At 45.3% G+C, this 87,131-nt stretch carries 85 protein-coding genes and 1 pseudogene (1 of these 86 only partly in view); 74 read left to right on the top strand and 12 right to left on the bottom strand.

Going from position 1 to position 87,131, the window contains the following annotated elements; translation table 11 throughout:
* Positions 1–286 precede the first annotated feature (286 nt).
* The 19 genes from GH808_RS06345 to GH808_RS06255 all read left to right on the top strand — a co-directional run bounded on the left by GH808_RS06345 (position 287) and on the right by GH808_RS06255 (position 14,745).
* A complete protein-coding gene (locus GH808_RS06345) occupies positions 287–643 on the top strand; it encodes a hypothetical protein (RefSeq protein WP_186841941.1) in 357 nt (118 codons plus the stop codon).
* 557 nt (positions 644–1,200) lie between these two features.
* Positions 1,201–2,082 (top strand): hypothetical protein, encoded by an 882-nt coding sequence (locus GH808_RS06340; protein WP_186841940.1) that lies wholly within the window; start codon positions 1,201–1,203, stop codon positions 2,080–2,082.
* A 52-nt stretch (positions 2,083–2,134) separates the two neighbouring features.
* Positions 2,135–2,557 carry a hypothetical protein gene (locus GH808_RS06335; RefSeq protein WP_186841939.1) on the top strand — a complete coding sequence of 141 codons (423 nt, stop codon included), beginning with the start codon at positions 2,135–2,137 and terminating at the stop codon, positions 2,555–2,557.
* Between the two features lie 231 nt (positions 2,558–2,788).
* Positions 2,789–3,073, top strand: coding sequence for a hypothetical protein (locus GH808_RS06330; RefSeq protein WP_186841938.1), 285 nt, complete (start codon positions 2,789–2,791; stop codon positions 3,071–3,073).
* Between the two features lie 131 nt (positions 3,074–3,204).
* Positions 3,205–4,395, top strand: a complete 1,191-nt coding sequence (locus GH808_RS06325) for a hypothetical protein (protein WP_186841937.1) — start codon at positions 3,205–3,207, stop codon at positions 4,393–4,395.
* Positions 4,396–4,612: 217 nt separating this feature from the next.
* The gene (locus GH808_RS06320) at positions 4,613–5,794 is read left to right on the top strand and encodes a helix-turn-helix transcriptional regulator (protein WP_186841936.1); all 1,182 of its coding nucleotides are present in this window, start codon (positions 4,613–4,615) and stop codon (positions 5,792–5,794) included.
* Positions 5,795–5,840: 46 nt separating this feature from the next.
* Positions 5,841–6,233 (top strand): hypothetical protein, encoded by a 393-nt coding sequence (locus GH808_RS06315; RefSeq protein WP_186841935.1) that lies wholly within the window; start codon positions 5,841–5,843, stop codon positions 6,231–6,233.
* Positions 6,234–6,378: 145 nt separating this feature from the next.
* A complete protein-coding gene (locus tag GH808_RS06310) occupies positions 6,379–7,101 on the top strand; it encodes a hypothetical protein (RefSeq protein ID WP_186841934.1) in 723 nt (240 codons plus the stop codon).
* 122 nt (positions 7,102–7,223) lie between these two features.
* Complete coding sequence (locus GH808_RS06305; protein WP_186841933.1) at positions 7,224–7,907, top strand: metallophosphoesterase family protein; 684 nt, start codon at positions 7,224–7,226, stop codon at positions 7,905–7,907.
* Between the two features lie 141 nt (positions 7,908–8,048).
* Positions 8,049–8,534, top strand: coding sequence for a hypothetical protein (locus GH808_RS06300; protein WP_186841932.1), 486 nt, complete (start codon positions 8,049–8,051; stop codon positions 8,532–8,534).
* Between the two features lie 243 nt (positions 8,535–8,777).
* Complete coding sequence (locus tag GH808_RS06295; protein ID WP_186841931.1) at positions 8,778–9,575, top strand: metallophosphoesterase; 798 nt, start codon at positions 8,778–8,780, stop codon at positions 9,573–9,575.
* A 15-nt stretch (positions 9,576–9,590) separates the two neighbouring features.
* Positions 9,591–10,223, top strand: a complete 633-nt coding sequence (locus GH808_RS06290; protein WP_186841930.1) for a metallophosphoesterase — start codon at positions 9,591–9,593, stop codon at positions 10,221–10,223.
* A 321-nt stretch (positions 10,224–10,544) separates the two neighbouring features.
* Positions 10,545–11,396 carry a hypothetical protein gene (locus GH808_RS06285; RefSeq protein ID WP_186841929.1) on the top strand — a complete coding sequence of 284 codons (852 nt, stop codon included), beginning with the start codon at positions 10,545–10,547 and terminating at the stop codon, positions 11,394–11,396.
* A 24-nt stretch (positions 11,397–11,420) separates the two neighbouring features.
* A complete protein-coding gene (locus GH808_RS06280; protein WP_186841928.1) occupies positions 11,421–12,254 on the top strand; it encodes a metallophosphoesterase in 834 nt (277 codons plus the stop codon).
* Positions 12,255–12,300: 46 nt separating this feature from the next.
* Positions 12,301–12,693, top strand: a complete 393-nt coding sequence (locus tag GH808_RS06275) for a hypothetical protein (protein ID WP_186841927.1) — start codon at positions 12,301–12,303, stop codon at positions 12,691–12,693.
* Complete coding sequence (locus tag GH808_RS06270) at positions 12,690–13,109, top strand: GTP pyrophosphokinase (RefSeq protein WP_186841926.1); 420 nt, start codon at positions 12,690–12,692, stop codon at positions 13,107–13,109. The genes GH808_RS06275 and GH808_RS06270 overlap by 4 nt, the downstream gene beginning before the upstream one ends.
* A 76-nt stretch (positions 13,110–13,185) precedes the next feature.
* Entirely contained in the window at positions 13,186–13,884 is a 699-nt protein-coding gene (locus tag GH808_RS06265; protein ID WP_186841925.1) for a metallophosphoesterase, read from the top strand.
* A 33-nt stretch (positions 13,885–13,917) separates the two neighbouring features.
* On the top strand, positions 13,918–14,157 hold the full coding sequence (locus GH808_RS06260) for a hypothetical protein (protein WP_186841924.1): 240 nt from the start codon (positions 13,918–13,920) through the stop codon (positions 14,155–14,157).
* A gap of 255 nt (positions 14,158–14,412) precedes the next feature.
* Positions 14,413–14,745 carry a CGGC domain-containing protein gene (locus GH808_RS06255; protein ID WP_186841923.1) on the top strand — a complete coding sequence of 111 codons (333 nt, stop codon included), beginning with the start codon at positions 14,413–14,415 and terminating at the stop codon, positions 14,743–14,745.
* A 101-nt stretch (positions 14,746–14,846) separates the two neighbouring features.
* Here GH808_RS06255 and GH808_RS06250 read toward each other — a convergent pair whose 3' ends face one another.
* Together GH808_RS06250 and GH808_RS06245 are read right to left on the bottom strand one after the other, a co-directional pair.
* Positions 14,847–15,161 (bottom strand): cupin domain-containing protein, encoded by a 315-nt coding sequence (locus tag GH808_RS06250; protein ID WP_186841922.1) that lies wholly within the window; start codon positions 15,159–15,161, stop codon positions 14,847–14,849.
* 280 nt (positions 15,162–15,441) lie between these two features.
* Positions 15,442–15,894, bottom strand: coding sequence for a DUF3795 domain-containing protein (locus GH808_RS06245; protein WP_186841921.1), 453 nt, complete (start codon positions 15,892–15,894; stop codon positions 15,442–15,444).
* 307 nt (positions 15,895–16,201) lie between these two features.
* On the opposite strand from GH808_RS06245, the gene GH808_RS06240 reads away from it, so the two are divergent.
* From GH808_RS06240 to GH808_RS06160, 17 genes are all read left to right on the top strand, one after another.
* Positions 16,202–17,191, top strand: a complete 990-nt coding sequence (locus GH808_RS06240; RefSeq protein WP_186841920.1) for a nucleotidyltransferase family protein — start codon at positions 16,202–16,204, stop codon at positions 17,189–17,191.
* Positions 17,192–17,318: 127 nt separating this feature from the next.
* Positions 17,319–18,914 (top strand): sensor domain-containing diguanylate cyclase, encoded by a 1,596-nt coding sequence (locus tag GH808_RS06235; protein WP_186841919.1) that lies wholly within the window; start codon positions 17,319–17,321, stop codon positions 18,912–18,914.
* A gap of 144 nt (positions 18,915–19,058) precedes the next feature.
* Entirely contained in the window at positions 19,059–19,721 is a 663-nt protein-coding gene (locus tag GH808_RS06230; protein ID WP_186841918.1) for a Crp/Fnr family transcriptional regulator, read from the top strand.
* 179 nt (positions 19,722–19,900) lie between these two features.
* Complete coding sequence (locus GH808_RS06225) at positions 19,901–21,286, top strand: uroporphyrinogen decarboxylase/cobalamine-independent methonine synthase family protein (RefSeq protein ID WP_186841917.1); 1,386 nt, start codon at positions 19,901–19,903, stop codon at positions 21,284–21,286.
* A 17-nt stretch (positions 21,287–21,303) separates the two neighbouring features.
* Entirely contained in the window at positions 21,304–22,110 is an 807-nt protein-coding gene (locus GH808_RS06220) for a methyltetrahydrofolate cobalamin methyltransferase (RefSeq protein ID WP_186841916.1), read from the top strand.
* A 255-nt stretch (positions 22,111–22,365) separates the two neighbouring features.
* Positions 22,366–22,959: a type IV toxin-antitoxin system AbiEi family antitoxin domain-containing protein gene (locus GH808_RS06215; RefSeq protein ID WP_186841915.1), complete on the top strand. Its 594-nt coding sequence runs from the start codon at positions 22,366–22,368 to the stop codon at positions 22,957–22,959.
* A gap of 241 nt (positions 22,960–23,200) precedes the next feature.
* Complete coding sequence (locus tag GH808_RS06210; RefSeq protein ID WP_186841914.1) at positions 23,201–23,878, top strand: epoxyqueuosine reductase; 678 nt, start codon at positions 23,201–23,203, stop codon at positions 23,876–23,878.
* Positions 23,879–23,944: 66 nt separating this feature from the next.
* Complete coding sequence (locus GH808_RS06205; RefSeq protein WP_186841913.1) at positions 23,945–24,571, top strand: type 1 glutamine amidotransferase family protein; 627 nt, start codon at positions 23,945–23,947, stop codon at positions 24,569–24,571.
* Between the two features lie 78 nt (positions 24,572–24,649).
* Positions 24,650–25,483, top strand: a complete 834-nt coding sequence (locus GH808_RS06200) for an ABC transporter ATP-binding protein (protein WP_186841912.1) — start codon at positions 24,650–24,652, stop codon at positions 25,481–25,483.
* Complete coding sequence (locus GH808_RS06195) at positions 25,480–26,199, top strand: hypothetical protein (RefSeq protein WP_186841911.1); 720 nt, start codon at positions 25,480–25,482, stop codon at positions 26,197–26,199. The genes GH808_RS06200 and GH808_RS06195 overlap by 4 nt, the downstream gene beginning before the upstream one ends.
* Positions 26,200–26,417: 218 nt before the next feature.
* A complete protein-coding gene (locus tag GH808_RS06190) occupies positions 26,418–26,966 on the top strand; it encodes a TetR/AcrR family transcriptional regulator (protein ID WP_186841910.1) in 549 nt (182 codons plus the stop codon).
* A gap of 9 nt (positions 26,967–26,975) precedes the next feature.
* On the top strand, positions 26,976–29,036 hold the full coding sequence (locus GH808_RS06185; RefSeq protein ID WP_186841909.1) for a proton-conducting transporter transmembrane domain-containing protein: 2,061 nt from the start codon (positions 26,976–26,978) through the stop codon (positions 29,034–29,036).
* A 14-nt stretch (positions 29,037–29,050) separates the two neighbouring features.
* Positions 29,051–30,001 carry a respiratory chain complex I subunit 1 family protein gene (locus GH808_RS06180; RefSeq protein ID WP_186841908.1) on the top strand — a complete coding sequence of 317 codons (951 nt, stop codon included), beginning with the start codon at positions 29,051–29,053 and terminating at the stop codon, positions 29,999–30,001.
* Between the two features lie 2 nt (positions 30,002–30,003).
* The gene (locus GH808_RS06175; protein ID WP_186841907.1) at positions 30,004–30,660 is read left to right on the top strand and encodes a hydrogenase; all 657 of its coding nucleotides are present in this window, start codon (positions 30,004–30,006) and stop codon (positions 30,658–30,660) included.
* Between the two features lie 4 nt (positions 30,661–30,664).
* Positions 30,665–32,137, top strand: coding sequence for a hydrogenase 4 subunit F (locus GH808_RS06170; RefSeq protein ID WP_186841906.1), 1,473 nt, complete (start codon positions 30,665–30,667; stop codon positions 32,135–32,137).
* A 4-nt stretch (positions 32,138–32,141) separates the two neighbouring features.
* Complete coding sequence (locus GH808_RS06165; RefSeq protein ID WP_243166134.1) at positions 32,142–33,725, top strand: hydrogenase large subunit; 1,584 nt, start codon at positions 32,142–32,144, stop codon at positions 33,723–33,725.
* 9 nt (positions 33,726–33,734) lie between these two features.
* Positions 33,735–34,523, top strand: coding sequence for an NADH-quinone oxidoreductase subunit B family protein (locus GH808_RS06160; RefSeq protein ID WP_186841904.1), 789 nt, complete (start codon positions 33,735–33,737; stop codon positions 34,521–34,523).
* A gap of 23 nt (positions 34,524–34,546) precedes the next feature.
* Here GH808_RS06160 and GH808_RS06155 read toward each other — a convergent pair whose 3' ends face one another.
* Positions 34,547–34,765 (bottom strand): hypothetical protein, encoded by a 219-nt coding sequence (locus GH808_RS06155; protein ID WP_186841903.1) that lies wholly within the window; start codon positions 34,763–34,765, stop codon positions 34,547–34,549.
* Positions 34,766–34,998: 233 nt separating this feature from the next.
* Complete coding sequence (locus GH808_RS06150; RefSeq protein WP_186841902.1) at positions 34,999–35,523, bottom strand: DUF2284 domain-containing protein; 525 nt, start codon at positions 35,521–35,523, stop codon at positions 34,999–35,001.
* Positions 35,524–35,836: 313 nt separating this feature from the next.
* Between GH808_RS06150 and GH808_RS15345 the strand changes: the two genes are divergently transcribed.
* The 10 genes from GH808_RS15345 to GH808_RS06105 all read left to right on the top strand — a co-directional run bounded on the left by GH808_RS15345 (position 35,837) and on the right by GH808_RS06105 (position 47,535).
* Positions 35,837–36,478, top strand: coding sequence for an ABC transporter permease (locus tag GH808_RS15345; RefSeq protein WP_243166133.1), 642 nt, complete (start codon positions 35,837–35,839; stop codon positions 36,476–36,478).
* The gene (locus tag GH808_RS15340) at positions 36,475–37,362 is read left to right on the top strand and encodes a glycine betaine ABC transporter substrate-binding protein (protein ID WP_243166132.1); all 888 of its coding nucleotides are present in this window, start codon (positions 36,475–36,477) and stop codon (positions 37,360–37,362) included. The genes GH808_RS15345 and GH808_RS15340 overlap by 4 nt, the downstream gene beginning before the upstream one ends.
* Position 37,363: 1 nt before the next feature.
* Positions 37,364–38,308, top strand: a complete 945-nt coding sequence (locus tag GH808_RS06140; protein WP_186841901.1) for an ABC transporter ATP-binding protein — start codon at positions 37,364–37,366, stop codon at positions 38,306–38,308.
* A gap of 177 nt (positions 38,309–38,485) precedes the next feature.
* Positions 38,486–39,982 carry an MDR family MFS transporter gene (locus GH808_RS06135; RefSeq protein ID WP_243166131.1) on the top strand — a complete coding sequence of 499 codons (1,497 nt, stop codon included), beginning with the start codon at positions 38,486–38,488 and terminating at the stop codon, positions 39,980–39,982.
* Positions 39,979–40,551 carry a TetR/AcrR family transcriptional regulator gene (locus GH808_RS06130; protein WP_186841900.1) on the top strand — a complete coding sequence of 191 codons (573 nt, stop codon included), beginning with the start codon at positions 39,979–39,981 and terminating at the stop codon, positions 40,549–40,551. The genes GH808_RS06135 and GH808_RS06130 overlap by 4 nt, the downstream gene beginning before the upstream one ends.
* A gap of 278 nt (positions 40,552–40,829) precedes the next feature.
* Positions 40,830–41,810 (top strand): DUF5692 family protein, encoded by a 981-nt coding sequence (locus GH808_RS06125; RefSeq protein ID WP_186841899.1) that lies wholly within the window; start codon positions 40,830–40,832, stop codon positions 41,808–41,810.
* 48 nt (positions 41,811–41,858) lie between these two features.
* On the top strand, positions 41,859–43,628 hold the full coding sequence (locus tag GH808_RS06120; protein ID WP_186841898.1) for an oleate hydratase: 1,770 nt from the start codon (positions 41,859–41,861) through the stop codon (positions 43,626–43,628).
* Positions 43,629–43,659: 31 nt separating this feature from the next.
* The gene (gene hypB / locus GH808_RS06115) at positions 43,660–44,331 is read left to right on the top strand and encodes a hydrogenase nickel incorporation protein HypB (RefSeq protein ID WP_186841897.1); all 672 of its coding nucleotides are present in this window, start codon (positions 43,660–43,662) and stop codon (positions 44,329–44,331) included.
* 23 nt (positions 44,332–44,354) lie between these two features.
* On the top strand, positions 44,355–47,015 hold the full coding sequence (locus tag GH808_RS06110) for an FAD-dependent oxidoreductase (RefSeq protein WP_186841896.1): 2,661 nt from the start codon (positions 44,355–44,357) through the stop codon (positions 47,013–47,015).
* Between the two features lie 178 nt (positions 47,016–47,193).
* Entirely contained in the window at positions 47,194–47,535 is a 342-nt protein-coding gene (locus GH808_RS06105) for a hydrogenase maturation nickel metallochaperone HypA/HybF (protein WP_186841944.1), read from the top strand.
* A gap of 163 nt (positions 47,536–47,698) precedes the next feature.
* Here GH808_RS06105 and GH808_RS06100 read toward each other — a convergent pair whose 3' ends face one another.
* Positions 47,699–48,967 (bottom strand): BTAD domain-containing putative transcriptional regulator, encoded by a 1,269-nt coding sequence (locus tag GH808_RS06100; RefSeq protein ID WP_186841895.1) that lies wholly within the window; start codon positions 48,965–48,967, stop codon positions 47,699–47,701.
* Between the two features lie 250 nt (positions 48,968–49,217).
* Between GH808_RS06100 and GH808_RS06095 the strand changes: the two genes are divergently transcribed.
* The 7 genes from GH808_RS06095 (at position 49,218) to GH808_RS06065 (ending at position 58,950) form a co-directional block, all read left to right on the top strand.
* Positions 49,218–49,490, top strand: coding sequence for a hypothetical protein (locus GH808_RS06095; RefSeq protein ID WP_186841894.1), 273 nt, complete (start codon positions 49,218–49,220; stop codon positions 49,488–49,490).
* Between the two features lie 37 nt (positions 49,491–49,527).
* A complete protein-coding gene (locus GH808_RS06090; protein WP_186841893.1) occupies positions 49,528–50,535 on the top strand; it encodes an aldo/keto reductase in 1,008 nt (335 codons plus the stop codon).
* 215 nt (positions 50,536–50,750) lie between these two features.
* Positions 50,751–51,161 (top strand): hypothetical protein, encoded by a 411-nt coding sequence (locus tag GH808_RS06085; protein WP_186841892.1) that lies wholly within the window; start codon positions 50,751–50,753, stop codon positions 51,159–51,161.
* A gap of 301 nt (positions 51,162–51,462) precedes the next feature.
* Positions 51,463–52,338 carry a PocR ligand-binding domain-containing protein gene (locus GH808_RS06080; RefSeq protein ID WP_186841891.1) on the top strand — a complete coding sequence of 292 codons (876 nt, stop codon included), beginning with the start codon at positions 51,463–51,465 and terminating at the stop codon, positions 52,336–52,338.
* A 33-nt stretch (positions 52,339–52,371) separates the two neighbouring features.
* Positions 52,372–53,391: an HD domain-containing phosphohydrolase gene (locus tag GH808_RS06075; protein WP_186841890.1), complete on the top strand. Its 1,020-nt coding sequence runs from the start codon at positions 52,372–52,374 to the stop codon at positions 53,389–53,391.
* A gap of 132 nt (positions 53,392–53,523) precedes the next feature.
* Positions 53,524–55,515 carry a serine hydrolase domain-containing protein gene (locus GH808_RS06070; RefSeq protein ID WP_186841889.1) on the top strand — a complete coding sequence of 664 codons (1,992 nt, stop codon included), beginning with the start codon at positions 53,524–53,526 and terminating at the stop codon, positions 55,513–55,515.
* Between the two features lie 318 nt (positions 55,516–55,833).
* On the top strand, positions 55,834–58,950 hold the full coding sequence (locus GH808_RS06065) for a methyl-accepting chemotaxis protein (RefSeq protein ID WP_186841888.1): 3,117 nt from the start codon (positions 55,834–55,836) through the stop codon (positions 58,948–58,950).
* Positions 58,951–59,076: 126 nt separating this feature from the next.
* On the opposite strand, the gene GH808_RS06060 is transcribed toward GH808_RS06065, so the two are convergent.
* On the bottom strand, positions 59,077–60,021 hold the full coding sequence (locus GH808_RS06060; RefSeq protein ID WP_186841887.1) for a CHAP domain-containing protein: 945 nt from the start codon (positions 60,019–60,021) through the stop codon (positions 59,077–59,079).
* Positions 60,022–60,647: 626 nt separating this feature from the next.
* Between GH808_RS06060 and hsdR the strand changes: the two genes are divergently transcribed.
* From hsdR to GH808_RS06015, 9 genes are all read left to right on the top strand, one after another.
* Complete coding sequence (gene hsdR / locus GH808_RS06055; RefSeq protein WP_186841886.1) at positions 60,648–63,983, top strand: type I restriction-modification system endonuclease; 3,336 nt, start codon at positions 60,648–60,650, stop codon at positions 63,981–63,983.
* The gene (locus GH808_RS06050) at positions 63,980–65,395 is read left to right on the top strand and encodes a class I SAM-dependent DNA methyltransferase (RefSeq protein WP_186841885.1); all 1,416 of its coding nucleotides are present in this window, start codon (positions 63,980–63,982) and stop codon (positions 65,393–65,395) included. Before hsdR ends, GH808_RS06050 begins: the two co-directional genes overlap by 4 nt.
* 2 nt (positions 65,396–65,397) lie before the next feature.
* Positions 65,398–66,714, top strand: a complete 1,317-nt coding sequence (locus GH808_RS06045; RefSeq protein ID WP_186841884.1) for a restriction endonuclease subunit S — start codon at positions 65,398–65,400, stop codon at positions 66,712–66,714.
* 111 nt (positions 66,715–66,825) lie between these two features.
* Positions 66,826–67,209 carry a DUF2513 domain-containing protein gene (locus GH808_RS06040; RefSeq protein ID WP_186841883.1) on the top strand — a complete coding sequence of 128 codons (384 nt, stop codon included), beginning with the start codon at positions 66,826–66,828 and terminating at the stop codon, positions 67,207–67,209.
* Positions 67,210–67,370: 161 nt separating this feature from the next.
* On the top strand, positions 67,371–67,748 hold the full coding sequence (locus GH808_RS06035; RefSeq protein WP_186841881.1) for a PH domain-containing protein: 378 nt from the start codon (positions 67,371–67,373) through the stop codon (positions 67,746–67,748).
* Positions 67,749–68,185: 437 nt separating this feature from the next.
* Positions 68,186–68,491 (top strand): hypothetical protein, encoded by a 306-nt coding sequence (locus GH808_RS06030; protein WP_186841882.1) that lies wholly within the window; start codon positions 68,186–68,188, stop codon positions 68,489–68,491.
* A 124-nt stretch (positions 68,492–68,615) separates the two neighbouring features.
* Positions 68,616–68,993: a PH domain-containing protein gene (locus GH808_RS06025; RefSeq protein WP_186841881.1), complete on the top strand. Its 378-nt coding sequence runs from the start codon at positions 68,616–68,618 to the stop codon at positions 68,991–68,993.
* Positions 68,994–69,446: 453 nt separating this feature from the next.
* Positions 69,447–69,671 carry a hypothetical protein gene (locus GH808_RS06020; RefSeq protein ID WP_186841880.1) on the top strand — a complete coding sequence of 75 codons (225 nt, stop codon included), beginning with the start codon at positions 69,447–69,449 and terminating at the stop codon, positions 69,669–69,671.
* Positions 69,672–69,684: 13 nt separating this feature from the next.
* Positions 69,685–69,972, top strand: a complete 288-nt coding sequence (locus tag GH808_RS06015) for a YciI family protein (protein WP_186841879.1) — start codon at positions 69,685–69,687, stop codon at positions 69,970–69,972.
* A gap of 41 nt (positions 69,973–70,013) precedes the next feature.
* Here the strand turns inward: GH808_RS06015 and GH808_RS06010 are convergent, their stop codons facing one another.
* Positions 70,014–70,388 (bottom strand): type II toxin-antitoxin system death-on-curing family toxin, encoded by a 375-nt coding sequence (locus tag GH808_RS06010; RefSeq protein WP_186841878.1) that lies wholly within the window; start codon positions 70,386–70,388, stop codon positions 70,014–70,016.
* The gene (locus GH808_RS06005; protein ID WP_186841877.1) at positions 70,385–70,627 is read right to left on the bottom strand and encodes a type II toxin-antitoxin system Phd/YefM family antitoxin; all 243 of its coding nucleotides are present in this window, start codon (positions 70,625–70,627) and stop codon (positions 70,385–70,387) included. Before GH808_RS06005 ends, GH808_RS06010 begins: the two co-directional genes overlap by 4 nt.
* 504 nt (positions 70,628–71,131) lie before the next feature.
* Here GH808_RS06005 and GH808_RS06000 point away from each other — a divergent pair.
* Positions 71,132–72,046, top strand: a complete 915-nt coding sequence (locus tag GH808_RS06000) for a cyclic di-GMP-binding domain-containing protein, MshE-related (RefSeq protein WP_186841876.1) — start codon at positions 71,132–71,134, stop codon at positions 72,044–72,046.
* A 59-nt stretch (positions 72,047–72,105) separates the two neighbouring features.
* Positions 72,106–72,465: a response regulator gene (locus tag GH808_RS05995; protein ID WP_186841875.1), complete on the top strand. Its 360-nt coding sequence runs from the start codon at positions 72,106–72,108 to the stop codon at positions 72,463–72,465.
* A 262-nt stretch (positions 72,466–72,727) separates the two neighbouring features.
* Here GH808_RS05995 and GH808_RS05990 read toward each other — a convergent pair whose 3' ends face one another.
* Entirely contained in the window at positions 72,728–73,315 is a 588-nt protein-coding gene (locus tag GH808_RS05990) for a TetR/AcrR family transcriptional regulator (protein WP_186841874.1), read from the bottom strand.
* 191 nt (positions 73,316–73,506) lie between these two features.
* Between GH808_RS05990 and GH808_RS05985 the strand changes: the two genes are divergently transcribed.
* The 3 genes from GH808_RS05985 to GH808_RS05975 all read left to right on the top strand — a co-directional run bounded on the left by GH808_RS05985 (position 73,507) and on the right by GH808_RS05975 (position 77,428).
* Positions 73,507–74,205, top strand: a complete 699-nt coding sequence (locus GH808_RS05985) for an ABC transporter ATP-binding protein (RefSeq protein WP_186841873.1) — start codon at positions 73,507–73,509, stop codon at positions 74,203–74,205.
* A complete protein-coding gene (locus tag GH808_RS05980) occupies positions 74,202–76,583 on the top strand; it encodes an FtsX-like permease family protein (protein WP_186841872.1) in 2,382 nt (793 codons plus the stop codon). The genes GH808_RS05985 and GH808_RS05980 overlap by 4 nt, the downstream gene beginning before the upstream one ends.
* A 482-nt stretch (positions 76,584–77,065) precedes the next feature.
* Positions 77,066–77,428: a VOC family protein gene (locus GH808_RS05975; RefSeq protein ID WP_186841871.1), complete on the top strand. Its 363-nt coding sequence runs from the start codon at positions 77,066–77,068 to the stop codon at positions 77,426–77,428.
* Positions 77,429–77,456: 28 nt separating this feature from the next.
* Here GH808_RS05975 and GH808_RS05970 read toward each other — a convergent pair whose 3' ends face one another.
* Positions 77,457–77,888 carry a DUF3788 domain-containing protein gene (locus GH808_RS05970; protein WP_186841870.1) on the bottom strand — a complete coding sequence of 144 codons (432 nt, stop codon included), beginning with the start codon at positions 77,886–77,888 and terminating at the stop codon, positions 77,457–77,459.
* 500 nt (positions 77,889–78,388) lie between these two features.
* Here GH808_RS05970 and GH808_RS15765 point away from each other — a divergent pair.
* Both GH808_RS15765 and GH808_RS05955 read left to right on the top strand, forming a co-directional pair.
* Positions 78,389–79,660 (top strand): annotated as a pseudogene (locus tag GH808_RS15765) (YeeE/YedE family protein).
* Positions 79,661–79,768: 108 nt separating this feature from the next.
* The gene (locus tag GH808_RS05955) at positions 79,769–80,662 is read left to right on the top strand and encodes a LysR family transcriptional regulator (protein ID WP_186841867.1); all 894 of its coding nucleotides are present in this window, start codon (positions 79,769–79,771) and stop codon (positions 80,660–80,662) included.
* 47 nt (positions 80,663–80,709) lie between these two features.
* Here GH808_RS05955 and GH808_RS05950 read toward each other — a convergent pair whose 3' ends face one another.
* Complete coding sequence (locus tag GH808_RS05950) at positions 80,710–80,922, bottom strand: sulfurtransferase TusA family protein (RefSeq protein ID WP_186841866.1); 213 nt, start codon at positions 80,920–80,922, stop codon at positions 80,710–80,712.
* Positions 80,923–81,011: 89 nt separating this feature from the next.
* Here GH808_RS05950 and GH808_RS05945 point away from each other — a divergent pair, with 89 nt between their 5' ends.
* From GH808_RS05945 to GH808_RS05925, 5 genes are all read left to right on the top strand, one after another.
* On the top strand, positions 81,012–81,764 hold the full coding sequence (locus GH808_RS05945) for a glycosyltransferase family 2 protein (protein WP_186841865.1): 753 nt from the start codon (positions 81,012–81,014) through the stop codon (positions 81,762–81,764).
* A gap of 2 nt (positions 81,765–81,766) precedes the next feature.
* Complete coding sequence (locus tag GH808_RS05940) at positions 81,767–83,014, top strand: ATP-grasp domain-containing protein (RefSeq protein WP_186841864.1); 1,248 nt, start codon at positions 81,767–81,769, stop codon at positions 83,012–83,014.
* 66 nt (positions 83,015–83,080) lie between these two features.
* Positions 83,081–84,049, top strand: coding sequence for an ABC transporter substrate-binding protein (locus GH808_RS05935; RefSeq protein ID WP_243166129.1), 969 nt, complete (start codon positions 83,081–83,083; stop codon positions 84,047–84,049).
* Positions 84,039–84,821 (top strand): ABC transporter permease, encoded by a 783-nt coding sequence (locus GH808_RS05930; protein WP_186841862.1) that lies wholly within the window; start codon positions 84,039–84,041, stop codon positions 84,819–84,821. The genes GH808_RS05935 and GH808_RS05930 overlap by 11 nt, the downstream gene beginning before the upstream one ends.
* The gene (locus GH808_RS05925; protein ID WP_186841861.1) at positions 84,818–85,549 is read left to right on the top strand and encodes an ABC transporter ATP-binding protein; all 732 of its coding nucleotides are present in this window, start codon (positions 84,818–84,820) and stop codon (positions 85,547–85,549) included. Before GH808_RS05930 ends, GH808_RS05925 begins: the two co-directional genes overlap by 4 nt.
* Here the strand turns inward: GH808_RS05925 and GH808_RS05920 are convergent.
* Positions 85,527–87,131: the 3' portion of an ArnT family glycosyltransferase gene (locus GH808_RS05920; RefSeq protein WP_186841860.1), read on the bottom strand. 63 nt of this gene lie beyond the right edge of the window; only the last 1,605 of its 1,668 coding nucleotides appear in the window; its start codon lies beyond the right edge, outside the window; the stop codon is at positions 85,527–85,529. The genes GH808_RS05925 and GH808_RS05920 overlap by 23 nt on opposite strands.

Below are 87,131 nucleotides of genomic sequence, written 5' to 3'. Positions count from 1 at the left end.
CAAAAGAAGAGCTTGGCGAATGTTAGCGCATTTAGCCAATTCAAAACCTAGACTCTTTTATCATTGGGAGAAGGGTATTAAACCAACGATTGGATAACAAGAGCCGTATGACGCGAGAGTGTCACGTACGGTTCTGTGAGAGGCTTGGGGTGAAATTCCCCTTGCCTACTCGACAAAGATGACGTAGTGCAAAACAATTCGAATTATTGTAGACTAACCGAAAAGGCATTCAGGAGGTTAAGGATACAATGGACGAATCAAAAAGACAGCTTTGGGAAGAGCGTTTATGAAAAATACAAAGCAAAAAACCGCGATAAATGTAGCGGATATGGAAACGGTCAAATCCTTTATTACCCGGCTGCCAGCGGAGTGGGGAAAAATGTCGCTTTATGAACGCCGGAATTTCCTGCGTGACGGTGATTTTGACAGTCAAAAAAATGATGGCGGGGTGCAGAGACAATTGACCTGCAACATGGAAATCTGGTGTGAATGCTTTGGCAGAGATGGGTCAGCCATGAAGCCAGCCGATTCCTATGCCATTGGCGCAATCATGGGAAAAATTGCAAGCTGGGAGAAAGTCGACCGGACAACCTTTGCCATTTATGGCAGACAGCGTGGCTATCGGCGGGTATTGTCCAGCTAAAAAAAACGGACGGGCGCTAGCAGTCTCTGAAACTGTCCGGTCAGCCGTCCTCTTAAAAAAGGTGATTATCGTGGGAAAAAGAAAGCGGTCAGGACAAGCGGACAACCAGAAAGCTTTGCGGATCATCATCAAGAATAAGGGTGTCTGGGATGCGCCTGCATGAATGTGTGCGTGTATAGGGATTTTGGGACAGCTGTCCCACCGCTTGTCCCGTCCGAGCGAGTCGTTTCAGTCGCCTGACGACCGATCTGTTGGATGCTCGGGTCCGCCTTCACCGTATTTGTTAATGAAGTTCTGAAACCGCAACTTAATGCGGTGTTCAGAGCTTTTTTATTGGTCAAAAAAGTCAAAATAAATAGGTTGAGTGATCGGTTACTGAGGAACAAAGAATTTTCATGATTTATCAGTCAAATCAATAAAACTCCGTAATTTATTTTTCAACGATACAACAATAAGTAAAAAGATACCGATTTAAAACGTTATAATAGTGTTAGTAACCAATTAATAAAGTTACAAGTATTTAGCTGGTTGGGTTAACAAAGGATAGGAGAATTAATATGTATTACAAAGACTATACCAATAATTTGAAAGAATATGACTTGAAAAGACAAATGTGGGAAAATACCGGATTAGAAAAATCGAAGAACTGTATCGTCGATGTGGCCGATTACTGTGGGATTTCAGAAAGTCAGTTAATTGAAATATTCAATTCCGATGACCGTTATGCCATTGAGCGGTACCTTCTATATCGTGCGGAATTAACCTTGTGCTACGACTGTGATAAATCAAAGATTGTTAGAGACTTTTTTAAAATAGAGACACGAGGCACTGTCACCGGATATGATTCGTTATTTTCTTTCCAATATATTTGGGGAAAAGCCGTCAGAGCAGTTGTTGAAGTTCCGGAATTGCCTTCAGAGGATTGGAAATACTTTGAATCCAAATACGGTCACAATGCGATAAAGAAAACAGCAGTTTTCATTTCGCAGCTCAAACATTTAAAACTCATTAAAGAGAAGCTTAGGGAGCAAGATAAAGAGCTGCCCGAAGAAAAGCAGTTGTTGCCAGCATTAGAGAAATTGGCGCAGTATTATCATACCATCGGCAATCTGACACCGTGTTGTAAGGGTAAATATAATCTCGCAAAGGGGGATTACCGAAATGGATTTTATGATCGATTGGATTTATTTTATAAATGGTTAAAAAACCCGATCAGGGAACTAAATACGCTCAGCGGCAAAGTATCGGAAACAGAAAAGAATGAAATGGTAAAGTGGTTTTCTGAGGAAAACATTGAAAAATATAAACTGAGTACGATTATTGATTGTCAACTGCCTGACAGTATTCCCGATCATCCGGCTGAAATGGCCGTTTACTCTAATGATATAATCAAGACAATTCGCATACGCAGCGATGAACTGCTGGTTCATACGGCATAGAATATAATATCAGGCGTATAGATATTTTAGTATTAGGATCAGGAGGTTGCTGATGTCAAGCTTATGTTTTGGTTATCCGTTGCATGGGATTCTTTTGGATGAAACAAGATCGTTTATCGAAAAAGAATTCACCAGAGAATCTGAAGAAATAGCGGCGATTGATGGTTTAGTGGCAGGCGAGTATTATGACTATTACTTTTATAAGAATATCATCATCTTGCCAGGCATAGCTGAAAAAGATGCAGAAGCAATAAAAGTAACGGCTTCGCATTGGGAATGTCAACTTGACGGAATGGGTGATTATTGGCTTGTTTTTAATCGGTTTTTATTATTTTTCGCCTATCAATCGCTTGACCCAGATAATGAGAATAGCCCGCTTCTTATCAATTCCCTTAACTTGCCGGATCGGCAGTTTGTAAAAAATCAATTGCGTTTCAAAGCGGTTGAGCGGAAAGAGACGATAATCTATTTATAAGTTGAAGAAAAAAGGCGGATGATTTATTGCCTAAAATGCTTATGTAGGTTTTTAGATAGGGATAAAACAGTTAAACGCATTTTTATAAGCAATAGAAATTAGAATATGTTAAACTATTAAGGATGAGCCAAAAGCATCAGCGTATTTAGTGTTAGTGGAAGAATCTGAAAAAGTAACTTTACGGTATTTTTGGGATAGGATCCAGCCGTTAATTACTATGGGTACAAGGTTATGGATTTCAACACTTCTTATTCAGCCTATCAGATTGAACCAACGCTATCCTCGGCAAAAATGTATCAGAATTTTTTAGATAATCAATGCCAGATTATGGCGCTTGAAGATCTGACAAAGGACGATATGGACTATAATGCAGCTACAACAGCATCGCCTAAGGCACAGATGAAGAACGAAGCTTTTGACATTATTGCCTATTTTGGCAGCATTGAAGCAAAGACGTTTTCAGAAATTGTCGAAAACGTGAAAATTGTGGATAAGGATGGGCATGTTTCTGAGTAGATCGAACACTGGATGCCTTAAGGTAAATGTAAACGATAGCGCAATTAAAGTTGAAAACTGAAAAATTAATAATGTTGTATGATATACCAGCGCCTTTTGGTGGCTGTGTATTTTTAAAGGAGAAATAATAAATGTTAGAATGCAAAAAAAATGTTAGCGAGTTATTAGAAGATAAAGAACCACATCTGTATGATTTCAAAAGGAACCAAATATTGGTTTCAGAAAGACCGAAAAATCATAAACGGATGATAAACAAAATCAAAGAACTGAGAAATGAATTCCCATATGCAAATAATGAAGGTAGACCAATGGAAAATCTTCTTAAATGTAAATATCTGATAGAAGAACATGGAATTATATTTGATCCCGATAATTCAGATGAAACATGTGATTTAACCGGCGAAATCTATAATATTTTATGGGGATGGAGTAAAGAAAAGGGGGGATTTCGAATCGCATCGTATTTTGATGAAAAGATGCTTTTGGGCGGAGACACAATGAATTCCGTGCAAACTACACTGAATTTATTAATTGCAAAATCTCATGAAATGGGAAAAGAAAGTGATCGATTTAAAGAGTATAAAGACATAGTTAATCCGAGGGGAAAACAGCAAATCAGCAAGAGATATATTTTTTGGCTATTTCGACAATGTCAAAAGGATTTCGAGAAGCTGGAAGATCGAAATGTCAGTTTTTCAGATTATTGCATTTATACTCATTCTATTGGAAATTTTTGTTTGGTACCTGCAGGTTTTAATGGTGGAAGAGCTGCCAAGACAAAAGATTACTGGGATCTTTCGCTTGCAATTCTAAAAAAAGAGGGTTATGAAAATGGCGGTTTCGAAAAAGATCAATTTAATAAATACATTAACACGTTCTTTTTATGGGATTACGTTGATAGAGAATACAATCCAAAATCGCTATTTAGTGAAAATTTCTATGATGAGAATTATAAACGTCAGAATGAAAATGATTCACATTCAAAGTATATGGAAAAAGAAGGGGGAGCGAGACTCCCTGAGAATAAAGAGGAAGTATTATTTTTCTTAAACAACGTCAATTGGGCAATTAAACGCCGGGGCATCTTTATGGTCGCGATGCTTAAAATTGCATTATTAGACAATCCCGATTGCGAACAAGATGAATCATGGGTGACTTCAGATATTTATAAAAAAATTATGTATAAAGTCTTTTTGAGCGACAAATGCTATTCTGGTTATAATGACGTATTTAATAAAATAAAAAATGCGGTGCCAGAAACTCAAGAAAATAAAGAAATAAGAGCAATATTGAGAAAAGCTAAGTATCAAATATTAAATTAAAGAAAGAACCGGAAGTCCGATTTGCTTTGCGAATTTTCTTTTTTGAGATGCTTATAATTATAAAGGAAAGCACAATAAACTGAATAATAAAGCGCATAGGTGTAAAAATATTTTGATAACAACAATGCCGTTTTGAATCGGGAAAAACAGCTCGCCCACAAAAAGTGAGCGGCACCCTATTTGGCAGTAAATTATAAAAATAAAGGGGAAGGTGTCCATGGCAAAGAAAAAAGCTAGAGTGGAAGAAAAACCTGCAGCAAAAAAACAGAAGGGTCGACAGTCTGGGATCGCTCAAAGTGATTCAGTTATTCTGGCGCTTGCGACTCTCGAAGTTCTCAAAGACGAAACGGATAAGGAATCTCCGTTAACGCAGAATCAGATATTGAGATTGTTAAAAGAAAAGAGTGTAAAATGCACAGCCAAGACATTAAGCAGCACGTTAAAAAAATTGACATGGGCATTAAACCCGCCGGTCTATACAGAAGAAGATAAAGACTACTTCAGAATCGTCTATTCGGGATATGATCGGGAACTTGAAGAAGATGATGATACAAAAGAAAATTCAAGGTATATGTCGAATTTCTATTACGCCCACGATTTTTCATATCAGGAAATTGATCGTTTAATCGAAGGTATTCAATTTTCTAAAACCCTGACCACAGATGAAGCCAATAAAATTATCGAGAAAATAAAAAAGTTGACCAACCGCCACTACTCCAATATCACAAGCCAGATTTATACGGTTCCGGAATTTGCGACCGCACCCCAGGAACAATTAAAAGAAAATCTCAAGACCATGCAAACTGCCATTGCCGATCAGGTTAAAATGACGTTTGTATTCAATGGCTATGACAAGAATAAACAGCTCGTACCGATCAGAGAAAAGAGGTATACTGTTTCGCCCTATTATGTTGTGGCATATAATGGCAAGTATTACCTCCTGGCCAATACTGATTATTTTGATAATGTGTCAATCTATCGGGTCGATTTAATGTCAGCGATTGAAATTCCTGAAAGAAACGAAAAGAATGGAAATAAAGGAATAGATGCTAAAAAAATGAGTGAAGTCAAAGGACTCAAGGAGAAATGGGATCCGGATGATTTTATGCTTAAACATCTGAATATGTTTTATGATGAACCGCAAACAATCACATTGAAAGTCAGAAATAATCGCTATACGATGGTGCATGACTGGTTTGGAGATCGCTACACAACGGTTAAAAAGCGTGCTCAGAACCTTGATGAACAGCATGATCTGATCCGGGTGTGCTGCAGTCCCAATGCCATCATTAATTGGGCTTTGCAATACAGCAATGATGTCGAAGTCGTGGAACCAGTAGAGATACGGAACGCAATTGTACAGCGTTTGAAAGATACATTAGCAAAATATGATTTATAAATAGTTGGAATCGTTCACAAAAATTTTGAACGAATAGGAGAAAGCCATGATCAATTATGAAACTTATTTAACTGAAAAAAACATTCTCACATTTGAGGAATCGCTGGAAATATATAATCAACTTGCGATAGAAAACGATTTTAATGATGAAACAACAAAGATGTTATGGAATAAATTGATAGAATCAGCCGTTTCCTATGCGGCAATTAGAAGCCGTTGGCATTTGTATTCACGGGAAGAACGGATGGAAAAAGACGCTGGAAGAACAGCAAGTCATAATGCGTTCATTTCGTCATTAAACATGTTTTGCCGCTTTCAACAAAAAAATGGATTAAGTACCGCCTGGCGTGAAAAATTGGGTGACGAAAAGGATTGTCGTAAAAAAATCGGTGATTTTGCATGCTTCATTGCTTATATCTATGGAATCAATGCAAGATGATCAGAAATTGACAGGAAATTGTTGTGATGGAATAAAGTAAAATCTGACATTCAGCAGTTTCTTTAAAGGGGCGCTGCTCGAATGAGAATACTGGTATCCTGTTGAAAACATGTGAAATATTGTGATAAGAGGAGAACGAAACTTTATGAAAAAAATGAAATGCGTATTAATCGTGATATTTGTGGGGGTGCTGATGGTTACAAGCATGGCTTGCAGCAATAACCCAAGCAGTGGAAATATGGAAAACAAGGAAAATTCAGAGCAGACGGCTGCAAGCACTGAAGCAGCTTCGGAAGCGGTAAAACTCAATAACACCTACACGACAAGGTTTCAGGAAGTAAATGCGGTTACATATCCGCCTTTTATGTTTGACTACCCGGATAATTGGAAGATATCCCAGGAAGTAGTTACGCCAGAAACAGAAAAAGTAACACTTGAAAACGATAGAGGAGTCGAAATAAAGTATGCCTATTTTGGCTATCCCAAAGGGTATAATTTTGGAACAAGCACTGTTAGTATGACACGTGTTGATGTTTCAAAAGTCGAAAATTCTAATTTCAAGCCTGGTAAAGTACAGGGAACTGATCATTCAGAACTAGGGCCTTTCATGGTGGCTAAACTTAAAGTAACCGGTAATTTAAAGATGAAAACAGATTTTGATTATACTGTTGTTGATGGACCAGTGTCTTATGCTGTTTTGCCAGAATCTCAGATTGGTACGGTTGAAGGGATAAGAGGACCGTTTGAAGGAGAATTCTCTTTTTGGTATAGTGGATATGTGTCTTTTACCAGTAGCGCACCTGATGGCGAATTTACGGATGAAGAGCAACGAGAGGTTAACACAATTCTTGCAAGTTTTAGGAATTAAGTTGATCGGGTTATTTGATCTGGTTAATCGGTAGAAAGCGAAGTTTAAGCGATAATGTTTTCGGTAAATAATGGGGACAATAAGTGTCTAACGATGGTTTGTGAGAGGAGGTAGAAAAATTTATGATTTTTTTATCAGGTGACATACATGCAGATTTTGATATTCAAAAAGTAATAACTTTTTTTGGTCAACATACGGATCAGTTATTGTCAAAAGAAGATTATCTCATTATTCTTGGTGATGCAGGGATTTGCTGGGATGACGGGAGCCAGGATGACTGGGTAAAACAAGCATTGCAAGACCTTCCAGTTACGACGCTGTTTATTGATGGGAATCATGAGAATTTTGATCTGTTATCCGAGTATCCGGTTATGGTATGGCAGGGCGGTAAGGTTCATGAAATCGAAGAAGGAATCCTTCATCTTATGCGTGGACAGATATTTGAAATTGAAGGGAAAACATTTTTTACTTTTGGCGGCGGAAACTCTGTTGATAAAGAGAATCGGTATGAAGGTACCAGTTGGTGGCCGGAAGAAATGCCATCATATGATGAATATGAACAGGGACTAAAAACCTTGGAAGAAGTTGACTACACCGTTGATTATATCCTGACGCATACAGCGCCACGGGAAGTTGTAGCAGAAATGGGCATTGATATTTATGAAGGTGAGGAAGAACTGCAACTTTATCTTCAAAGAATTGCCGATAAGACAGATTTCGAAGAATGGTATTTTGGGCATTGGCACATGGATGAAGATATTATGGAATATCATTGTCTGATGGAAGAAATTGTAGAATTATCATAAATTGATACACCTGAATCATCAACAAACGTAAAATGTTACGCATTGATATTGTTATAATATGAATATAGCATGATCATTGATAATTAAATATAGCCAAATGAATTTGGGTCATTGCGTAACAGAAAGCGGGGAACAACCATTATGAAATATTTTTATGTAGCAATTACGAAAGAAGTGGTAAATCAAACAACCTTTAACGATGTTCAAATGGCAATTGATTATTTTGAGAAAAATTATGGTCATATCATTTATGAGATGACATTGAAAAAAATAAAACGATTAAAAAATAGAATAGGCAATTATGAGCAAAGATTAAAAAAACAGCTCGAAGATATAAGAAAGTGGCAAGAAAACGGGACTTGTACATGGGCAGATTTAAATTTCGAAAATATGCTTAAGGATAAAATACTTAGTTCGAAAATAAAACTAGAAGAAATTCGGGATAGTTTAAATGTAAAGCCAGTCAGTTTTGAAGTGAAACATGATCGGTATAAGCAAAAAATATGCCTATCTGACGAGCCCCAGTTAATCTTACATATTTCCAGCATATATAATCAAGGTTACATAATTGATGTGGTGAAGAAAAATACTATTGCATTAGTGGCGTGGTCGAGAGTGACAATATAATTGAAACGGCGAGAAAAGAGATAGACGAAAGAAAAATCAATAATTATATCTTCCTTCATATGGTTATCGATAACGATGAAGCAATTCAAAAGATGAACAAAGAAGTTTCAAGGGTTCGCGCTCAAACACTGCGAGATTATCATAAAATTAGAACGCGCCTAAAAAACATTGCATAATCTATCAAGAAAAGAATGAAGAAAAGGTCGCAACAATTCAAAGAACCACATAAAAGGGGGATTAAAAATGGCTTATATTTTTGCAATGAGCGATATACATGGTTGTCTGGAAGCGCTGAATGAGAATCTGCAGTTAATCGACCTGAATGATTTACAAAACAAACTGATCCTCTGCGGTGACTTTATTGATTATGGAAAGAAGAGTTGTGAAACGATCCATCACGTTAGGCAATTAACAAAGCAGTATCCTGATCAGGTAATTGCCTTGAGGGGGAACCATGAGCAGATGTTTTTAGATTTTTTGAGTTGTTCAAAAAAAGATGTCTGGAATTTTGAGTGGCTGAGTGCTGATCGCGATTTTGATACAGTCAGAAGTTTTATATCTGACGATTTATTCAAGAGAATTTCAGCAATTGCGATCATGTCGAAAGACGCATTTGCGGCTTTCATGAAAATTGCGGAACTCTTCAAACAGTACATTCAGGAAAACCACTGCGAATTAATTCAGTGGCTAAAAGCCCTTCCGTATTACTATGAAATGGAAACACAGATATTTGTCCATGCCGGGATTGATGAAGAAGCCGAAGAATACTGGATGCATGGAACCTCACCGGAATACTTTACCTCGAAGTATCCGGCAACTTTTGGAACGTTTTATAAAGATATTATTGCGGGTCATATCAGCACCAGTTCGCTTAAAAAGAAACGTGATTTTCATGATGTGTTTTGGGATGGCAAAAGCCACTACTTCCTTGATGGCAGCACAGCGGAGACCGGAATGTTACCCTTGTTGCGGTACGATACAAAAACAAAGGAGTATCATCACAATAAAAATGGCCGATTTCAAAAAATTCTAGTATTTTAGTAGAGGAGAAATTTTATGCTGTCAAATAAATACTACTTTATTGCTGATACACATTTTTTTCATCAGCGAATCATTGAGTATGAGAATCGACCTTTTGAAAATACAAACGAGATGAACGAAATATTAATTAAGAACTGGAATCGGGTTGTTAGAAATGGCCACATTGTATTTGTACTAGGCGATTTCGCTTTTTGTGGTAAAGAACCAATGCGTGAAATATGCAAGCAACTCAATGGAAATAAGCATCTCATAATGGGAAACCATGATGAGAAGAGTGCGAACTTCTATCGCAGCATCGGCTTTGATGAAGTATCCAAGTACCCAATAATTTTTCAAGAAAATTGGATTTTATCGCATCAGCCGATGCCGTTGTCACCCGATTCATTTTTTAAGAACATCTACGGGCATGTACATGCGAAACCGGAATTTCAAGATTTCAATTTCCAATCTTGCTGTGTAAGTGTCGAAAGAATAAATTACACACCAATTGAATTTGGTGATATACAAAAGAAAATGCAATTATATAGACCTGACGAAGACGAACAGCTGTTTGAAACTGAAATAAATGTCAGTGATCAAGCCATAAATAGCGTTGCTCGTCGGATTATTTCAAAACATAAAGTTGCATTCAAAGAGTTAGCAAAATGAAACGTATCAACTTCAAACAGACTATTATCCTACATGAACTTTTAATCGATGAAACAGGCGGTAGCAGAGGCATCCGAAATAAAAGACTATTGGATTCTGCTTTAAACGCTCCGTTTTAAAGTTTTAATGGCGAATACCTATATCGCAGCGCTGAGCTGAATAAGGAAGAGCAAGAAGATATTTTAGAATACTTAAGCGAATTCCGACTTTTCGAAAAAATAAAAGTTGAGGATAATAGTCTTATTTTAGTAGATGCAGGCATCGATAACTTTTCAGATGAAAAAGAATTAGATGATTAAGTGAATTGTAAGGAGACATTTAATGATAGAACTGATCCCATCTAAAGATGTTAGAGATTTCGTTGTAAAAACGGACTGGATATTTTCAGATTTTGAAAAGGCTGAAATCATTTATCATATGGATCTGCCATATGATGAAATGAAAACTGAACTACAAAAGATCTCTGATCAAACTGATGATGAAATGCTAAAAACACAAATAATTGAACACATTGAGCGTGATCAGAAGTGTATCCAATTATTTAAAGAAAACTGCGAAGGATTCATGTATGCAGTTGAAGTGGATGAAAAGGATACACCTTGTGAATCATACATTTGTGGTTACTTTGCAGAGGCGGATCTCGCATATACACATGGAAAAAAGCAGGGATGTAAATTCGATATCCAGAAATACCAAATTGTGGGATTTATTGGTCGTGAAGCAATCAAACCGAAAGGCTATATAAACCCCTATTTATTTACTGATAAAAATCCAGATGAGCTTATTCTCGAATATGAGTATGACGGGGGATATGTAGCGGAATTCAGGTTCGATAAAAAAGGACAATTGATTGGTTTTTACAGTGATGAAGTGGAAATTACAGATCAGTTTGATCCTTCAAGATTCGAGAATGCTTATATTGAAGTTCCGAATCCTTTCGAGGAAGGTGATCGAGTTAAATTGATTGAGACCGATCTTTGTGGAATTGTGAGAACTTCTCAAAAAGAATGGAAAAAGTATAATGAAGAAATGAAAACTTCTGATTGTGCGGATTATGAGGATGTAGGTATAATCGTCGATTTTTTTATGGATAATAAAAAAACAACGCATGGACATTTTTGTCCCATTTTTTTAGAAAAAGTTGAAGAAAACCAAAACGATGAAACTGAGTAATATTCTGAATGAAAGGATATTTAAATGATTTATTCCATTTCTGACATTCATGCTCACTATAGAGAGCTTTATGGACGTATTGATCAACTCGGAAACCTTGAGCCATTTATATCTGGCGATAATCAGCTGATTTTGCTTGGTGATTATTTAGATAGGGGACTCAACAGTAAAAAAGTTCTAGAATTAATTTTTAGCCTCCAGCAATCGATTGGATCTGAAAATATTATTGTTTTAAAGGGCAATCATGAGTCGTGGTTTTTACAGTTTCTTGACGGAGAAAGTAACGAGTGGCTTCCTGAAGACACCAATCTATTGACTAGCCGAACGTTTCTTGATAGTGAACAGATGGCCAAAATTCAAGAAATGGCCTTTAATGGGCGATTGAATGTGATCTATGATTTTATTAGAGAATCCATAAAATCAAATGATCCTGAGCTGATCGCATGGCTCCGGAAACTACCCAATTATTGGGAATCCCCCGAAACTGGAACAATCTTCACGCATGCTGGAATTGATGAGGAGTCCGGTGAATTATGGAAATCCACAACACCGGACGATATGTTTACAGGCAAATATCCACTAACAACAGGAAAATTCTATAAAGACATCGTTTCTGGACATGTTGCTGCCTCATCAATAGCTGAAAATCAAAATTTTAAAGGAATCTATTATGATGGAGAGAGTCACTATTTTATCGATGGAGCAGTTGAGCAGACCGGAAATTTGCTTGTGCTTGCCTACGACGAAAAAAACAGAAACTATTATGAATTAGAAGAAGAAACTACTGAAGACAAACACCTCAACTATACACGGGAAACAAGATTGCAAATAAGAGGTAATTTAAAAGCATTGAATTAGCAGGGAACGATGTATATCGCAAGGAAAGAATGAAAAATGGAAAAATATGGATAGAATCTGTAAATACTACTGGGAAGCAAGACGTGCTTTGGAAGAGCATTACTTCAAAAGAAAATATTTTAACTGCATGCCGAAAATTTATTATGATCAAAGACATGACGCTTATGTCAATCCCAAAATAATAACTGAACGGGGATGTGCAGAATATGTCTGCAGTGAAAGTGTTTGTTATGGACCGATTTATCATTACAATATCAATGGATCTGAAACCCATGAGCATACTATAGCAGCTGTCTTTATAGATGCATATAATGACGCTGAAATATTTTCGCTTTCAGAAGAACACATAGAACAATATAGCAAACAGGAACTTGTTATGATTTACAAGTTAGTTAAACAGGGAACAGAAGATCGTTTATCATACGAAGGAGAAAAATGAGTTTAGCAGAATTAGCTCTGGAAATCGCTGAAAAAGCGCATGCTGGTCAAATTGACAAAGCGGGCAGACCGTATATTGAACATCCTAAACAGGTTGCCCTCGCATTTGAAGATGAAAAGAAGGTAGCTGTTGCACTTTTGCATGACGTAATTGAGGATACCGATTTTGATGCCGCAACTTTGCATGACATGGGGATTCCTTATGACGTTGTTGAAGCAGTTGAATTGCTATCAAAACCAAAATGGGAACCCTACATGGACTATATCGAACCCATCAAAACGAATCCGCTGGCAAGAGCGGTTAAAGTCGAAGACTTAAAACATAATATGGATATGAGTCGGATTGAAAATCCGACGGATAAAGATAATAAGCGAACCGAAAAATACAAAAAAGCATTCGAAATTTTAAGCAAGTAAACCTGCAAGTGCATTTCGGAAAATTTTGTTGTTTTGTTGATAAATTACTTAATCCGATAATAATTAAGGGGGATTTATGATCTATATCACAGGAGATACACATGGTGATTTTAGCAGAATTGCTGAATTTTGCTTTGAGTACGGTACGACCACCAATGATATCATGATTATTCTTGGTGATGCTGGAATTAATTATCACCTTTCAGAAGCTGACCAATATTTAAAAGAAGAATTGGCGCAACTGCCGCTTACGTTGCTTATTATTCATGGGAACCATGAAGAGCGGCCTGAAAATATCCAGACCTATCTGGATAAAAAATGGCATGGTGGAATGGTCTATTTTGAAGAGGAATACCCCAATCTTCTGTTTGCTTCTGATGGAGAAATCTATGACTTGGATGGTGCAAAAGCCATCGCTATTGGTGGCGCATACAGCGTCGACAAGTATTATCGATTGCGGCAAGGGTTAGCCTGGTTTGAATCCGAACAACCGGATGAATATGTAAAGTCATTTGTTGAATCTCAACTAGAGCAGGTAAACTGGCGAATTGACTTTGTTTTATCACATACTTGTCCGGAAAAGTTTATACCATTTGAATCGTTTTTGCCGAATATTGATGATAATGCGGTTGATCGCTCGACCGAAGAATGGTTAGATGAGATCGAAAAAAAACTTGATTATGATCGCTGGTTCTTTGGGCATTTTCATACTGAGAAAAATATGGGACAGTACTCTTGCCTTTATGAAAACTTTGAATATTTGGATGATTTTTAGTTTCTGATGTATATGAAAGGGATGATTAATGCTATGAAGAATAATGATATTTTATTTGGAACAATAAGAAAATTTTGCTCGCGTATTGACCGAGTATCCATATGTAGAAAAGAAACTTTAGATTATGAAAATTATAAAAGTATTAAAGATGTGCCAGAAAATTATGATCAATATTTCTTATATGGATTTGGAATGATTGAGAGTGAATTTGATGATACCCTGAAAAACTGTATTGAAATTATGATATCTAAAGAACCAAGAAATGATATCTAAAGAGGACTTGGCTGATCACTTCAAAATAATTGATATTTACAGTGCGTTTATTTACCCCTTGAATGAACAATTCAATTAGGAAGGTCACAATATCTAAATTTCTAAATTAATGAAGATCAACATTGGAAATGGAGTATTTGACAATGATTTTTGTAACTTGCTACATTTTTATTTTACAATAAACAGATGAGGTGGCTTTTGTACTTTATGGTACAATAAAGTTTATAAAATCAATCGAAGAAACGAGGTATGGTTATGAAAGTTGGATTGATCAGATGTATGCAGACCGAGGATTACTGTCCCGGAACGACTGATTTCAAGTTTATCAAAGAAAAAAAAGGTGCCTTTGAGGGCATTGAAGAAGATATTGAAATCGTAGGTTTCATCAACTGCGGAGGATGTCCCGGTAAAAAAGCTGTTTTACGGGCGCGGGAACTGGTAAAAAGAGGCGCCGATACCATCGCTTTTGCATCCTGCATTCAGCGCGGCAATCCGATCGGCTATCCCTGTCCTTTTGCCAAAAAGATGAAAGAACTGATACAAAAGGATTTACCGGAACATATTAAGTACCTGGATTATACGCACTAATTTTGCGAACATCGCTGACAGTGCAACAAAGCCAGGCACACTGCGTCCCGTTGAGCAGAGTGCCTGGCTTGTGATTTTGTCTTGCTTCCGGTTATGGGCGCTTATTTCGTTGGCGCAGGAGCCTTGACAACAATTAACTCCAGGGTTTCATCGTGCAAGTTTTTGACATTCATTTTGGTTTGAAAGGGAATCTTTAGAAGTGAACCCGCTTCGTATTCGTGGTTATTCTGGTCGTCCAAACCGATGGAGAGCTTGCCGCGAACTACTGTCATGTAGACGTTTGAATTGGAAAAATGCTCAGGTAAACCCTCGCCTTTGTTAAATACCATGTGCAGATAGTGAAGATTTTCATCGAATATCACTTTCTCCACCGCCTTTTCATTACCTCTGGCTAATTTAAATATCTGTTCAACCATAACAGAGTACCTCCTGAATATTATTTGATCATGTGATTCTAAACGCTGTCTTTAGTTTATTATATCATATAGAACTTCATCGGTTATGTTGCAATTGCAACAAGGACAAGTCTGTTTTTCATATAAATCATTTGAATAATTCAAATCACAGCAAAAATTCGAAATAACAGTTGCTTTTTGTTGGCTTCATAAAGTAAAGTGCTAAGCAATCATACTTTGTCAAGCGTGGAGCCTTCTCAGGTTATACGCGTTGTTTGTCTGAACGCAGTCTCGTGTTCAATCAGCGTTCCTCATCATCCCAGCGGTAGCGCTTATTCTTTTGCAAAATCTCGAGATCACACCGGAGACAGAGTCCGTTATGACAGCAAATAGGATTGCCGCATCTGGGACATGCCCATCGCTCTTTTTCGCTTTTCAGAAAAGCTGCCATCCCGTTTTTCTGAATATCTTTCAGGTTTTCAATCATGCTCATATGATATTTGGTCCGATAACGCTTATCCAGTCCCTTTAGCCGCTTGCAGGGAAAATCACGGCATTCATAACAGAAACGAACCCGCCCGTTTTTGAGCAACTCACACTGATCGCCCATATGGGTACAGTTTTCACCTCTGGGAATGCAGCCGGGGCAGTATTTCCGATGAAACCCCTGTTTTTTTAAATCATCTTTCATCATTTGATAGGCGATACACAAGCTGCAATTCATGCCACAAGGCGCAATTAGATTTTCTTCCATATCATTACCTCCAGTCTGAGCATATATAAAACCATATTACAGAAGTTTCGCCTTGTCAAGCGATCTCAATTAACGATGTAAACAGTTGTATAATGAACAACAGATTTCGATTTGTAACGGTGACATGATGGAATTTTCAAACGGACACAAAACTGCTGCGACAGGGATTATTTTAGCAATACAAATAGCAGATGCCGTGATATAATTTGAATTGGATTTGTGTTGAAAGTTATAAAATGCATATACAGGAAATTGAGATAGTTATGTGAAGGCTCTAATTCTACGCTTGGCAATAAGGAAGTGAATTATGAAAAAATTAAATGATTATTTATACTCAGGGGATACCGTGCTTAAGATTTTACAAAGGTATTCTGAGGATTTGAAACAGTCGGCGAAAGAAAGCAATAATCAGATTGATCTGTTACATTGTAATTTTCTGCTGCAAATTGCGGAACTTTTGGAGCACAACGATTTTTTGACTTCGCAATCGCAGCGGATTCGGGAATTCTATAAACTGATGGCCAATGACTATCCTTTTCTGGCCTTTACGTTTAAGGGTCGCATTAAATCGCTGATTCGCGCCGAAGCAAAGTTCAACGGATACATTGTTGAGTATATTCACGAGTATTATACGCAATACGGCAATTATCCTTCGCTTCCAGAACTGAAAAACGCGTTAAACTGTTTCCGTGATCTGATTGCCTACCGAATCGTGATTTCGCTGCCCAAATGTCATCTGAAAGCAGGGGAGACCAGCGCGGATGAAGAAATCAAATACCTCTATGATGTTGCCAACCAGTTGCCCGGTTTTCTGGAGGAACGCGGATTCACCGCCGAGCTGTCTGCTCTGACGGGCCAGAAAAAATCGCCCTTGTTAAAAGAGAACGTATGTCCGTACTATCGGGATTATATTGCCAATTCAGAGCCGAATGGCTATCGTTCACTGCATATCACTTTTTATGATAACATTGCCCGTTGTCATGTGGAAGTCCAACTTCGCACCAAAGAAATGGACGATTTTGCCGAGATTGGTCCGGCTAATCATCTAGGTTATGAAAAAAGACAGGAAAGTGAGCGGGCCAGACGCGATGCCATTCCCACAGGTGAAAACATTTATTTTGATGATGCCTATGAAAGAGGGATCATCCTGCAGCAGCTTGATTTATCAGAATTGGATGTCAATATGTTTGCAGCCGTGAATAATTCCCTGATCAACGATGGCTGTGGTCTCTACCGCGGCAGACTGATTCTTCCCTATGAGCATCTTTCACGATTCCAGAATGATCTGATTGATTAATTTCTAGCACTGAAACAGTATCAGTTTCACTCAGTAGTTTGGTGTAGAATAGCTTGGCTTCGGGGCGACTTGAAAAAGCCGCCGTTATCCGGTAAAATAGGGATAGTCTATTTATAAGGAGAAATCATTGATTAATCATACCTTCAACCACGCAAAACGTCGCATTATCATCCTGACGCTGAGTCTCTTTTTAGGCCTCAGCCTGGTCTATTTGGGGATCAGTCTGTTTGTTGCCTGGCAGCAGCAAGAAGCCCAAAAACAGGCGGTCCTGGCCCGCGAGGCGCAGCTTGTCGAGACCGAGCGGCTGATCCTCTCGAATCGTTTCAGTCGCCTGACGACCGATCTGTTGTATGCTCGTGATGCCCTGATTCTCGGCAATAAAGCTGGCGATTACACGGTCGCCAAAGAAAACTGGCTGGCCTTTTCCGACCGTAAAATGATCTATGATCAGATCCGTTTTATTGCGGCAAATGGCAATGAAATGGTCCGCATCGATTATGATGCCAACGGCGCCCGGATAATCCCCGATAGTGAGCTGCAAAACAAAGCCGACCGCTATTATTTTACCGCTGCGATGGCCCTTTCTGAGGATCAGATTTATGTTTCACCGCTCGACTTGAATGTCGAGGGCGACCAGGTCGAACTGCCTGAAAAGCCGATGATCCGCCTGGCGGCACCGTATTTAAACGCCAGCGGGACGCGTCTGGGAGTCGTGGTTCTGAATTATACGGCCAGCGACATGCTGGGCCAGATTGAGACCGTTGCCGGTGGCGCGCAGGGCGCGGTCTACCTGATCAACAGCGATGGCTACTGGCTCTTCAACAGTGAAAACCCCGAGAGTGCCTTTGCCTTCATGTATGACAACCGTCTTGACCAAAGTTTTAAAAACGCCGATCCCGAGGCCTGGGCGGCCATTTCTGCAAATCCGGAAGGGACGGTGACCACCGCTGCCGGTGTTTACCACTATAGCAGCGTTTTAACCGACAGCGACTTTTCGTTGGCCCGCAACGAGAAACTGGCCCTGGCCACTGGCGACTGGAAGCTGGTCTCATTTCTGCCGATCGATTCCGCTGCCGGTCAGCTGGCAACCCGCAGCTTACTTGAAACAATGCCGCTGGTTCTGAAAAACAATCTGCCGGCGCTGGTGCTGATTGCTTTGATCTCGATTTTTCTGGCGATGGTGCTGATGATCAATCAGGTCAAAAATGATGAAATCCGTTATTATTCAGAAATTGATGGCTTAACCGGCATCTACAACCGCCGGGCCGGCTACGAAAAATTAAAGCAGCTCTATAAGGGCATTGAGAAAGGCAGCGGTCCGGTCTCGATCTGTTTTCTTGATATCAATGGCTTAAAGGACGTCAATGACTACCTCGGCCACGATGCCGGTGACGAACTGATTACGACGATCACCCGGGTGATCGGAGAGCAGATCCGGGCGAACGATTTTGTCGCCCGTCTTGGCGGCGATGAGTTTCTGATTATTTTTGATGGTCTTGATGAAGATCAGGCCGAGGCGGTCTGGGAGCGAATCGTGACGGCTTTCAAAACAATCAACGAAAGTGAAAACAGACGCTATGAAATCAGCGTCAGCCACGGCATCGAGGCGATTGTCGCTGGCTCCAACGACTACATCGACAGTATCATCAATCAGGCCGATGAAAAAATGTATCGCGAGAAAAAGCGCCTGAAGCAGGATTTGAAGGTTGTCCGCGAGGGGTAAAAAGGCGCGCGGGCAGTCGGAAGATTTATCAAAAAACTGCTTTCGTGTTATGATCCATTCCGCCTATACAGGAATGGATTGTTAAAGAGCCGGCGATCTTAGGTGAGGAATTACTAATTTTCCAGAAAGGAAAGGCCGAATACAATGGAGCTGCAATATTATTTTGCCGATGATTTTTCGGCATTTGAAGATTATTTCGCGGAGATCAAAAATTCGGTCCGGCGCTATCATAAAAATGAGCCGGTGTGCGGATTCGGGGAACCCATGGATGAGATGTACTATATCACCTCCGGCACGATGTCCGGGTCCTTTATTCATGAATCCGGGAATGTCAAAACCTCGTCATTTTATGGCAAGGGTTATCTGGCACCCCTGTATTTTCCCGGGGAGATCGAAATGATGCGATCCTTTGCCTTTACCGCCGTGACCGATCTGGAAGTCTATGTCTTTAACCGGGTTGGCTTTGAGCAGTATGTCAACACCAATCCGGCTCTGAACATTGCCATGTATCGCGCTTATATCAAACTGGTTTCTTTGAATGGTCAGGAATTGGCCAACCAGTTGTTTTCAACCGGCATGGAAAAGATCTGCAATTTCTTTTATATCTATTTAAAAAACACCAACGATCACGAAAATCGGATTCCCTTTTCGCAGCAGGCCATTGCCGAATTTGTGGGGCTGAACCGGGCCAATGTGGCCAAATATCTGAAGGTGCTCAGAGAAGAAAAAGTCGTCGATACCCAGCGAAACCAGATAATTGTCATAAACATGGAAAATTTGCGTCGATTCTGCTCAGAAAACATCTAAACATTCTTAAAATAAATAATATTTACAAAAATAAGCGTCCTTATGTCTTTTGCGAGACAGAAGGGCGCTTTATAATTTGCTATCATGTTGGTAACGATGTAAACCTTTAACGGTCGATCGGGGAACCCGATAATAAAGTTATATCTATTCAAAACAATCTTAATGCTTGGAGGAAAAAAATGAGCGATGTTTTAGCGTTGCAACAGCAACGGAGCAAATTGTACAGTGATTTTTATACCAACACGATTCCCGAACGGATGCCGATGGGGATCACCCTGCCGCAGCATCTGGTGGCCGAATACGGTGGCCAAAACCTGTTTGATTTTCAATTCAATTATGCGATGCTGGCCGATCCGGCCCGGGAGTTGTGCGCAAAAATCTATTCGGATTCCTGTCTGGTGGCGCCAGCCAATTTTCTGCTGTCCCGGACCCCATCGATGTACCAGCTTTATGGCTCGCAGTCATTTGTGATGGGGAATGGCGGCTTTGTTCAGCACCCGGAGGTGGTGGGAATGATGGATGACGAATATCCCCAGTTGATTGAAAAGACCTTTGATTTTCTGGTGGAAACCGTTATCCCGAGGCAGCATAAAAACCTGAATCCCCAAAACCCCATTAAGATGGCCACCGCGATCCAGATGGGGAAGCTGGCCTTGCAGAATGATGAAGCGGCCTTTCTGCCGACCTTTTTTGAACTGATCCAGCGCCATGGCTATTATCCGGGCAGTCCGCTTGGTTCCTTCAATTTTACCGAAGCCCCGCTGGACTTCATTGCCGATCAGTTGCGCAGTTTTTCCGGGATCAGCATGGACATCCGCCGTCATCGATCGCAACTGAAAGAAGCTGCAGACGCGGTCATGCCGCTGCTCTATCACTGGGGACTACCAGGCAATATCCATCCGCAGGGATCGGTCTTTATTCCACTGCATATGCCGACCTTTATGCGGGAAAAGGATTTTGTCGAGATCTACCTGCCGTCTTACAAAACCATGCTGCAGCAGTATGCGGCAGTGGGCGCCCGCCCCAATATGTTCTGTGAGCATGACTGGAGCCGCTATCTGGATATCCTGCAGTCGGAAATACCAGCCGGCTGTCAGATGGCCTTTGAATACGGCGATCCCCAGACCATCAAGGATAAGCTGGGTAAAAAATTCCTGCTGACCGGCTTGTTCCCCAGCAGTGCCTTGAAGTCGGATACGCCGGCACAGATTGTTGACCGCGCCAAAGCCTTCCTGGATGTTATGCTGCCCGGCGGCGGTTATATTTTTGGCTTTGACAAAAACCCGCTGACTCTGAAGGAAGTGAATCTGGAAACCCTGGCCGCACTGACCGAATACATCCGGGACAATGCTGCTTACGAAAACGCCGGCGCATCCTTTGGGACGCCACTCAACAGCGAAGGTTTTGTCTTTGATGAAAATCGGGTACCCAAACCCCAATCACAATATTTGTTTGATTGGGAAACATTCACAGAAACCTATCCGCTGACCCCGGATTTTGCCCGGGCAAACTTTGAGCGGTTCAGCAAAGAAACCTTTGATTTTTATATGAATTTGTTGATCTAAGCAAAAAAGGAGTAATTATGATTATAATCGGAGAAAAAATAAATGGCAGCATTTCGGTGGTCAGGGAAGCCATCGAAAAGCGCGATGCGGCTTTTATTGCCGACCGGGCAGTCAAACAGGCCGAAGCCGGCGCCCATTTTATCGATATCTGCGCCAGCACGGCCCCGGAGCATGAGGTGGAAACCCTGAAATGGCTGATGGAAGTGGTTCAGGAGGCCACCGATACTCCTCTGTGCATCGACAGTCCCAACCCCCGGGCCATTGAGGCGGTCTTTGCATATGCCAATAAACCGGGAATGCTTAACTCCATTTCCGAAGAAGGAGACAAGTGCGAAGTGCTATTGCCGCTGCTGACCGGCAATAGCTGGGAGGTGGTCGGGTTGACCTGCGACAATAATGGGATTCCCTGCGATCTGGCAACGAAGATCAAAATTACCCGCAGGATGGTGGAAAAAGCCGACAAATTTGGTGTCACCCCGGATCGGATTCACATTGATCCCTGCGTGATGGCGCTATCCACGGAAAACAATTCGATGCTGAACCTGGGAGACGAGATCCGGGCCATTAAGGAACTGTATCCGACCATCCATGTGACCGGAGCCATCAGCAACATTTCATTCGGCTTGCCGATCCGCGCCCTGTTGAACAAAACCGCCATGGCCTTCGCCATTGAAGCCGGGATGGACTCGGCGGTACTGGATCCGCTGAACCGGGATATGATGGGCACGATTTTTGCCGCCTATGCTCTGTTGGGACAGGACCGGCATTGCCGCAAATTCAGCAAGGCTTACCGAGCGGGACTGATTGGCCCAGCGGGGAAATAATGATCACAAATCGGCATCCCCCTCTGCATGGAACAACCATGTCGGAGGGGGATCTTTTTTTTATGATGATTTCAGGCGAATCGTGTCTGATGCAAATTCCCGAACGGAGGCAGGGCAGATTAAGGATAAACAAGGAGATACTTCTGAAAGTAAAACAACAGTTACACTCAACTGATTGATAATGCAATAGTTGACAAATGAAACGAAATAGTATAGTATATCGATACGATTGTTAACTAAACGAGGAGTGCTACCGTGAATATTAATTCTGAAATTTATGAAATGTTGAAAGAAAATAATAATATAATAACAACCGCGCAGGTTACTGCTCTTGGTTATTCGCGAGCAATGTTATCAAAGTATGTAAAAGCTGGTCTTCTTGAACGCAGTCGGCAGGGGGTCTATGTTCTGGCAGACGCAGTTCATGATGATATGTATACTTTAATGCTTCGGTCAGAAAGCATTGTTTTTTCTCACGATACAGCTCTGTTTTTAAACGGTTTATCCGAGCGGACACCATTTATCCATTCAATTACGATACCTAGCAATAAGGGATTACCAAATTCGTTAAAGAACGAATGTGTCTGCTATTATATCAAGCCGGAACTTCATAAAGTGGGGTTGATACATAAGAAGACCACCTTCGGAAATGAGGTGCGCTGTTATAATATGGAGCGTACAATTTGCGATTTGCTTCGAAGCCGGAAACGCTGTGATGAAGAAACAGTAATCAGTGCTATAAAAAATTATGCAGAATGCAAAGAAAAAGACTTGAACCTGCTGGCAACTTATGCAAAGCAATTTAAGGTACACAAAGAATTGAAGAAATACATGGAGGTGCTTCTATAGCGCATCGAGGCAGTACAGAGAAGTTATCCGAGCCAGAGTCTACTCTTGCACTTATAGCAGATAACGTTGATTTAAAACAGATGTGGGAAAAATATCAGAAGAAATTTGTATATGCACAGGATATTTCCTATGAAGATATAATTGCAGTGCTACGCTTATTGGTGTGTTAAATTGTGCAGGTAGAGGTTTTGCGGACTCTGAAAAATTATGGAAGAATGTGATTATGCTTAAGGAGGGCCAATTGAAAGAGCAAATAAGAAAAAGTATTTTAGCGCTGGGGGCTGATGTCTGCGGTTTTGCGGACGTTGAACGATTTATTGATACTCCGCAGGGATTTCATCCCAGCGATCATTACAGTGATTGCAAATCGGTAGTCGTAATCGGTTTTGCCTTACCGAAAGGTCTGTTTGCGGTTAAACCCGATTTGATATATGGGTATTTTAATAATCTGACAACGCCAGCAGTGGATAAGATTGCCATGATGGCCGCAAGAATGATTGAAGATGTATACGATGGCGTAGCAGTCCCGCTGCCGTGTGATGCACCCTATGAATACTGGAACAGTGAAAAAATGGAGGGACGCGGCCTGATTTCCATGAAAAATGCTGCTGTTCATGCCGGGATTGGAACGCTGGGCAAAAACACATTGCTGCTCAATGCAAAATACGGGAACCGGTTAACTGTGGGCGCCATCCTGACGAATCTCGCATTAGAATCAGATGATTACGCAGAATCCCTCTGCATCGACGGCTGCAACTTATGTGTAAGCAGCTGCCCAGTGCAGGCTTTAAAAGAAGAAGCCGTGATCCAGAAATTATGCCGGAACAACACCTACAGTTCAACCGAAAGAGGATTTGATACCGTTTTGTGCAATCAGTGCCGCACGGTGTGCCCGATGCGGTTTGGGAAGTGCAAATAAACTGCAGCACCAGCCCGGGAAAGACATGCTAAGATGACGACACGAAATGACAAGGAGGAAGTAAAAATGAAGCGAACAGTATATCTTTATGTCTGCGATACCATGGCGGATTGGGAAATTGGATATCTAACGGCGGAACTTAACACCGGCAGATATTTTAAAAAGGGGCTGGCCCCATGCAAAATAGTGACGGTGGGTGTTGACCTGACGCCCGTTACGACGATGGGCGGCTTGAAAATATTGCCGGATATCAGCGTGGCAGAGTGCGATATCAAAAATGCAGATGCTCTGATTTTACCCGGGGGAGATACATGGTTAGAGGCAATTCACGAACCGATCATCGATAAAGCCGAGCAGGGTATTAAAGAAAACCTGATTGTGGCCGCAATCTGTGGCGCGACAATGGGACTTGCCAAAAATGGTCTACTGGATTCCAGATACCATACAAGCAACGATCTGGGATATCTCAAAATGGTCTGTCCAGATTATCAAGGTGAAGCATATTACAAAAATGACCCAGCGGTTACGGATGGAAACTTAATCACAGCTACCGGGGTTGCGCCATTGGAATTTACGGTGGCAGTCCTGAAAGCTTTGGCGGCCTTTTCGCCAGAAACATTAGAGGCTTGGTATCCGCTTTATAAAACTCATGAAACGGAATATTTTTTTGCGTTAATGAACTCGATACAATAGCGAAGCTTGTAAATACAGTTTTCAGAAAAACAATTCCACATTTTGTGATAATGATTGAAATGAATAGTTGGAGGTAATATGGATAACGTCATCATTTCGCTTAACAACGTATCCAAACGTTTTGGCAGAAGCGTTATTTTGGATCATGTCAACCTGGACATAAAAAAGGGGGATTCCATTGCTCTGCTCGGACATAACGGCAGCGGAAAAAGCACACTGCTTAGGATGATTTGCGGCTTAACCGCGGTTACATCAGGCAAGATCGAATCTGCAGCATTGAAATTCAATTATGTTCCGGAACACTTTCCGAAGCTTGATCTGACGGCGCGAGAATTCATTGATGCGCTGGGCTTGATCGAGGGGCTGCCGGCAGCAACAGTCGGTGCAAAAATCCGGGAATTGTTTCACGCCTTTTATATGGATGAAATGATAGATGTTCCCGTTAAACATCTATCAAAGGGGACGATTCAAAAGGTTGCTGTCATCCAGGCGCTGCTGCAAAAACCCGATGTTCTGTTGTTGGATGAACCGTTATCAGGGCAGGACAGTCAGTCGCAAAAGACATTCATCAAACGGATTAAAGACTTGAATAATCAGGGGGTTACCGTGATCATGTCGTGTCATGAACAGCATCTTGTCAATCAGTTATCGCACTGCGCCTATGAAATAATCGAGAAAAATTTATTTCCGGCAAATCTTGCCAGTTTGAAGGAAGTTGAATACGATGTGATGGTATTTGATGCAGACCCGGACAAAAACATTGATTCCGCTATAATGGCAGCGATTGAACAATTGAATGATTTTGGCAGTCGTTTAGAATTAATTGTCAGAAGCGATAACAGCGACGCGGTTTTAAAACAGATGTTAAAGGATGATTTTAAGCTCCGGTCGATGGGAGCAAAAGAAGTATGAAAAATTTATTGCGCTATCATTTTAAAGTCTATCTGAAATCAAATAAGTTATTATTGCCGTTTCTGATTTACCTGATTTATCTGTTTACCGCATACAGTATCATGCCGTATGCGATCGTTTCAAGTTTTTCAGAATCAGCCGGGGTCATTTTCTTTATTATGACCTTTGTCGGATTCAGCTATTCCGAGCTGGAGAATCCGGTCACGGAACAATTGGTCTTGCTGAAAGTCCAGAATGACAATTTGTATTATCTGAGTCGGATCATCGTTCTGGCGATCGTTGGGGTTATCATGAGTGTCATTGGCATTTTATATCCGGTGATCGGCAATATTTATAATCATGCGCATTTGTTCACGCGAAGCTTAATCCTTTCCGATATTGTGTTTGGCTTTGTTTTACATTGCACAATGGGTCTTTTAGGGGCTTTGACCGGTTCGCTTTTTCATCCGCGGATTATAAAAAACAGAAAAATTGCCATCCTTATGGTATTCTTTACTGCCGTATTGGCTATCGCAAAAGGAGCCTTGATAAACGAAATTCCTTCCATGGACTTCGTTACCTGGGTTTTCCCGCCGGTTTATGATATTCTTGTGACGTTGACAGGCTGCGAGTTTTTCAGTTTGCAGGCGCTGGTGATGCCGTTTTTGTGGGGACTCATTTATGGGACCGTATTGATCACGATGCAACTACATTTTTTAAAGAAAAACAAATTTTAAGTGGTAAAATACCTCGGTGCAAAAGCGGCAGGGTGGAATTCTTTTAAGCAACAGGATCGAGAGTTATTTCTTGATCCTGTTTTTTTATGGCCAGAATTATTATTTCTGCAATCGTATAACTAAATCATTTGGGTCAGATGTCTTGACAAATGAAAAAATTACATTATGATAAATAGGGACTACCTTACGATAGGTAGGTAAAAGAGGGGGATTAGCAAATGGAAACAAAGAAAAAAATTATGAACTCAGCCTTCAGACTGTTTGCTGAAAAAGGAAATGAATTTTCATTGACGGAGGTGGCCAATGAAGTGGGGATAAAAAAAGCATCAATTTATGCTCATTTTGCCAGCAAAGAGATCCTGCTTTATGAAGTGATTGATCAGGAAATTTATGAGTATTTTTTCGAGATCGATGAGAAACGCAGAGATTTGAAAAGCACCTTCGAAATGATATTGAATTATTACCGCCGCTCTAAAACGAAGCGATACTTCTGGAAAAGACTGCTGCTTTTTCCGCCTGCGGCTTTTGAAAGGACATTGATTAAGAAAATAAATATGCTGACCGAGCAGCGTTACGAGATCATCAGAGACCTGATCCAGTCGGATATGGAAAATGGGTACATCCGGCATCAGGATCCGGAAACCGTGTTGTACTCTTTTCTGGCAATGATTCATGGTTTGGTATCCATTACCATTATTTATGAATCGGAAAATTTAAAAATCAATCAGGATGAGATCTGGGAAAACTTTTGGAATGGCATTAAATAAGGAGACTACATGTTACTTGTACTGAAAAATATCGGCGAACAAAACAATTTATTTCTGGCTGCGGTGATGCTCTATTTAATCGCTGCTGTATTTGCTCTGGCATTAATGAAACATCATAAACTGTGCAACCTTGTCACGAACACCATCTGCATGGCCGCGGCGCTGATCGGAATCGCCGCCGCAATCTTAAGAATTTCAACAGACACCATTCTGACACCGGTCACCATTTTTGAATCCCGGATTACATTCTTGTTCCTGGAAATAAAAATCGATCAACTTTCCGCATTTTTTGTACTTTGTCTGTCAGTCCTGGTTCTTTGCGTTTCCATCTATTCAATCGGATATAATTCCCACTACTATCAAAAAAGAAATGTCGGCTTTTTCAATTTTCTTTATGCCTCATTTATTATGTCCATGTTGATGGTAATCATTTCCGGGAATGCCATCTTTTTTTATCTTTCATGGGAAGCGATGTCGCTGATTTCATATTTTCTGGTGATTTTCGAGTCCGAACATGAAGAAAACCGGAGAGCCGGCCGATTGTATATCATCATGACACATCTTGGCACGGCCTTTTTGCTGATTGGATTTATGATCATGTTTGCATATACGCAATCCTTTGATATGTTTGGCAGTTCCGAACTGATTCCTGAAATGGCTAAAAATCTGATGTTTATCTGTTTCCTGATCGGCTTTGGAACCAAGGCCGGAGTTATTCCGTTGCATATCTGGCTGCCTTATGCCCATCCGGCGGCACCCAGCAATGTATCCGCTTTGATGTCGGGCTTTATGATCAAAACCGCAATCTACGGTTTGATCCGCTTTGTGCTTTGCTATCTGCAGGTTCAGCAGGTGTGGTGGGGGGCAGTAATCCTGTGTATCGGTATCGTCTCCGCGGTGCTGGGGGTGGCTTACGCCATAATGGAGCATAACATAAAAAGACTCCTGGCTTTTCACAGTGTTGAGAACATCGGTATCATTCTGATTGGCCTGGGGGTATCTTTCATTGCGGCGGCACAGAACAACGATTTTCTGAGCGGATTGGCCCTGGTGGCGGCACTGCTGCATACCTTCAATCACGCGCTGTTCAAAGGCGGTCTGTTTTTGGGGGCAGGATCCCTGCAATATGCGACCCACACCAAAGATATTGAAAAGCTGGGCGGCTTAATTCACAAAATGCCCGTCACCGCCGTGATGGTTTTGTGCTTCTCGCTGGCGATTTCGGCAATTGTTCCTTTTAACGGTTTCATCAGTGAATGGCTGACCTATCAGGCCTTGTTTTTAAACATCAATATGGGCATGGCTGGACAAAATATTCTGTCGATTTTATCAATCGCTGCTTTGGCACTGTCCGGAGCTTTAGCGGCCGCCTGTTTTGTCAAGCTTTTCGGCATTTCTTTTTTAGGACTTCCGAGAAGTGACGATGCGGCCCAGGCAAAAGAGGTGCCGCTTGCAATGAATATCGGAATGGGAATACTGGCGGCACTTTGTCTGATTATTGGGGTTTTCCCGGCAGTTTTTGTAAAACTCGCGGATCAGGTTGCCGGCAGTATTCTGGGGGCTTCAGTCGTCGAAACCCTTCAGTCCGGGTTTATGTCAGCGACGGTTCCGCTGGCTGTTTCAGAAAACAGCATTGCCCCGGCAGAAATTCTGGCGGCTCTGGCGGTGGTGATTCTAATGGTTCTTCTGACGTTGAGATTATGCTTTGGTAAACTTAAAGCCCGGAAATACGGAACCTGGGATTGTGGATTTGAAAGCATCAATGCCAGAATGCAGTATACCGCGACCGGCTTTTCCAAACCGATCCGCATTGTTTTAAGCATTTTGTACCGTCCCGGCAGAAAAGTTGTCATTGAAAAAGGGGAGTCGGATTATTTTCCTAAATCCGTCAAATATCAGGTATGGACCGAACCGATTTTTGAAAAGTACCTGTACAATCCGGTTATCCGGGTGTTAAAAAGCGGATCAGAAAAAATGATCTGTCTGGTTCAGACGGGAAGTGTCCATGTTTACCTGTTGTACATTTTCATATCAATCCTCGCATTGATGTTTTATAACCGAGTGGTATAGGAAAGGATTCATCTATGAGTGACATGATATTATATTTCATCGTTCAAACCGGTTTTGTTATTTTGGCTGCGCCGCTGGTCAACGGGATCATCAAAAAGATCAAGGCGTTGAGTCAAAAAAGAACCGGAGCGCCCGTGCTGCAGATGTATTATGACCTGTTTAAATTATTCAAAAAAACCAGTGTCGTGTCGGACGTGTCTTCCTGGATTTTTCGGGTGACACCCTATATTGTCTTCGCGACGGCGGTGGCGGCGGCGATGATTGTTCCGGTCACCACCCTGATTAAACCGGTGTGGAACACTGGCGATGTGATTCTTCTGGTCTACATTCTGGCCCTGGGCAGATTTTTTATGATGCTGGCGGCGCTGGATACCGGAAGCACTTTCGGCGGGATGGGCGCCAGCCGGGAGGCGATGATTTCGGCACTGATTGAACCCTCGATTCTGGTCTCGCTCATTACCGTCGGCTTGATTGCCAAATCGACAGCGGTTTTCCCGATCATGACATTTATGCAGACGGTTCAAAATCCGTTGATTCATCCCGTTTACCTGATGATATTCTGCGCTCTGCTGATTGTCATCATCGCCGAGACCTCAAGAATACCAGTGGATGATCCATCAACCCATCTTGAGCTGACCATGGTTCATGAGGCCATGTTGCTGGAGTATTCCGGAAGAAGCCTTGCTTTAATGGAACTGGCGGCGGCGATCAAGCAGTTGGTCTTTATTACGCTGTTAGTCAATCTGTTTCTGCCGCATGATCAGCTCATTGGCATCCACGGCATCGCTGCCATCGGGATTTCGCTGCTGATCTATCTGGCCAAGGTTTTTATTGCTGCGTTGTTGATCGGTATCGTGGAAGTCAATACAGTTAAACTCAGGCTGTTCAGCATCCCCAATCTGGCGGCCTTATCATTTATCCTGTCCTTTATCGGATTTCTGCAGTTCTTTGCATTTGGAGGTTGACAATGACAAATTATCTTGACGCGCTATCGGTATTATTATTGGTTTCGGCCTTTATTCTGATGGGAAACAAAAGAATCGGATCTTACATCAAAACCTTTCAATTTCAGTCGGCCCTGGTAGCTTTGTTGACCGGTATTATCGGAATAAGCAGCTTTGCACAAGACGGACGCATCGACGTGCTGATCATTTGCGCGGTTGTCATCGGGATTAAGGTGCTGTTTATCCCGTATCTGTTGAAAAAAACATATGCCAAGGTTGCCTACCGGGTTGAAAAAGACTTTTTTTTGAATATCCCGATTCTCGTACTGATCTGCTGCTTGATGGTCGTTTTCTCCTATTTTTCGTTTGCTGAAACGATGGGAATTAACACCGGAACAATTAATAATCAGATTGTTAATTCGTTCTCGGTTATTCTGATCGGCCTGCTTTTTATGATCAGCCGAAAAAAAGCCATCGGACAAATTGTGGGTTTTCTGGTGATCGAAAACGGCATCTTTGTGACGGCCCTGTTCGCCACCCATGGGATGCCGTTTATCGTGGATATGGGAATCCTGATGGATATTCTGGTGGCGGTGATCATTATGGGGATAATGGTGTTTAGAATCGATGAAAAGTTTGGATCCATTAACGTTGACAATATTAAAGATTTGAGAGGATAGAATAATGGGATATGTTTTACTGACAGTACCACTCCTGGCTGTCGTGCTATTTATTGTTTTAAAGAAAAAACATTTACAGCATGTCATCAGTGTTGCCGCTTCAGTGACGATGACGATAGCAGCCGGGTTTTTAACCTGGGCGGTTTTAAAAGGCGGGTTTATTGAATATTCAGCCTGGGGCGGCTTTTTTCGCGTTGATGCCTTGAGCGTCATTGTGATCGATATTGTTGTCATCATCAGTCTGATGACCAGCATTTTTTCTGTCGGTTATCTGGAAAATGAAATCAAGCATGAAAAACTCACAACCGACAGAATGAGAATATATTATGTTTTGATGCACGCGTTCATATTCACCATGCTGTTGGCTTTAACTGTGAAAAACATCGGTATCATGTGGGTAGCGATTGAAGCCACCACGCTGGCATCAGCTTTTCTGGTGGGCTTTTACAACGGGAAGGAAGCCATTGAAGCAGCCTGGAAATATATCATGATCTGTTCGGTGGGGATTGCCATTGCGCTACTGGGCATCATTTTTCTGCAATTTTCATCATTGGCGGTGCTTGACAGTTCGCAATTTTTGGATTGGACGGCAATGATTGACCATGCGACGGAATTACAGGGACCAACTTTAAGGCTGGCATTCATCTTTATTCTGGTCGGATTTGGCACCAAAGCCGGTCTGGCACCGATGCATACATGGCTTCCCGATGCGCACAGTCAGGCCCCTTCGCCAATCAGCACCCTGATGTCAGGGGTACTGCTGAATGGGTCCATGTATGGGATCATCCGGATCGTGGCAATTGTCAACCGCAGTTTTGGAAACAGCATGTTTGTCGGAAGAATCCTCATTGCAGTGGGGATCCTGTCGGTGGTGACGGCTGCGGTTTTTATTTTTTCCCAGAAAGACTATAAAAGACTGCTGGCGTATTCAAGCATCGAGCATATGGGAATCATTGCCATTGCGATTGGTTTTTTTACCCCGGTTTCACTTTTTGGCGGATTGCTGCATATGATCAATCACTCGTTTACTAAGTCCATGCTTTTTTTATCCACCGGAAATATTCTGCAAAAATACAATACCAGAGAAATTTCTAAAATCAGCGGATTATTCAAAATGCTGCCGGTTACCGGTGTTGTTTTCCTGCTGGGCTTGTTTGCAATTGGCGGAACGCCGCCTTTCAGTGTTTTTGCCAGTGAAATTGTGGTGATTTCGGCAATCTTCCAGGAAAAGAATTTTTTAGTGGGCGGGCTGTTGATTCTGCTGCTGGCGATTATTTTTACCGGCATTGTCGTGACCTTGTTCAAGCTGTTTTACGGAACGGATATACCAAAAGAAACACCACCAGGAGAACTGAATATTCCCGGGGTGATAGTGATTGTCTTGCTGTTGGGAATCATAACAGTGATGGGGCTATACATCCCAAACGAATTAAGAATACTGATCGACCAGGCCGTGGAAATTGTAATTGGAGGATAGACTATTGACAGCGATTGAAATAAATAAAAAACTCATCGAGAATTTCGGGGATGATATCATAAAAACCGTGAAAGCTTATGAAAATGAGCTGTACCTTGAAATAAAGCCGGATCGAATACGGGAACTCAGTGGCTACATCAATCATGAAATGGGGTATCCCTTGGTTTCGATGTTTGCCAATGATGAAACCTCGTTGATTGGCAAGTATGCCGTCTATTATGCCTTTGCCGATCGTGTTTCAGGCATCTTGCTGATTCTTAAAATTGGGATTGAGCCTGAGCAAATGACCTTTGAATCGATTGCGGGCAAGGTCCATGCGGCAGCACGGTACGAAAGAGAAATAAAAGATTTATTCGGGCTGAACCCAGTTGGGCATCCAAATGCCAAGCGGCTGGTCTTTCACGGCAACTGGCCCCGGGAAACTTTTCCATTACGCAAAGCCTATGATTTAAAGCATCGGCCAGATTTTGCAAAAGAAAAAATCAACTTCTCGAAAGTGATCAGCGCGGGCGTCTTTGAAATTCCGGTTGGCCCGGTTCATGCGGGTATTATCGAACCCGGACATTTCCGATTCAGTGTTGCTGGCGAACCGATTATCAATCTGGAAGCGCAATTATATTTTGTCCATAAAGGCATCGAAAAATTGTGTGAGGGGGAGAGTCTTGAAAAATGCCTCTTTGTGGCTGAACGCATTTCAGGAGATGAGAGCTTTACTAATGCCTATGCTTATTGTCAGGCAATTGAAAAGATTGCCGGGCTGAAAATTCCGGAACGGGCGGAGTATATCCGGGTTGTTTTTGCGGAACTGGAAAGATTAACCAGTCATCTGGGGGATCTTGGTGGGATATGTACAGATGTGGCTTATGGATTTGCGGCGTCGCAGTTTAAAATGATGCGGGGCTGGGCCTATGGCATTGCTGATGAACTCTGCGGGATGCGCTTTTTAAGAGGTGTGAACCGGCTGGGCGGGGTCAGAAAAGACTTTGTCGCGGGGAAAGAGGCGTCCCTGATCAGACAGCTTAAAAAAATCCGCTCAGAGTTTGAAGAGACGGAGGTGATCATAAAAGCCAACAGCTTTTTTATCGATCGGGTCGAAAATACCGGCATTCTCAGTGCCCAAATTGCCGCGGATTTAAATGCCGTGGGGCCGCCAGCCCGGGCGGCCGGAATCCGATCGGATGTGCGAAAAAGTTTTCCCAACCGCGTTTACCGCCAACTTTCATTTGCGATCCCAGAGCATCATAATGGGGACGTCAACTGCCGGATGAATGTAAAAATCGAGGAATGTTATCAGGCTATCGATTTAATGCTGGCCGCCATTGACAGCATGCCAGCTGGCCGGATCAGAGAATCGATCACAACGGTGGCACCTTATCAGTTTGCCTTTGGGATGACGGAGGCGCCGCGGGGAGAGAATATCCACTGGGTGATGACCGGGGAAAACAATACCATTTTCCGCTATAAAATCAGAACCCCTTCATTCTGCAACTGGCCGGCACTCTGTCATGCGGTCAAAGGAAATCTGGTGCCGGATTTTCCCCTGATCAATAAAAGTTTCAATCTGTCCTATGCAGGAAATGATTTATAAGGAGAGCTAATGTTCAATACCATTAAAAAGATAATCAAGTATCCCAATCTGACTCAAAATTATCCCAGGAAAGCACTTTTATCCCTGCCGAAAACCGGTAAAACCGTCATTGATATGAAAAAATGCACCGGCTGCGGCGAGTGTCTCGGGCGCTGTCCATCTCAGGCCATTGTCAGGGATGCCCAAACGAAAGTCCTGGGAATAAACCTCGATACCTGTGTGTTTTGTACCCTTTGTGAAGAAATCTGCCCCTCCGGCGCAATTGCGATGACCAATCAGTTTGAACTGGCTGAGGAAAAACGAACAGCGCTTCGAAGCAGCACCCTCGTCATCGCAGAAGATCAGGAAATTGTGATGCCTTACGAAGCAATCTGTGCCGAACTTGTCAAGCGGATCAGAAAGACATTTGGCAGAAGCCTGAATATCAGAGAAGTGGACGCCGGATCCTGCAATGGCTGTGATTACGAGATCAATGCGATGAACAACCCTTTTAACGATGTGGAAAGACTGGGGATGCATTTTGTCGCCTCCCCCCGGCATGCAGATATGCTGCTGGTGACGGGAACGGCCACCCGAAATATGCAGCTGGCATTGATTAAGACCTATAATGCGACTCCGGATCCGAAACTGGTCGTTGCCGTTGGCGCTTGTGCATGCAGCGGCGGCATCTTCAGAGATTCATATGCGACGAGCAATGGGATTGACAACATTGTCCCAGTTGATGTCTATATACCTGGATGTCCTCCCAGACCTCAGGCAATAATTTACGGTATTTTAAAGGCCATCGAGAAGCTGTAAAAGAGGCAAAAACATATCTGGTCTTATTTTATAATCGCATCCCCAAAGTCGTTCATGCTCCAATAAAAGTTGGAGAGAAACAATAATTCAAATGCCGATGTTTTCTCTTTGCTGCGTTTTATTGCGGCTTTGACGCGGCTTTTGATGCTCTGCTGTTTGGTGCTTTTTTTCTTCTCCAGCGAATAGACGCTTTTTTTGCTGTCCTGCGGATTGAATGCTCTGGTCTTGAATAATTTAATCATGGTTGTTCTCCTCTATGTTTTCGGCAGCCACAATTCAGTGGCGGCATCATGATTTTGTTTTGAGCCAACTAAGAATCAGAAGCCCCTGAGATTTGATGCAAATCCGATTCTCAAGGTTCTAGGTTCTTTGCTTATTTGATTGGCTGATTAAAGGATAACAGACGAATGTGAACATAATATTAATAAAATGTGAAGATTTGATTAAAACATCCAAAACAAGAGGCCATTTTCAGTCAATAGAGCACCATCATAAAGAACCCGACTTTCTTGTCGCCGGCGTTGTAGGTCATCCCCAGCTTTCGTGACATGGAGACGATGTCCATGCCGCTGCCTTCCAATGAATAACGCTTCTGTTCCGGGAAACGACAGGGTTCTGACAGTTTAGCTGCACACTCTTTGCAGAGATTGCAGCCGCCGGGACCGGCAATCATAACCGGTTCATCCTCCAGTTTTTGACGCAATTGATCCAGCAATTCCGCGACTTGAGCCCCACTTTCTTCCATCTTTTCATAGTATTTGCCCAGAAAAACAATCTTATTGATGATAATGGCATGAGCATACTTCAAAAACCGCTGCTTATTTTCAGCCATGTCGCCTGAAAGCGGCGGGCAGGAGTAGTTCTGTCCGTAATTGCCACAGGTGTTGGCTTTGCAGCTCGCAAAAACAGCGTCAGCAAAAATAATATCGGATGACGAAATTTCTTTGTATTCGTCGAAACCGACTTCGTTGATGGCGTTAATAATTTTTTCTCGTAACATGGTTCCTCCACAGGTTATTTTAGATTAAAACCAGCGCCACTTCCTTCAAGTTGAAGGGCTGGTGTTTTTTTGATGCCGCTTAATTGCAGTAACAAACAAGTAAGTCGGAATGATTCTGACATCAATATAAATAATTATCGCATTCAACGTTTTCAAATGCAAGCGTTTTCCGTCCTCAAACCATCACACACCGCGCACCGGCAAATTGTCGGATGCAAATCACCCGGTAGGTGTGAGAAATATTATATTTGGGGTATTCAATAAAAGAAATGTGCCGGTTGAAACCGTGATTCAGAAAAAAACAGGAGCGGCTATGGAATTTTTCACAAGTTTAGGTAACTTACTTCTGACCAGAAGCGATTTTTTTATCGAACTGATGGTGCAGCATCTGTTGTTGAGTTTCACTGCCATCATTATCATAACCGTGGTGGGGATTACCACCGGAATCCTCATCGCCAAATCACCAAAAGCCGCCAGCGTCGTCATCGGACTCACCAATGTGCTGTATACCATTCCTTCCATTGCGATGTTCGGGTTTTTCGTTTCCATCACCGGCATCGGCAACACCACGGCGATCATTGCGCTGGTGATCTACGGGTTATTGCCGGTGATCCGCAACACTTATGTGGGGCTGACCGAGGTGGACAGTCAGATTATGGAGGCGGCTGTGGGCATGGGCAGTACCCCCTGGCAGCTGCTGTCAAAGATCCAGTTTCCGCTGGCCTTGCCGGTGATCATCGCCGGCATCCGTAATATGGTGGTCATGACCATTGCCCTGGCCGGAATTGCCTCCTTCATCGGGGCGGGTGGTCTGGGGGTGGCCATCTGGCGGGGAATCACCACCAATTTTGATGAGATGACCGTCGCCGGTAGCCTATTAGTGGCGCTTCTGGCTTTTATCGCTGACGGCATCCTGGGCATGATTGAAAAAAGATTATTGAGGAGGACGAAATGAAAAAATTGATCAGTGTCGTATTGATCGGGCTACTGGTTTTATTGGCAAGTGGCTGTCAGACCGCTGAAAAGAAGGTGGTCATTGCCTCCAAACCGATGGCGGAAAGCTATATCATCGCCGCAATGATGGGCCAGCTCATCGAAGCGAACTCCGACATCAAGGTGGAGTACAAACTGGGGATCGGCGGGGGAACTTCCAACATTCAGCCGGCCATGGAAGCCGGCGAAATCGATATGTACCCGGAATACACCGGAACCGGCTGGCTGTTTGTGCTGAAAAACGATCTGGTCACCGATCCCGCAGAGCTCTACACCGGGGTTAAAAAAGAATACCAGGAAAAATATCATTTCAAATGGCTGGAGCTGTATGGCTTCAATGATACCTATGCCCTGGCGATGGATAAAGCCAAAGCCGATGCCATGGGAATCTACACCTTCTCGGAGCTGGCGGCTCAGAGTTCAAATCTGGTGCTGGGATCGGAATATGATTTTTACGAACGGGAAGACGGCTATCCCGGGCTGGTCAAGGCCTATGGTTTCAATTTCAAAGAGACCAAAGAGCTGGATATCGGCCTGAAATACAAGGCCATCGGCGAAGGACAGGTCGATGTCATCAACAACTTCTCAACCGATGGGCTGCTGGCCGAATACAACTTGAAGGTTCTCAAAGATGACAAAAATTTCTTCCCCGCCTATCAGGCGGCAACTGTCATCCGCCAGCAGACGCTGGATAAATATCCGGAACTGGAAGGGATTCTCAATAAACTGGCGGGACAGATCAGCGATGAGGAAATGCAGCAGATGAATTATACCGTGGAAAAAGAAAACCGGGATGCCGGGGACGTGGCCAACGAGTTTCTAAAAGCGAAAGGATTGTTGAACTAGGATGATTCAGTTTCGTGATGTCAGCCAGCAGTATGAAGCCGGTAAACCGATCATTCAAAATTTGAGTCTGAACATTGAAGCCGGGGAATTTGTGGTGCTGATCGGTCCGTCCGGCTGCGGAAAAACCACCCTGTTGAAAATGATGAACGGGCTGATCGCGCCCAACAGCGGCGAGATCATCATCAAGGGGAAAACGATCAAAGACTGGGATCCCATTGTCCTGAAACGGAATATCGGCTATGTGATTCAGCAGGTGGGGCTGTTCCCCCATCTGTCCATCGAAAAAAACATGGCCTATCCACTGGACCTTCAGAAAACTGCGGCAGCACAAAAACAGGAACGAGCCCGGGAACTGATCCATCTGGTGGGGCTGGATGAAAGCTATCTTAAAAAATATCCCAACGAATTAAGCGGCGGGCAGAAACAGAGGGTGGGCATGGCCCGGGCCCTGGCTGCCGATCCGGAGATCATTCTGATGGATGAACCGCTGGGGGCGGTGGATCAGATCAACCGCGCGGTGCTGCAGGATGAGATCATCCGGATTTACCAGTCGCTGCATAAAACCATCGTTTTTGTCACCCACGACATTGAAGAAGCCATTAAACTGGGGACGAAGATCGTCGTGCTGAACCAGGGTGAAATCATGGAAATCGGCACCCGCGACGACATCGTCTTTCACAGTAAAAGCGATTTTGCCGAGGCGTTTATCGGCAACAAGGGCTTTCTGTCCTATCTGAACATTGTCAAGATCAAACAGGTGATCTGTCCGTTTAACGGCAGTGCCGCAGAAAAAGACATAACGCTTGCGGTGAACGAAGCGGATCCACTGATTGTGGGCATCCGCCGCTGCCTGGAAAACGGTGTCAATAAAATTGGCGTCCGAAATGCAAATGGCACGCTCATCGGCGCCTTTGATCTGGGCTGTTTGTCCCGGCTCAAGTTTTAGTAAGCTTTCATCGCCGACACGCATGGCAGCGAAAGACACACCGCTGCGATGCGTGTTTTTGCATAAGTGTAGATTTGCACCGGTTTGTTTGCTATACTAATAAGATTGAAGCAATCACCACCGTGAGGCTTGGCGGCTGACTGCCTTAAACTAAAACAGGTAGGGAATGACAAGAAAATGATGAGAACTCAAACGGACAAAAAAAATATCACCATCGCTTTGATGGTGGCAATGTTTCTGGCGGCAGTAGAAGGTACGGTTGTTACCACCGCCATTTCCACCATCTCCAAAGACTTGAACGGCTTTGAAAACATCAGCTTTGTTTTCTCGGCCTATTTACTGATGTCTGCCATCTCCACGCCCATCTACGGCAAACTGGCGGATCTGTACGGCCGCAAAAACATGATCTCGATCGGCATCGGCATCTTTCTGATCGGCAGCACCCTGTGCGGATTTTCTCAGAATATGATCATGCTGATCGCCTTTCGGGCGATCCAGGGCTTGGGCGCTGGCTCGATTTTTACCCTGACCTATACCATCGTGGGTGATATTTTCACCCTGGAAGAGCGACCCAAAGTGCAGGGGAGTTTGGGGACCATGTGGGGCGTCGCCAGTCTGGTGGGACCATTTCTGGGCGGAACCTTGATCGATCTGCTTTCCTGGCATTGGATCTTCTTCATCAATCTGCCGTTCGGGTTTCTGTCCATTTTTTTGATTCGGCGCAATCTCGTGGAAAACTTTGAAAAGAAAAAACAGATCATCGACTATGCCGGCATTTTGACGTTATCTCTTGCCATGCTGGTGTTTTTCAATATTTTTCTGTCCGCCGAGATCATGAACGGCAGTCTGATCTTTGTCGTATTATCGGTTGCCGCAACCCTATTCCTGCTGTTCGTCTTCTATCGCATCGAGCTAAAAGCCACCGAACCCATTATCCCACCGGATATTCTGACTCGAACCAGCAGCCTGGTCAATCTCATCAGTTTTCTGCTGGCCGCCGTTTTGATTGGCGTTGATGTTTACATCCCGATTTACATCCAGAATGTCCTGGGATTAAGCGCCACCGTCTCCGGTCTGGCGCTGGTATCGATATCTCTCAGTTGGCTGATCGCGTCCGTGATCCTCGGCAAGCTGATCCTCACGCGCGGCGGAAAAACCGTTACGATCATATCCACAGCAATGCTGCTGATCGGGGTGCTGCTGATGACGACGCTGGGAACCGACACGCCCTATTTTTTAGTGATCCTCTACAATGCCGTCGCCGGTTTTGGCTTTGGCGGCGCCTTAACGACTCTGACCATCCTCATCCAAGAGGCAGTCGGCTTCCGCAAACGGGGGGCGGCAACCGCTACCAATTCGTTACTGAGGACATTGGGCCAGACCATCGGCATCAGTATTTTCGGCAGCGTCTTCAATATGAAAATTATTCAGTATTTTAATGAAATCGGCAAAGGGGGCGTCAATTCCAATGATCTGTATGGATCGTCAACCCAGGCCAGTGCCATTTCGGGCGAACAGGTTATTCAATCACTGAACACGTCGGTGCATTCAGTGTTTATCATCATTACCGTCATCGTCTGTGTTGTCCTGGGACTGGCAATGCTGCTGCCCAGAATGACAGGTGCCGTAAAAACTGAAAGTGATGACGAAACGACCGAAAGGAGAACCGTATGAAAAAGCATGCCAAAGATGCAATCATCGAAACATTCAAAGAACTGGTCAGCCGGAAAAGCATCGACCGGGTGACGGTGAAGGAAATCTGCGACCACTGCGGTGTCAACCGGCAGACTTTCTATAATCACTTTTCCGATATTATGGCCGTCTTCAAATACATTTTTTACGAAGAACTGGCGCTTGAAATTGCCCAGAACCGGACCTTTGAAACTTGGGGCGGCGGGTTTCTGGCGACCATGAATTACACGAAACGGAATTCGAAAATGATCCTGCATATCTATAATTCATCCTATTGGCCCGAAGCCAACACCTACCTAACCCATCTTTCCAACCGGCTGCTGGATTTTGTGGTTGACGAATGTAAACAAGAACTGGATGTGGATTTAGCGGAACAGGATCATAAATTCATCGTCAATTTCTATCGGCATGTGTTCAATGGCCTGCTGATCGACTGGGTCGACGAAGGGATGACGGAAGAACCGGAAATCATCCTCAAAAAGCTGCTGATCATGATCAGAGGCAGCATTCCCCGCTCGGTGGAAGCATTTGTTAAAGCAGATATCAAATAGTAGGTTTAAAACATCGAACAAAGCTAGCTTTGATGCCAGTTTACACAAACAGTTTTGTAACGTGTAGGCGAACAGTTCGAAGAACTGTCCGCCGTACAGTGTAGAAATTGTTTCGTGTAAACCGGCAGCGAAGCTCACGGCTGTTGTGCAAACCAAAAATAGTAGGTTTTTCATAAAAGGAAGTGTTGAAGTCGACACTTCCTTTTATGTGTCTATTGATGAAACTTTAACAATGGTTGTATAATGCAGGCATTAAATCTTTAGGGGGGTACAAAAAAATGTTTGTTTTCAACTATGCCGAAGGGGCGACCGCCTTCAGCGTGTGGGGCGTATGGGTAATCGTCTTCATTGCACTCTTTGCTTTCAATGAAGCAGCCCGGAGGTGGAAATACGTCGGGTTTTTCTGTTTTGTTATTTTACCAATCATCCTTTCAACCTTGTGGTTCACGGTCTTGCGAGAGACCACCTATACCGACTGGTTTCATTTGGCTAAGGTCTACTCGGCCACTGCCGGATGCATTGGTTTCTGGTGCATCCGACATGTCAAATGGAAAAATAAAGCCACCGGACAAGTACGGCGGCTGGCGGATATTAAATGGGCGCTCTGTTTTCCGGTGCTGATTCTGGCGATCAACATTCTGGAGGCCGTGTCCCGCGATTTCCAGATCGGAACGCAATATGCCGGCGGCGGAATGCTGGCTGACGAAGCCATGTATGTCCTGGGCGGTTCCTGGAATTTCATGAACGGGATCGCGGGAATCCTCAACATCATCACGATTACCGGCTGGTTCGGTATTTGCATTAAAAAGCAGACGGCCAAAGACGGCAGCCGCGATATGCTGTGGCCCGATATGCTCTGGTTCTGGATCATCGCCTACGATCTGTGGAATTTTGCCTACACCTACAACTGTTTGCCGGGACATGCCTGGTATTGCGGTTTTGCACTGCTGTTGGCGCCAACGCTTTGTGCGTTCACAGTGGGAAAAGGGGCGTGGCTTCAGCATCGGGCCCAGACCCTGGCGATCTGGTGCATGTTTGCTCAGACCTTTCCGGCTTTCATTGATCAGGGTACCTTTGCGGTGGCATCCAGCTACAACACACTGCCACTCTTTGCCTTCAGTTTTATCGCATTGGCCGCAAATATCGGCGTCTTTGTCTATATGATCATAAAAATCGTCAAAACAAAAAGAAACCCATATCTTGGAGAATTGTATACGGATCTGAACAAATATCAGGAAGTCAAAGCACTGGCTGAATAAGCGTTCAAGATTTGAATTTAATCAATAGCTAAAATGGAGGTAATTAAAATGTACTACAGCAATGGTAATTATGAAGCATTTGCGCGTCCCCTGAAACCGGTTGACGTGGATAACAAATCCGCCTATCTGGTCGGGGCCGGTCTGGCATCCCTGGCGGCGGCCTGTTTTCTGGTGCGGGACGGTCAGATGAAGGGCGAGAATATTCATATTCTGGAAGAACTGAGTCTCCCGGGCGGCGCCTGCGACGGGATCAACGATAATCAGAAAGGGTTTATCATCCGCGGCGGACGCGAAATGGAAAATCATTTTGAATGTCTGTGGGATCTGTTTCGTTCGATTCCGTCCATCGAGACGGAAGGCGTCTCCGTTCTCGATGAATTCTATTGGCTGAACAAGGCGGATCCAAACTTTTCGCTGATGCGGGTCACCAAAAACAAGGGCCGCGATGCCCAGCTTGGCGGCAAGTTCGGACTCAGTGAACAGGCGTCCAAGGAAATGGTCACGCTGTTCATGACCAAAAATGAGGACCTGTACGATAAGCGCATCGATGAGGTGTTTTCTGAAGAGCTGCTCAATTCGAACTTCTGGCTCTACTGGCGGACTATGTTTGCCTTCCGGAACTGGCACAGTGCCCTGGAAATGAAACTCTATCTGCAGCGGTTTATCCATCACATCGGTGGATTGCCGGATCTGTCGGCGCTGAAGTTCACCAAGTACAACCAATACGAGTCGCTGATTCTGCCGATGGTCAAATATCTGGAAGCCCACGGGGTTCAGTTCCAATATGATACGCTCGTCACCAATGTTATTTTTGATATTAAAAACGGCAAAAAACGCGCCACGAAAATCATCTGCAACCATGCCGGCCGAGAGGAAGTCATTCCGCTGACGAAAAATGAACTGGTCTTCATCACCAACGGCAGTTGCACCGAAAATTCAACCCTCGGCGACGATGACCACGCCCCGGCCTTTGACAACTCCATCCGCGGTTGCTGGGAACTCTGGCGCAACATCGCCAAACAGGATCCGGCCTTCGGCAAACCCGACAAATTCTGCACCAGCACCAAAGAGACCAACTGGGAATCGGCGACTGTCACGACCCTTGACGACAGGATTCCGCCCTACATCGAGAAGATCTGCAAGCGCGATCCGTTTAGCGGCAAGGTCGTTACCGGGGGAATCGTCACAGCCCAGGATTCCAACTGGCTGTTGAGTTACACCGTGAACCGTCAGCCCCATTTCAAGGAACAGCCGAAAGACCAGCTGACGGTCTGGGTCTACGGTCTATTCTCGGAAGTGCCGGGAAACTACATCAAGAAACCGATGAAAGAATGCACCGGAGTCGAAATCACCGAAGAATGGCTTTACCATATGGGCGTGCCGGAATCCCAGATTCACGACATGGCCACCCTGTCGGCCCATACCATCCCGTGCATGATGCCCTACATTACCGCCTTCTTTATGCCCCGGACAGAAGGGGACCGACCGAAGGTAGTGCCTGATGGCAGCGAAAATTTTGCCTTCCTGGGACAATTCGCTGATACTCCCAGGGATACGGTGTTCACCACGGAATATTCAGTCAGAACCGGCATGGAGGCCGTCTATACGCTGCTGGATATCGACCGCGGTGTCCCTGAGGTGTTCAATTCCTGCTACGATGTCCGGGTCCTGCTGGATTCCACCGTCAAGATGATGGACGGCAAAAAGCCCGGCGATACAAAGCTGCCGTTTGTCATGAACTTCATCAAAAAGAAGGGTCTGCAGAAGATTTCGGGAACCGTGATCGAGGAAGTATTGCAGCGCTATAACATCATCTAGAAAATTGAAGACAGGAATGGAGAGATGAAGGATGGATAACTATAAAGTGCTCGAGATCAAACGCAGTGTTTTTGACGACAATGATCGCCAGGCGGAGCTGCTCCGAAATGAACTCAAAAAAGAGCAGACGTTTTTGCTGAATTTGATGTCATCGCCGGGTTCCGGGAAAACCACCACGGTTTTAAGAACCATCGAGGCGTTAAAAGATGAAATGACCATCGGCATTCTGGAGGCGGATATCGATTCCGATGTGGATGCCCGGACCGTTTCCGGGACTGGCACCAAAGTCATCCAGCTGCACACCGGCGGCATGTGTCATCTGGATGCCGGCATGACCCGCCAGGGATTGCTGGGACTCGGAACCGCCGACGTCGATTTAACCATTCTGGAAAATGTCGGGAATCTAGTCTGCCCGGCCGAATTTGACACCGGTGCCGTGAAAAACGCGATGATTCTGAGCGTTCCGGAAGGCGACGACAAACCGCTCAAATACCCGCTGATGTTTTCGATTGTCGACGTGCTGCTGATCAACAAGATCGATGCCGTCGATTATTTCGACTTTGATTTTGAAGCGGTGAAAGCCCGGGTGACCAAACTCAACCCGGCCATCCGGGTGATCCCGATCTCGGCCAAAACCGGCACAGGCATCGACGAATGGGCGGACTGGCTGCGTAACGAAGTCAGAATCTGGAACGGGAACTAGCAACTTCATGAGGAGGAAATGAAATGGTTAAGAAAAAGGTTCTTGAACTGGCCAATAAAATAGCTGCCGGGATTACCGGCGGCATCGTCAAAGTGAAACCAACCGATCCGGAATATCGGATTCTTGAACCCGTCACATCGGACGAAGAGGCGGAAGTCGCCCTGATGCTGGAAATCCGCCAATACAAAACGGTCGGGGAAGTTGCCAGGCGCTGCGGCCAACCGGTCGATTACGTCGAGAAAATTCTGTATAAAATGGCCCTCGACGGTTCCGTCAAGGTGGAAAAAATCGATGGCGTCGATCAATACTGCCTGGAACTGTTTGTGCCCGGCGTCATGGAATACATGGTGGTCAACAAGGAAAACGTCGCGAAGTATCCGGTCATCGCCGCCTGCTTTGAAGAATACACAAGAAAACTCGGCGGACTGATGGCCGGAAATATTCCGGTGGGGTCGGGGGTCATGCGGGTAATCCCGATTGAAAGCGCCATCGACGGCGATACGAAACGCGCCTCCTATGAGGAAATATCACACATCCTGAACAATTACGATGTTTTTTCTTCGGCGGATTGCGCCTGCCGGACCTCGATGCGATCGATCGGGGAGGGCTGCGGCCACACCATCGAAGACATGTGCATTCAGGTGGGGCCGGCCGCGGAATACTATATCCGCACCGGCAAAGGCCGACAAATCACCCGAGAACAGGCCGAAAAGGAGGGGCTGGTTCATTCGATCCCCAACCTGTCGGGACCGGGAAAGGCCATGGCCATCTGCAACTGCTGCGGCTGTTCCTGCTTCGGACTGCGCAACACCACCTTCTATCGAAATCCCGACTGGTCGCGGTCGAACTACGTGGCCCAGGTGGATAAGGACAAGTGCGTCGCCTGTGGCGAGTGCGTGGAAAACTGTCAGGCTGGCGCGGCGACGCTGGGTCAGAATTTATGCACGATCAATCCGCTGCCGGTTGCCAAGGAAAAAGATACTCCTTATGATACCCAGTGGGGCAAGGACAAATGGAACTACAACTACCGTCATCGCATCTTTGTCGAGGACAGCGGAACAAGCCCCTGCAAATCCGAATGCCCGGCACACATCGCGGTGCAGGGCTACATCAAGATGGCTGCCCAGGGCCGGTATCGGGAAGCGCTGGAGCTGATCAAAAAGGAAAATCCCTTCCCGGCCGTCTGTGGCCGCATCTGCCCGCGAAAGTGCGAATCTGCCTGCACTCGGGGCAGTCTGGACGAAGCGCTGGCCGTTGATGAGGTCAAGAAATTCGTCGCGGATCAGGATCTGCAAGCCGAGCACCGCTTTGTGCCGGAACAGCGAGCCCCACGGTCCGAAAAAATTGCCGTCATCGGCGCCGGTCCTGCCGGACTGTCCTGTGCTTATTATCTGGCGGTTGACGGCTATCCGGTCACCGTCTTTGAAAAGCAGCCGAAGCTTGGCGGCATGCTGACGCTCGGCATTCCCGCTTTCCGGCTGGGCAAGGAGATCGTCACTGCCGAGATCGACGTGCTGAAAGAACTGGGTGTGGAATTTGAAGCCGGCGTCGAAGTCGGCCGGGATATAACCCTTGCAGAACTTCGGAACGAAGGCTATCAGGCCTTTTATCTGGCCATCGGCGCCCAGACCGGTAAAAATCTGGGTCTGCCGGGAGAAGCTGCCCAGGGCGTTATGACCGGCGTCGATTTCCTGCGCAACGTCAGCCTCGGGGCGGATCTGCAGCTCACCGGCCAGACCATCGTGATCGGCGGCGGCAATGTCGCCATCGACGTGGCCCGGACGGCCGAGCGCATCGGCGCCACTTCCATCGAGCTGTTCAGCCTAGAAAGCCGGGCCGGCATGCCGGCGCTCGATGAAGAAATCGCAGAAGCCTTGTCCGAAGGCATTGCGATCAACAATTCCTGGGGACCTCAACGAATACTTCAGGAGAACGGGCAGGTCGTCGGGGTGGAATTTAAAAAATGTTTGTCTGTCATCGATGATACCGGCCGGTTCAATCCGCAATTCGATGAAAATGATACCCGGATTGTGGAAGCGGACCATGTGCTGATTTCAGTTGGTCAGGGGATGGACTGGGGCGGACTGCTGGCAGGCTCCAGTATTGAACTGAATCCCAACCGGACAGCCAAAGCGGATCCGCTTACCTACCAGACCGGCGAAGCCGATGTGTTTGTCGGCGGGGATGCCCTGACCGGTCCCAAGTTTGCCATTGATGCCATCGCGTTGGGCAAGCAGGGAGCGGTTTCAATTCACCGTTACGTCCACGGCGACAATCTGTCGATCGCCCGGGAACGGGAATACCACGCCCTGGATACGGCCAACCTGAACATGGCGGGCTATGACCGGCTGCTCCGACAGCGGGCGCTTCACGTGGACGGCAGCCGATCGAAGGAAACCTTTGACGATCTGCGTGTCACCTTTACGGAAGAACAGATCCGCAAGGAAACCGAACGCTGCCTCGGCTGCGGTGCCACCTTCGTCGATCAGTATCAGTGCGTCGGTTGCGGCGTCTGCACCACCAAATGCAAGTTTGACGCTATTTCGCTGGTCCGGAAATATGACCGTGCCGGACTGGAGCTGAAGGCCATGAAACCGGCGGTGATCAAGCACGTGATAAAACGCCAGGGCCGAATCGCCGTCAAGAACACGAAAAAATCCCTCCACTCAGTTTTTTCGAAATAAAGTGTCGAAAGCTACGCTGCCAATTTACGCGAAACAATTGTTACACGGTACGGCGGACAGTCTTACGACTGTTCGCCTACACATTACACAATTGTGTAAACTGACATCAAAGTAATAAAGGTTCAATTCGTTAGAATTTAGTTTGACTATTATCATTTAAAAAGAGAGGTGAATGCCTATGCATGAATTGGGAATTATAATGGGAGCCGTCGAGACGGTGGAGAAGTTTGCGAAAAAAAACGGCGTGACGAAAATACAGACGCTGGTGCTGCAGATTGGCGAGCTCTCGTCGATGATTCCGAAATACATCGAAGACTGTTACCCGGCCGCGGTGGAGGGAACCCTGCTACAGGATACAGAACTGAAAATCGAGATTCTGCCCGGCAATGCGATCTGCCAAAGCTGTGGCAAAGTGTTCAATCTGATCGAACATCATGACGCCTGTCCTAGCTGTGGCAGCAGCGAATGGGAAATCTTGTGCGGTAAAGAGTTCATGATCAAGGAAATCGTCGCCTGCTGAGAGAGTGACCAGAGCATTCCAAAATAATAATGATGGTCTAAAAGCGAGGGAAATCATAAAAAGATAACGATCTGTTATCTTTTTTATTTGCCTTAAATAGCATAAATGGCAAGCTGTTTTGTGATGAATAATGGAAAAGGTTACTGTTTCCTGCAGGCATCCATTAAAAATGGGCCCTTTCATTTTTGAAACTGGCTTCTGCATCATCCCGGTACTGTTGATACAATGCCTGGATTGAAGGGTTGGGTGGCTGGTCCAATTCTTTTAAGAGCAGAGCTTTCAAATCTTCATAGTGTCGGGTAAAAGCAACATAATCATCATCAAAACGAAAGACATTTAACAGCAGTTCATGATATCTCTCGTTGAGATTATCCATTTCAATCAGTTTATATAAGACCCGTTTTGTTGACAGGTAATCACGCTTGAAAAAATAATGTCTGGCCAGCGCAAATACATACTTTTCAAACCGATGTCGGTAGAAGGTAGACTGGGATGTAGCCCATGGATAATCATTTTCGGCCAGAAGGTCCCCTTCATATAATAAGATTGCCCGTTCGATATTTCGGGCTGACGCTGCATCAATCTCATTATAGGGATTCACAGCATCATTTATCATGTTTTTAAATTCACCGAGATCAGAATAAAAATGATGCTTTTCATAACAATATAAGCCATTGACGACTTCCAGGTTGAAGGTTATATTGGCAGTTTTTAAATTATTTTTGAGATTATAGATGGTGGTGTGAAGATACCTTGTGGCTTTCTCCAGCTCCACATCCGGCCATAGGGCTTCCAACAATTCGTCTTTTGAAATGAACTGGTTTTCATTCTGCAGTAAAAATGCAAACAGTTCTTCAGTTTTAGTGGTTCGCCATTTTATGGGTTTTTCCTTGAGACCGGTCAATACCCTGTATTTTCCAAATAAATATACATAAAGTTCGGGGTCTGATTTCTTTGTCGATTTTTTCTTGTTTATGATTTTATACTGATTTCGAATGGTTTCAACCAGTTTTTTCTCATGTAATTTTCGTTTGTTGATATCTCTGGATACACCAATGCCCAGAATGTGATTGGTAGGCTCATCTATTTCCAGACGTGTCGAAATTTCAATATATTTGATGGAACCATCTTTACAGTATTGTTGAAATTCGCTGAGATTATAAACAATGCTGTCACTGCGGTCGCCTTCCAGAAACCGCTGATAACGGCGAAGGAACCCGTTTTTCAGTTTCTGCAGAGATTCGGGGGTCAAACAATCTTCCAGTTTTTCCTGCATGGCCTCTTCCACGGTTAAACCTCTTAACTGGTAAATGGACGGGCTGACATACAAAAATTTCTTTGTGTTGAGATCGTAGATCCAAACACATTCTTCGAGTTTTTCTACCAGCATTTTAAAATCGATTGTTGAATGATGTGTCAGTTGTCTTAACATTGTGACTGCCTCCATATATCGTTGATTTGCGCTATGCTTGTTGAGAAGTTGTTCAGTTGATTATAGTATAATAATATTGCGGCTTACAAGATTAAATGTGAATAATTCCTGACAAATTTCTCTTCTTCTTTGGTAAAAACAAGCTCAAATCCAGTTCGTTTAAAATTCGGGGATCATCAAGAGTTAACATTGCGAGGAAAAACAAAATATCATGATGCTGCATCCGAAAAAAACGAAAGGAGACAAAGAAATGAAGGCGGAAAGAAATGATTCACAAAAAAATCAGAATGGAGGCGAGTCGTTTACCATTAAAATGCGTTTAACCACAAAGCTCATCCTTTTAACGGTACTGACACTGGCGGCGTCATCGCTTATATCATTGCTTTCCAATGCAGCGCTGGCTGGCGAATGGAAAACCCGCGGCAACGCGGATGCCTTTGCGGGCGGATTTAATTGGTGGATCATGTCCTGCATTTCCAGCAATTTTTCAATCATTTTACACAGTCCTGATGGGATATGTTAAACTAGACTAAAATCACAAATACTGGAGGAGAAAAATCATGGATCAGGTTATTTTAGGAAAAACAAAAATAAAGGTCAACAAAAATGGATTTGGGGCGCTGCCGATCCAACGGATCGAAAAAAAGGATGCCGTCTATTTGCTGCAGAAGGCCTTTTACAATGGCATGAATTACTTTGATACCGCCCGATGGTATACCGACAGTGAAGAAAAACTCGGTGCCGCTTTTTCCTGGATCAGAGAAAAAATCATTATCAGCACGAAAACAGGGGCGCAGACTGCCGATGTTTTCTGGCAGGAGCTGGAAACGAGTCTGACGAATCTGAAGACGGATTACATCGACATCTATCAGTTTCACAACCCGTCATTCTGCCCCAAACCCGGGGATGAATCCGGTCTCTATGACGCCATGCTCGAAGCAAAAAAACAGGGAAAAATACGTTTTATCGGCATCACCAACCACCGCCAGACCGTCGCCAGAAAGGCAATTGACTCTGGTCTTTACGATACGCTGCAGTTTCCGTTTTGCTATCTTGCCAGTGAAGAAGATCTCCAGATCGTTAATGACGCGAAGGCCAACGACATGGGTTTTATTGCCATGAAGGCGCTGTCGGGCGGGCTGATCACCGATTCGCAAGCCGCCTATGCCTACCTGCGACAGTTTGACCATGTGGCACCGATCTGGGGGATTCAGCGGGAAAATGAACTGGATGAATTTCTGTCCTATCAGGAAAATCCGCCCATGCTGACGGATGCGATGGAAGCGAAAATTGCGGGTGACCGGAAAGAACTGGCCGGCAATTTCTGCCGTGGCTGTGGTTACTGCATGCCCTGTCCGCAGGGCATTGAAATCAATAACTGCGCCAGAATGAGTCTGCTGCTGCGCCGTTCGCCGTCAGCCTCGCTGTTATCGGCGGAAGGGCAGGCAAAGATGAAAAAAATCGAGGACTGCATCCATTGCGATCAGTGCAAGGAAAAATGTCCCTATGGTCTGGATACCCCGGAACTGCTGCGCAAAAACTACGAGGATTATAAAACATTTCTGTAAGGCTTGAAAACCCTCCCCATCATCGGACAAGCAGATCCGAGTATCCTTTGTATACTCCACCAACATCAAATTGGCCGTCTTGTTTCTAAACTGCGTGAACAGTCGTTTTTCGGCGTGAACGGTAATTGAAATCAGTGGCTAACATTGATACAATTTTTTAAGACTGATACGAAACATCAATCTTTTTTAAAAACTTTAGCGGAGGAGAACATGTAATGGGATTATTTGATAAGTTTAAAAAAGGCAGCAAAGATATGATTAAAGGCTACGACAAGGTGAAGCTCAACAAGAAGCTGACCTATGAAGAGCTCTATGATGTGATGAAGGAGGGTACCTATCCCTGTGGCGAACCCCAGCTGACCGGCAAAGGAATCATGCACTGCATTCAGTTTCCGGCGGTTGACAAGTATGTCATCCAGATAGCCCTCAGCGGAACCACCGTTACCATCGCAAAAATCTACAGCGGTGTCGGCGGCATCCTCAAAGAGACGGTCGGTGATGCCGTGACCGGGGGCTGGTATGATGTCCTCAACGGCGAAAACATCGACCTCAATCAGATGACCCGGATCGTCGGCGAAGAGCTGACTAAGCTGTGCGGGGCTAAAGGACTGCTAAAAACCGCCTGAGCCCGATCATGCTGCGATAAACAGCGAAGCACCAATTAAAAAGCGGACTGAGTCCGCATCATAAAAAAACGTCATTCGTTAAAGGATGACGTTTTTTTATTGCCGAAAAGTGTTGCTATATTCTTGAAAATAAGGTAAAAAGGAACTAAATGAAAAATATCTCAGTCTCGATATGCGATTGACGGCTGAAAACGGGTATAATAAGCTCAGATGCGTCGCTGCTTTTGCGGGGATGGTTTAATACTTGAACATGCCGTGCGCTGATCATCGTTTTATTTTGTGTTGAGGAGAAGGAGACGCGATGGATCAAACAACGATTAACGACAAAATTATGCTTGTCAATGCCGATGGCCTTGTACTTGGAGCCAGTGCTTCCTGTGCTGATTTACTCGAGAAAGACCTTGAACAATTAACCGGTGTTTTTATTCTTGATTTGAATTTCGGATTGACTTTAACCCAGTTTTTGGCCTATTTCGAGAAGCTGAAAAAAGACAAAAAATTCGAGTTCAAAACTTATTTTTTAAGTCAAGCCAACCATATGATCAATATCGACGTGAGTGCCGTCTATGTGGATTCCCAGGCGATGGCGTTGCTGCATATTAATTTGGGGGCACCTGAGGAAGTGAAAAGTTATTATCTGAATTCCCGACATCTGGTCCTGGAAAACCCGACAACCCCCATCAATTTCAGCCTTGGAGAGGTGATGGACGCCGCCTTATTCCAGAGTATCATGGATTATTTCTATGAGTTGACGGGAATTCCGGTTGGGATTATTGACCTGAACGGGAACATCATCGTCAAAGAGGGCTGGCAGGATATCTGCGTCAAGTTTCACCGCGTCAATCCGGCCGCCTGCAAAAACTGTTTAGAAAGCGACTATGAAATTACCAAAGGGATTGCCGTGGGGGAATACCGCCAGTACAAATGCAAAAACAATCTGTGGGATATTGCGACCCCGATTTATGTCGGAAATCAGCGGATGGGCCACATATATTTGGGGCAGTTTTTTTACCAGGATGAGCCCATCGATTACGACTACTTCCGGAAACAGGCGCAGTCCTTCGGCTTTGATGAAGAAGCTTATCTGGACGCGCTGTCCCGGGTGCCGCTGTTTACCCATCGTCAGGTTGAAACGGCGATGAATTTCTATGCCGGCATGGCGAGTTACGTCTCTTAGCTCAGCTTCACCAACATCAAGATCCATGAGACCATGGATGAACTGTATAATGTGATGAACTTTCAGAATGCCGTGATGAATGCCGTCCCTGCACCGATTTTTTACAAGGATACGGATTTGCGCTTCCTCGGTGGCAATAAAGCGTTTGAGAAAGCGAGCGGACTCTGTCCCTCCGAGTATATTGGCAAAACGGCCTTTGATATTTTCACGGATGAAGAGGCTTCCGTTTATCAGCAAACCGATTTGGAACTGCTTGAGACGAAGCAAAAACAGGTCTATGAGCTGCACGTGGGGACCGCCGCCGGGGAAAAGAAGGATGTCATTTTCAACAAGGCCCTGTTCACCGATCTGATGGGAGAACCCGCCGGCATCATCGGCGTCATTCAGGACATTACGGATATCAAACACGCGGAGCAACGGCTGCTGAGGGCCAATGAAGAAATCATTGAAACTCAGAAAGAAGTCATTTATACCCTCGGTCAGATCATTGAAACCCGTTCAAAAGAGGCCGCGAAGCACGTCGTTCGCGTGGCGGAGTATTCCTATCTGATCGGGCTCAAATATGGATTAGGCAAGGAAGATGCCACGCTGCTGAAAATTGCCGCGCCGATGCATGACGTCGGCAAAATCGGCATTCCAGATCACATCTTATGCAAACCGGGCGCGCTGTCCCGGACCGAATTCGACTGTATGAAGACACAGACGACCATCGGTTACGATATCCTGAAAAAATCGCACCATAAAATCATGAAAATTGCTGGCATCATCGCCTTGAGCCATCATGAGCGGTGGGATGGTTCCGGCTACCCCAATGGGATTAGGGGTGAGAATATCAATATTTTCAGTCGCATTGTGTCCATTGCCGATGTTTTCGATGCGATCTCTCATGAACGCTGTTACAAGGAAGCCTGGCCGCTGGCCGCTGCCAAAAACTATCTGCTGGAAAATAGAGGCATCATGTTTGATCCCAGGATCACAGATTTATTCATTGAAAACTGGGAAGAACTCTTAAACATCCGCGTGGAACACTCCGATCGAGCGGCAGATAATTAAATGACCAGCATCAGAAAAAACGTCATTCGTGACCGGAATGGCGTTTTTTTACTGCAGAAAAGGGTTGCTAAATTCATAATAATAGGGTAAAAAAGAACCAACGGAAAATAGTCTGAAAGGAAAGAGATGAAAATGAGAAGAAAAATTCTGGTGTTGGGACTCAGTCTGGTCCTGATGGTTTCGGTGATGACGGGGTGCAGTCCCAAAACGGCGTCCCGCAGTTATGAAAAGACCATGGCGACGGCGCGAACGGAGATCTGGAATGCCATATCCGCCGGCGGTGCGTCCAGCGCCACTGTCGCCATTATGGACAACGGCAAAGTTGTCTATCACGAAGGCTTTGCCATGGCTGACCGAACCGCCGGGCTTGCGGTGACCACGGATACCCAGTACAATATCTGTTCGGTCAGCAAAGTGTTCACGGCGGCGGCCATCCTGCAGCTTTGCCAGGACGGAAAACTGGCGCTCGATAAACCGGTGGTCGACTACATGCCGGAGTTCACCATGCCGGACAGCCGCTACCGCGACATCACGGTCAGAATGCTGCTGAACCATAGCGCCGCCTTTCCGGGCACCTACACCAACAATGCCGAAACAACCGAACCGGACCCCAACTATACCGAAAACTTTCTGGCCTATCTGGCGGGAACTGAGCTGAAGGGTGATCCGGGCAAGATCAGCGTCTACTGCAATGACTGTTTCACCTTCGCCGAGATTCTGGTGGAAAAAGTTTCCGGCCAGTCTTTTGCCGACTATCTGGCGGCGAATATCTTCAAAAAAGCGGGCATGACAAATTCCAGCTGCAATTATAAAACGGACAACACCAACATTGCCCGGAAATACAACGAGGATGGCACTGCCGCACCGGTGGAATACATCAACAGCCTCGGTTCCGGCGGCATCGCATCGACGGCGGTGGATCTGTGCAAATACGGCCAGGCGCTGCTCGACGGCAAAATCATGAATGACGCCATGTTGGCCGAATACACCAGTCCCCAATACGGAGCGGAGACGCTACCGTCGGGAACCCCGCTTTATCCCTATGGGCTGGGCTGGGACAGCGTTTCACTGCCGGATTTTGAACTGCAGAAGGTGCGGGTGATCGGCAAAAACGGCGGGTCGCCCCAGTATAACTCGCAGCTCTATATTCTGCCTGATCAGAATATCACCGTGGCCATTGTCTTTGCCGGCAACGCCGATGTCACCGGTATCGCCAATGATATTGTCCAGGCGCTGATTGATGAAAACGGCATCGGGCAGGTTGAAGAGCTCACCAAAGTAGAGCCCACCGCCGCCACCATCCCCGCTACCATCCTGTCCAATGCCGGGATTTACGGGGATGGCTCGGCCATCATGAAAATCGACTTCAATGACGAGAAAACTGCCATGATCTACCAGAAATACAAAGATGGCGCGTTTGAAATTCAGGGCAGCTTTCCTTATCTGAGCGATGGCTATTTTCATATGCCGGCGGGCTACCGGTTCGGTTTTACCGAAAACGACGGTAAAAAACTCTTTGTGGTCTATGATTCTCTGACCGATGCGGGCTTTGTTTCAGGACAGAAACTGGAAGCCGGCGATCCGGCTCTCGACACCAGTCGCTTCAGCGGCAAATCCTGGATTCCCGTCAACCTCAGCGCCATCGATTCCAGCGCCATCGCCTGTAAAACCGGTGTGCTGGCGGAGCTGCCCGGCTATGTTTATTCTACGTCCAATCAGGGCGGCACCACCCTCTACGGTTTAAAGGACGCCACCACGACGCAGATGATACTGCCTTACGGCCGAGATCTGGCGCAGTCGGTCATCACCACGAGTGGCGGGAAAGACACCTTAACGATGATGAATTATCAAATGATGAATACCGCCGATGCAGTTTCTCTCACGAAGAGTGAGCCGATCAGCATCGGCAGCGATGGCCTGAACGTCGTCAGAAAGCTCGATCAGGACGGCACTTTCAGTGCTGACATTCCTGACGGCGGCCGCATTGTCATTTACGGACCCGATCTGCAGCCAAATTACGACAGTCTCGCCAGCGACGCCGCCGGCACCGCGGTGACGGCCGGCTCCTATCTGCTCCTGATCGGCAAGCCCGGCGATTCATTCTCCTTTGATTATCCGGTTTAGTACCCGGAAAAACCCGAAAGCTTTGCGGCGCACAGTCTATCGACAGTCTCTGCGCCGCTTTTTTATTGCCGAAAATCCCCCCGCAATCTTTATTTTCGCTCCTTGAAGCAAGACAATAACGCTACTGGTGCTTAACAAGGGGATAAAAGTTGCTCAAAAGCACAACTATTTACCCTTAATAAGTATGCAAATATGTCGATGTTTTACTCGAGCATCATGATCTAAGGTGATGCTTTTATACCGACAGTCGAAAAGAGCATGCGTCTAAAAATGGATAAGCATCGCGACAGAACAATATATAAAACAGGGAAGGAGTCAATGGCATGGGAAAAAGAGTATTCAACCGACGGAACACAAAAATTGAAAAGAATCGGAGGGCAGAAAAAGATGAATAATCAAACTTCAGAAATGATGAGCGGAAAAAAAGTTTCGCTTCTTCTTAAGCTGGTATCATTACTCGGTGCGATTCTTATTATTGGGAGTCTTATTTTGGGGATTGTAGCCGTGATGTTGTCCTCCCGGGCATTGACAGATAATACCGAGAGTTATCTGGAAGAAACGGCGGTTTCCAGTTCTAAATATGTGGGTTCAACGGTGGCCAAACAATTAGGGGAATTAACCCAGGTCGCTGAAACAGATACGGTATCATCCATGAATTGGGAGGCTCAAAAAGCCTATCTCGCGGGGAAGGTTACTGAGCTGGGCTATCTTGATATCGCAGTGATGACCCCGGATCTGATGGCTCACTATGTCGTCAGCGGCGACACAACTCAGCTGTCAGAACGGGCTGTGTATACCGATGCACTTAAAGGCACGCCGGGAATCTCCGATGTATCCATCAGCAAGGTGACCAATGGACCAGTGGTGCTGGAAGTTGCCCCAATTAAAAGCAATGGCCAGGTTGTTGGTATTCTGATGGGACGACGGGATGGCACGGCGTTGAACAGTATTACTGATAATCTCGGCGTGGGCGAAACCGGTTTTGCCTTTATTATTACCAAAGATGGCGTCATCAATGCCCATGCCGATAAACAGCTGGTGTTGGATCAGCGAAATGCTATCAAGGAAGCTGAAGAAGGCGGCGATCTGGCAAATCTGGGTAAGCAATTACAAAGCATCGATATGACCAAAGGTAATCTGATTCATTATACCTATCAGGGCGAAAAAAGAATCACTCAAATTGTTCCGATCGAGGGAACTAGCTGGTTATTGGGACTGGGAGATTATGAAAGCACCGTTTATGCCAATGTGACCAATCTTAGAACGATTCTGATTCTGATCACCTTATTAGTCGCTGTCGGTGGCAGTCTGGCCATCTATATCAGCACCAAAAGAGCCGTAGTAAATCCGATTATCGGGATTAAAGAAGCGGCGGAAAAATTAGCACTGGGTGATGTGGACGTATCCGTGGAAGTCAAGAGCACCGATGAAATAGCTGATTTGGCCATTGCCTTTAACGAAATGACAGAAAACCGTAAACAGCAGGCGGAAGCTGCCCAACGGTTGTCAGAAGGTGACTTTGGGGTGGAAATAAAACCCCTGTCGGACAAAGATGTATTGTCCTATTCGCTGATTGCCGTTATTGATGAAATGAATAAAATCTATGACGGGATCACAAAAACTGAAAAATCAATATTGGATGGACGTCTGGATTATCAGGAGAATATTGAGAATTATTCTGGCAGCTTCAGAGATCTGATTAAAGGGGTGGACTCGGTGAGTGTAGCCTATAAAAATCCATTAAAAGTGGCCTTAAAAGCGATCGAACAAATCGGAAACGGTCAGATTCCACCACGGATCACAACCGAATACAATGGCGATTTCAATGATCTTAAAAACAGTATCAACTCCTGTATTGATGGTTTAGGAGCTTTGACCGCAGGCAATGAAATTCTGGCGCTGATGAGCAAAAATGATCTCACCCAAAGAATTGAAGCCGATTATTCCGGGATTTACGGAGAAATTGCTCAATCTATTAATACCATTCAAGATTCCTTAATGATCATGGTCAATGCTGTGGACGATATCTCAAACGGTGATATGAAAATGCTGGCTGGGTTAAAGGCAACTGGCAGAAACAGTGAAAATGATCAATTGATTCCAGGCTTTATTAAGCTGATGGAAAACATCATCATGCTGCTTGAAGAATCTGATAGTATGGCCCAAGCTGCGGTGGCAGGCGATCTGAATAACCGGGCTGACGCGACACGGTTCCCGGGCGATTATGCCAAGGTAATCAACGGCTTCAACAATACCCTGGATGCTTTGACTGAACCAATGCAGGAAGCATCCCAGGTACTTAACGAACTGGCTCAGGGTAATCTCAGTATTGCGATGACCGGCGATTACCTGGGACAAAACGGTCAGATCAAAGAAGATATGAATAAAACCATTACCTTTCTGAAACAATATGTTCAGGAAATCTCCGAAACTCTGGAAAAAGTCAGCAATGGCGATTTCAATCAGGAAATCACTGCTGAATATCTGGGGGACTTTGTCAATATCAAATATGCCATTAACGATATCACCGCCCACCTCAGTGAAATTCTGACAGAAATCGGGAACTCGGCAAACCAGGTGGAAGCGGGATCCCGACAGATATCCGATGGCGGCCAGGCGCTGGCCCAGGGGACAACTGAACAGGCAAGTGCGATCCAGCAATTGTCAGCCTCCATTGATGAAGTGGCTGAAGAAACCAAGAAAAATGCTCAAAACGCCAACGACGCCAATGAACGGACGCTTGAAGTTCGGGCGACGGCTGAAGCAGGTAACAAACAAATGGGAGACATGGTCAATGCCATGGAAGAAATCAATGAATCCTCCAATAATATTTCCAAGATTATTAAAGTCATTGATGATATCGCATTCCAAACCAATATTCTGGCTCTCAATGCGGCAGTTGAAGCGGCTCGGGCAGGTCAGCATGGAAAAGGTTTTGCGGTAGTAGCTGAAGAAGTTCGTACATTGGCAGCCCGGAGTGCGGAAGCCGCCCAGGAAACAACTGGCTTGATTGAAGGCTCCATTGACAAGGTAGAAGCCGGCACAAAAATTGCCAATGACACTGCCGAAAGTCTGGAAGGTATTTTAAAATCAGTTGCAAAAGTAACCGATCTGGTCAGCAACATTGCGATGGCATCCAATGATCAGGCCACCAGCATTGCTCAGATCACTCAGGGGATTGAACAGGTTTCCCAGGTGGTTCAGACCAATTCGGCAACAGCTGAAGAAAGCGCCGCTGCCAGCGAAGAATTATCAGGTCAGGCAGAATTGCTGAAGAATATGGTTTCAGAGTTTAAGCTGAAAGCGAAGACGGGTCATGCAAACAGCTCACGACAGACGGTTTCTTCATCCTCTCTGGAAAAAGCGGTACAAGTTAGCCCACAAACGGAAAAACCGCTGATTGTGCTGGATGATATGGAAATGGATAAGTACTAAAAGTGGTTCTGATGGTTTATCATCATCAGGTTATCCTGAAAAATAGCTAATAACCAGCAAAAAAATAAAAAAACCTTCCAGTGACGTCGATTGACGTTCAACTGGAAGGTTTTTTTGGTGAAGTTATTAGCTATTGAGAGCTACTTCACCCAGGCTGGTAAAAGTGTCGGCTCTTGTGATTGATGTACCAATCATACTATATAAACCGGCTTTGTCGTAGGCATAGACATGAACTTTGTAGTCGCCCAGCTCGTTATTGTGTTCACTGTAGGGAATATAACAGCTGGCCACGTTACCTTCAACGGTTCCTTCATGCCAGATTAAATCATCCTGACCACCGTTTTCGGTCCAGACAGGAAAGTTAACCTTAGTGACGCCACTTAAATCATCAGAAACGAGGGCAGTAACTCGGATTCCTTTTCCTTCAAAATCGGTGACAAGTACATCAGATAATCCCGGCGGGGTTGTATCGGATGCGGCATCAATATAATCGCCAATGTAGATGTAACCCTGGAATCCACCCACTGAGGTTGAATCTTCAGCACCGATTGTATAGGTGTAGTTTTGGAAGTAGATACCGCTATAAGTTGATTCGGAAAGCGTGACAGTGTCCCCATTGATGGCTTCAACAATTGCTACATGGCCGTCTGAACTGCCGCCCCAACAGATAACTGCGCCAAGTTTGGGGGTGGAACCGGATGGATAATAACCCGTGCTCAGGTTATAGGCCCACCAGGAATTAGCATTACCCATGCCCAAATTGGGTTTGGTTCCCAAAATTTCATAAGCCCGGCCAAAGGCATAAGCAGTACAGTTTGGCATACCATATCCGCCTTGAGCATATGGATTATCAGCAAAGAAATAGGTATTATCGGAACCAGGCGCAGTGGTTCGTGCTGAAAATAGGTTTGGCAGGGAAGCTGCTGATTCGGCCTGAACAGTTTCAACAGCCTGGGCAATTTGTGTTACATCTACGGTTTGTTCTTCTGCCATTACTGGACCAGGCACTACGCCCAGACAAAAAACAAAGGCAAGACTCACACATACACTTTTTATTAAATTTTTCTTCATTTGACCTCCGTTGTCAATACATGATGGTGTCACGGTGACGTTTGTGACTTAAATACATCATTGATCGTTGCAATTTATTTACAAATTGGCAATGTGAATAATACATTATGCCCGGTAATTTTGCAAGTTTGGGTTAAATTCATTTAAGAAACAAGAGCAATCAAATTGGTTAGTTTGTTTTTGAGGGAAAGAAGAATGGTATAATAATAGGAAATACTACGACATTATTAAGTGAAGTTTGGAAATTTTAAGGGATATTTTATAAAAATATGATTAATTTACGTTTAAGTTAATATGAATTAGCTTGCTAAAAAGTAAAACTAAGAGCTGAAAATGAGTCATGACGGCGTTTTCTATTTTCGCTGAATGCCATTGATTTCCATATTTATATATATGAATATTTTCATCTTTTCAGAAAAGTTGCCTGATAGCATGTTTTTGAAGAGGAATGAAGCATCGTGAGCAAATAAAAAAACTCTGGATTAACAATTGGTCGGTACGGGTTTTGTCGACAGTCTCTGCGCCGCTTTTTTTATTGCCGAAAATACCCCCGCAATCTTTATTTCCGCTCCATTAAGTGATACAATAGCGCTATTAGTACGAAACCATCAACCGAGGGGATGTTTATGAAATCAAATTACGCATTTTTAGGCAATCGTTTTCCGGAACTGGCCATGATGGGCAGCCTGGCCGAAGACTACCTCTACACTGACGGCAATTCCTGCATCATCAAGCTGGGGCTTTTCGGCGAAACCCTGGTCAACCTGATGATGGAGTTTGACGCCGTAGCGCCGCCGGAAGTGGAAAACACCCATGCCAACCGCATCAAAGCCCTGAAACGGGAAGGCCTGATTGCGCCGGACATCGACGATATGCTCTACGCGCTGCGCAAGGCCAGAAACCGCGCTGTCCACGAAGGCTACGGCGCCGTTGAAGACGCCGCCATCCTGCTGGAAATGGCCTACAAGCTGGGGGTCTGGTTCATGCAGGTCTATGGCGACTGGGCCTACCAGCCCGCCGGCTTTATGCTGCCCAAACAGAAATCGACCGTGGACGCCAGCCTCTACCTGAAAAAAACAAAGGCCCAGCTCCACGCTCTGAAAAAGCAGCAGGCTCAAGAACAGGTGGCGCTCCAGAAAGAGCTGGCTGAAAAAGAAGCCCTGATCGCAGCCCTGAAACAGAAAGTGGTCCGAGCGGTCCCGGTCACCCCGGCCACCCCTCAGCAGCGCATCACGCAGGCTCGAACCGCCGCCGAACACCTCAACCTCACCGAAGCCGAAACCCGCTACCTGATTGACAACCAGCTCAAAAAAGTGGGCTGGGAAGCCGACACCGTCAATCTCTGCTACGCCCGCGGCGTCCGCCCGCAGCCAGGCCGGAACCTGGCCATTGCCGAGTGGCCCACCGACTCCACCGTCAGCCAGAAAGGCTATGCCGACTACGCCCTGTTTGTGGGCACAAAACTGGTCGGAATCATCGAAGCCAAACGCGCCGCCATCGACATTCCCACGGTGATTGACTACCAGTGCAAGTCCTACGCGCAGACCGTGAAGGAGGGGGACGCCGCCTACGTCATCAACAACTGGGACGGCTACAAAGCGCCCTTTCTCTTTGCCACCAACGGCCGCAAATACCTCAAACAGATGGAAACAAAATCCGGCATCTGGTTCCGCGACGCCCGCAGCGAGGCCAACATCCCCCGAGCCCTGCAGGGCTGGATGAGTCCCACCGGTATCATCGAACTGCTTGCGACGGACATCAGCGCCGCTAACAACGCCCTGGCCGCCATGCCCACCGATTTTCTCACCAACAAAAACGGTCTGAACCTGAGAGCCTACCAGATTGAGGCCATCACGGCGGCCGAAAAGGCGATCATCGACGGGCGCGACAAAGTCCTGCTGTCGATGGCCACCGGCACCGGCAAAACCCGAACCATTCTGGGGCTGATCTACCGTCTTCTGAAAACCGGCCGGTTCAAGCGGGTTCTTTTTCTGGTGGACCGATCCGCCCTCGGCGAGCAGGCCCAGGACGTCTTCCGGGAAGTCCGCCTCGAAGACCTGATGACGCTGGATGCCATCTACAACATCAAGAATCTCGAAGACAAAGACATCGATCAGGAAACCCGCATCCATGTGGCCACGGTTCAGAGCATGGTGAAACGGATTCTCGACAACGATGCGGACCAGATCCCCGCCGTGTCCGACTACGACCTGATCGTCGTGGATGAGGCCCACCGGGGCTACATTCTGGACAAGGACCTCAGCGACGATGAGCTGTTCTACCGCAACCAGGACGACTTCATCAGCAAATACCGCGCGGTGATTGAATACTTCGACGCCGTCAAGGTAGCCATGACCGCCACTCCGGCCCTGCACACCAGCGCGATTTTCGGGCCGCCGGTGTTTAGCTACAGCTACCGGGAAGCCGTCATCGAAGGCTTTCTGGTCGATCATGACGCCCCGCACACCATCACCACCCGGCTTTCCACCGAAGGCATCGTCTACGAAAAAGGGGATACCCTGGTGATTTACGACCCGGTCACCGGTGAAATCATGAACAGCGATCAGCTCGAAGACGAGCTTAAATTCGAGGTCGAGCAGTTCAACCGACAGGTGATCACCGAAAACTTCAACCGCACCGTGCTGGCCGAAATCGCCAACGATCTGGATCCCGAAGGGGAGGGCAAGACCCTGGTCTTTGCCGTCGACGACAACCATGCCGATCTGATCGTGAAAATCCTCAAGGAGATTTACGAACCCATGGGCGTGGACAACGATGCCATCCTGAAAATCACCGGTAGCGTCGGCGGCGGCAACAAGAAAAAAGTGCTGGAAGCCATCAAGCATTTCAAGAATGAAAAATACCCCAACATCGCCGTCACCGTGGATCTGCTGACCACCGGCATCGACGTGCCGGAAATCACCACGATCATCTTCATGCGCCGGGTCAAATCCCGGATTCTCTTTGAACAGATGATGGGCCGAGCCACAAGACTCTGCCCGGCCATCGACAAAACCCATTTTGAGATTTACGACCCGGTCGGCGTGTATGAAACCCTGGACCCCTACAGCACCATGAAACCGGTGGTGGCCAACCCCAGCATCAGTTATGATGATCTGCTGGCCGGACTGGCCGTGCTGGAAACCGAGAAGCAGCAGAAAAACCAGATCGAGATGATCATCGCCAAGCTCCAGCGCAACAAGCGCCAGATGGATGAAACCGCGCTGGCCCAGTTTGTTGATCTCACCGGCTGTGACAGCCCGGAGGACTTTGTCAACGCCCTGCGAAGCCTGCCCGTCGATGCCGCCAGAAATAAACTGCTGGCCTGTACTCCGGTTTTTGAAATACTCAAAAACAGCAGCCACCGGGGACCGCGACCGCTGGTGATCTCCGATGCCGAGGACGAACTCGTCGCCCATGAACGGGGCTACGGCGCCGGGGCCAAACCCGAAGACTATCTGAAGGCATTCAACGCCTTTATTGCCGACAACAAAAACCGCATCATCGCCCTGAAAACCGTCTGCACCAGTCCCTCAGAAATGACCCGGGACAGTCTGAAAAGCCTGAAACTTGAGCTGGACCGCAATCAGTTTACCGAAGCCCAGCTCAACAGTGCCTGGAAGGCCGTCACCAACGAGGACATCGCCGCCGACATCATCAGCTTCATCCGCCAGCAGGCTCTCGGCTCCGCGCTGATCAGCCACGAACAACGCATCCGCAATGCCGTGACCCGGCTTAAAAAGCAGCACCGCTTCAGCAAGATGGAAGAAAACTGGCTGGGTCGCATCGAAAAGAATCTGCTGGCTGAAACCATTCTCGAGCCCGCCACCTTCGAGTCCGGCGCCTTCAAATCCCAGGGCGGCTTTGCCAAAATCAACAAGGTTTTTAAAAACCAATTAAATGAATTGATTACCGAACTCAATGACTATCTATATGACGATGGAGGAAACGCAGCATCATGAATAATCAGGAAATTGTATCCAAACTCTGGAATCTCTGCAACGTACTCAGAGACGACGGCATCACCTACCACCAGTACGTCACCGAACTGACCTATATTCTATTTCTGAAAATGGCCAAAGAAACCGGCACCGACGGGGCCATCCCTGAGGCTTACCGCTGGGATGTGCTGGTCAAAAAACAGGGTGTCGAGCTCAAACGCTTTTACAACGAGCTGCTCACCCATCTGGGGGAAGAAACCAGCGGCCGGATTCTCCAGATCTATGCCGGCGCCCGTTCCAATATTGACGAGCCCAAAAATCTCGAAAAGATCATCTTAAACATCGACGCTTTGGACTGGTACTCCGCCAAGGAGGAAGGCCTCGGCAACCTCTACGAGGGGCTGTTGGAAAAGAACGCCAACGAAAAGAAATCCGGCGCCGGCCAGTATTTCACCCCCCGGGTGCTGATCAACATCATGACCAAGCTGATCGCCCCGCAGCCCGGAGAACGCTGCAACGATCCCGCCTGCGGCACTTTTGGCTTTATGATCGCCGCCGACCGCTATCTCAAAAAACAGACCGACAATTATTTTGATCTTGGTTCCCAGACCAAGCAGGACTTCCAAAAATATGAAGCCTTCACCGGCTGCGAGCTGGTTCACGATACCCATCGGCTAGCTCTGATGAACGCCATGCTCCACGATATTGAAGGCGAGATTCTGCTGGGGGACACCCTGTCCAATGCCGGCAAGGCGATGAAAAATTACGACGTCGTGCTGACCAACCCGCCCTTTGGCACCAAGAAAGGCGGCGAGCGCAGTACCCGGGATGATCTGACCTTTCCCTCGTCCAACAAGCAGCTTAATTTTCTTCAGCACATCTATCGCAGCCTGAAAGCCGACGGCAAGGCCCGGGCTGCCGTGGTGCTGCCAGACAACGTCCTTTTTGCCGACGGCGACGGCGCCTCAATCCGCGCCGATCTGATGGACAAATGCAACCTCCATACGATATTAAGGCTGCCGACCGGGATTTTCTACGCCCAGGGCGTTAAAACCAACGTGCTCTTTTTTACCCGGGGCAAAACCGAAAAGAACAACACCAGCGAAGTCTGGTTCTACGATCTGCGCACCAACATGCAGACCTTCGGTAAAACCAGAACCCTCAACGACGAACACTTTGCGGACTTTATCAAAGCCTACACCGCCGAGGACCGCAGCGCCGTGGCCGACGAACGCTTTTCCTGCTTTACCCGGGAACAGATCGCCGAAAAAAACAACAGCCTCGACCTCGGCCTGATAAGAGACGACAGCATCATCGACTATGAAGACATGCAGAACCCGATTGAAAGCGGCGAAGAAATGGTCGCCAAACTGGAAGAAGCCGTCGACCTGATTAACAGTGTGCTCAAAGAACTCCGTTCACTGGAGGCGTAGGGATGGCGAAGAAGAAACAAGAATTGACCAGTGAGGAATTGCTGGCGGAAGCGCTGGTTAGGGAAGAGGATTGGCCTTATAAGGTGCCGGGGAATTGGGTTTGGACGAGGTTGGGGAGTAACGTAACAATCACAACAGGTAAAAAAGATGCAAATTATGGTACAGCAAATGGTAAATATATGTTTTTCACTTGTGCGGCTGAACCAATTAGATGTAATGGCTTTTCTTTTGACGGAGAAAGTATTTTATTAGCTGGAAATGGTGCAAATGTTGGATTAGCATTATACTATGAAGGAAAATTTGAAGCATACCAACGCACATATGTCATACAAAAAAAGAAAAGTTTGCTCCTGAAATATGTTTATTATCACTTTAAAAGCTTTTGGAAAGAATACAATGCTGATAAACAATATGGATCAGCGACAAATTATATCAAACTAGGGAATTTTCAAGAATATCCAATTCCCCTCCCACCTCTGGCCGAACAACAGCGCATCGTCGACCGCATCGAAAGCCTTTTTGACAAGCTGGACCAGGCTAAAGAACTGATCCAGGAGGCTCTGGACAGCTTCGAAAGTCGTAAAGCCGCCATTCTCCATCAGGCCTTCACCGGCGAACTGACGAAAAAGTGGCGGAAAGTGAATGGGGTTGGGATGGAGAGCTGGTCGGTTAAGCCACTATCGGAGCTTTGTACAAGTTTTCAATATGGCACGTCAAAAAAATCCCTTACCTCAGGAAAAGTCGTGGTTATTAGAATGGGTAATTTGCAACAGGGCGAAATCCGTTGGAATAACTTGGCATATACAGACGATGAAGAAGATATCGAGAAGTACCTTTTAAAAAAAGGGGACGTCCTTTTTAACCGGACTAACAGCCCAGAATTAGTGGGTAAAACTTCGGTATATCGAGGGGAGTTCCCAGCAATATTTGCCGGCTATTTAATCCGCTTAAAAAATAATGACATGCTGAACGGCTATTATCTAAACTATATGATGAATTCACAAAGAGCAAAAATATATTGTAATTCCGTGAAAACGGATGGTGTTAACCAGTCCAATATAAATGCTAAAAAAATTGCTGCCTTTGAGATTCCCCATTGTTCAATCCCAGAACAACAAGAAATCGTCCGCATCCTCGACGACCTCTTTGCCAAAGAACAAAACGCCAAAGACCTCATCGACCTCATCGACCAGATTGAAGCCATGAAAAAAACAATCCTCGGCAAAGCCTTTCGCGGAGAACTGGGTACGAATGAGGCGGGGGAAGAGAGTGTGTTAACTTTATTAAAAAACCTATTCTCACAGAAAGAGGGAAAATGAATTGAAAATTGAGTATTTATTCATAGATGGCTTTAAAAATCATAATAATCTAGAAATGTATTCTTGTTGGCGGTGCCTGGCTCAACTTAACTTAAGATTGTGGGGAAGATCATGAAAAGAGATATGGAGCTTATAAGAGAAATACTGTTGACCGTTGAAGAAAAATATGTTGATACCTGGTTACATAATAATGAAATACAAATTGATGGTTATGATATGAAAATAATCGGTTATCACTGCGCCATTTTACATGATGCAGGTATGATCTATGACTATGAAGGCCAATATGGTGATGGTGAACTGTTGCAATTTGGTGTGGGTAGATTAACATGGGAGGATCACGAATTTTTAGATAAAATCAAAAGTGATACTGTTTGGAACAAAACAAAGGATACTATTAACGCAAAAGGTATTCCGTTTGTACTGGATGCTGTAAAAGAAATTGCAACCGCTGTAACTACGGCAATGATAAAGACCGCAATCTTGGGTTTGTAATAAGAATCCTAAGCCCGGGTGCCAGGCACAACTTAACTTATTGACTTAACTTATTGAAGCATTCTTTCGTTTATGAAAGCTGTTTAATTGCGGACACTGATGGTGACAAGTACACTTATGCTATAAAAAAACACTAATAATAATTCAAAAGGAGACCAAAAATGGCAGAAACAAGTCAAATTTTATCATGGACCTTTATTTCGGAGTGTCCGATTCCCCAAGATGTACAGGAATTGTTAGTTGAAGGTGAGCAGGCTGTAGCTGCTTATAAAACAATCAGAGACAGTGCTGTCTTTACCAATAAGCGATTAATTGTAAGAGATGCCCAGGGATTAACCGGCAAAAAAATAGAAGTTTACTCCTTGCCTTACTCGTCGGTTAATATGTGGTCTACCGAAAATGCAGGCAAGTTGCTTGATTTAAATGCAGAAGTTGAACTCTGGACTCGCGCAGGTCATATTAAAGTCAATTTGAGAAAAGGGATCGATGTCAGAAAATTCGATCGACTCATTGCTGATGCGATTCTAAAAAGTCATTAAAACCCGTTACATAGAAGCCCCGGTGCAGGCACACTTAACACATTGAAAAATCATTTCATTTCTGTGAATAATTCAATTGTATATGCCTTTTCTTGCAAAATGCGAAGGGGTTGTGCCAATTTGCGAAGGGATTGCGAAGGGGTTGCGGAAGGATCAAACGCCTGTAATAAGCCATTCGAAGGGGTCGAAGGCTTTTTTTTATATGGCGGAAATCTTTGATTAGATTTTTTTAATCACTATAATACAAAAAAACACCCCTTCGACCCCTCCGACCCCTTCGCATCTTTGAATTGGTTCCAGGTACATCTATGGCATTCGTTGCCGGGCTGAACTTAACTTATTAGTCTGAGTAACACAAGCTAACCGGTTGTTTGTGCCTTTCCCTGGGGTAATTATTGGGACATTGTTCTGTAAAACATCAGAAAGGATAAAATCATATGACTACCATTATTTATCGTATCGGTGATGAATCCATGCTGGATGAAATCCAGGAGCTTTGGGAAGAACTGAACGAACATCATCGGCAAGCCGCTGTGAATTTTAAATCACATTATGACAAGTTCACCTTTGAAATGCGTAAAAAAAATTTGCTCCTGAAGGCGAAAAATGGGCAGTTGCGAATTGAACTTGCGGTTGATCAGGAAACCGCCAGAAATGTGGGTTTCTGTATTTCCCGGATTGAGTTTTCTGGTGATGCTGAAATGGAGTCCTTATATGAAGCCCAGGTGCCAGGCACAACTTAACTTATTGACTTAACATATTGAAACATTCTTTCGTTTATGAAAGCTGTTTAATTGCGAGCACTGGTGGTGTCAAGTACACTTATGCTATAAAAAATACTAATAATAATTCAAAAGGAGACCAAAAATGGCAGAAACAAGTCAAATTTTATCATGGACCTTTATTTCAGAATGTCCAATTCCCCAAGATGTACAGGAATTGTTAGTTGAAGGTGAGCAGGCTGTAGCTGCTTATAAAACAATCAGAGACAGTGCTGTCTTTACCAATAAGCGATTAATTGTAAGAGATGCCCAGGGATTAACCGGCAAAAAAATAGAAGTATACTCCTTGCCTTACTCGTCGGTTAATATGTGGTCTACCGAAAATGCTGGTAAGTTGCTTGATTTAAATGCAGAAGTTGAACTCTGGACCCGTGCAGGTCATATTAAAGTCAATTTAAGAAAAGGGATCGATGTCAGAAAATTCGATCGACTCATTGCTGATGCAATTCTAAAAAGTCATTAAAACCCATTACATAGAAGCCCCGGTGCAGGCACACTTAACACATTGAAAAATCCTTTCGTTTCTGTGAATAATTCACTTGCATGTGCCTTTTCTTGCAAAATGCGAAGGGGTTGTGTCAATTTTCGAAACCTTTTCGGAGGGATGTCGGAGGGATCAAACGCCAGTAATAAGCCATTCGAAGGGGTCGGAGGCTTTATTTTACTTATGGCGAAAATCTTTGATTAGATTTTTTTAATCACTATAATACAAAAGAACACCCCTTCAACCCCTCCGACCCCTTCGACTTTTGAAAAAGCCCAGGCACCTGTAGCCCTGGTGCCTAGCTCAACTTAATTTAGTGATGGTGCCTGGGGTTAACATCGCTATCAACATATTACCCTGGCCGACGATGACTCTCTGGGGTATTGTGTCCATGCCTATAATGCTGTTTTTATTGAAAATAATTGGTTCAGGATGGACGCCAGGGGTAATAAGCCTGGTGTCAAAGCTCAATTTTCACTGAACGAACCGATTCTGGCATTTCAGAACCGTCCGGAATATGATGAATACGACTGGCCGGGAATTTTCGCCAATCCCCATCGGGACACCATGCTGATGCTGAAAAAGGCCAGAAGTCTCCAGAATATCATTGATAACATCCCGGCTACACTCAACGAAAAACCCGATGTTTTAACGTAAAGGAGCGTAAACTATGTATTTAATTTTATTGAAATATCTCAAACCTTTGGAAGCCGTCGATGCGGCAATCCCTGCCCATATCGAGTATCTGGACAAATACTACGCCCAGGGTAAATTTCTCTTGTCTGGACGAAGAAACCCGAGAAACGGTGGCGTCATTTTATGCCGTGCCGGAGATCAAAAGGAAGTTGAAGCCATCATCGCGGAAGATCCATTCCATATCGGAAGCATTGCCGAATATGAAATCATCGAATTCCTGCCCACGAAATGCGCATCGGAGCTGGCGTTACTAATCAGCTGATCCATTAAAGAGCCGTTTATAGAGCCCCGGTTTGGTTGGTTTCAGACATGATCGATAATCCAGTCCAGCAGTTGCAGATCATCAATTTGTCCAGCAGCCAGCCTGATACCCAACTGGATCAGTTCATCATCTGTACAATCAGGCATGAAGCCGTTCATCTCCAGAAATGTTAGCATAACCAGAATACCGATTCGTTTATTGCCATCTAAAAAAGCATGGTTATTAATCAGTGAAAAGCCCAGACGTGCGGCTTTGGCCGGAATCGTTTGGTACAGATCTTCACCATCAAAACTTTGAAAAGGCGCGTTTAGAGCAGAATCCAGCAACTTTTCATCTCGGAGGCCATCACTGCCACCGGTCTCGTTAATCAGCATGGTGTGAAGACGCATCACCTGCTGGAGGGACAGCCGTTTCATTTGGCTAATTCCTCAAAGGCGGTCTGATGTCTGGAAAGGATCCGTTTGGCAATTGTTTCCACCTCTTCATCGCCAATGATTTCTTCTTTTTGAAACTGGCTGAACTCAATCAGGACATATCGGGGGGTATTGTTTTTTAAAATGATGGCAGCGCCGTTTTCATCGACAAGCCGGGCAACCTTCGAAAAATTCTGGTTGGCTTCGGAAATTGAAACTAGATTTTTGGTATTGATTTGCATAATAAGCACCTCCTGGTCTTTGTTTCATTGTACTATGATTTTAGGATAAATAAAACCTAAAATAAATTCATAAAGGAACACTTAACTTACTGCGTTGTGCATTACTGCGTGGTGAGCCCGGGTTCCAGGCACAGCTTAATCTATTATGGGGGGCGCTTTGAACCCAGTAAAAAAGCCTGCTTCTCAGTTACACCGGTTTATAATTCAGGTAATACGCGAAATTAACAAGCTCTGTATTAGGGAGAAATGCGTGAATTCTCTCTAATACAGAAAAAATGAAAGAACGGTGAAAAACATGGAAAGAGGAAATGTATTTGGTTTATCAGAACCAGGCGGCAACGCCAATATACTTGTATGGGTCAATGGTAATTAATCTTTTTCTCCTTCCGGCGGCTAAAAATGTTCACAGGTTCCGAAAAATTCCCAGGTCATGCTAGACAAGAATTGAAAAATGATATAATATAAACATATGTGAACAATAAGACGCGCACAAAGGAGGCTTTTATGTTTAATCAGTACTTTGGCAATTATCTTTTGGAGAAAAAATTAATCAAACCGGAAGAACTCAGAATGGTGTTAGCGGAACAAAAATCAGACAAGGTGAAACTAGGCGTTTTGGCTATTGATTCTGGTTACATGAATGCGGCGCAAGTCAACAGAATACATCGAATTCAAGCTGCCAAGGATCGAAAATTTGGGGAGTTGGCTATTGAAGAGGGATATCTCACCGAAAATCAGTTGAATGAACTGTTAAATGCTCAGAAAAAATCAAATAGTTTATTAGGGCAGATTCTCATTGAAAAGGGATTCTTTTCCCTTGAAAAATATGAAAATGTTCTGGCCCAATATAGAGAAGATGCGCAATTGACAAGTGATGAAATACAAGCTTTGAAAAATAATGACATAACAGAAATCGCAGAGATCTTTCTTAAAACACTCTCTGCTCAGCAGGATAGAATTCCGCGGGAGTATTTTGAACTTTTTCTCAGAAATATAGTCCGCTTTATTGATGATGAGATCAGAATGGAACCAGCCGTAGCGGTTGAGTCTTATCCATTTGATTATCTGGTGACTCAGGGAATCGAAGGAGAGTATCCATTTTTCAGCGGTTTCGCTGCTTCCGAAACAGTCCTGACACGGTTTGCCTCCATCTATGCAGAAGAAGAGCTGAAAGGACTGGATGCCTTGGCTAAAGATTCATTGGGTGAATTCCTGAATTGCCATAATGGATTATTTTTATCTGAACTGGCCCATAAAGGCATCGAGCTTGATCTGCAAGTGGCAGAAGTAAAAGCGGCGGGTATCGTGAATCCTGCTGGAAAATTATATATCATCCCGTGTCATTTAAGTTTTGGTCAGATCGATTTTATTTTTGCTGAAGCGCATCCTGATTTTTCTGAAACCCGTGCAAGCAACTAATTTACGAACTAAAGAACTAGTGGTTTACATAAAATACATGATAATAGGAGGTTTTTCTTGTGGCGAGAATATTAATTGTGGATGACTCGGCTGTATCCCGGAAGAAATTGAGAATGATTCTGGAAGCTGCAAAGCATGAAATTATTGGAGAAGCTGGTGACGGCTTTGAGGGACTTCAAAAATATGAAGAATTAATACCGGATCTGGTTACCATGGATATTACCATGCCCAAGGTGGATGGAATTACCGGATTAAAGGACATTTTAAAACTTAATCCGACGGCCAGAGTAGTGATGGTTACGGCACTGGGTAAAGGCAGTACAATTCTTGAGGCGCTTGATGCCGGGGCTAAAAATTATATCACAAAACCTTTTTCAGAAGATACGGTTATCCATACAATTGCCAAAGCACTTGAATAATCAGGAGTAGCTTTTCCCGTACCAGGCTCATTTAATTTATTGGTGATATGGCAATTGATATGCCATATCACCAATATAGTTTCCCAGAGAGGTACCGACTTTTCCAGCATCGATAAATCCAATTTCTATAGTATTCATCCTTCATCATTAATTTTTAATTAATTCCCTTCTTAAATCTTTAATATGAGTCCAGTCTGCGCTATTCCAAAATAAATATGTCGTTTTAAAAGCCAATGTGCCAAGCACAACTTAACTTAACTTATTAACTGCGGCTTTGTTCGGCGATCACAGAAAACATCGCCGGCTTCATCAATAATTTCCAGTATTCCGCCATTTTGGAGGGCGGGTATTGCATACCGCTATCCAACCACCAGGTGATCATTTCAACCAGGCTGCTGGTAATATGGTTGATCAGAAAATCAACCGGAACTTTTAAATCTTTTCCCGATACCTGTTTTAAAAAATCATCCTTCAATTTATCATTCCAACAGTTTTTGAGTCTGTATGCCAGGCGCTCGCCGCTTTCGTCTTTTAAGATTCCCCTGATTGGTTTTAGATTTTCCTGTATATGAGTGAGCAATTCTTCCACTGGCAGCATGTTTTGATGTCCCGCTTCATTCATATGGACGGTTAAATTGAGATTCAGGGATTCAAAAATTTCTTCAATCATGCTGTCAAGCAGAACGTCTTTTGTTTCAAAATGCGTATAAAATGTACTTCTGCCCACATTTGCCCGATCAATAATCTCCTGAACTGTAATATTGGCGAATTTCTTTTCTTCAAGTAATCCACTTAGTGCTTCATAGATTGAGGCTCTGGTTTTTTCTCTTCTTCGGTCTGTTTTTTCCATTTGCTCCTCCTTTGGACAATTCTATCAATTTGTTCAGTAGTGAACATTACGGTAGATCTGTTCCTTGTATCCATGGCCCGGTCTTCGTATAATGTTTTTAAACAAATCGTTCATTTATGAACATATTGTACACTTGTTAAAATGTGCAAGCAAGACCAATTTTAAAATTATCAGAAAGCGAGTAACAAAACATGGAGAAGCAATTCAACCTCAAAAATATCACAAAAGTATACCCTGACCATTCCGGCGGCACGACGGCTCTAAAAAATGCCACCCTCAACTTTAAAACCGGGGAATTTATCGCTATCCTGGGAAAATCCGGCAGCGGTAAATCAACCCTCCTCAATATGCTCTCGGGCATTGACAGACCGACTTCCGGAGAGATTATTTATGACAATCGTCCCCTTCACAGCTTAACTGAATCCGCCCTGACCGCCTGGCGGGGAAAAAACATCGGCATCATTTTTCAATTTTTTCAATTAATTCCGACCTTAACCATATTGGAAAACATTATCCTGCCAATGGATTTATGCAGTAGCTATCCCACCGGAAACCGAAAAAACATTGCTCTGGATTTACTGAATCAGGTCGAGATTGGAGAACATGCCAATAAACTCCCGGTCGATTTATCAGGTGGCCAACAGCAACGAGCCGCCATCGCCAGGGCATTGGCTAACAACCCGCCCTTTATCGTTGCCGATGAGCCAACCGGAAATCTTGACACTTACAATGCCAACAAAGTTGTTGAACTGTTCCGCAAAATGACAGACGATGGCAAGACAATCATTATGGTGACCCACGACACCGAACTAGCTAAATTAACCGACCGGATCATTACCATTGAAGACGGCATAATCACAAGCGACCTAACCAGCAGGTGCATCAATTGAAACTACTATTCAGAAAAGTGCTGCGTGATTTTAATCTGAACCGAACTCGTTCTGTGCTTGTGATTTTGGCGATCTTTCTGGGCGTATTGGGAACTGGTTTAATTCTTGACTGTTACGCCATAACCAAACGCGAAATGGATGTCAGTTACATGAACACCAACCCGGCTTCCTTTACGATTCGCGTTGATCCTGTTGACGCCAATCTTGAACAAGCCCTTGAGAATTTTCCCGAAATTAAAAACTATGAAGTCCGGCGGATGATTCGTGCCAGAACCAGCACCGCTGCTGATGACTGGCAGACGACTGAACTTTATGTCATCGATGACTTCAACAACATCCGGATTAACACTTTTTCCCCTTTGGAAGGTGCCAGATCTCCCGGGGTTGGGGAAATCCTGATTGAAAACGCCGCTCTGTCGGTAGCGGATGTTTCCATTGGTGATCCGCTCACCATGAAAATCCCCTTAAACAGCCCCGCGACCTTATTGGTAACGGGCAGCGTTCAGGCTCCCGGGATGCATCCGGCCTGGATGGATGCTCTGGTCTATGGATTCATAACCCCGGACACCCTGGCGCTTCTGGGGGCGCCCAGCGATGCCAGTGAAATTCTGTTTGTGGTATCCGGAGACCGTTTTGATGAAGTCTACATCCATGATGTGGCGGTTTCGGTCAAGGACTGGTGCGCCGACAATGGCTACTCCGTCAGCCGGATCACTGTCCCGACGCCCGGCCAGCATCCCAATGGCGATCAGATGAATGCGATCCTGTTTCTGTTTGAAGCCTTCGGCATGCTATCTTTATTTTTGAGTTGTGTTCTTGTTTTCAACATCATCACCGCTCTTCTTAGTGGTCAGATTAAAGAGATTGGTATCATTAAAGCAATCGGCGGAAACAGTTTTCAGATTGCCGGGATGTATTATTTTCTGATTGCTCTGTTCGGTGCCATTGCGGTGCTTTTCGCCATTCCAATGGCTGCCTTTATGTCACGTTCTTTTGTTGATTTAAGTGCAGAGATGTTAAATTTTACCGTATCGAGTTATTCCATTCCGCTGTGGTCTTATCTGCTGCAGCTGGCAGCCGGAATTATGATTCCTGCTTTGGCGGCCACCCTTCCGATCCTGAAAAGCAGTAAAATTTCTGTGAACGAGGCATTATCCGATGTGGGACAAACTAAAAACCAATTCGGTTCGTCATTTTTAGATCGGTCTTTGGGAAAAATAGGTGGCCTCAACCTTTCGGTTTTGCTTTCAATCCGAAATACCTTCAGAAAACAGGGGCGACTACTCTTGACCATCGGCACTCTCGCCATCGGGGGGGCAATGTTCATCATTGCAATTAACGTTCAGGCTTCGCTAGGCAATACCTTTGACAATGCCTTAACCGACCTCAACTTTGATGCCCAGTACGTTTTCAGTCAAAACTACAGCGAAGAAGCTGTTGCCGAGGTTCTTTCGCAGCTGCCCGACATTAAAACGGTTGATTATCTGTCCGGGTCAATGGCCTCGTTTGTCTATGCCGACGGCACCGAAAGTAATTCTTTTCAGGGCGTTGGACTACCTCCTGACATGGACTCGATGGCGCTTCCGATGATTGCTGGCCGCTGGATCTCATCCGCGGACACCAACGCGATTGTGCTCAATCAGACCTTGTCGGCCAACGAACCGACGGTTGACATCGGCGATACCGTTTTGTTTAAGGCAAACGGAATAACCGCAGAATTAACGGTGATTGGAATTGTAAAAGAAGTCGCTGGTTCGGATAAAGCATATCTCAGTCAGGATTATTACCAACAGGTCTTTAGTCAGGATGGCGCAATTCGAAGTATCAATATCACCTATCAGCAATCGGATGATCCTTCACTATTAGCCTTACGGGTTGAAACTGAAAAAATACTGAAAGAAAATAATCTGGATGTGCTCACCGCTATCACCATCCGCGAGGCTCAGGCCATTATGGGTAATCATCTGATTTCCGTTTCGGGATTCTTGATGATCGCGGCCCTGCTGGTTATCATTGTCGGGACAATGGGCTTAATCTCATCAACCGGCATGAATGTTATGGAACGCATGCGCGAAACCGGCATCATGCGATCCATGGGCGCCTCGCAAAAGCGCATCTTTTACCTCATGACGATTGAAAATTTAGTGACTGGATTGATCAGTTGGGTAATTGCCGCTCTCCTGGCCTTCCCATTATCCATTTTGACGGGAAATATCTTTGGCAATATTTTCCTGAAACTGCCGCTTGATAATGTCTACCGGCTTTCTGGCGCTGGTATTTGGTTAATCCTGATTCTTTTGATCACAGTCATCGTCAGTTTTGTTGCTACCCGAAAATCTTTGCGGTTGCCAATTAATGAAGTGTTGGCCTATGAATAATGCCTGGTGGCTGTAATCCCACTTAATTCAGGTAATTGAAAGAAAGGAGAACCGGATGAAAAATAAAGTCAAAAATGTTTTAATTAGTTCAGTTTGTATTATCGGGGCACTTATGCTTTGCCACCTGTTTGTTAACTGCTTTATTCCCATGATCCGAAGTATGCACGGTCTTTAAATCAGATCGAAGCCCCGGCACCTGGTACAACGAAAAACCCTTTCATTATTTAGGCAGATTTCTTAATTGTTTATAATTAATTATTGTTATATAATGACGATACGAATAAGAAACGTGGAAAAGCCATGAACCTGGCACTAAAGAACGCTTTGATGGCAGGTTCACGTTATATATTTACGCTGGCGGGGCCGGCCCCTTGAGCCCGGGTGCCAGGTGCAACTTAAGCTCCGGCCTCAGGTTCACTTATTTATAGGCATCGTCTGCATGGTCTACTAAATAAAATCTATTGTTATAAAAGGAGAAAATTATGAATTTATCATGGGTAACACTAACGGTTCGGGATATGGATGAATCCATCCGATTCTATACGGATATTGTGGGATTAACGGTTTCTGAAAGAAGGCCAGCCGGGCCTGATATGGAACTGGCCTTTTTAGGTGATGGCGAAACCAAGCTGGAACTGGTTTGCAACAAGAGCGTTCATGAATTCAGCATCGGCGCCAGTATTTCGCTTGGATTTGAAGTCGGTTCACTGGATGAAACGATGGCCGTTTTAAAAGCAAAAGACATCCCAATCCACAGCGGTCCATTTCAGCCTAATCCACATATCAAATTCTTCTTCATCACGGACCCCAATGGCTTAAAGATTCAGTTTATCCAGCAAATGTAAAAGTACAAGGAGAAAAACAGAACTAAACTCAATGCAGCTTAGGTCTGACGCGAATTTGGATCAGTGTTTTGACATCTTCCAGAACCGCTGCGGAGGTGACCGGGATCATCAGCCAACGGCCGCCGGCGGAATAGCGGGTTATTGCAAACAGCGACTGAATTTCGGCGCTGGCCTGGGGAAGATACGCTTCGGTTTCGGTCATTTCCTTGTCGCCGATCACCACCAGAGCAGTAAAATAACCGTCCATGGGGTAGAGGACACAAAGCGATTTTCCGCTTTTCCGGTACTTCAAATTCCAACCTCGCTGGCCGGAACACCGACTGTAATTGAGCATGGCTTTGGTTTGATAGGTGTTTTCGATAAAGCTCTGAAGTTCTTCCCAGAGCGGATTGTTGACAAATTTGCTCATGTCATCCATTGTTGGCTCATGGTTCTGTTCAAAATACTGACTCCATTCCATCGCGTAACCTCCAGTTTTTATTGAGACGGTTGCGAAAACCGACATCGAAGAAAATGTTGTTCGTGCATGATGCATTTCAACTTGCCGAAATTGTTTTAATTAGAATTTATCACCTAATAACAGGCGGGTCAAGTCAATTTGATGATGAATTCTCGCGAGAATCGTATATCGGTGCCGATGCCTGAAAAGGTTAACAGAAACGGTGTATTTAGAAAACACTGGCCGGAATCAGAAAAGCTCATGTCAATAGATAAAAAGCGCCACATTGGACAAGTAAAAACGCATTATTGCCTGCCGCTGTTTATAACTTCTGTGACGGTTTTGTTTAGTAACACAGGTGACGGTAAAGCATTGCAAAAACTTCTGATTCAGTGTAAGATAATGATAATATTTTTACCGAATAAGACTCAAAAATCGCTGCCAATAGTTTGTTTTTTATAAATTTAAGCTAATGACTCACTGATTATTGACAGAAATATTATAATGTTGGGGGTGCTGTGATGAACTTAAACGATCAAAAAAAAGATGATTTCGCCAAACAGTTTTCAGTTGGTTTAGTCCTGTTTGTGATCCTGCTGATGGTTGGTGTTTTTTTGTTGCAGTACGCCCCGATGATTGCTTTTTTCTGGCTTAGCGGCCTTGGCTTTGGCTATGTTTTACAGCGCTCCCGTTTCTGTTTTGTAGCGGCGTTCCGGGATCCCGTCTTGACCGGCAGTACGGCTGTGACCCGCGGCGTGCTGGTGGCGCTGGCCTTGACGACTATCGGTTTTACAGCGGTTAAATATATTTGCCAGAGCACCGGACAGATTATTCCGGGACATGGCTATATCGTAGCCATTGGCATGAATACTGTCGTTGGCGGTATTATTTTTGGCATCGGAATGGTGATTGCCGGGGGCTGCGCCTCGGGGATGCTGATGCGGATCGGCGAAGGTTTCGAGATGCATCTGATCACCCTGATCGGTTTTTTTCTTGGCACCATACTGGGCAATAATCATCTACAGTGGTGGAACAATCATTGGATGTGGATCAAAGAAGGCGTGTTTCTGCCTGATCTGTTCGGCTGGGCGGGGGCACTAATCATCCAGCTCCTGGTTATCGCTCTGTTGTATGGATTGGCGGTCAAATGGGAAGCAAAACAGGAAGTATAAAGGTGACTTTTTTATACAAAGCAGTTTACATATTCGCCAGCAATGATTTATTCTGAGAAAATAAAAGCAGATAAGCGGGGAAAAGTGATGGATAGTGAAGGTCAGAAAAATTTCAGAAAATGGTTTAAACCGTCATGGTCCTATGTGACTGGGGCGGTGTTATTATCGATCCTTCAGGTCATTACCCTGATTGTCACCCAGGAGCCTCTGGGTATTACCAGTGCTTTTTCCTACTGGGCCGTGCGTTTGCAAGGCGTTTTGGGTTTTGGGACACCCGAGCAGCTGGGGATGATCACACAATTAATGGGCGCCCGAGAGACCTTATGGTTTGAAGAAAACCTGGTCACTCTACGTAATCTGGGCATCATTCTGGGGGCCTTCTTATCAGCATTGCTGGCATCCCAATTCAGACTCAAGAAAATCAAATCGGGACAGCAGGCCCTGATGGCATTACTGGGCGGTCTCCTGATGGGATATGGTTCCAGCATCGCATCGGGTTGCAATATCGGTGCATTTTTCAGTGGGATCGGGTCGATGTCCTTGTCCGGCTGGGTGTTCGGTCTTTCTTTGTTTATCGGGGCGTTTATCGGCGGTAAATTGCTGATCCGGTTTCTGATTTAACCGATCTTCGTCGCACAATTCCGGCAGAATTATTAAATTGCTGATGTACAGAAAGATAAACTGTGATAAAATGGTCACAAAAAATCAAAAATAAGGAAGTGATGATACTTGCATATTGAATATTTAGAAAATTTTTATCAGGTGGCAAAAGCGAAAAGCATTTCAAAAGTGGCCATTGAAAACCATCTCTCCCAATCAGCACTGAGTCAGCAGATTTCCAAACTGGAAAAAGATTTTGACAGCACCCTGCTGATCCGCAGTAATAAAGGGGTGGAACTGACCGAAAAAGGGAAAATTGTTTATCAGTATGCGGGTAACATCGTGCGTACCCTGAAGATGATGCGGGCTAAACTGGAAGAAAGCGATCAGGTCTTAAAAGACATCAAAATTGAAGCCTTCTGGACGATAGCCAATTACTCGCTGCCCTGCGTGATGTATAAGGTCAAAAAACGGTTTCCCCAGAATAATTACGAAATCCGCTCCAATAAAGCGCAGGTGATTGAAGAAAATATCATCAATAACATCTGTGATTTGGGGGTAATTTACGGCAAGCCCCATAACGAGCGGCTTTCTTATTACAAAATCGGCGTCGACAAGCTGGTGCTGGTGGCCCCGGCGGAATATAATATTCCCGATACCATCAGCCTCAGTGATCTGTCGGATTATCCGCTGATTATTCTCAATGACAGCATGGATTTGACCCAGGTGATCTTAAAAAAAATGCAGCAAACTGGTAACAGCGATACGCCCCTGAATATTTTATACAAAAGCGATTCGATCGAATCCGTCAAGGCCTCGGTGATGAACGAATTCGGGATCGGATTTTTGCCGTATATTGCCATAAAAAAAGAGCTGTACCGCAAGCAGATGAAGGCTATCGAGATTACCGACCTGACCATTGAGTACGAGATGTATCTGATTTATGACGAAACCGAAAACAACCATGTGATCATCGATTTTATCAAATATTTTAAAGATATTGCCCGAAAAAGTCTCTGTTAGCAGCGATTGAAATTAAATCAAAAACCACGATTAACGGCAATGCAAAATCAGGATTTGGTGATAAAGATTTCCCAGACACCGACAATGACTTCTTCTGAGGTAATCTGATGTTTTTTAAACTTGCTCGAAACGGACTCCAGGACACAACTATGATCGGTAATGATTTTGATGGTATCGCCGGATGCGAGTTTTTTAAATTCTTTTTGTGCCTTCAGAACTGGGATGGGGCACATTTCCCCCAGACAATCAATGGTTATCATGGATCAACCGCCTTATCTTTTTTGGGTATTAGTATAACATATTAAAATAAGTTTCGGTAGGATTATTTATCGGTCGGCAAGGAGTCAAATTGGATCAAAATATTAAGTTGGAAGAAACAGTCAGTATTGTCATCCCGGTATATAACAGTGCCCTATCGATCACCGAATTAACCAGCCGGCTGGTGGCTACCCTGGAAGGCCGGGGGTTGAGTTTTGAGATTATTCTGATTGATGATTGCTCCGGCGATGATTCCCGGGCTGTGATCCGGGCGCTGGCCGCCCGGGATAACCGGATTATATTAATTACTCGGGATCACAATGCTGGACAGCAGGCGGCTATCAAGACCGGGATGGGCCGCTCCCGGGGACGATGGGTAATAACCATCGATGACGATCTGGAACAGCAACCGGAAGATATTCCGTTGCTCTTGGCTGAAATTAAAAAGGGCTTTGACGTGGTTTATGGCATTCCCGACCGGGCTGGCTATCCGTTTTACCGGCAATTGGGATCCCATCTGGTGGATCTTTTTTTTACCCTGATTCTGAAAAAACCGAAAAACATCCGGGTCGGCAGCTTTCGGGTGCTCAACCGGGAAATCGTTGAATTGATCATTAAAGACCAGACCCCCTTTGTCTATATCACGGCTATCACGCTGCGATTTACCAGAAACATCGGCAATGTCAAGGTGGCTTATCAGCCACGCCGTTATGGAAAATCCAATTATACGGTTAAGAAGTTATCACTGTTGTTATTGCGGTTGTTTTATTACTACGGCATTAACAGCGGACACCATGCCACTAACACAGAAACGGACAAAATCACAAATAAAGGACGGAAATAAACATGCGACTGCAAATTTTAGGCGGCGGAAACAATCAGCTTGGTGCCATCCGCCGGGCGGCAGAACAGGGACACGAGGTGATCCTGGTGGATTATTTTAAAAATCCGCCGGGCCGGGTTTATGCGACCTTCAATGAAGTGGTCAGCACCTTTGATGTCGAAAAAAACATTGAGATCGCTAAAAAGTACCGCGTTGACGGGGTCATGACAATGGGTACCGACCAACCGGTTTATACCGTCGCCCGGGTGGCCGAGGCCTTGCAGCTGCCGGCTTTTCTGGATGTGCCAACAGCCCGGGCCGTGACCAACAAAGAAATCATGAAGGCGATTATGACCGCCAACCAGATTCCCACCGTACCCTATCGTTTTTTAACGAAAGCGGCCCGGGCCGAAGATCTGGATAAAATCCCCTTTCCGGTGGTGATCAAACCGCTAGACAGTCAGGGTCAGCGGGGCGTTTTTAAACTCAACACCCCGGCGGAGGTGATCAAAAGCCTGCCAGAAACTTTGTCATTTTCCCGGGCCGAAAAAGTGCTCCTGGAATCATTCTATCCCAGTGATGAAATTACCGTCAGCGCCTGGGTTGACAAGGGGGTGCCGGATATTCTCACCATCACCGATCGCGAGAGCTTTTCCTTTGAACGCAATATTGGCATCTGTTTTGCCCATGAATATCCCAGCCGCCATCAACACCGGGCCCCGGAGATCCGGGCACTGGTTCAAAATATCACCCGGGCCTTTCAGATTAACGCCGGGCCTCTCTATATTCAACTGCTGGTGGGTGATCGGGGGATTGTTGTCAACGAGGTGGCCGGCCGGATTGGCGGTGCCCATGAGGACATCTTTATTCCCTATCTGACTGGTTTTGATATTCTTGATCGGGTGATTAATTTTTCCCTGGGCATCGATGCTACTCCGGCCGGCGCTGCTCCGCCGCGGCCAAGATCAGAACGTTTGAATGAGCATTTGTCGGTGCAGCTGTTTTTTGCCAAACCGGGGAAAATAACCAGTTTGACCAGTCTGGAGAGCCTCAGAAAGCTCCCCGGGGTGATTGCCGCAGGTTACAATGTGGCCGTCGGCGAGACCCTGGAAACCATTGCCAACGCCACCGCCAGAGCCGGTTACCTGGTGATGGCTGAAACCTCAGAACGAGCCTTGCATCAAGCCATCAATCAGGCTTTCAGGGCTTTAAAAATCATCGATGAGCAGAGACAGAATCTGGTGATCCAGCCTAAGGCCTATCTTGACTGATGATCGCAACCGGCCGGCATGGTTGGGGAAGTACTGACTAATTAATACGCAGAAGAAAAAAGGGGGATGCAATTGAAAAAGTATATCATCATCTTATGGCTGATGGTGCTGGTGCTGACAGCCGGCTGTGCCAAAACCGAAACGGCCGGTGGCCAGAAAACCATCCGCATTGCCGAACAATATGGGATTGCCTATGCTCCGGTGCAAATTATGAAAGCCCAGGGGCTGCTGGAAAAAAACTGTCCGGGGATCGTAATTTCCTGGGAACAGATGAACAATACCGCCGCCATTCGGGAAGCGATGGTGGCGGATCGTCTCGATGCCGGGTTTATGGCCATTCCGCCATTTCTGATTGGTTGGGACAACGGGATGGACTGGAAAATTGCCACCGGCCTCTCATCGGTGCCCACCGGGCTGGTTACTAAGACCAGTGTCAACAGCCTGGCCGAACTGGGCGAAAAAGACCGCATTGCGGTACCACAGCCGGGCTCGGTCCAGCATATCCTGCTGGCCATGGCCTGTGACCGGGACTTCGGCAATCCCCAGAAACTGGACAACCAGCTGGTGACCCTGTCCCATCCCGATGGCATGAACGCCCTGCTTTCCGGCGGGGATGTGACCGCCCACTTTACCGCCACCCCGTATCTGGAAAAAGAGCTGGCCACTCCGGGATTTCATCAGATCCTCTCCGGGAATGAAGCCTTTGGCGGCGAGTTCTCATTTATTGTTGGGGTGACCACTAAAAAGCTTCATGATCAAAATCCCGAAGTTTATGCCGCCTTTAATCAATCGGTGGGCGAAGCGATTACCTTTATCAATGACCATCCCCAGGAAGCGGCGGGGATTCTCAGCGAGGCCTATGATTTGCCGGAAGCGGAAGTCTTGGCCTATCTGACCGCTGCCGATACCGAATACAGCCAGACTGTCAAAGGCATTCAGACCTTTTCTGATTTTATGCTGAAAACCGGGTATCTGAAAAAAAGTCTTGAAAACCCCGGGACGATTATTTGGGAGCAAACCGACTATGAAGATTAAAGCGATCTTTCTCAAACCCTATGCAAAATATATCTGGATCATTTTGATGCTTGTAGCCTGGGAAGTGACGGCGAAACTGGCGCCGGTGAGTCCTCTGGCCTTTCCGTCTCTGGAGCTGATTCTGGCGGCCTTAATTGATTCGGTCATTAATGGCGATATCCTGATGCAGATGGCTTTTTCCCTGGGGCTGATCCTGATCGGCCTGGGCATTGGCGTGGTGCTGGCCTTTCTGATGTCATTTCTGTCAGTGGTGAGTCCGGTGTTTGCCAGCTTTACCGATACCTGCGTCTCAATTTTTCATCCCTTACCGGGAATCGCTCTGTTGCCGCTGATCATTCTCTGGATTGGGACTGGTAGTATGGCAATCTTGTTTGTTATTGTCCATTCGGTTTTATGGCCGATGATTCTCAATATGACCGCCGGTTTCAAAGCCATTCCCGAAGTCTATAAAAAAATCGGTATGAATTATGAATTTAATACCTTGCAGAGCATTATCCGGATCTTTGTTCCGGCTTCCTTGTCATTTTTGATTGCCGGGCTGAAAATCAGCTGGGCCCGGGGTTGGCGGGCGGCCATCTCGGCGGAAATGATCTTTGGCGCCTCGGGGGGGATCGGCGGGATCGGCTGGTATATTTTCAACAAACGGGTCTTTATGGATACCGCCGGGGTTTATGCCGGGATTCTGATGATCATTGCGGTGGGGATTTTTGTCGAAGATGTTGTTTTTGGCAAGCTTGAGAAAAACACCATCAAAAAGTGGGGTGTGGCATGAAGAACGTTGATGTGAACCCCATCATTGAAATTTGTGCCGTCAACAAATCCTACGAGGGGCGGCCGGTGCTGGCGGACATTAATCTGGCGATCAGGCCAGGTGAACTGATCTGCGTCATCGGTGCCTCCGGTTGTGGCAAGAGTACCCTGCTGAATCTGATCGGCGGGTTTGTCAAAGCGGATCGGGGTGAAATCAGGCTCAATGGGAGGCTGGTGGAAAAACCCTGTCGTCAATGCATCATGGTGTTTCAAGAATTTGATCAACTGTTTACCTGGCAGACGGTCCGCCATAATATTGAATTTCCCCTGAAAAACGCCCCGGAGCGGTTGAGCCATCAGGAAATCCGCAGCCGGGCAGATCATTATCTGGCGATGGTCAAACTGACCGATTTTGGCGATTATTATCCCAACCAGTTGTCCGGCGGGATGAAACAGCGGACGGCCCTGGCCCGAGCGCTGGCGCTGTCGCCCCAGTTGCTGCTGATGGATGAGCCGTTTGGCAGTCTCGATGCTCAAACCAAAAAAGAGCTGCAGGAGACCCTGCTGGAGATCCGCCAGGAAACCCGGGCGACCACTGTTTTTGTGACCCACGATATCCGCGAGGCCCTGTATCTGGCTGACCGGATTGTGGTGCTTAAAGCCGGGGCGGTGGCCGCGGTGATCAAGAATCAGACCCGCAATACCGATGAAACCCGGGTGGCCGAAATCACGGCCCTGCTGTCACCCTGAAAATATGGATCTGCCAGGGCTTGGCATCAATTAGGGGGGCCAGATTGGTGCCGTAACTGGAGTTGGTAAAGACCGTGATTTCTTCACAGTGCTCGGCGAGAAAGGTGGTCATCTCAGCAAAAATCGGGGTGAGATCACCGTACATCACATCATAACGGGGATGGTTTGCGTTAATAAAAGCCAGCTCGTCATAATAGATAATGTACTCAATCTGCTCAGCCGCGACGTAATCGGCAAAGGTGATCCCCCGATCATCCAGGTACTGCAGGTTGCGGTAGTCAAGCAGCTGGCCGTCGGCAAAAGCATATTCGGCGTTTAAATTGCCGAGGATCCTGGGCTGGCCGGGAATGGCGGTCTGGATCTGAGCGAGATAGGTAGAATAGGGATTGGCCGGGGGATGCAGCCCGGTCAGCGTCAGTACAGCGGTTATCAGGATCAGCAGTCCCGGTAGCGGCTTTTTTTTGCGTTTTTTTTCAGGTAGCTGGTGAATATTCAACATTGGTTCGACCGGCATTTGTTCGGGAAAAACACTTTCCAGCAGCAGCACGCTCAGCAGGTACATCAGCGGAAAGATAAAAACAGCACTGGTGACATTATAACGACCAATCAGAAAAATCCCCAGATTGACGCCGAAAACCAGCAGCAGTGGTAGTTTCAGTTGCTGATAGCGGGGCGCTGAGCGTTGTTTCACCAGCAGCACCAGGCTGAGCGACAGCACCAGTGCAAAACAGCTCAGCTGATAGCGGATATCCGGCATATAATACTCGATGCTGAATTGGTTAAACAGGTGTTGGTAAAAAATCAGCAAACCCTGCCACTTACCCGGCAGTCCGTCACCTACCCCGAAGTTTTGGCCCTGCTGAGCATAGTGGGCCAGATAGTCCGGATCCATAATCACACTGAGACCGATAAACAGCACTGCAAACAGGCCGATCACCAGCACCAGCAGGGCCAGATTTCGAAGGTGGATTTTCTTTTGCCTGAGATAATACAGATAGCCCAGGCCAATGGTCACGGCCACGATCAAAATGTTGGGATGGACGCCAATCCCCAGGCCGACGATGATCCCCAGCCACAGATCATCCGTAAGGTGATGACGATCGATGCGGCTGATCAATACATAGAGGGCCAGGATCAGAATAAAAACAATGATGATCTCCTGCCGGGCCAGATGGGCGGCGTAAAGATACTGGATATCCAGCGATAATAGCAGCGTGGCCAGTAGCGCCGTGCCGGCAGCACGACAAAAAAGCCGGCTGAGCTTGTAAAAAAAGAACAGCGTTGCCACCGAAAAGAGCAGCGAAATCAACCGGAAGGTGAAAATATGATAGCCGAACAGCTGCATGAAACCAGCCTGGAGCAGATGAAACAGGAGCCGGATGGCATGGGGATAACGTTGATAGACATTGAAAAAAGGCTCGGTAACACCGATGTCGCCGGTCACGGCGAGATGCCGGGACAAACCGCTAAGCCAGGACTCGTCGGAATGAACATAGGGGAAAGCGGTCAGAAACAGTAGATTGATTAAAAAATATAACCCCAGATACCAATAGATGGCTTGATCTGACCGGATTAATTGTTT

The sequence above is a fragment of the Acetobacterium fimetarium genome (assembly GCF_014284475.1).
GTDB classification, from domain to species: Bacteria; Bacillota; Clostridia; order Eubacteriales; family Eubacteriaceae; genus Acetobacterium; species Acetobacterium fimetarium.
This window is presented reverse-complemented; position numbering and strand designations above follow the sequence as displayed.

Coding starts and splice junctions, on each gene's coding strand:
- GH808_RS06120 (WP_186841898.1), top strand. CDS start 41,859: ATGTACTACAGCAATGGTAATTATGAAGCATTTGCGCGTCCCCTGAAA.
- GH808_RS06155 (WP_186841903.1), bottom strand. CDS start 34,765: ATGATTAAATTATTCAAGACCAGAGCATTCAATCCGCAGGACAGCAAA.
- GH808_RS06070 (WP_186841889.1), top strand. CDS start 53,524: ATGAGAAGAAAAATTCTGGTGTTGGGACTCAGTCTGGTCCTGATGGTT.
- GH808_RS06250 (WP_186841922.1), bottom strand. CDS start 15,161: ATGGTTGAACAGATATTTAAATTAGCCAGAGGTAATGAAAAGGCGGTG.
- GH808_RS06075 (WP_186841890.1), top strand. CDS start 52,372: ATGGATGAACTGTATAATGTGATGAACTTTCAGAATGCCGTGATGAAT.
- GH808_RS06335 (WP_186841939.1), top strand. CDS start 2,135: ATGTCAAGCTTATGTTTTGGTTATCCGTTGCATGGGATTCTTTTGGAT.
- GH808_RS15340 (WP_243166132.1), top strand. CDS start 36,475: ATGAAAAAATTGATCAGTGTCGTATTGATCGGGCTACTGGTTTTATTG.
- GH808_RS06200 (WP_186841912.1), top strand. CDS start 24,650: ATGGATAACGTCATCATTTCGCTTAACAACGTATCCAAACGTTTTGGC.
- GH808_RS06025 (WP_186841881.1), top strand. CDS start 68,616: ATGGCAGAAACAAGTCAAATTTTATCATGGACCTTTATTTCAGAATGT.
- GH808_RS06275 (WP_186841927.1), top strand. CDS start 12,301: ATGGATAGAATCTGTAAATACTACTGGGAAGCAAGACGTGCTTTGGAA.
- GH808_RS06040 (WP_186841883.1), top strand. CDS start 66,826: ATGAAAAGAGATATGGAGCTTATAAGAGAAATACTGTTGACCGTTGAA.
- GH808_RS06195 (WP_186841911.1), top strand. CDS start 25,480: ATGAAAAATTTATTGCGCTATCATTTTAAAGTCTATCTGAAATCAAAT.
- GH808_RS06080 (WP_186841891.1), top strand. CDS start 51,463: ATGGATCAAACAACGATTAACGACAAAATTATGCTTGTCAATGCCGAT.
- GH808_RS06170 (WP_186841906.1), top strand. CDS start 30,665: ATGGGATATGTTTTACTGACAGTACCACTCCTGGCTGTCGTGCTATTT.
- GH808_RS06220 (WP_186841916.1), top strand. CDS start 21,304: ATGATTATAATCGGAGAAAAAATAAATGGCAGCATTTCGGTGGTCAGG.
- GH808_RS06260 (WP_186841924.1), top strand. CDS start 13,918: ATGAAGAATAATGATATTTTATTTGGAACAATAAGAAAATTTTGCTCG.
- GH808_RS05930 (WP_186841862.1), top strand. CDS start 84,039: ATGAAGATTAAAGCGATCTTTCTCAAACCCTATGCAAAATATATCTGG.
- GH808_RS06290 (WP_186841930.1), top strand. CDS start 9,591: ATGCTGTCAAATAAATACTACTTTATTGCTGATACACATTTTTTTCAT.
- GH808_RS06105 (WP_186841944.1), top strand. CDS start 47,194: ATGCATGAATTGGGAATTATAATGGGAGCCGTCGAGACGGTGGAGAAG.
- GH808_RS06340 (WP_186841940.1), top strand. CDS start 1,201: ATGTATTACAAAGACTATACCAATAATTTGAAAGAATATGACTTGAAA.
- GH808_RS05975 (WP_186841871.1), top strand. CDS start 77,066: ATGAATTTATCATGGGTAACACTAACGGTTCGGGATATGGATGAATCC.
- GH808_RS05970 (WP_186841870.1), bottom strand. CDS start 77,888: ATGGAATGGAGTCAGTATTTTGAACAGAACCATGAGCCAACAATGGAT.
- GH808_RS06230 (WP_186841918.1), top strand. CDS start 19,059: ATGGAGCTGCAATATTATTTTGCCGATGATTTTTCGGCATTTGAAGAT.
- hypB (WP_186841897.1), top strand. CDS start 43,660: ATGGATAACTATAAAGTGCTCGAGATCAAACGCAGTGTTTTTGACGAC.
- GH808_RS06005 (WP_186841877.1), bottom strand. CDS start 70,627: ATGCAAATCAATACCAAAAATCTAGTTTCAATTTCCGAAGCCAACCAG.
- GH808_RS06310 (WP_186841934.1), top strand. CDS start 6,379: ATGAAAAAAATGAAATGCGTATTAATCGTGATATTTGTGGGGGTGCTG.
- GH808_RS06030 (WP_186841882.1), top strand. CDS start 68,186: ATGACTACCATTATTTATCGTATCGGTGATGAATCCATGCTGGATGAA.
- GH808_RS06325 (WP_186841937.1), top strand. CDS start 3,205: ATGTTAGAATGCAAAAAAAATGTTAGCGAGTTATTAGAAGATAAAGAA.
- GH808_RS05985 (WP_186841873.1), top strand. CDS start 73,507: ATGGAGAAGCAATTCAACCTCAAAAATATCACAAAAGTATACCCTGAC.
- GH808_RS06265 (WP_186841925.1), top strand. CDS start 13,186: ATGATCTATATCACAGGAGATACACATGGTGATTTTAGCAGAATTGCT.
- GH808_RS06010 (WP_186841878.1), bottom strand. CDS start 70,388: ATGAAACGGCTGTCCCTCCAGCAGGTGATGCGTCTTCACACCATGCTG.
- GH808_RS06255 (WP_186841923.1), top strand. CDS start 14,413: ATGAAAGTTGGATTGATCAGATGTATGCAGACCGAGGATTACTGTCCC.
- GH808_RS06140 (WP_186841901.1), top strand. CDS start 37,364: ATGATTCAGTTTCGTGATGTCAGCCAGCAGTATGAAGCCGGTAAACCG.
- GH808_RS06285 (WP_186841929.1), top strand. CDS start 10,545: ATGATAGAACTGATCCCATCTAAAGATGTTAGAGATTTCGTTGTAAAA.
- GH808_RS05950 (WP_186841866.1), bottom strand. CDS start 80,922: ATGATAACCATTGATTGTCTGGGGGAAATGTGCCCCATCCCAGTTCTG.
- GH808_RS06295 (WP_186841931.1), top strand. CDS start 8,778: ATGGCTTATATTTTTGCAATGAGCGATATACATGGTTGTCTGGAAGCG.
- GH808_RS06015 (WP_186841879.1), top strand. CDS start 69,685: ATGTATTTAATTTTATTGAAATATCTCAAACCTTTGGAAGCCGTCGAT.
- GH808_RS06185 (WP_186841909.1), top strand. CDS start 26,976: ATGTTACTTGTACTGAAAAATATCGGCGAACAAAACAATTTATTTCTG.
- GH808_RS06190 (WP_186841910.1), top strand. CDS start 26,418: ATGGAAACAAAGAAAAAAATTATGAACTCAGCCTTCAGACTGTTTGCT.
- GH808_RS06130 (WP_186841900.1), top strand. CDS start 39,979: ATGAAAAAGCATGCCAAAGATGCAATCATCGAAACATTCAAAGAACTG.
- GH808_RS06150 (WP_186841902.1), bottom strand. CDS start 35,523: ATGTTACGAGAAAAAATTATTAACGCCATCAACGAAGTCGGTTTCGAC.
- GH808_RS06060 (WP_186841887.1), bottom strand. CDS start 60,021: ATGAAGAAAAATTTAATAAAAAGTGTATGTGTGAGTCTTGCCTTTGTT.
- GH808_RS06050 (WP_186841885.1), top strand. CDS start 63,980: ATGAATAATCAGGAAATTGTATCCAAACTCTGGAATCTCTGCAACGTA.
- GH808_RS06100 (WP_186841895.1), bottom strand. CDS start 48,967: ATGTTAAGACAACTGACACATCATTCAACAATCGATTTTAAAATGCTG.
- GH808_RS05990 (WP_186841874.1), bottom strand. CDS start 73,315: ATGGAAAAAACAGACCGAAGAAGAGAAAAAACCAGAGCCTCAATCTAT.
- GH808_RS06045 (WP_186841884.1), top strand. CDS start 65,398: ATGGCGAAGAAGAAACAAGAATTGACCAGTGAGGAATTGCTGGCGGAA.
- GH808_RS06175 (WP_186841907.1), top strand. CDS start 30,004: ATGACAAATTATCTTGACGCGCTATCGGTATTATTATTGGTTTCGGCC.
- hsdR (WP_186841886.1), top strand. CDS start 60,648: ATGAAATCAAATTACGCATTTTTAGGCAATCGTTTTCCGGAACTGGCC.
- GH808_RS06020 (WP_186841880.1), top strand. CDS start 69,447: ATGGACGCCAGGGGTAATAAGCCTGGTGTCAAAGCTCAATTTTCACTG.
- GH808_RS06315 (WP_186841935.1), top strand. CDS start 5,841: ATGATCAATTATGAAACTTATTTAACTGAAAAAAACATTCTCACATTT.
- GH808_RS06110 (WP_186841896.1), top strand. CDS start 44,355: ATGGTTAAGAAAAAGGTTCTTGAACTGGCCAATAAAATAGCTGCCGGG.
- GH808_RS05940 (WP_186841864.1), top strand. CDS start 81,767: ATGCGACTGCAAATTTTAGGCGGCGGAAACAATCAGCTTGGTGCCATC.
- GH808_RS06065 (WP_186841888.1), top strand. CDS start 55,834: ATGGCATGGGAAAAAGAGTATTCAACCGACGGAACACAAAAATTGAAA.
- GH808_RS06205 (WP_186841913.1), top strand. CDS start 23,945: ATGAAGCGAACAGTATATCTTTATGTCTGCGATACCATGGCGGATTGG.
- GH808_RS05935 (WP_243166129.1), top strand. CDS start 83,081: ATGCAATTGAAAAAGTATATCATCATCTTATGGCTGATGGTGCTGGTG.
- GH808_RS06320 (WP_186841936.1), top strand. CDS start 4,613: ATGGCAAAGAAAAAAGCTAGAGTGGAAGAAAAACCTGCAGCAAAAAAA.
- GH808_RS06280 (WP_186841928.1), top strand. CDS start 11,421: ATGATTTATTCCATTTCTGACATTCATGCTCACTATAGAGAGCTTTAT.
- GH808_RS06245 (WP_186841921.1), bottom strand. CDS start 15,894: ATGGAAGAAAATCTAATTGCGCCTTGTGGCATGAATTGCAGCTTGTGT.
- GH808_RS06085 (WP_186841892.1), top strand. CDS start 50,751: ATGGGATTATTTGATAAGTTTAAAAAAGGCAGCAAAGATATGATTAAA.
- GH808_RS06160 (WP_186841904.1), top strand. CDS start 33,735: ATGTTCAATACCATTAAAAAGATAATCAAGTATCCCAATCTGACTCAA.
- GH808_RS06345 (WP_186841941.1), top strand. CDS start 287: ATGAAAAATACAAAGCAAAAAACCGCGATAAATGTAGCGGATATGGAA.
- GH808_RS06300 (WP_186841932.1), top strand. CDS start 8,049: ATGAAATATTTTTATGTAGCAATTACGAAAGAAGTGGTAAATCAAACA.
- GH808_RS06135 (WP_243166131.1), top strand. CDS start 38,486: ATGATGAGAACTCAAACGGACAAAAAAAATATCACCATCGCTTTGATG.
- GH808_RS06225 (WP_186841917.1), top strand. CDS start 19,901: ATGAGCGATGTTTTAGCGTTGCAACAGCAACGGAGCAAATTGTACAGT.
- GH808_RS06330 (WP_186841938.1), top strand. CDS start 2,789: ATGGATTTCAACACTTCTTATTCAGCCTATCAGATTGAACCAACGCTA.
- GH808_RS06090 (WP_186841893.1), top strand. CDS start 49,528: ATGGATCAGGTTATTTTAGGAAAAACAAAAATAAAGGTCAACAAAAAT.
- GH808_RS15345 (WP_243166133.1), top strand. CDS start 35,837: ATGGAATTTTTCACAAGTTTAGGTAACTTACTTCTGACCAGAAGCGAT.
- GH808_RS06180 (WP_186841908.1), top strand. CDS start 29,051: ATGAGTGACATGATATTATATTTCATCGTTCAAACCGGTTTTGTTATT.
- GH808_RS06240 (WP_186841920.1), top strand. CDS start 16,202: ATGAAAAAATTAAATGATTATTTATACTCAGGGGATACCGTGCTTAAG.
- GH808_RS05925 (WP_186841861.1), top strand. CDS start 84,818: ATGAAGAACGTTGATGTGAACCCCATCATTGAAATTTGTGCCGTCAAC.
- GH808_RS06095 (WP_186841894.1), top strand. CDS start 49,218: ATGAAGGCGGAAAGAAATGATTCACAAAAAAATCAGAATGGAGGCGAG.
- GH808_RS06000 (WP_186841876.1), top strand. CDS start 71,132: ATGTTTAATCAGTACTTTGGCAATTATCTTTTGGAGAAAAAATTAATC.
- GH808_RS06305 (WP_186841933.1), top strand. CDS start 7,224: ATGATTTTTTTATCAGGTGACATACATGCAGATTTTGATATTCAAAAA.
- GH808_RS06270 (WP_186841926.1), top strand. CDS start 12,690: ATGAGTTTAGCAGAATTAGCTCTGGAAATCGCTGAAAAAGCGCATGCT.
- GH808_RS06125 (WP_186841899.1), top strand. CDS start 40,830: ATGTTTGTTTTCAACTATGCCGAAGGGGCGACCGCCTTCAGCGTGTGG.
- GH808_RS06035 (WP_186841881.1), top strand. CDS start 67,371: ATGGCAGAAACAAGTCAAATTTTATCATGGACCTTTATTTCGGAGTGT.